The sequence below is a fragment of the Pyxidicoccus xibeiensis genome, assembly GCF_024198175.1.
GTDB lineage: Bacteria > Myxococcota > Myxococcia > Myxococcales > Myxococcaceae > Myxococcus > Myxococcus xibeiensis.
Map to the genome: position 1 here is coordinate 1 of NZ_JAJVKV010000021.1, position 115,343 is coordinate 115,343.

Consider the following 115,343-nt stretch of genomic DNA (forward strand, 5'->3'; position numbering starts at 1 on the left):
CCCTCTCCGCACGCATCACCCAGGCGCTGAAGCAGGGACAGCAGGGCCCCGAGCTCCCACCGCTGGTGCCCGTGCCTCGCACCGGCCCCCTGCCGCTCTCCTTCGCACAGCAGCGCCTGTGGTTCATCGACCAGCTCGAACCGGGGACCGTCACCTACAACCTGCCGTCCTTCGTGCGGCTGGAAGGGTCTCTCGACATCGAGGCACTGAGGGCCGCGCTCGTCGAGCTGGTGCAGCGCCATGAAGCGCTGCGCACCACGTTCATCGAGCAGGAGGGCCAGCCCCTCCAGGTCATCGCGCCTGGCGCCAGCCTTCCCCTGGCAGTGGTGGACCTGAGCGGGCTCGCGTCGGAAGCCTCGCAGACGGAGCTCGAGCGGCAGCTGCATGAGGACGTCTTGCGGCCCTTCGACCTCACCACCGGTCCGCTGCTGCGCGCGGGCCTGTGGAAGCTGGGGCCGGACTCGCACGTGCTCGCGCTCAACATGCACCACATCGTCTCGGACGGCTGGTCCATGGGCGTGCTGGTGCGCGAGGTCAGTGCGCTCTACGAGGCCTTCGTCCACGGCAGGCCGTCTCCCCTGCCGCCCCTGGCCATCCAGTACCCCGACTACGCCGTCTGGCAGCGCTCCTGGCTCCAGGGCGCGGTGCTCGCGGAGCAGCTCGGCTGGTGGCGCCAGCAGCTCTCGGGTGTCGCCACGCTGGAGCTGCCCACGGACAGGCCCCGCCCGCCCGTGCAGAGCTTCCGCGGCGCCCATGTGCACGTGGGCCTGTCACGTGCCACGTCAGACAGGCTCCAGGCGCTCTGCCAGCGGGAGGGCGCCACGCCCTTCATGGCGCTGCTCGCCGCGTACCAGGTGCTCCTGTCACGCTACTCCGGCCAGCAGGACATCTCCGTGGGCTCGCCCATCGCTGGCCGGCAGCGCGGCGAGCTGGAGGGCCTCATCGGCTTCTTCATCAACACGCTGGTGCTGCGCGCCCACGTGGAGCCGCGGTCTTCCTTCGTCCACCTGCTGCGACAGGTGAAGGAGACCGCCCTGGGTGCCTACGCGCACCAGGACGTGCCCTTCGAGAAGCTGGTGGAGGAGCTGCAGCCCCGGCGCGACCTGAGCCGCAGCCCCCTGTTCCAGGTGTTCTTCGCCCTGCAGAACACGCCCACGGGCCCGGTGGGCGAAGGCACGCTGGCGCTGCACCCGGTAGGGGTGAAGGGCGCCTCCGCCGTCGCCAAGTTCGAGCTGCAGCTCAACCTGTCCGAGTCGGTGGACGGCTACGCCGGCACCCTCGGCTACAACACCGACCTGTTCGACACCGCGACGGCCGAGCGCATGGTGGAGCACTTCCACATGCTGGTGGAGGCCCTCGTCTCCCGCCCGGAGGCCCCTCTGGCCTCCGTCTCCATGCTGCTGGAGGAGGAGCGGCGGCGGGTGCTGGTGGACTGGAACGCCACCGTCACCGAGTACCCGCGCGGCGCCACGCTGCCCGAGGTCTTCGCTGGGGTGGTGGCTCGCTTCCCGGAGAAGGTCGCCGTCGAGTTCGGCGACGAGCAGCTCACCTACGCGCAGCTCGATGCGCGCGCCAACCAGCTCGCACACCACCTGCGTTCACTCGGGGTGTCCACCGACTCGCGCGTGGCGCTGGCCGTGGAGCGCTCGCTGGAGCTCATCGTCTCCCTCGTCGCCATCCTCAAGGCCGGTGGCGCCTACGTCCCGCTGGACCCGTCCTACCCGCGTGAGCGCCTGGCCAACATGCTGGAGGACTCGCGCCCGCGCGTGCTCGTCACCACTCGCGCGCTGCGCTCCAGATTGCCCACGGAGGGCCTGTCCGTCGTGGTGCTGGAGGAGACCGACCTCTCCCGGCAGCCCGCCACCGCCCTGCCCCTGGCGGCGCTGCCGGACAGCCTCGCGTACATCGACTTCACCTCCGGCTCCACCGGCAGGCCCAAGGGCGTCGGGACTCCGCAGGCCGCCGTGCTGCGCACCGTCTTCGGCGTGGACTACGCGCACCTCGGGCCTGACGAGACATTCCTGCTCATCGCCCCCGTCTCCTTCGATGCCTCCACGCTGGAGCTGTGGGGCCCGCTGCTCCATGGCGCGCGCCTGGTCGTCTTCCCGCCCCACTCGCCTTCCGACCTGAAGGAGCTGGAGGCCGTGCTGGTGAAGCACGGTGTGACGACGCTGCACCTCACCTCCGGCCTCTTCACCCAGGCGGTGGACCACAACCTCGCGGGCCTGCGCGGCGTGCGCCAGCTGCTCACCGGTGGCGACGTCGTCTCGGCGCCCCATGTCCGCCGCGTGCTGGAGGAGCTGAAGATTCCGGTGACGGCCTGCTACGGCCCCACGGAGACCACGCTCTTCGCCTCGTGCCACCGGATGACGGGGGTGGAGCAGGTGGGCACCTCCGTGCCCATCGGCCGGCCCATCGGCAACACCCAGGTGTACGTGCTGGATGCCTCCGGCCAGCCCGTGCCGCTGGGCGTCACGGGCGAGCTGTTCATCGGTGGCGACGGCGTGGCCCGAGGCTACGTGGAGCAGCCCGCCCTCACCGCCGAGCGCTTCGTCCCCGACCCCTTCTCCCCCGCGCCCGGCGCCCGCCTCTACCGCACGGGTGACCTGGCTCGCTGGCGCAATGACGGCGTGCTGGAGTTCCTCGGCCGCGCCGACGCGCAGGTGAAGGTCCGCGGCTACCGCATCGAACTGGCCGAGGTCGAAGCCGCCCTGCTGGCCCACGCCGACGTGCGCGAGGCCGTGGCGCTGGTGCGCGAGGACGTCCCCGGCGACAAGCGCCTGGTGGGCTACGTGGCCGCGCCCGGGTCGCTCGACACGGCGGCGCTGCGCGCCTTCCTCGCGCAGCGGCTGCCCGAGTACATGGTGCCCTCCGCCCTGGTGCGCCTGGACTCGCTGCCGCTCACGGCCAACGCCAAGGTGGACCGGAAGGCCCTGCCCGCGCCGGAGTCGGTGGCGTCCGCGCAGGCCACCGCCTACGTCGCCCCGCGAAACCCCACCGAGGAGCTGCTCGCGTCGCTCTGGGTCCAGGTACTGCGCGTGCAGCGCGTGGGCATCCACGACAACTTCTTCGAGCTGGGGGGCCACTCGCTGCTGGCCACGCAGCTCATCTCCCGCGTGCGCTCCGCCCTGGGTGTGGAGCTGCCCCTGCGCGCGCTCTTCGAGGCGGCCACCGTGGCGACCCTCGCCGCGCGCATCGAGTCCGCTCGCGAGTCCGCCTCCGGGCTCCAGGCTCCCGCCCTGGTCCCCGTGCCTCGCACCGCGCCTCTGCCGCTGTCCTTCGCGCAGCAGCGCCTGTGGTTCATCGACCAGCTCCAGCCGGGCAGCGCCTCCTACAACATGCCCACCTTCATGCGCATGGAGGGGGCACTCGACACGGAGGCCCTGCAGCGCGCCTTCGATGCGCTGGTGCAGCGTCACGACGCGCTGCGCACCACCTTCACGCAGCAGGAGGGCCAGCCCTTCCAGCGGATTGCGCCTCACGGCGAGCTGCCGCTGAGCAGGACGGACCTGAGCGGACTGGAGCCCCAGGCCGCCCGCGCGGAGCTGGAGCGCCGGCTGCGCGAAGACGTCCTGCGGCCCTTCGACCTGTCCACCGGCCCGCTGCTGCGCGCGCAGTTGCTGAAGCTGGGGGCGCAGGAGCACGTGCTCGCGCTCAACATGCACCACATCGTCTCGGACGGCTGGTCCATGGGCGTGCTGGTGCGTGAGGTGGCGGCCCTCTACGAGGCCTTCTCCCAGGGCAGGCCGTCGCCCCTGCCGCCCCTGGCCATCCAGTACCCCGACTACGCCGTCTGGCAGCGCCAGTGGCTGCAGGGTGCGACGCTGGATGCGCAGCTCGGCTGGTGGCGCCAGCAGCTCTCCGGCCTCACGACGCTGGAGCTGCCCACCGACAAGCCCCGGCCGCCCGTGCAGACCTTCCATGGCGCCCACGTGCCGGTGACGCTGTCGCTTGCTGCTTCCGAGAAGCTCGCGGCGCTGTGCCAGCGGGAGGGGCTGACGCCCTTCATGGCGCTGCTGGCGGCGTTCCAGGTGCTGCTCTCCCGCTACTCGGGCCAGCAGGACATCGCCGTGGGCTCGCCCATCGCGGGCCGCCAGCGCAGTGAGCTGGAGGGCCTCATCGGATTCTTCGTCAACACGCTGGTGATGAGGGCCCACGTGGAGGACGACGCCTCCTTCCTCCACCTGCTGCGCCGGGTGAAGGAGTCGGCGCTGGGGGCGTACGCCCATCAGGACGTGCCCTTCGAGCGACTGGTGGAGGAGCTGCAGCCCACGCGAGACCTGAGCCGCAGCCCGCTCTTCCAGGTCATCTTCGCGCTGCAGAACGCGCCTGGGGCCACGACCCACGCTCCCGCGCAGCCGGAAGCCCGGAGGCCGGAGCTGGCACTGCGCCCGCTGGGCGAGGTCACCCTCCCCACCGTCAGGTTCGAGCTGGAGCTGACCCTGACGGAGTCGCCGGACGGCTACCGCGGCGCCCTGCGCTACAACACCGACCTGTTCGAGGCCGCGACGGCCGAGCGCATGGCGGAGCACTTCCGCCTCCTGGTGGAAGGACTGACCTCGCAGCCCGAGGCTCCCCTCGCCTCCGTCTCCATGCTCTCCTCGGTGGAGCGGAAGAAGCTGCTGGGGGAGTGGAGCACCGCGGCCTCCAACGCCCCGCGCTCCGCCACCCTGCCCGAGGTCTTCGCTGGGGTGGTGGCCCGCTTCCCGGAGAAGGTCGCCGTCGAGTTCGGCGACGAGAAGCTCACCTACGCGCAGCTGGACGCGCGCGGCAACCAGCTCGCGCACCACCTGCGCAGCCTGGGGGTGGGGGCGGACTCGTGCGTCGCCCTCGCGGTGGAGCGCTCGCTGGAGCTCATCGTCTCCCTCGTCGCCATCCTCAAGGCCGGCGGCGCCTACGTCCCGCTGGACCCGTCCTACCCGCGTGAGCGCCTGGCCAACATGCTCGAGGACTCGCGCCCGCGCGTGCTCGTCACCACTCGCGCGCTGCGCTCCAGGCTGCCCACGGAGGGCCTGCCCGTCGTGGTGCTGGAGGAGACCGACCTCTCCCTGCAGCCCGCCACCGCCCTGCCCCTGGCGGCGCTGCCGGACAGCCTCGCGTACATCGACTTCACCTCCGGCTCCACCGGCAGGCCCAAGGGCGTTGGCACCACCCACCGCGCTGTGCTGCGCACCCTGCTCGGCGTGGACTACGCCCGCTTCGGGCCAGACGAGACGCTGCTGCACCTGGCCCCCATCTCCTTCGATGCCTCCACCTTTGAAATCTGGGGCGCGCTGCTGCATGGCGCCCGGCTGGTGGTGATGCCGCCCCAGGTGCCCTCGCTCGAGGAGCTGGGCCACGTCCTCCAGCACTCCGGCGTGACGACGCTCTGGGCCACCATCGGCCTCTTCACCCAGTTGGTGGACCATGCCTCCGCGGGGCTGCGCTCGGTGAAGCACCTGCTCACCGGTGGCGACGTGGTGTCCGCGAGCCACGCGCGCCGCGCGGTGGAAGAGCTGGGCCTCCGCGTCACCAGCGCCTACGGCCCCACCGAGACGACGGTGTTCGCGACCACCTACGCGCTCCAGCATCCGGAGCAGGTGGGCGGCACCGTGCCCATCGGCCGGCCCATCGCCGGCACCCAGGTGTACGTGCTGGATGCGCACGGCCAGCCCGTGCCCGTGGGCGTCACCGGAGAGCTCTTCATCGGTGGTGACGGCGTGGCCCGCGGCTACGTGGGCCAACCGTCGCTCACCGCCGAGCGCTTCGTCCCCGACGCCTTCTCCGGCGAGCCTGGTGCCCGCCTCTACCGTACCGGCGACCTGGTGCGCTGGCTCGACGGCGGTGTGCTGGACTTCGTCGGTCGCGCCGACACCCAGGTGAAGCTGCGCGGCTTCCGCATCGAGCTGGCCGAGGTGGAAGCGGCCCTGCACGCCTTCCCGGGCGTGAGTCAGGCCGTGGCGGTGGTGCGCGAGGATGTCGCTGGGGACAAGCGCCTGGTGGGCTATGTCGCCGCGACCGACGCCCTCGACATGGCCGAGCTGCGCACCGCCCTGAAGCAGCGGCTGCCCGAGTACATGGTGCCTTCCGCCCTCGTGCGCCTGGACACCCTGCCCCTCACGGCCAATGCGAAGGTGGACCGCAAGGCCCTGCCCGTGCCCGACGTGGCGCGTGCCTCGTCCACCGAGTCCTTCGTCGCTCCTCGCACGCCGACCGAGGAGACGCTGGCGGAGCTGTTCGCAGCCGTCCTGAAGCTGGCGCGAGTGGGTGTCCACGACAACTTCTTCGAGCTGGGCGGCCACTCGCTGCTGGCCACGCAGCTCATCTCCCGCGTGAGGTCCACGCTGGGCGTGGAGCTGCCCCTGCGTGCCCTCTTCGAGGCGTCCACCGTGGCCGCCCTCTCCGCGCGTATCGAGTCGACGCAGCTGCCGGGACGTTCCCTCCAGGCCCCCGCGCTGGTGGCGCGCGACACATCCTCGCAGTCCCTGCCACTGTCCTTCGCGCAGCAGCGCCTGTGGTTCATCGACCAGCTTCAGCCGGGGAGCGCCTCCTACAACATGCCCTCGCCGGTCCGGCTCACCGGAGCGGTGGACATCGCGGCGCTGGAGCGGAGTCTGGACGCGCTCGTCCGGCGTCATGAGTCGCTGCGCACCACCTTCGCCTCCCACCAGGGCGAGCCCGTGCAGGTCATCCACCCTGCCGCGGACTTCCATCTGCCCGTGGTGGACCTGAGGGCGCTGTCGCCCGAGCAGCGCGAGGCCGAGTCCCTGCGGCTGGCCACCGAGGAGGGTGTCCGCCCGTTCGACCTCGCCCGTGGGCCGCTGTTCCGCGCCTCGCTGCTGAAGCTGGCGGCCGACGACCACGTGCTGCTGCTCAACACCCACCACATCGTCTCCGACGGCTGGTCCCTGGGGGTGCTGGTCCGCGAGCTGGCGGCGCTCTACGAGGCCTTCGCCTCCGGTGCGCAGCCCCAGCTCCCGCCGCTGCCGGTGCAGTACGCCGACTACGCGGTGTGGCAGCGCAACTGGCTGCGCGGCGAGGTGCTCGAAGCGCAGCTTGGCTACTGGAAGCAGCAGCTCGGCGATGCACCCCAGGCACTGGAGCTGCCCACCGACCGGCCCCGTCCGGCCATGCAGACCTTCCACGGCGCGGTGCACCCGTTCGCGCTGCCCGCCGAGCTGGGGCAGCGGCTGGAGGCGCTTGCCCGCGAGCACAACGCCACCCTCTTCATGGTGCTGCTCGCCGCGTGGCAGACGCTGCTGCATCGCTACTCGGGGCAGGAGGACGTCGTCGTCGGTTCGCCCATCGCGGGCCGCAACCGCACGGAGACGGAAGGCCTCATCGGCTTCTTCGTGAACTCGCTCGCCCTGCGCGCCCGCTTCTCCGACTCGGACACCTTCGCGTCCCTGCTCGCCCAGGTGCGCGAGAGCACGCTGAGTGCCTACGCCCACCAGGAAGTGCCCTTCGAGAAGCTGGTGGAGGTCCTCCAGCACGAGCGCGACCTGAGCCGCTCGCCGCTGTTCCAGGTCATGTTCTCGCTGCAGAACCTGCCCTCTTCCTCCATCTCGCTGCCCGGGGTGCAGCTGTCCTCCGTGGCAGCCCCCACCCACGTCGCCAAGTTCGAGCTGACGCTGGCGATGACGCCCGGCACTGACGGCCTGTATGGCTCGCTGAGCTACAACACCGACCTGTTCGACGCCTCGACCATCGAGCGCATGGCGGGCCACCTGGGCGCGCTGCTGGAGGCCCTTGCGGCCAACCCGGCTCGCCGGCTGTCCGAGCTGCCGCTGATGCGCGAAGACGAGCAGCGGCAGCTCCTCTCCCGGTGGAACGACACCGCCGCGACGTTCGACGACGGTGCCTGCGTCCATGAGCTGTTCGAGGCCCAGGTGGCGAGGACGCCGGATGCCGAGGCCGTGCGCTTCGGCTCGGAGTCGCTGAGCTACCGCGAGCTGGATGCGCGCGCCAACCGGCTCGCCCGTGAGCTGCGGGCCCGAGGCATCCGTCCCGACATGCGCGTGGCCCTGTGCGTGGAGCGCTCGTTCGACCTCGTCATCGGCATGCTGGGTGTGCTCAAGGCTGGCGGCGCCTACGTCCCGCTCGACCCCGCCTACCCCCGCGAGCGCCTGGACTTCATGCTCCAGGACTCCGGCGCGGCGGTGCTCCTCACTCACTCGCACCTGCGCGGCGTGCTGCCGGCCTTCTCCGGCGACGTGCTGGCGCTCGACACCGCCGAGCTGTCCCGCCACCCGGCCACCGCGCCAGCGCGCCTGGGCACCGCCGACAGCCTCGCGTACGTCATCTACACCTCCGGCTCCACCGGCCGTCCCAAGGGCGTCATGGTGGCCCACCGCGGCGTGCCCAACCTCACGCGACACATGGCCGAGGCCACGGGCCTCGAGCCTGGCCAGCGCGTGCTCCAGTTCGCCTCCTACAGCTTCGACGCCGCCGTGTACGAGGTGACGACGACGCTGCTGCACGGCGCCACCCTGGTGCTCGCATCCCGCGACGCGCTGCTGCCCGGCCAGCCCCTGGTGGACACGCTGCGCGGCCAGGCCATCGACTCCGCGCTGCTGCCTCCCTCCGTGCTGGCACTGCTGCCCACCGAAGGCCTGGAGACGCTGGGCACCGTCATCTCCGGCGGCGAGGCCTGCACCGCCGAGGTGGTGGCGAAGTGGGCCCCGGGCCGCAAGTTCTTCAACGCCTACGGCCCCACCGAGTCCACCGTCATCGCCACCCTCCACGCCTGCGTCCCGGACGGCCAGCGCCCGCCGCTGGGCAAGGGCCTGTCCAACACGCGTCTCTACGTCCTGGACCGCCACCTGCGGCCGGTGCCCGTGGGCGTCGCCGGAGAGCTTTTCATCGGCGGCGTCGGCCTCGCGCGCGGTTACCTGGGGCGCCCTGAGTTGACGGCGGAGCGGTTCGTCCCCGACGCCTTCAGTGATGTCCCCGGCGCGCGCCTGTACCGCTCCGGAGACCTCGTGCGCTGGAAGGCCGACGGCACGCTGGAGTACCTGGGCCGCACCGACTTCCAGGTGAAGCTGCGAGGCTTCCGAATCGAGCTGGGAGAAATCGAGGCCGTGCTGTCCGCCCACTCCGGCGTGCGGCAGGCCCTGGTGCTGGTGCGCGAGGACCGCCCGGGCGACAAGCGGCTCGTGGCCTACGTCGTCGGGACGGACCTCTCCGTCGAGGCGCTCCGCGCTGCACTCAAGCAGCGGCTGCCCGAGCACATGGTGCCCTCCGCCTTCGTCCTGCTGGACGCCCTGCCCCTCACGCCCAACGGCAAGGTGGACCGCAAGGCCCTGCCCCTTCCCGAGGTCTCCGTCTCCACCGTGGAGCAGGTGTCTCCTCGCGACGTGCTCGAGCACTCGCTGGCGGGACTCTGGGCGGAGCTGCTGGGCGTGCCCGCCGTGGGCATCCGCGACAACTTCTTCGAGCTGGGCGGCCACTCCCTGCTCGCCGTCCAGCTCATGGCCCGCGTCCAGGAGCGCACCGGCCGCCAACTGCCTCTGGCCGCACTCTTCCAGGCGCCCACCGTGGAGGCCCTGGCCTCGCTGCTGCGACAGGTGCCCGCGCCCTTCTCGCCCCTGGTGCCCATCCAGCGCGGGGGTGAGCGCCGGCCGCTCTTCCTCGTGCACCCCGTCGGCGGCAACGTCCTGGGCTATGCGGAGCTCGCGCGGCGCCTCGGCGCGGACCAGCCCGTCTACGGCCTCCAGTCCCAGGGACTCGACGGCCAGCAGCCCACTCTCGGCACCCTCGAGGAGATGGCCGCCCTCTACGTCGAGGCCATTCGCACCGTCCAACCCCACGGGCCCTACCTGCTCGGCGGCTGGTCGCTGGGCGCAGTCGTGGCCTTCGAGATGGCCCGCCAGTTGGAAGTCCGAGGGGAGAAGGTGGCGCTGCTGGCGCTCATCGACCCCAGCCCCGCCACGGCGGACCGCGTGAAGACGGACACGGAGGACCGCGCTCAGCTGGCGGCCCTCTTCGCCAGGGACCAGGCCCTGCTCGCCGCCAACGCGCCGTGGATGCCCGAGGCGCAGCTCGTCGAGCAGGGGCCGGACGCCATCCTCCAGCACCTGCTGGACGCGGGCCGCCAGGCGGGCCTGCTCGTCCCCGAGGTGGGGCTGCCACAGCTGCGCACCCTCTTCGAGGTCTTCGCCAGCAACACGCGTGCGCTGAAGCACTACGTGCCCGGGCCCTTCTCCGGGCGCGTCACCCTGCTGCGCGCCAGCGAAGGCGCGGAGGAGACGAACCGCACGCCGGACCGCGGGTGGGCGGCCCTCGCCACGGGAGGCCTGGACCTGAGGGAGGTGCCCGGCAACCACTACACCGTGCTGCGCACCCCGGGCGTGCAGGTGCTGGCGGAGCTGCTGTCGGCGCTGCTGGAGCGGGCGCGCGCGGAGGAGAAGGACGCGTCACCCGCCGCATGAGCGGGGCACCGGGCCCAGGGGCGTGAAGGACGGATGCGCCCCTGGTTTCCCGCCGGGCCTCGTGTGGCGCGGCCCTGGCCGGGAGAACCCCAGCCAGGGCCGTGACCTCCCAGCCGTCCGGTGATTGCCTCGAAGCGGCAAAAGTGACGCCCCACCACTCGCGGTGGGAACCGATTTCTCGCGGCGTTATCGGAGGGCACACGACCTTCCTGGAGGCCGAGGCCGCCCGCGCGCCGACGCCCCAGGCCCAAGTGTCGCTCGGCATGAACCTGGTCAACGCGGCCCTGACGCTGGAGGAGCCCGAGCGGGTGCTGCCCCTCCTGCAGCGCAACGAGCGCGAGCTTCCGCACGACGAGGCGCCCCCGCGGCACCTGTCCCTGCTCTATCAGGCCCTGCAGCGTCCCGACGACGCGCTGGCGGCCATCGACCGCGCGCTCCACAACAAGGCCGAGGGGCGCGTCCGGGTGCTCCTGCTGACGAGCCGGGCGAACCTCCTGAACGCCCACGGGGACCGGGGCGCGGCGGTGCGCACGCTGGAGGAAGCGCTCCGCGTTGCCCGGGCGCTCCCCCAGAAGCTGAACATGGACCGACAGGTCGCCATGCTGGAGCAGCAGCTCACGGAGCTGAAGTCCGCCCCGCCCGCGAGCCCTCCGCGCGGATGACGTCTCCCGGGCGGCCCGGCGCCGCGCCAGGCAGGCCGCCCTGCTTCACCGCGCCGAGCGGAGCGCGCGTGGAGAGCCACCGCCGAGCTTCTTCAAAAGACGCCGCAGGGTGCCCGCGTCCTGGTAGCCGACCTCCGCGGCGACGTCGTCGACGCTCAGGCGCGTCGAGTGGAGCAGCGCCTGGGCGCGCCGGACCTTGACGCTGTGGACGAGCGCCAGAGGGCTCCGGCCCGTCGCGCGCCGCACGTGGCGCGACAAGGTCCGCTCCGTCATGCCGAGCTTCGAGGCCAGCTCCGCGACACCCGGTGGACTCGGGAAGCGCGCCTCGAGCTCCGAGGTGATGCGCGCAATCAGCGCGTCTCCGTTCGCCAGCAACTCCGGCGCGACGAACTTCGCCTGCGCCTGCCTGCCGTCGAGCAGCAGGGTGCGCGCGAGGAGGTCCACCAGCCGCGCGCCACAGCGCTCTCGAAGCAGGTGCAGCATGAGGTCGGTCTGCGCGAAGGCCGCTCCGGCCGTGATGACAGGACCATCCGCGCAGACCATCGCATTCGTGTCGACGGTGCAGCGCCGCTCCATCTCGGCGAGCAGGCCCCCGAGCCACCAGGTGGTGGTGGCCCGACGGTGAGGGAGGACTCCCGCCTGCTGCAGCAGGAAGACGGACGAGCAGGAGGCAGCCACGCGCCCTCCGCGCGAGACATGACGGGCGATGGCCTTGGAGAGCCTCGTGGCGTCCGGCCGCGCGAGCCGTGCGCGCACCGCGGCGGCGTGGGTGGTGCCGAGTCCCGGGATGACCCACGTCGTCCGGTCCTCGCGGGCCATCATGCGCAGGCGCGACGTCTCGATGCTCACGTGCGAGGAGAGCCGGACCGCTCCGCCGTCGACCGAGCAGACCTCGAAGTGCAGTGACTTCGCGCCCAGCGTGCGCGCGGCCTGGAGCATGTCGAGGGTCGCCGTGACGCCCGTCGCGAAGGCGCCTTCCGGGACGATGAGGGTGAACGCCATGGTGTCCGAATCTGCCTGAAAAACGTCTTTTCCGACACTGGCGTCGGTACGGAGACCGATGGTCTGTTCCGGGCAGACGACATCGGAGGGAGCATGACGACCCGAGCAGCCGCGGCCCCGCGCAATCTCGAAGAAGACGACCCGCTCGAAGACTTCCAGCACCGGGAGGTCACGCTGCTGGGGAAGACTCGAAAGGTCTACACGGCGGGAACCGGCCCCGCCGTCATCGTGATGGCCGAGATGCCGGGCATCAGCCCGCGCGTGGCGCGCTTCGCCCGCTGGGTGCGGGACTCCGGCCTCACGGCATGGATGCCCAGCCTCTTCGGCCGCGACGGCGCCGTGCCCACCGCGAAGGAGGGACGGGCCGTCTTCGAGCGCGCGTGCATCAGCAGGGAGTTCCGGGCGTTGGGCGCGAACGAGTCGAGCCCCATCTCGGCATGGCTGCGAGCGCTCGCCGCGCATGCACATGCGGAGTGCGGCGGCCCGGGCGTGGGCGCGATTGGCATGTGCTTCACCGGCAACTTCGCGCTGTCGATGATGCTGGAGAAGGCGGTGCTGGCTCCGGTGCTGTCGCAGCCGTCGCTGCCGCTCGATGAGCCCGCGGGGGTGCAGATTGCTCCCGACGAGCTCGCGCGCGTACGGCAGCGACTGGAGGACGAGGACCTGACAGTCCTCGCCTATCGCTTCGAGGGGGACGCCTTCTGTCGCGCGGAGCGCTTCGCCGCGTACCAGCGGGCGCTCGGCGAGCGCTTCGTCGCGCGCGTGCTGCCTGACAGCGCCGCGGGCCCGAAGGCGGCGCGCTCCGACGACTTCTTCCGCTTCATCCCCACGCCTCACAGCGTCCTGACCGTCCACCTCGTCGACCGGGAGGGCGAGCCCACCGCCGCCGCGAGAGACGAAGTCCTAGCGTTCTTCCGTCGGCGGCTCCTGGCGTGACGGGAACACACGCCGGAGCGTGCCGCGCGGTTACTCCGAGCGGAGAACGTCGGCCGGGTCCACGCGCGCGGCGCGCCGCGCGGGCCCGTAGCTGGCCAGCATGGCCAGGGTGACGAGCAGCGCGCAGCCCCCCAGGCCGGCGGCCTGTAACCTTCCTGAAACTGGCCGGGCCCGAGTCCCAGCTGCCAAGGAGACAGCCGAACCCGAGTGGAGGTGACAGCTTCGATGTCGAGGCCCCGGCGTCCGCCCGGCTCCTCAATCGGCGGTGAGGCCCTCACCGCGTAGGCAGCTCGCGGAAGGTGATGCCGTCCAGGTCCAGGTGGCGCACTGCTTCCATGAATCGCTCGGTGCCGATGACCATCGTGGCGAAGTTGCCTACGCGGAACAGGTCCCGGTCCGTGGGAAGTGAGGCCACCTCAAGGATGGGTTCGTCGGGCCGCGAGAATGCGAACCGGCCACAGGTGGCACACGGGGGAGGCACGTCTGGCGGGATGCAGTCCGGGTGCAGTCGGCCATGGGGCTCGATCTGGAGTTCCAGGATTTCCGGCGGGTTCTTCTGGCGGAACCGAAGCGCCGTCGAGTAGCCCCGGAGCCCTCGCACCCCTTCTGCCAAGAGGCGCTCCAGTTCTTCCCGGAGCACGAGCAACAAAGAGGTGCCTTGCCATGCAACGGGGCCGAACTTCCCGGAGGCCGAGCCTTCCAGGGGCCCGAATTGCGTGCCGGGAGGCAACGCGGCACCGGGAGGGACCAGAGGACGCGCCAGCTCGCGCAGGCGCGAGAACTCCTCAACAGCCACCGGCCAGGGACGTACGAGCCTCGCCCGCTCGGGCAGCTGCGACAAGTCCACTCCGGGATAGTCGTGCCCCGCCCCGCCCCATGTGACGCCACAGGCGTGGCACTGCACGCCAGGCAGGCGCCACCTGTGCGTTGCATCGAAACTCCCGTTGAAGCGGCCCCTTGCCGCCTCGTCTTCGCGCAACCAATAGAACCTCGTCATTCGCCGAGCCCCTCACGTCCCTGGCCGGGAATAGTAGGGCTGGATGGGGCCGCCAAATAGCTCGAAGCGGTAGATGAGCTCTCCCGCGTGCTTGTAGAGCTCAGCGGGGCTGGCGAACGGCTTCGCATCCTTGAGCTGCCGCCATGCCTGGTTCCATGGCCCCCCTCGCCCGTCGTTGCCGTGAATCCGTCGGTGGACGTGAAGCGGTATGAGCATGGTGTAGTCGTGAATCGCGACGCCTCTATCCCTGAACCACTCCGCAAGGTCTTGAGCCTGGGGAAAGATGTGGTGTTTCTCCCAGCGTCCGGGCGTGAGCTGCCGTGAAGGGGGGATGATTCTCTCGGGGCCGCCGTTCCAGTTGGGGAAGACCATGACGGCGCCACCGGGTAGCTTCCCCGCGCCTCCCCAGTTCCTCCGCGGACCGCTGCCCGGCGCCGCCGCAGGAGGCCGCGCTCCCGGGAAGCGCGTCGACTTGACTTCACCGGGTGCGTCCTCCCAGCGGTAGAAGCCGCAGTCGGCACCCAGGCACAGAAGGGTGACGCACTGGTCCTCCTCGGGGTGTTCGCACTCCACTGCAGCCTCGTCCCACGAGTGCTGCAAGGGAGCGCGAGGAATCGTTGAGCAGCCCAGCAACGACGCGGTCAGCAGCGAAAACCACGAAACGAGAACAGTTCGCATAACCAGCGAACCCTAACACCCCGCCCTGCTACCTCGCGTCGAGCGCCGCCAGCAAGGTGATGCCCGCGGGGCTCCAGTTCCAGGGCCAGTTCAGGGTAGAGCGCATCCAGGACGGGCGGGTGAAGCGCGCCACGGCCTGCGCCCGGAACGCGGCCGATGCTTACCGCTACGTGACGCCGCAGGCTGCCTGGGAGCGGCACCAAGGCGCCCGCAGAGCCGTATCTCACGCGCATCGTGGCGCAAGACGTCGACGGTGCTCACTTGAAGCTGGCGCAACCCTGCCAGCTCCGGAGGAGGGCCGGGACGCACTGGTGCAGCCGGCACAGCCATAGTCGACCGGCGCCCCTCCGGCCTCGGGAGCTCTCTGCTGAGTGGAGGCGGCGGGAATCGAAGCCGCACAGGCGGATTTGGTCCCTACTCGGGCCACAGGCCGCCCGCTCGGTTTCCCTCTGAAAATGGGGGTGGCCTTCCGTCCGGGTGAGTCCAGGACCGTCCATTGGATTTGGTTCTTTTTTGGTCCCTGCTGGGCCTCAAACCCGGGGGCGTGCCACCTTGGGGCCGTGGTGTTTGCCCGGTGTATGGTGGCGGCCAGCGCCAGCGCCGAGCACCACCTCGGGGCCGTGGCACTTGCCCGATGCGCGGTGGCCACCAGCGTCCGTGCCGAGCGCCACCTCGGGGCCGTGGCGCCTGCCCGGGGCGTGGTGGCCACGAGCACTCGTGCCGCGCACCGCCTCTGAGCGTGGAGCCCATCCGATGCACGGCGGTACTGAGCCCAAGCACCATGCCACTTCTTCGTGCCTATGCACATGAAGATAAGCCCACGTACGGAAAGGTGCTGGGTACTCGGCCCCGACCACCCACCACTGGCTATGGGCAAAACTGCGGCGGTGAAAGCAAGTCAAAACCACCCCAGATAACTGAAAGCTCGTCAAACGTCACGGTGTCATCGTGCTGACGGAAGTTGACCCCCTCAATTGGTAAAAACTTGCGGCCTTCGATCCACGAAACAAGTCGCCCTAGAGGCACGGCATGCCTTGCGGCTTCGATCAAGACCAACTCAGGGACAACAGGCGGCTCCGCAGGATCCACAGGAGCAACACCAGCAAACCCCCGCATTACAATGCATGATGACACACGAAGGTCGGACGGCGGCAACACATCAGGGAAACACACCGCCCAAAGCTGAGCGGGCTTATCATGCGCAAACTCCATGAGCTTTGAAAGCTGACTTGCGGCCTTCCTCTGCGTTGAAGCACGCTCGAAGACCTCGGACGCCTCAGACGTTTCAATAACCCACTTCACCTCAATAAGGAGCATGACGCCGCCAGACTCATCGGCCAGCACCATATCAATGTTTGGCAGATCATTCCGACGCGGTACTCGCTTGTCTGTCGCCACTCTAAAGGGGGCGCCACTTAACTCCCTTCGCAGCTGTTCAAGCTGCGCGATTTCCAACACATCGGTTGTCCGATCATACTCATCCTTGTAATGCCGAGCCAGCAATGCAACTAGATTTCTCTCTCCGTTGCTGGAAACGATCAAATGCGGCGCAATGCCAATCCTGTTACCACTCAGCGGAATGAGAGGCTGAAGAGCAGGATCTCGTTTGCCTCTCGGAAGCTGTGCATCATAAGTGAGAAGCGCGATTATCTCCGCGACAATGCTGCTCGTTGCGCTCTTTGCGACGGCCGAGATCTCATTTACTATGTCCTCACGCGAAGTAAGAAGAGCGGCAGTGCCAGCGGCTGCCGCATCATACCCCAGATAGGCAGCTTGAGTGTGTGCCAGCATGTGGATTGCGCACCTTGCGGTGAGTATCGTCCATGTTTCATTGAACGCCTCGGGAGTAATGCCCCGAAACGACCAACTCGCTGGAAGCACTCGAAGTGCGCTTGTGAGCCGTCCATACAGGAGCGCCGCTTGTCTAAGCGTCTCAACATCGTAGCGATACTGAATTCCGTGAGGCCCCTTTGGTCGGACACTGGCAAGAACATTGGCCAGTACGCCTTGAACTCCCGAATTTAAATCACTGTCTTTGAACAGGCTTTGAGTTCCAGAGCCATTTCTGTGTCGGCCAAGGAATATATCGAGAACGTCATAGGCCGTCTCTTGCACAGGCCGAGAAAACTTAGTCGTATTTCTATCGACCAACCGGGCAGTTGCCGCTCCCCGCGAGAAATTAACAAAAGCGGCAACAACAAGTTCATAATTGAGCGCCCTTTCAAATAACTGCTTGGCATGCTTGTATCGCCCCCAATGAATATGGTGCGGCGGCGAAAATATTGCACCTTCGCTGGTTGACTGCATTACCCATTCGAGAGCGTACTTGAGGGCATATTTTGCACGATCCGCAATTATGAAAAGTTCCTCCTCTGTTTTCTCGCCCGCAAGATTCTCAAGTCGAACGTAATCTTCGTGGACTGTAAGGAGATACCAAATGCAGGAACTTGTTGGATTTCTAAGCAGAGGGTTCTTTTTGAAGCCAGCGTCAATAAGAGCCTCAATCTCTCTGATGCGCGGCAGGTCTTCTTTGGCAGTAGATTCGCTCATGCTTTCGGTGCCAATTGGGTTGAAGTTGAGTTTCGCCGCAGCATAGCGCATGCGCCGGCTCGCGCACGTGCCAGGTCATGCACTAGCAAACGTCCCAACAAAGGATTCCTGTAACCGTTCATGGGGGAGCGCTCGCCCGAGGAACCTGATGGGCTTCGGGAAGATAGAGCCATGGGACAGACTTGTGCTCTTGAATGTTCAAGATGTGAGCCAAATCCCAGAGAGCAAGAGGTTTGCCGCTTACAAAGTTGGCCGTGCCTTGAGTCCAGCCAGCGAGTGTCGCCAAGATTGCTCCATCGGCCTTATTTGCCATCAGGGTGCCGTAGAGTTCCCGCGCAGCAGATGGTCCCATCGGCGACGCGTGTGCTTTGCACTGGATAAGGTACGTTTTGCCTTTGTACTTGATCACAAGGTCAATCCCCTGGTCACCCGTTCGCGGCGTGAGCGAGACTTGGCATCCGGCTTCACTCAGCACTCGCGCGAGTTGCCTCTCAAAATCCTCTCCTGAGAGACTCAGCCAGAACAGTCTGTCGGCATACGCAACTGCCTTTCTGTACGCTTCAAGTGCTGACTTATATTCTAAGTAGCGCCGGTACTCAGGATTTGTCGCTCGGCGGAACGCGCCTGCCGCGACGCTGCCGAGGAGAGACCCGAAGAAGAGGACTCCGATGCCTACGCCGAAGAGCATCACGAAGGCAACGACGAACTCTCCTTTAAGCGCAGAGAGCAAACAAGGCAGGACTCCGAGCGTTCCGCCAATCCCCATCCCTATTCTATAGCTGCTAGTGTCGTCGAACCGAGCGTGGCGAAGGAGTGCATCGTCAGTGAGCCCGAAATCGCTAGGCTGTGGCTCGTACATACAGCTTCTCCTGTCAGCAGTTTCGATGACTGTTCATGGGGATGGTCAGTGAACGGTTACCGGCAACGTAGAGCTAATCGTCAAGTTCCAAATCGTGATAGCCCAATGGCAAAAGAATTGGCCCCTTCAGTCCAGGCAGCCCTGGCAGGCCAGGGAGCCCCGGCAAGCCCGGTAGCCCACGGAGGCCAAGAGGTTTAGCATCTCTAGCAACCAGTCTGTCGTCAGCAATGATCTCCCCTTGATAGGTGCTGTTCCACACCTGGTTGCCGCTGAGTTGTCCAAGGAAATCACCAGATTGCGTGAATACGTTGTCGCCACTGATGAAGGCGATTGCGTTGCCATTACAGTCAAAGAGCCATCGCGCCATTGAAAACTCCAGCACACGTGTGTGAACATCTATTGTGGGATGTATGTCTCCGCATCTCCCAGTAAGCATAGGTGTAGCGGCGGCAGCCTCCCAGTGTAGAAACTCTGTTCAGAGCCCGCTAGATTCAACGGATGTTCGAAGACGGAGGCTCTCATACCAGATGCCGATCCAAGGTTGCTCCTTTCGAAGCTTTGCCTGTAGAAGAATCTCCGTTTCTGCCATGCTCCAGAGATGCGTGAGGCCGTCTTCGCTCTGGCGCTGTGCTTTGCCGTACTTCCTTTCAAGTCCATGAGTCAAGGTGTTGAGCATGGATGCGCAGGATGTAGGCTTGCAGTCAATGGTAATGAAAACACGCCACAGGCGGTCGTCCTGGAAGCTTAGGAATGTCATTGCGCCTCCGAATCCGGCAACAGGGCTCTCAAGTGCAAGAGTTGTTGCGTCACTTCTTCGTGTGTCCGGGATGACCTTCTTTACTTCAGCCATGGTCATTCCCCATTTCGCCTGTTGATATCCCTCAGGACTGCGCCAATTCTTGGGAGGAGCATGCTGGCCTAACGCCATACATGGAAAGCTGGCGACCATCACGGCGAGCAATGTCTTGATCACATGAGATTCTAGCTTCATGGGCGACTCCAGTGCGCAAATAGCAGAGGTGCGGCAAACGAGATGCGCGGTACTCAGACCAGGTTTCCGAACAGAACGGTTATGGCGGACTTCGATTCAATCCTCCTCTGGATGTGGGTGCTAGAATGCCAAAGTCTAGGTGAGGTTTCTATTCTACCCGCTTATCTTATTTGGTGTTACCGCGCACGCTCGTGCCCGCCGGTGTAGTGTCGGCTCTTCCCCCGCGCCGAGCACCACCTCGGAGCCGTGGAGCCGTCGCGGTATCGCAGCAGTGGCCAGGGCCCTGCCGAGGAGCATCACCTCGGAGCCGTAGGGGCTACCCGTGCGAACGCGCTGCTTCGGAGCCGTGGTGATCACCGACCCGGTGCACAGCAATGGCCACGCCCGCGCCGCGCACCACCTCGGGCTGTGGAGTCCGTCTCGTGCGCAGCGGCGGCCAGGGCCCTGGCCGAGAGTCACCTCGGAGCCATAGCAGCTACCCGCCCACCACGCTTTCTCGCGGCTTGGCGTTTCGCCCGGGCCAAGCGCTACCTCGGGACCGTGGGGATAGGCCGGGTTGGGCAAGGCGTTTCGCCCGGGCTGCGCACCACCTCGGGCGGGCGAAGCTACCCACGCCGAGTACCACCTCGGAGCCGAGGATCCGTGGCGGTGCCGCAGTGTCATGGGCCGCCCTCTTGAATCGCGTCCGGGTCGGCCAAACGGATCGCGACTCCTGACCGCACGGGGGTCGCCGCTTGCGGCCGGTTGCCCAGTTGCCTGTGCGCGGAGTGAGGGTCAAGGGCGAAGAACCGTTCAGGTTTCGGCGTGGCCGACCCTTGACGCTCCCGAGCACACGGGCCGCGACTCGTGATCGAGGTGAGACTTCATGTGCGGGCTCCGCGCGCGATCCGACAGGGCCGCCCCTTGCAGCCGCAGCGGTGGTCAGGGCCCTGGCGAGCACCATCCTGGGGACCTTGGCGGGCTGCCCACGCTGCGCACCACCTCGGGGCCGTGGCGCCTGCCCGCTGCTCGGCGGCAGCCACGACCCGCAGAGCACTACCTCGGCCGGGGTGCCTACCCGGCGCGCAACGGTGGCCAGAGCCTAAGCCGAGCGGCGCCACGTAGCCCTCACGGCGCGCGGCAGTGGCCCGGCGGTGCCTGGCCGTCGCGGTCGTCAGCGGCGGGGCGACGTGCAGCGGCGCTGCCCAGACGCTGACGTGCGCTGCGTCCACAGTGGATTCTGCGGTGCATCGCTACCGTGCGCAGGGCCGCCATGTGCCGCAGAAAATGCCGTCTTGAGATGGAAAGGCGCACAGTCGTTGGAAGGTGAGCATGCGTGGAGTAACGTGAACAATGCGGTGGAGCGTCCGGTAAAGCCAGGAGGGGCTATGTTGTGGCTTGAAGAGTGGAGAGCTTGGTCAGCACGGTTTTCCGCAGCACGTGCATCATTGGAACTACTCAGCCGCCAACCAGAGTGGACACCAGACAAGCACGCAACAGAGAACTGGGCAATCATTCCTGAGCTGATAGAATTGTTTCACCTCCTGGTGGGCTTTCAAAGAGACTTCGTTCGGCAACTCCCTCCGGACGCCAACGCAGCGCTCGCAAAGTTCATTGAAGCCGAGCACCTACGATTCAGCCGTGACCGGTCCCCCAACATTGGTGGGGGACTTCTGCTAGTCGCGCTACTCGCGAAAGTGGCAGCACAGCTTGATTACTTTCTCTCAGACAAACAGGTGCGAGCCCGTCGTTCCGTCGAGAGAGCCTTCACTCACCTCCAGCGATGCATAGTCGCGGACGAAGACATTCAGAGAAAATGGCAGCGAGCTTTCTCGGTAACCAGCGGTCGCATTGAAGATGCGTGCGAGAAGCTCGGAGCGGTGCATCTGCTTCTGCACGGAATTTGGGCATTCAAGGCCGACACGGTCGGAGGAAAGACCGACCTCGTCCTTGGAGAGCCCGTGAGGGAGGAGGACGCACTGCGGGCTGCCGACGCCATGGTGCTCACCGAATGGAAGATCGTGAGGGAGGGAGATGACCCAACCCGGAAGGCTCTGGAGGCGTTCTCTCAGGCTGAGCTTTACACGAGCGGACCGCTCGCAGGCTTCGAGCTCTCGTCACACCGCTACCTCGTACTGGTAAGCAAAGATCAGCTTACTCCGCTGCCGACGGTGCCCTCCACTAGTGAACGCATCTACGAGGTGCGAAACATCGCAGTGGAACCATCGAGCCCGTCGGTAGTTGCGCGAGCGGCGGCAGGTAGGCTACCGAGGGACAGGTGAGCACGGAAATCCAGAAGGAATGAGCAGACTTCTGTGGGCAAAAGTTAGCACTGACATACTCCATGCGTGGCTAATGTGCTGCTAAGCCGCCGCTGGTGAGCACGCCCTGGGGCTGGTGCTGGTCGCCGTGGACGCGCTAATTGCTCGCACTGGAGATGGAGCGCCCCGGCTACCCTCGCATTTCGGTGGCCCCCCTGGGACGGGCACTCGCCCGACTGGGCGCCCGCATCAAGGCCCCAAAGCTCACCGGGGCCGTAGAGCCCTCCCGGTGCGCAGCGGCAGCCAGCGCCCGCACAGAGGACCACCTCGGAGCCAGGGAACATGCCCCTAAACCTCGTCAAACTTCATTCCCGTGGCGCCCAGGTGATTTAGCGCATCCCGGATTTCCTCTCGGACGATCAAGGCGATGTGCCATCCCCAGGTACGGAACACCTTGGAGTCGCCCACCTTAGAGGGGTCAATGCGCAAGCCCCATATATCCCGGTACTGTCCAACCTTCTCAGGTCGCCCATCCTCTGGCGTCCATACCTGGACCTCTTCGCAAGCCCCGTCGTCAATGCAGCGAATCAACTTGTTGGCCACGAGGACACAGAACGGCTCGGGTTGGCCCTCAATCCCCACAGGGAAGAGCTGTATGTCCTCGGGAGCGAGCCGAGCGAAGACGGACGCGACCCTGGGATGCACCACCGGAGTAGCGATGCCCCCATAACTGAAGTCCACCGTCCTTCCCGGGCTGGTAACGGGAAGCGTCAAGCGGCCCGGGTCGGGGAGGGGTCTTCCATCCGTGAACGCCCACGGGTCGTCCACCTCCCGGCCCTGGAGATTAGCGAGCATTCCGAGCGACCAACGCGCCTTGACGGACATATCGACGGCAAGCTTGAAGTACCGCTTTGGCATGTTGACCATTGTGTCCCTACTAGGTGCCTGTCACCAGCCTGTTGAACTTGGTGCCTGGAGTGGCGATTTCCTGCCCCAACTTGCGGAGTTCCGTTGTCAGCGCCTCGCGGCATTGCTGCATGGTGCGGCACCCTCTTGTTGCATTAGTCAGCCGCTCGAAAATTCGCTCATGATACTCCAGCGGGTGCGGCCCCTTGTGGCCCTTGACGCGAACGATGTTGGCCGGGTCGTCCAGCGACATGCCCGCCTTGTCGAAAATCTTCTGAAACTCGGGCGACCACGGGCCATCATTGTGGGTGGACTTCCACCACTTGTTCGTAGCGATGTGGTGGTCATGGCCCTCCGCGTCCACCGGGGCGGCAGCCGCGCCCCCCATGGCCCGTGCCGTCATGGCAATAGCGTTGGGAGCCAGTGCCACGGTGACGGCTTCGCCCGACACGGCCACCGCGCCCACGTCGCCCACGGCGGCAAGGCGGATGCCCGCGCGGTCCCCGGCCAGCACCGCCGCCTGGGCGGAGCCGGGCAGCGTGGGCACCTTGCCCGCGAAACCCACCGCAGTGTTGCCCACGGCCACCGTCGCCAGCAGCGCGAAGGCTCGCGCCGCGTTCTGGCCCATGACCTTGCCGTAGCGCTCGCCCGCATCGCGCAAGTCGTCAAACGTGGTGGCCCGGTCCGCCGCTTCCACCAGCCGCTTGAAGCCCGCTATCAGCGACCAGAAGGTATCTACCCCCAGGTAGACGATGGCTGTGGCCGTCATCACGGCAGCCAGGCCCTTGCTCACCGGCTCGGGTACCGACCAGAGGACCAGGTAGAGGGTCATGGTCCACAGCACCGCCGAGAGCGCCGCGTGTGGGTCGGCCATGTCCCGAAAGGCGTCCAGCATCTCTTCCCGGACGACACCTTGAGCCAGGGCCATGGCCAGGGTGTAGTGCCCGTCTCCGGTGACGGTAGGACTCTCTATCAACAGGCGCAGACAGTCGCCCTTGCGCCCGGTGCGCTCGCACCAGCGCAGATATGACCGCGTCAGTTCCACGTCCGCTGGGGGCATGTCGGACGCCAATGCAGCGCCGTCCAGCGGCGTGAGCTGCCGGGTCCGCTCGTTGAAGAAGTACGCGCCGCCTCGGGCATCCACTCCCATCAGATGCCGCGCGGCCTGCTGGGGATTGGCCGGAGGCCGCATCTCCCGCGTCAGCCGCGCCACGGCCTTCTTGAAGTCGTCCCGCTCCACCTCCACCGGCCCGGCTTCACCGTTGACGGGAGTGAAGACGACCGACGGCCCTCGGCCAGTTTCCAAGCGCACCACGCGCCCCGAGGCACAACCTGTCACCAAAGCCAGCAGCAGCGCGGCAGCGCGATGTACCCTCATCAGCCCCCCAGCGGGAAAGGGCTCCATCCTCCGGGGCGCGGCGAGTCACGGCCAGGACCCATCGGATCGGGCCTCCCCGAGCACCACCTTGGGGGCATGGCGGCTCCACCGAGCGCAGCGGCGGACGGGGGATATGCCGAGCGCCACCTCGGGGCCGTGGCGCCTGCCCGGTGCGCGGTGGCATCCAGGGCCCGCGCCGGGCATCACCTCGGGCCGTGGCGCCTGCCGGGTGCGTAGTGGCTGCCAGTGCGCTTGCCGAGCGCCACCTCGGCGCCGTAGAGCCCGCCCGCGCCAAGCACCACCTCGGCGCCGTGGTGCCTGCCCGGTGCGCGGTGGCAGTCAGCGCCCATGTCGGACACCACCTCTGCGCCGTGGTGCCTGCCAGCGCCGAGCGCCACCTCGGAACCGTGGTGCCTACCGGGTGCGTGGTGGCCGCCAGCGCCGCGCCAAGCGCAACCTCGGAGCAGTAATGCATGCCGCCGGGTGCGCGGTGGCCGCCAGCGCCCGTGCCGCGCACCACTTCGGAGCCGTAATGCATGCCGGGTGCGCGGTGATTACCGCGCCCGCTTCTTCCGCGCGTCGGGCGCCATGTTGGCGGCAATCCACGTCAGCGTACGCATCGAACGCGCACTGAGGACGGACGCACGCCGCACGAGGCGGCGAATCAGGGTGCTTTGCTTCACGGGTTCAATCGCGGCAGCACGCGCACCGGAGGACTCCAGGCCGAAAGCCACGTCAGCGGAAATGCCGAGCGCCACGCACAGGCGGTGCAGCGTGTCAATGCTCGGAGCCATTCCCCCCCGCTCGATGCGCCCGTAAACCTCGGAGTTGATGCCGATGGTCTCCGCGACTTCCCACTGACTGAGCCCCAACCGGAGCCGCGCCGCTTTCGCGGCGTGGCCAATGGATGCGCGTAGGGACTCGTCCGTAGCGGCGACGCGAAACGTCACCGGACGCCGGACGGGCGCAGTCACGGCGGGCTCGGCTCCGTCGTGATGGCGTCCACGCAGAACGCGCTCTGCGCTCCGTCCTCTTCATCGGCCCGCGCTTCGCCCGCCCGCCGCATTGCCGCCTGGATTTCGTCTGCCGCATTCTTGGCGCTGTACCCCCCGCGCTCCCGGAGCACGCTGGACAACGCCTCTTGCAGCGCGAGTGCGGACGGGTAGCGCTCTGCCGGTTCCCGGTGCAGCAACTTGCGGAACACGGCCCGCGTGGGCTCTGAGAGTCGTTGCGTTGCCGCGTCCACGTCCGCCGGGGTGAAGGTGGCTGCCCGCAAAATGGTTTCCTCTGGGTCCACCCCATCCCAATCATCCTGCACGCGGGCAATCGCGCTGCCCAGCCGCTCCCGCTCCGCTTCAGGTACGAGCGCCCACAAGCCCTCCAGCAGCATGTCGGGCGCACTGAGCAGGTGCCTCCCGGTGGCGAACTCCACCAGCACCATGCCCAGCGTGAACAGGTCCGAGCGCGCATCCTCGGGCTGCCCGAGTAGCGCCTCGGGCGAGGCCCAATAAACGTCTCCCCGTGCGCCGGGTCGGCGCGTGCTCCGCTGGCCCGGAAGCCGCGCGGACGCGAGGCCAAAATCCATCAGCTTCACTTCCCCCGCCAGCGTCACGCGAATGCGCACCGGGTCAATCGCGCGGTGGACGATGTTCAGCGGCTCGCCCCTCTCACTCCGGCAGGCGTGCGCGTGCGCCAGGGCCCCAGCCATTTGGGTGCCCACGTACAGCATGAAGGATTCGGGAAAGTAGCGCTCATGCGTCAGCGCCACTTCGACAAGGGTATTGAGTGAGCACCCGGTGACGGACTCCGTAATCACATACAGGGCGCCCTGGACTTTGTGCATTCCGTAGACGCGGCCGATGTTCGGATGGCGCAGATAGCTGGCGAGCCGTACCTCTTCCTCCAGTCGTTTACGCGCCAGCTTCAACTCGGACGTGACGGCGGGCAGGGGCAACGCCTTGAGGATGACCCTCCCGCGTGCGTCGCCCTTGACGCGATGGCGCGCCACGAGCACGCGCTCGCCATGGTGGCCGGGCCCCAAGTCCTCCACCATTTCGTAGGTGGATTTTCCACGAGAGAAAAGGATTGTCCCGGGGGGAAACCACGGGGAACCGGCGTAAGCCATGAGGGCGTTTCCTTCCTGGAAGCGCGGCGACGGACACCGCGCGAATGCAGGGAGAAAACTACGGGGGAGTAGGCCCGGAAGGGAACGACTCCCCAGGTTTGAGGCCCGAGTTATCGCAACATTGTTGCTACAGCTAGCGGGGCTATCTTCTGCAAAGAGCCTTTACGACGTGCCCTCATGGCCACTGCCCAAAAATGGGCCGCACTTGCTCGGTCGCCTTGAGTATCGCGGCACCGGGCTTGGAACCGGAAACCTTCTCCGCACCACCGTTGAGCCCGAGGGCAAGGCAGACGGGGAAGTCACGCTCCCAACCTCTTTCCCCAACGTCGAAGTCGGGGGGAAACACGGCGCGGGTGTAGCGGCCCACCACCTCGTCCCCACTCGTCCACAGTTGGCCGTAGAGCCGCGTGCCCTTGGGCAGCCCGTAAGTGCCGTCCCTCACGACGCTTTCAATTTTCCCGTCGCCCACAATGGCGAAGCACGCGATGTCTCTGCGCCAGTTGCCCCGGTCCTTGCACTCCTTCTCGTTCTTCACGAAATCGGGCTGCTTCGGGTCAACGATGATGTTGGTAGCACTCAGATTCTCCAGCCCTCTTGCGTCCATGGCTTCCACGGCTGCTGCGGGGCACGCCTCCCGCGTGGGCATCACCTGAGAGGCGGGACAGCCCATCAACGCGGCGGCACTCGCACCCGCCATGGCGCATTGCTTGAGGAATTCAGGGCTGACGACGGGCGCGGCCTTCTTCGACTTCTTCGCGCCAATCGGACTTGGGGGCGGATTCTTGGGGGCACTCACAGAGGGACTTTCCTTCGCAACGGGGGGCACCTGGGGTGGGGACGGTACTGCACTGGTAGACGGCACGGGCCGGGAAGGTGGCGTGTCCGGGGCCGCCGCACGCGGGGCGCTGGAGGACTCCGGCGCGGGCTGGGAGGGCGGCCCTTCTGACGAGGGGGAGGCGCGCAGCCACGCGAACACCGCGACAGCGGCCAGCACGGCGGCGGCCACGGCCCACCCCCGCACGCGCCGCCGCGTTCCGGGTGGGGTGCGCTCGGGGGCCGCGCCCCCCGCTTCCGAAGGGGGCTGCACGGTGTCCAGCCACTCCGCGCCGCCCTGTCTGCCCAGCTCTTCCAGGGCGCCGGGCATGGCGGCCAACGCGGGCCGCCGCTTCTCCACGTCACGCACCAACCACCGTTCCACCCAGGCGCTCACCGGCTCCGGCACGCGCGGATTGACGCGGCGGGCGGACAGTGGCGCCGTGGTGGGGCTGTTGACGTTGAGGCGCGGGGCCTTACGTGCGTCCGCCCTGCGCGCGGGCTCCGCGTCCGTCAGCGCGTCATAGAGGCACACGGCCAGCGAGTAGAGGTCATCCTCTGGCGGGAAGTCGTACCGGGCGCTCGGGTCGTTCTGGTGTTCCTTGAAGAAGCGGGCCGCCTCGGGCGAGCGGTAGCGGGTAGTACCCGGTGGCAAGGGCGCATCCGTCAACTCGTGCGCCCCGGAGTATTCTCCCGCCCCCAGATCGATGATGACGGGCTCGCCGTCCGCCTTGCGCACCATGACGTTTAACAGCGAAACGTCCCGGTGCCGCACGCCCTGGCGGTGCATATACGCCAGCGCATCGGCCAGCTTGGCGAAAACGCGCAGGACTTGCCCGAAGGTGGGGCGCGTTTCCTGGAGCCATTCGGCCAGCGTCCAACCGTCCACGTATTCCAGCACGAGACAGCCGTAACCCGCCTCGGTGCGCGTCCAGCCGAGCACCTTGGCAATGTTGGGGTGCTCCAGTTGGACAAGGCACACCAACTCGCGCAGTTGGCGCTGGTACGTCTTGCCCGGGTCGTCGCTGGAGTGGCGGTGCTTGGACAGCTTGAGGGCATAGGGCTTGCCGTTCTTCTCGCCCTCGTACACGTCGCCATAGGCGCCCCCTCCCTTCCACCTGCGAATGCGGTAGGCGTCGAGGTGGGCGCCGGGCTTGAGGAAGCTGGGGGGGTCCGCGTTCATCATGGGCTGCTCTTCTCCTGCGCTTTGTCCTCAATCACCACGCCCGTAGCGGACAGGGGCCGGGCGCCGTCCACGTCCTGCACCACCAACCCGAAGACTTCTCCCGGGCGCTTCTCCGGACTCTCGAATTCCACCACCACGCGCGCCCTTTCTCCGGGCGCCAGCACTTCGGGCGCCATGCGCACCGTGCGCGCTTCCACGCGGCTGCCGGTGGCACCTTCCAGCCATGCCCGCCCCGGCCGCCAGAGCTGCCCGGACGCGTTCCGCACTTCCATGGCGAGCACCACCCACGCAGCCGCCTGGAAGCGACGGACTTGTAAAGCCTCCACACCCGCCGTGCCCGAGTTGGACCACCGCTTGAGAAAGGCGAAACGAACACCCCAATCCTCTACCTGCCCCGAGAGGACCCAATCAGCGGGGCCCATGGCCTTGCCGCGCTCGCGTTGCGCAGAGAGTGCCGCCTCGCACACGGCGCTGCGGGCCTCCAACTCGGCCAACCGCGCTCGCATCAACTCCGGCGCGTTGGCGCTGCGGTAAATCATCACCTGCCCGTCCGCCACGTCCGTAGCGGTGACGAGTTGGAAGACGGGTTCTGCGAGGGCGGGCTCATTCAGGAATGGCACGCGCAGCGTCACCCCTTCGCGCAGTTCGCCCTCGGTCATCAACGTGACGGAGCGCTCCGAAATCGCCAGCAGTCTGACGCGGGCCGGGGCATCCCGCTTCACGGCCTGTTGGTTTATCTCCGCGTCGAAATTGAGCGTCGTGGGGATACCCGGAGCGACGCGCACCACCTCGGTTTTCGCCGTGAGGGGCACGCGGCGAAATTGAAGGGAGGGGCTGGGGGGCGTCGCTGTTTCCGCCGCCCCTGCCGCCATGGACAGGAGCGCCAGCAAGAGCCCGGGAAGTTGTGGCAAGAGGCGTAACCGCATGGGTTAAGCGTAACAGGCGCCAGCCCTCCCCGAGCGCACTCCCGGCGCGGCCGTGGGCAACGCGAGGGCGCGAGGGCCAGGTCTGAAGACGCGAGCCTGTGCGCGCTATTGCGCATCCCGGGGCGCCCCGAGGCGGTGCTCGGCATGGGCCCTGGCCGCCAGTGCGCACCGGGCGGGCGCCACGGCTCCGAGGTGGTACGCAGCGCGAAACGCCGAGCCCAACCCGGACGGGCGCCATGGCTCCGAGGTGGTGCTAGGCGCGGGCGAAACCGCGGGCCGCGGAAGTACCGGGCCGCGGAAGTGCGGTGTGCGGGTGGCGGCCACGGCCCCAAAGGCGGTGCTCGGCACCGGCCCTGGCTGCCACCGCGCACCGGGCGAGCGCCACGGCTCCGAGGTGGCGCTCGACGCGGGCAAGCTCAATGGCTCCGAGGTGGTGCTCGGCACCGGCCCTGGCCGCCACCTCGCACCGGACGGGCGCCACGATCCCGAGGTGGTGCTCGGCACACTGGCCCTGGCTGCCACCGCGCACCGGCCGGGCGCCACGGCCCGAGGTGGTGCTCGGCGCGTGCAAGCTCCACGGCTCCGAGGTGGCGCTCGGCGCGTGCAAGCGGCACGGCCCCGAGGTGGTGCTCGGCACCGGCCCTGGCCGCCACCGCGCACCGGGCAGGTGCCACGGCCCCGAGGTGGTGCTCGGCACCGGCCCCGGCCGCCACCGCGCACCGGACGGGCGCCACGGCCCCGAGGTGGTGCTCGGCGCGGGCAAGCGGCACGGCCCCGAGGTGGTGCTCGGCGCGGGCAAGCTCCATGGCCCCGAGGTGGCGCTCGGCACCGGCCCTGGCCGCCACCGCGCACCGGGCGAGCGCCACGGCCCGAGGTAGTGCTCGACACCGGCCCTGGCTGCCACCGCGCACCGGACGGGCGCCACGGCCCCGAGGTGGCGCTCGGCGCGAAACGACTGCCCGACCCGGACGGGCGCCACGGCCCGAGGTGGTGCGCCGCGCGGGCGAAACTCCGTGCCGTGCGGAAGTGCGGTGTGCGGATGGCTGCACGGCTCCGAGGTGGTGCTCGGCGCGAAACGCCTGCCCAGCCCGGACGGGCCCCACGGCTCCGAGGTGGTGCGCCGCGCGGGCGAAACTCCGAGCCGTGCGGAAGTGCGGCGTGCGGATGGTTGCAAGGCTCCGAGATGGCGCTCGGCGCGGGCAAGCTGCACCGTTCCGAGGTGGTGCGCGGCATGGGCTCTGGCCGCCACCGCGCACCGGGCGGGCGCCATGGCCCGAGGTGGTGCGCAGCGCGAAACGCCTTGCCCAACCCGGGCGCGCGCCACGGCTCCGAGGTGGTGCGCCGCGCGGGCGAAACTCCAGGCCGCGCGCAAGCCCAGCGTGCGGATGGCGGCCACAGCCCCGAGGTGGCGCTCGGCGCGGGCAGGCTCCACGGCCCGAGGTGGCGCTCGGCACCGACCCTGGCCGCCACCGCGCACCGGGCAAGCGCCACGGCCCCGAGGAGTGCTCGGCATGGGCCCTGGCAGCCAGCACGTACCGGGCAAGCGCCACGGCCCGAGGGTGGGGCGCAGCGCGAAACGCCTGCCCAACCCGGACGGGCCCCACGGCCCGAGGTGGTGCTCGGCGCAAGCGCCACAGCTCCGAGGTAACGCGCAGCGCGGCCAAGCGGCACGGCTCCGAGGTGGCGCTCGGCGCGGGACCTGGCCACCACGGCACACTGGGCGAGCGCCATGGCTCCGAGGTGGTGCTCGGGGGCCCTGGCTGCCATCGCGCACCGAGCAGGCGCTACGGTCCCGAGGTGGTGCGGGGCGCGGGCGAAACTCCGGGCCGTGCGGAAGTACGGCGTGCGGATGGCCGCCAGGGCTCCGAGGTGGCACTCGGCGCGGGCGAAAGTCCAGGCAGCGCGGAAGTGCGGTACGCGGACGGCTGCCACGGCTCCGAGGTGGTGCTCGACGCGAAACGCCACGGCCCCGAGGTGGGGTGCGACGCGAAACGCCTGCCCAGCCCGGATGACGGGCCCACGGCCCGAGGTGGCGCTCGACGCGGGCGAAACTCTCGGCGGCGCAGTGACGCGGGCGGTGCTCGGCGCGGGCTGCCTCCACGCTGCGCAGTGGGTGCCTACGGCCCGAGGTGGCGAGAGGGGCAGCCCAGTCTTGAGCCGCGCCCCGCGCGGGCGAAACCCACGGGGGCGCGAAAGTCACCCGCGCAAAGGACCGCCGCCCACCGGCGGCGCGGTTTCGCCCGGCCGGGCACGACGGCGCCGCACGCTGCCGCGACTTGAGGCGCGGTGGCGGGCCTCCCTTTGGCGAACCTCCCGGCAGCACGGACGCGGCGCAGTTTCGCACCGCCAGCGAGCCAGCGCGCACGGGGCGGCGCGCAGCGACCGAAAGCAGGGCGCGAAACGGCGGCGCCAGGGAATTAGCGTCCGTAGACAGGGGCGCATCACGCCCGCCTGACGCAGCAGCGGCGCGAAATAGGGCCCTTCTCTAAGCACCCACGCGCGAAAGGTCCCGCCTCCGTGCGGCGCGAAATGCGGAGCCGTCCCTTTCGCGCCACGCCGCCACCGCTCGAATCGGCTCCGGCTCCCCTCCGGTGCGGTGGATGCCTGCCAGGATGCACCGAAGGCAGCCGGGCAGCCGGTGCGCAGCGGCAGCCAGGGCCCCTGCCGCATACCACCTCGGAGCCGTGGCGCTCGCCCGGTGCGCACTGGCGGCCAGGGCCCGTGCCGAGCACCACCTCGGGGCCGTGGAGCTTGCCCGCGCCAAGCACCACCTCGGGGCCGTGGCGCCCGTCCGGTGCGCGGTGGCGGCCGGGGCCGGTGCCGAGCACCACCTCGGGGCCGTGGAGCTTGCTCGCGCCGAGCACCACCTCGGGGCCGTGGCGCCCGTCCGGTGCGCGGTGGCGGCCGGGGCCGGTGCCGAGCACCACCTCGGGGCCGTGGCACCTGCCCGGTGCGCGGTGGCGGCCAGGGCCGGTGCCGAGCACCACCTCGGGGCCGTGGCTCCCGTCCGGTGCGCGGTGGCGGCCGGGGCCGGTGCCGAGCACCACCTCGGGGCCGTGGAGCTTGCCCGCGCCGAGCACCACCTCGGGGCCGTGGCACCTGCCCGGTGCGCGGTGGCGGCCAGGGCCGGTGCCGAGCACCACCTCGGGGCCGTGCCGCTTGCACGCGCCGAGCGCCACCTCCGGCCGTGGTGCCCGTCCGGTGCGAAGTGGCGGCCAGGGCCGGTGCCAAGCACCACCTCGGGGCCATGCAGCTTGCCCGCGCCGCGCACCACCTCGGGCTATGGCGTGAATCGCGGCGGCAGCCCTGAGAGGCAAGCAGCCCAGCAAGCGCCAGCAGCGCCCACGCGCGAAACCCGGGCGGAAGGCAGCACTCGGCACACCCACGGCGGCGCAGTCGGGCCCGGCCTCCGGACGAATCCGCAGCACCCGCGCGAAACCCCCAGCGCCGCGCGAAACGCGGCCCTCGGGAACGGCGGGCGGGCGAAATGCCGTTACCGCGCGCACCAGCGGGGCACCGTGGCGCGAATTGGCGCCCCCCGAGGGTGCGCGTTTCGCCGTGGCGCAACGTCCGCCCCAGTCGGTACGGCGCGAAACCCCGGCAGCGCTTCCGCGCCACGCGCCCCGCCTCCGGCGCGAAACGCGGCGCCCCAGAGTGGAGCTGAGCCAGCCGCGCCGCACCGCGAGGGCGCTTTTCCCGCAGCGGCGCGAATCCGCACCCGCCGCGCGCCGCGCCGCCGTTTCGCCCGGGCCGCGCCCGCCGTGGTGCACGCGCGAAACTGCGCCGCCGCGAAACCCCACCGCGCGAAACGTTCCGCCCCTTGCGGCGCAATTCCTCACCACCATTTCGCGCACCCATCAGCGCAATCACATGCGCCGCTGCGTTTCGCGCCACGCAGCAAAGCTCCCGCGCGAAACTCCCTCTGAAGAGGCGCGAAACTCGATGTCTCGCGCGAAACCCTATCACTCAAGGTGAGCAGCCAGTCATTGCCGGAATGTTTGACTATTGTTTGTGTTGTCCCGCAGAATTTCCGGCACGCATTGACGCTGCGGGGTGCCCTCATTCCGGGGGCACACCTTCGGGGTGGTGACTCCGCCCACGCATCGCGGCCTCTCAGTGCGGACACCGCCAGGAAGCCCCACGGCCTCCCGGCACCAGCAGGTCAGCAACCATGAAGGACACCACGCAGGACACCACTCCCCCGCAGCAGCCCCCCGCACCGGACGACGGCGCCGAGTCCGCGCTGTTGCGGTCCATCCACGAGGAGCTACGCCTCTTGCGGGAAGCCGTGGGCGCCCTTCATGCCCGCTTCACTCAGGGCGCCCCCATGCAGGCCGCCCGCGCCGTTACCGTGGACGCGGCACAAGCGCTCCTCGGCTGCGGGCGCTCCCAGGTCTTCGCGCTCCTCAAGGCTGGCGTGCTGAGCCGCGCCCCCAAGGTGGGTAAGACGGCCATGGTGACGGTGGAGAGCATCGAAGCGCTTCAGGAGCGCTTCAGCCGCGAGCCAGCCCCCAAGCTCAAGCGGCAACCCGCCCGGAATGCAGCCTCCGGGCGGGAAACAAGGGACGCGATTCTTAGGATGCTGCGGCAACCTTGAGCGGCAGCACTGCCGGATCTTCGGGGTGCTCCAGCCGGAGCGGCACCTTGATCATGGGCGGCACCGCGACGTTTTCATAGAAGCGCTTGGTGGTCGCGGGCGAGGTGTGCCCCACCACGGCGGCAATCGCGGCGAGCGGCAGCCCTCCCGACTTGGGCCGCACTTCCTGGCCGCACTCGGAAGCCCAGGTAACGAAGCTGTGCCGCAACTCCCCGAAGCGCACCAACTCCATGCCCAGGGACTTGCAGGCCCGCCGCACCACGCGCCGAATGTGGCTGTCCACCGGAGCCGCGCCACGCGCCTGGAGCCGTTGCACGGCTGCGAGCGCCTGACGGTCAAGGCTCTGGACGTGAACGCGCCCGCTCTTGTGAACGAAACGCACGGTGGCGGCGATCTCCCCCGGTTCCTTCAACAGCGTCACCTTGCCCTCGCCCCGGGCGAGCCGCTCAATCTCGGTGCCGTGCATGCCCGTCTTGGCGTGCAGGCACAGCACGTCCCGCACGCATTGCACGTCCGTCACGCGGCGGGTGGCCTCTTGCTGAAAGTTGGTGAACTCCCAGCCGGAGATAGCGCGGTAAAGGCGCTCGATGGTTTCAAGGCTGTAGCCCTTCTCGCGCACCGACTTCTCGGGACGGCTGGCGGGCACCTTGAGAGAAATGCTGGCGTCCTCTGCCGTCGTCAACGCGCCCGCGTCTTCGCGCAGCCACGCGCAGAACGCCTTGAGGGCGGTAATCCGGTTCTTGCGCGCGGTGGGCTGCCGGTTCAACTCGCGCAGCAAGTCCTGGAGCGTGACGGTGCGCAAGTCGCGGCCCGCGAGCCCTTCGGCCCACGCCGCGAGGTAGAAGCCCACGTTGCCCACGTAGCGCGCGGTGGTGCCCGCGCGCCGCATGTGCTCCAGGTAGCGGCCCACGGTGGGCGCGTCCATGTAGACGGCGGACTCTTGTTTGAGCTTCTGAGCCTCGCCCCGGGTGCGGTAGCCCTCCGGGTCGCGCATGAAGAGGGCCAGCTCTGCCTCGGCTTCCGTCTCGCTGCGCGCGTCGAGGTGAACCGTGTACGACTTGCCCGCAACCATCTTGCGCAGCACGTACACCGGGCGGCCGTCCTTCGCCGTGAACGTCCGCCCGCCCTTCCACTTGCCTGACCAGACCTTGCCGCTACCCATGCCGAAGGACTCCGTTTTGGTCCAATTTCGGTCCCAACTGACCCGATTTGGTCCCTGGAGTCAAACCGCGCCCCCTCGCTCGGAGGGGGCGCGGCTGACAACGGCGGGTTACTTTTAGTGGAGGCGGCGGGAATCGAACCCGCCGCTATAGGCTTCCGGCGAAAGCGCTACAGACACGCCCAAACCGCGGACGGTCCCTTGTGAGACGCGCGCCCGCGCCGGCGAGCCTACGACAGCCGATAGCACCTCGAACGGAACAGCGTCTCGAAGCCGAGGTGCTCGAGGATGGGCGCAGAGGTGGCCTCGCGGGCCTGCGTCACCGCGTAGCCGATGCCGCGCTCCCGCAGGAACTCCAGTCGCGCCGTGACCAGCGCCCGGTACGCCCCCTGCCCGCGTGCCGTCTCCAGCACCTGCGCTCCCAGCAGGTAGGCGTACCCGTCGCGGAGGACGAGCCCGGCTGTGCCGACAACCTCTGCCCCGAGTCGCGCCACGAACAGATGGACCCTGCGCGGATGGGCGCGCAGCGCGGACAGGTAGACCCCATGCTGGACCTCGGCGTCGCTCGCCGGAAGGGACCAGCCCTGCTGCTCCACCGCCACGTAGGCGCCCAGGTCAGGCTCGGTGACCTCGTCGACCGTGACACGCCGCGGAGCCGTGTACACCCCACGGGTGTCACAGCCCATCCCGCGCACGTCCCAGTTCGAGAAACCGCGCCTCGTGAGCCGCTCCCCGAAGTCCGCGGGCCGGGTCCAGAAGCCCACGCACCACTTCGTCGGGTGCCCCGTCTCCCGCTAGACCGCGATGGCCTCGTCGATGACCTGCTCCGCCTCCGTGGCGTCCACCTGGGAGAGGACGACCTCGTTGAGCATGCTGCCCGGCGCGGATGGGGTGACCACCTGATACCAGCCCGGTCGCGCGATGATGCGCGTGTCCGTACGCAGCAGGTCGTCTCCCATGGGCGCGCGCAGACACGCTTCGCGCTTCTCTTCCAGAGACCAGGTCGTCGCCAACACGTCGCGCACGTGACACCTCCGCTCGACGCACTGCATTCAAGCAATGCCATACCATGCGTAAAATTGACTACCCTGCCAGATGTTAAAAATCCGAAAAATCCCATGATAAAAGGGATTCGTGCCGCGCCTGCCGCCGGCACTTCCCCTGGAGTCTCCGCCTTGAAGCTGAAGACCTTGATGATGAGCCTGGCGTTCGGTGCCGTCCTTTCCGCCTGCGGTGGCCCATTGCCCGAGGAGGGCGCGGACAGCTCGGTGGACGTGCTCGGCGATACGCAGCAGGGCGTATGTGAGGGTTGGGAGGCTGGCGGGCGCCGGTGTACCTGGAAGTGCAGCTCCGACGGCCGGTGGATCTACGCCACCGGTAGCGTCTCCTATGGCGGGTGCCGGGCGTACGCCGACGACTTCTGCAAGGGCAGTGCGGTCTCTGTCTGCTGGAGCCGCTAGCGCTTTCCGGGCGGAGCAGCCTTGAGACACCCGCCCTGCACACCTCGAGCTCAACCACACCCCGAGAAAGGCTTTCCCATGAAGCTGAAGACCCTGATGATGAGCATGGCGTTCGGCGCCCTCCTCTCCGCCTGCGGCGGCGCGCTCCCGGAGGAGACCGAGAGCACGGAGCCGGAGCTCGGCACGACGGACCAGGCCCTCTGTGAGGGCTGGGACAGCGGCGCCCGTTACTGCACGTGGCGGTGCACCGCCTCGCAGACCACCCACTACTTCGCTGGCTACGGCGACGTTGCCTATGGCAACTGCCGCGAGCATGCCGACAGGGCCTGCGGCCGGACCGCGTACAGCGTCTGCTGGAGCAAGCTCTAGTCACACCCCGGGCGGCCCGGTCCCAGCGCTGTCGGACCGGGCCTTCCCGCGGTCAGCGCGGTGGGTGCTGAGTCACGGGCACTCGGCCTCCTCTCGTAGGTAGATGGGTGTATGAAGCGCATTCCCCGTCGTACACCTGAGGAGTCTCCGATGCGTCGTCTCGGTTCAGCCCTGCTTTCCGCGAGCCTGTGGGTCGGCTGTGGTCCCCTCGAGTCCGAGCCGGCCTCCACGCCACTCGAGCGCCAGGACTCGCCGCTCACCACCTCGGACGTGGACGTTGCCCCCGAGTGCCAGGGCATCATCACCTTCGTGAACGCGGCGTCATTCCAGACGCTGGACGCGTATCTTCCCAGCGACGTCGCCAGCAACCTCGTGGCCCGTCGCTCGACGGCGCCCTTCGTGACGCTGGCGGAGGTCTCCGCCGTCAATGACGTGGGCCCGGTTCGCCTGACGCAGCTCGAAGGTGGTGCGCGTGCCCTGGGCTACATCACCAGCTCCTGCGTCGGCATCCTGGACGAGCTCGCCCTCTCCACGGATGACGCCGCGGCGATGGTCTCCCTGGTGAACACCGCGAGCGCCAATGCCCTGTACGCCATCCTGCCCTACGCGTGGAATGGCGCCACGAACCTCATCAACCTGCGCCCGTTCACCTCGATCCAGGGCATCTCCAACGTGTCCGGCATCGGCGCGGTGAGTCTGCGCAACCTCCGCAATGCCGCCACGCAGGGGTACTCGCTGGAGGTCCTCGTCGCCGCGGTGAATGCCGTGCCCGAGAGCCTGTGGACCGTGAAGATGGACCTGTCCTTCGACGTGGAGGACGTGATGGCCGGGGAGCATGGGAGTGAGCGAAACACCTCGGGTGTCTGCTTTGGCATCGACCCGAGCACCTTCCCGAGCGGGAGCTGGACGAACCGTCCGGCGCTGGCCACGGCCACCGAGGTCCGCGACTACGTCTCGAGCGCCGTCTCGACCGCGAGCCGCAACAACCAGATTCCCAGCCAGGTCGTCACGGATGGACAGGCGGACCTCGACGCGCGCATCGCCGGCCGCACCTTCAAGGGCTGCCATCTCAGCTACAGCACGGGCCCGTGGAGCGGCATCCAGGTCCACTTCTTCGTGGACACGGCGTCGGACTTCCGCATCCTGACGGTCCAGCACTGGGTCGAGTGAGTCGTCGAGGGGCAGCGCCCCCCCGGTAGACGGTGGGGACGACTGGCTGGCTCCAGCGAAGGGGCCAGCCCCCTCCCCTCATCAAAGCCCCCATTGCCTCAATACTCCCAGGCGGATGAGCACCAACCCGGTGACGAAGAGGATTGCACCGGCGACAATCAGCTTGCGGCGCGGGGCAAAGACAGCCTGAGGATGTTGTACGACAAAGCAGGACTCCAGGGCGCCATCCGTCTCCCTGAGCCACACGGCCTTCGCATAGACATGGGCTCGACCGACCGCGTGGACGATGGTGCCCGGCGCGATGACCCGCTCGCGTGCTTCCGCGCTCCAGCCTTCCATGTCTGGATGAAGAGACACGCCCAGCTGCCGGCACACCGCTTCCAGCTCGGGAGTCGGTGCACCGCTCGCCCGCAGCTTCGCGACCTCCGGCTGAGCGCCGAGCAGCAGGTGGGTCGAGGGGGTCTCCAGCATCGCCGTTCTGCCTGAGCCATCGGCGATGGCGAGCCCTCCTTCGCTGAAACGAACGTGGTGATAGCTCTTGTTGCTATAGGAACTCCTGTTGTTGGTCTCGACCACATCGACCCGCCAGAGGGCCGCGGCATGGGCGCCGGGGAGAGGCCCCACCTGACCCGAGGACACCGCCTGCCCCGTGACTCGGATGAGCTGCTCGTTGGAGGCGGCCGCGATGGGTGTCAGAGGTGCCTCCGCCCACCACCGCTCGCGGCGTCTCCAGACGCCGGCCCCATACACGCAAAGGCCGCAGCCCAGCACGGCGATGGCTCCGACGATCATCAGGAAGAGCGGCATTCGAGGAGGCCTCTACGGGTCGCGAGCCAGGTGGGATTGAATCCTGCCACTTCCGGCCCGGAGGGGTCACCGGGCATGGGCCTGGGGCGGGTGTCGCGGCGCCTCAGGGCTCGTCGAGGATGAGCAGCCCGCGAGTGGAGTCCACGACGTAGACGAAGCCGTCCCCGGGGAGGCGGATGCCGTAGGCGCCCCCGAAGATGCCTTCCGAGCGGCCGGGGTCCGACTCACGGAAGGTGTTGAAGTGCCCCACCTCGCGCGGCTTCGTGGGGTTGGACACGTCCAGCACGCGCAGGCCCTCGTGGTACCAGGCGATGTAGAGGCGGTCTGCGCGCAGAATCATGTTGTGGATGGAGGTGACGGGGCGCTTGCGATACTCGCCAATCTTCACGATGCGGGCCGGGTCCGTCACGTCCAGCACGCGCAGGTGGGAGGCGGCGAACTCACCGCCCTCGAAGGCAATGGTGCGGCCGGCGAAGGTCCCCACCGCGTTGTGGTGCGAATAGCCGCCGTGCACGTAGCGGCCCAGGTGCAGCACTGCGTCGAGGTTGGAGACGTCCACGACGGAGAGCCCGGCGTACGAGTTGTTGATGTAGAGGCGCCCCTGGTAGGCGAAGTGGTCATGGACGCCTCCCCCGAGGAAGTCCAGGCTGATGGTCTGCCGCAGCACGGGTTCCAGCGGATTCGTGACGTCGTAGATACGTGAGAGGCCCCCGTTGTCCGCGGCATACAGCCGGTCTCCATCGACGAGCACGGTGTGCACGCCGTACTGGCTCGAGGGCAGGCTGCGCAGGAAGGCGGGCTCGGCGGGCCGGGAGATGTCGAAGACGATGGTGCCCGAGACATCACTGGCGACGTACAGGGCGTCGCCGAGGGCCCAGACGCCGTTCCAATAGGAGTCACCGGGGATGCTGATGGACGTCTTGAAGACGGGGCGGCTCCGGTCGCTCACGTCGAAGACGGTGAGGCCTCCGGGCTTGCCCGGCCTGTCGAGCGAGACGACGTAGGCATGTTCTTTGGTGACATAGATGTCCACGGGCACGCCCAGCGCCACCAGGGACTCCGAGCGCAGCACCAGGCCGCCGGAGGCCTCGGCTTCGCCGTCGGGCCAGGTCATGCGGTGGGCCTCGAAGGTGCCGGCGCGGGAGTACCTTCCACCGATGCAGCGGATGAAGCAGCCGGAGATGACGCCGGGCGAGGGAGTCTTGCAGCCGGCGTAGGCGAAGTTGATGGTGGGCGCGCTCGGCGGGAGGGTGGCGATGAAGAAGCTGCCGCCGTCGGTCAGCCGGGTGGCGATGGGCCGGCCGGCCAGGGTGTCGGTGCCGCCGTCGGAGTGGAGCATGAAGCCGACGGAGGAGAAGCCCACGGCGGTACCACCGTCCTCCGCGACTGTCTCCGAGCGCATGGCGGCCTGGTAGATGCCATGAGGCTCGAGGCCGGCGAGCGCGTCCGCATCACATGACGAAAGGTCGAAGTGGGACGGGGTCAGGTCATGACAGCTCGGCGTCGTCCCCGGAGCGAGGGTGCAGGGCGCGAAGGGGCCCCGGTCAATCCAGTCCCCGCGCTCCTCGAGCACGGTGTAGCCGCCGTCCCACGGCTCGGGCCCCGCGTCCTCCACAGGGGGCGTGCCGGCGTCCGCGACCGGGTCCGGGGTGTCATCGCAGCCAGCGAGGGTCACGAGCGCCAGCGCACAGGCGGACAGCCACACGCGCGGCAAGAGCGAAGGGGACGTCATGGTGCACTCCTCCAGTGTCCCGGGGAGTGAAACACCGGGACGGCACGCGGCCCCGGAATGGTTGCCGCGTGACGCACAACCCACCGCGTGGCGGCGCGCGCGGGCGGACGCCTGCCTCCGGGCGCTGGAATTGCAGTGGACAGGTGCCCGCCAGGACGACGGACGAGCCGGGCCTGCGTGCGAAGCTCCGCGCCGGCGCCCGAGCAGAGGTGTGCCCCCTGCTCAAGCGCACCGTCAGGCGCTGGTGAGCGCGCGCCTCACCAGATCTGGACCGGCGTGGGAGAGAACCCCGACCTGCCGTTTCCGAACTGTCCGTAGACGTTGTCGCCCCAGGCGTAGACGGTGCCATTCGTCCTCAGCGCCAGCGAGTAGTAGTGGCCCGCGGACAGGGCCACCGCGCCGGTCAGGCCCACCACCTTGACCGCAGCCGCCCGGTTGCTCTTCGTCCGGTCCCCCAGCTGGCCCGAGGCGTTGAGGCCCCATGCCGAGACGGTGCCATCCGAGATGAGGGCCAGCGAGTGGGCATGGCCCGCCGCAAGGGCCGTCGCCCCCGTGACGCCGGGCACCTGGACGGGCAGCAGCCGCCGGGTCACCGTCCCGTCTCCCAGCTGGCCGTAGGTATTGAGGCCCCAGGCCCAGACGGTGCCGCCCGTCTTCACCGCCAGCGAGTGGTCGCCCCCCACCGCCAGGGCCACGATGCCGGTGAGGTTCGCCAGCCGGAGCGGCGCCAGCCGCTGGGTGGTCGTCCCATTGCCCAGCTGGCCCTGCGAGTTGCGGCCCCAGGCCCAGACGCTGCCGTCCGTCCTCAGCGCCAGCACATGGCTCGCGCCAGGGGCCGTCGCCACGGCCTTCATGCTGGTGAGGCTGGACACCTGGGTGGGTGTCATCCGGGAAAGCCCCGTTCCGTCCCCGAGCTGCCCCTGGTTGTTGCGCCCCCACGCCCAGACGGTGCCGTCCGTCTTCAGCGCCAGCGAGAAGCCGTCGCCCGCGGCCACGGCGCTCACGCCGGTGAGCCCCGCCACCTGCTTGGGAACCCGGCTCGCGGTGGTGCTCCCATCGCCCAGCTGGCCCCCGCTGTTGTCACCCCAGGCCCAGACGCTGCCGCCCGTCGTCACCGCCAGCGAGTGATTGCGCCCCGCCGACACGGACGTGACGCCGGTGAGCCCGGGAACCTGCGTGGGCGTCGTCCGTCGCGTGACGGTTCCATCTCCCAGCTGACCGGCGCTGTTGTTGCCCGAACCCCAGACGGTGCCGTCTGTCTTCAACACCAGCGAGTGATACATGCCTGCTGCCGGCCGCTGGGCGCCGGTGAACTGGGAGGCGACGGGCACCACATACTCAGCGGTGCCGAGGTTCCCGTACTGGAAGTCGTCGTGACGGCCCCAGCCCCAGGCGGTGCCGTCCTGCTTCAGCGCCAGCGAGTGATAACGGCCCACGCCCAGGACCGTCACGCCGGTGAGGCCCGGCACCTGCGTGGGCGTCAGCCTGATGCCGCCGGTCCCATCTCCCATCAACCCATACGAGTTGTCGCCCCAGGCCCAGACGGTGCCATCCGTCTTCAGCGCGACCGAATAGTGTTCGCCCGAGTCAATGAACGCGACGCCGGTGAGGCCGGGAATCTGGGTGGGCACCAGTCGCGGGGTCATCGCCGCATCCCCGAGCCCGAGCACGCCGAACCAGTTGTCACCCCAGGCCCAGGCGGTGCCATCCGACCTGATGGCCAGGACGTGGGAGTGAGCTGCCTTCAAGACCACCACGCTGGTGAGGCCCGGCACCTGCGCGGGCGTCAGGCGGCTCGTCGTCGTCCCATTCCCCAGTTGCCCGCGCGTGTTGTCGCCCCAGGCCCAGACGGTGCCGTCCGACTTCAGCGCCACCGAGAAGGCATGGCCTCCCGACACGGACGTCACCTGGGAGAGGCCCGGCACCTGCGTGGGCGTCAGCCGCTGGGTGGTCGTCCCATCCCCCAGCTGCCCCCCGCTGTTGTCACCCCAGGCCCAGACGGTGCCGTCCGACTTCAGCGCCAGCGAGTGACTGAAGCTTCCCGCCAGGGCCGCCACGCCCGTGAGCCCCGGCACCTGCATGGGCGACAGCCGCCCGGTGGTCGTCCCGTCGCCCAGCTGCCCATAGGTGTTGTAGCCCCACACCCAGGCCGTGCCATCCGCTCGCCGCGCCAGCGAGTAGCCGTTGCCCACCGCCACCGCCGTCACTCCGGTGAGGCCCGGCACCTGCGCGGGCGTGCCCCGATGGGCGGTCGTCCCATCCCCGAGCTCTCCACCGTAGTTGAGGCCCCAGGACCACACCGTGCCGTCCGGCTTCAACACCAGGTTGTGGGACTCCAACGCGAGCGTGTCCTGCGCCGCCAGTCGCCAGTCCTGCGTCCGGGCACCCTCCGGCCGTGCCGTCTCCACCTCCAGCGGAGTGCCATGCTCCTCCGTGCCCGGGAGCAGCTCCCCGCCCCCACAGCTGAACCCCGCCACCACCACGCACACCAGCCAGACGGCTCGGACGACAGAGGACACGGCGTGATTCCCTGTGCTCATGGACTTCCTCCTGGAGGTACGGCGGGTATTCCCGTACCCCAGTTGCACTTCCAGGAGGAAGGGGCTCACGGGTATTTCTGTGTAAACGGGCTGTGAGAGGCCATGCCTATGGAGAGGGTTGGAGGTCCCCTTCCCCTCCTGCTACGTTGGCCGGCCTATGCGACCGAGCCTACCCATCCGGTCTTGCCTGCTCCTTGTCCTCATGGCCTCGTCGGGCGCGCAGGCCCGCGACACGTACGACACGCCGTTGGTGCGGCCCATCATGCTGTCCGAGCACCCTTCTAGCGGCCCCCACTCCGTCTACGTGAAGGGGAAGATCGTCACGACCCTGCGATTCGAGCAGCCGGTAGACGGCAGCAGGACGAAGATGACGGGTTGGGAGGGGCGGCTCGAGGCGCTGGCGGTGGTCCGCAACAAGGTCATCCTCGAGCCCCTTCGGGACCTGCACCAGGACGATGGCATTCCCCTGGTGGTGACGCTGGTTGATGGGACCGAGATTCCGTTCCTCGTGAAGCCGCCGTGGAGAAGGGAGGAAGGAAAATGGCCGCCGATTCTCGACCAGCAGATCGACGTATTCAAAGACCAGGAGAGTTACGCGTCCATGTATGCGGCACTGAAGGACGCGCAAAAGAAGAACGACGCGCTCACTGAAGAGAATGAGCGCTACCGCGAGGAAGAGAATTCAATCGACCACGCCTGACCCGTGCCGCGATTGTTCCTGGGCAGGCAGGAACCATCGCGGTCGTAGCGGACATGAGCGCGTTCGAGCATGAGGGACAGCTCGTGGATCTCGCCCTCCAGATCTTCCGGTCTGACGGGAACCTACAGGTCATGGTCAGAATGGATCGCACTCTGATTCGGCAGTAGAAATGCAGGCCATGCCCGACAGCCGCGCCCTGCTGCTCCCCTCTGTCATCCTACTTGCTACGTTCTCGGCCTGCACCAAGACGGGTGGAGTCTCGCTTCGCCCAGACGGCGCCCCGGGCCCGCAGGAGTGTCCGGAAAAGGCGCTCGAAGTCATGCGCTACCTGAAGCTGCGTGTCGGGGACGCAGCGCTGGTGGAACTGGACGCGAACCAGATGAGGTCACGCCGCATCACCCTCTACGATGGCCCGATTGAGAGCGTCCTCATGCGCGAACTGGGCACCCTGGAGGCGACGACCCGCTTGTACGGGCAGGTCTGGACGAGCGGTCCGCAGGTCGTCATCCGTTACTACGAGGCCCACCCGCCGGACGGTGACCAGATGCCCATCTGCGCGGTGGCACGGCTGAGCGAGGACCAGCTGCGGAAGCGGCCAGAGTCGCTACCGGGCACGGCCATCCTCGATGGCTCTCTCGCAGCCGCCGCCGTGGTCAATGCGTTCCGGTGAGACAGCCTCCTCCACGCGATACTTCGAGCTGAAGACCGCCGAGGGGCACTGGAGCGGCACCCTCCGCGCTGAGCGGCGCTGGTCGCTGCCTGGGCTGGAGACCTGCCCAGGCTGCCGCGCGACTTGGGCAGGCATCCTTGCCTATCTTCGGAGGTGACTCAGCCCACCGGTCCTCCAGGGGTTGCGCGAACTGGTGGAGCAGACCGTAGCGAGCACCGGTATCGCCACCGGCACCAGGGAGTCGGGGTAGCCTGGGGGACACCGCCCCCGCGGTGTCGTGCCCACCTTCTTTCCGAGGCCCGCCATGTACCGTCTCCTCGTCTCCGCCCTCCTCGCGCTGTCTCTCGCCGCGTGCTCCGACGACCCACCTCCTCCCGAGCCGACGGACGCGGGCGTGGATGCGGGCGTTCCGGATGACACGGATGCGGGAGCGGACGCAGGGACGGATGCGGGAACGGACGCCGGAACGGACGGTGGCTCGGGGAGCTCACGCGGCTCCGGGAAGCTGCCGTGTGACAGCACCGGCACGGTGACCGCCAACAACCAGACCTACACGTTCTGCACCGCGCAGGTGGCGGGCGTCGAGCTGAAGATCGTCGAGCCCCGGGTCGGCATCGTGCCCCAGCCGATGCACCTCGCCATCTATCTGCACGGCGACGGCGCGCGGGCGCACACGGGCAACACGGCCCCACGCCTCCAGGCGCCGTGGGCCTATGAGCACGACACGCTCTACGTGTCGGCGCTGGCACCGAACAGGTGCGCGTGGTGGACGAAGCCCTCGCTGACGACGTGCACGGACACCGCGACGGCGGCGGACCGGGACCTGGACGGAGCGAACGCACAGGCGCTGGTGCAGGTCATCGATACGCTGCGCAAGCGCTGGGACCTCCGCAACGAGCCCATCTTCTTCGGAGGCTCCTCGGGCGGCTCGGTGTTCCTCACCGCGAGCTTCCTGCCGAGGTACGGCGACCGCTACCGGGGCGTCTACGCGCTGGGATGCGGCGGCGAGGCGCCGTGGAGCGGCGAGCTGAGCTGGGACAGCACGCGGCCCGAGCTGCGCGGCCCGACGAAGCTGTTCTACACCTACGGCGACCAGGACACGTACCTCACGGACATCCAGGCCAGCGTCTCCGCGTACCAGGGCTACTCCATCCCGCTGGAGCAGAACGTCGTCGCGGGGGCGGCGCACTGCGCCTTCGACCACATCGGTGGGGTGAAGGACATCTGGGCCGGACAGCTCGACGCTCCATAGCCATCCGCGTCAGGTTGACATTCTACCTGTAGCCACGGGATGCTCTGGTAGAATGCCTACTCAAGACGCCCAACCGACCCGCGGCCAGCTGCTTCAGGGCACGCTCGATCTGCTCGTCCTCCGCATCCTCGCGCTCGGCTCGCACCACGGGCACGGCATCGCCATGGCCATCCAGGCGAGGTCGGGCAACGAGCTCCTCGTCGACCACGGCTCGCTGTACCCCGCGCTGCAGCGCCTGGAGAGCCGCAAGTGGATCCGCGGTGAGTGGGGCGTCTCCGAGAACGGCCGGCGCGCGCGCTTCTACTCGCTCACGGCCGCGGGCCGTAACCAGTTCGCCATCGAGACCGGGCGCTGGAACCGGCTGGTGGAGTCCATCGCCCGGGTCATGTCGCCAGGCCCCACGCCGGAGGGCGCGTGATGTTCGGACGCCGGTCGCAGGAAGACTTTGACGCGGAGGTCCGCGCCCACCTCGAGCTGGAGACGGAGCGGCTGCGGGCGCAGGGCCTGTCGCCCGCGGAGGCCGAGCGGGTCGCCCGGCGCAACTTCGGCAACGTCGCCGCCGCGGGGGACCGGTTCCGCGACGTGCAGCCGTTCGCGTGGGCGGAGGGCTTCGGCCGGGACCTGCGCCACGCGTGGCGGGCGCTGCTGCGCACGCCGGGCTTCCTCATCACCACGGTCAGCACCCTCGCCCTGGCGATCGGCGCGGTCGCGGGGATGTTCAGCGTCGTCAACGCCGTCCTGGTGCAGCCCCTCCCGTTCCCGGAGCCGGAGCGGCTGGTCGCCCTGACCGGCACGGCCCCGGGGTCGGACCAGCCGGAGCGCTTCGACCTCGGGGCCGACTTCTACCTGCAATACAAAGAGCATTCGAAGCTGCTCGACGGCATCACCCAGCTCGACTCGGGGACCGCGACGCTGCGCGTGGACACGCGAGTCGAGCGCGTGCGGATGGCATGGCCGACCTACGACCTGTACTCCACGCTCGGCGTGCGCCCCCAGCTCGGGCGCCTCCCTGTCCCGGAGGATGGAGAAGGCGTCGTCGTCATCAGCGACCAGCTGTGGACGAGCTGGTTCGGGCGCGACCCCTCCGTCATCGGGAGGTCGTACTTCGTCTCGGACGACATGAAGCAGGTCGTCGGCGTCATGCCCCCGGAGTTCCGCTTCCCGAACGACGAGACGGTGCTGTGGATCGCCAACCCCATGCGGCTCGAGCAGGTCCGTCCCGGCCAGCTCGGCGCCCTCACCGTGGCGCGCATGAAGCCGGGCGTGACGCTCGAGCAGCTCGACCAGGAGCTGACGGCGCTCTCCAAGGAGCTGCCGGCCCGCTTCGGCGGCCCGCCGAGCTACGCCCGCCTCATCGAGAGTCACCGGGCGGTGGCGGTGCCGCTGCTCGACCGGATGGTGGGCAGCACCGCCCGCACCTCGCTCTGGCTCCTGCTGGGTGCCGTGTCCCTCGCCCTCCTCATCGCATGCGCGAACGTCACCAACCTGTTTCTCGTCCGCGCCGAGGGCCGCGTCTCCGACCTGGCCGTGCGCCGGGCCCTGGGGGCGGCGCCGGCACAGCTGGTGCGGTCCCAGCTGGCCGAGGCACTCTTGGTGGCGGTGCCCGCGGGCCTGCTGGCCATCTGCCTCAGCGCAGTGACGCTGCCGCTCTTCGTGGCCGCTGCGCCGCAGGGCCTTCCGCGGCTCGGCGCCGCGGGACTTGACCTGGCGACGGTCGCGACCACGTTCGGGCTCGTCCTGCTCTGCGCGCTCGTCTGCGGCGCCGCCCCCGCGCTGCGCGCCGCGTCCGCGAACCTCCACAGCATGCGCGACGGCGGTCGCGCAGCGACGGCGCAGCGACACGGGTTCCGCAATGGGCTCGTGATCGGGCAGACCGCACTCGCGCTGGTGCTGCTCATCGGCGCCGCGCTGCTGCTGCAGAGCTTCAATCGCCTGCGCAACGTGGACCCGGGCTACGACACCGACGGCCTCTACACCTTCCAGTTCGCGCCCGAGCAGCCGCACCTCACCGACGGGCCGTCCTGGGGCCGGATGCACGCCGCGTTCATGGAACGGCTACGGACGATGCCCGGCGTCACCGCGGTCGGGGTCGTCAACAACATCCCGCTCGACGAGGCGACCTCGACGGCGCGCTTCCGCACCGACACGATGGCCGAGGACGACAGCGGCACCCTGCTCGCCCGCAACTTCACCGGGGGCGACTATTTCCGCGCGATGGGGATCGACCTGCTGCAGGGGCGTGCGTTCACGAGCGACGAGGCGTTCACGCCGAACAGCAACGTGGTCGTCAGCTGGTCTGCGGCGCAGCAGCTCTGGCCCCGCGAGAGCCCGCTGGGCCAGAGCCTGCGCCACGTCCTCGGCGACAACACCGTGCTGCCCTTCACCGTGGTGGGCGTGGTGGAGGACGTGAAGCAGGACGACTGGCGCGAGGCCGGAGAGGCGGTCGTCTACTTCCCGCTGACCGGGCCCACCCCGACATCGTGGAGGCTGAGCTCGCCCGCGTACGTCATCAAGTCGCCGCGCGCGGACTCGCTGCAGGGCGAGGTGCGCGAGCACGTACGCCAGGTCGCCCCCGAGGCCCCCGTCTACCGCGAGTACACGATGGAGTTCCTGGCGCGGAGGTCGACCGTGGAGCTGTCCTTCACGATGCTCACGTTCGCCGTGGTGTCCGGACTGACGCTGCTGCTCGCCGCGGTCGGGCTCTACGGGGTGCTGTCGTCCGTCGTCTCCGCGCGGACGCGGGAGATCGGCGTGCGGATGGCGCTCGGGGCGACCCCCGGGGCGGTGCGGCGGCAGGTGGTGTCACAGGGCACGAGGGTCGTCGTCATCGGTGTGGCCATCGGCGTCGCAGCCGCCTTTGCCTCCACCCGCTACCTGGGCGCGCTGCTCTACGAGGTCAAGGCGACCGAGCCGGCGCTCTTCCTCCTGACGTCGGGCTTCATGGTCGTCCTCGGAGTCCTGGCGAGCTACATGCCCGCGCGGCGCGCCAGCAGTGTCGACCCGGTGGTGTCGCTGCGGAGCGAGTGAGCGAGCCGGGGCGCTGCGCTCCCTACGGAGGCGCGGGCGGACACCTCCCGGCCGTGGGAGGCGCCGTGCTACCGTCGGCGCCGCACTCGATTCCCACACCCTGGAAGCGGGCGGCCGGACACGGCTCGCGGGACCCGCGCCCCCACACCATGAAGAACGTCGAGGACGTCTACCGTTTCACCGCCTCGCAGCGCGAGCTGCTGTCCCAGCCGCGGCCCGAGACCCGCCTGGAGCACCTCCACGCGCCCTTCCGCGGCGCCGTGGACGAGCCCGCCCTCGAGAATGCCCTCCGCGAGCTGGCCCGCCGGCACACCGCCCTGCGCACCGCCTTCTTCATGCAGGGCCTCGCCGAGCCCATGCAGGTCATCCGGGAGAAGGTCGCTCCCACCCTGGAGCGCGTGGACGCCACGGCCCTCCCGGAGGGCGGACTGGACGCATGGCTGGCTGCTGACCTCCAGCGCGGAATGAATCTCACCGCCGCGCCGCTGGTGCGGCTGTCGCTGCTGCGCACCGGGCCGGACGCAGGAGTGCTCGTCCTCGGGTATCACGCCGCGGTGCTCGACGCGGGCTCGGCTCGGCTGTGCCTGGAAGAGCTGCTGCGCCTCTACAAGACCCTGCGCGAGCAGGGGGACGCCGGCCTGGAGAAGGCCCGCCCCTTCCGTGAGTACCTGTCGTGGACGGAGCAGCAGGGCGCCGCCGAGGTGGAGACGCGCTGGCGAGAGCTGCTGCGCGACGCCCGGCCGACGCTGCTTCCCGAGCTGTCCTCCGGAAGTGACGCCACGGCCGCGCATCGGGTACAGCAGCAACTGCTGTCGCCCACGGACACGGGCAACGTGCAGGCCTTCCTGCGCAAGCACAAGCTGGAGCTGGGCACGCTCGTCCAGGCCGCGTGGGCCCTGCTGCTGCGCCACCTCACCGGCAGCACCGACGTGGTGTTCGGCGCCCAGGTGCCGGGCCGACCTGCCCCGCTGTTCCAGGGCCGGCCCCTGCTGGGACACTTCGCGCACGTGCTGCCGCGACGCCTGCCCCTCCCCGCGGATGGCAGCCCCCTGCGCTGGCTGCGCGGGCTCCAGGCCGAGCTGACCGGGGCGCAGCGCCACGAGCACGTCTCCACCGCGCAGGTGCGCCAGTGGCTCGGCCTGCCGGAGGACGCGCCCCTCTTCCAGAGCGTCGTGGCCGTCTGGGAGGCGCCGGAGGAGGACTCGCTCAAGCCCCTGGCCCGGAGCCTGGGCCTCCAGGGCTTCACACGCTCGGCCCCGTCACCGTCCTTCCCGCTGTACGTGGAGGCCGTTCCCGGCCCCCGGCTGGCGCTGCGCCTGCACCATGACTCGCACCGCTTCGCGCCCCTGGACGTCATCCGCCTGTCGGGCCAGCTCGCGGCCCTGCTGGAGACGCTCGTCTCCCAGCCGGACCGCGACGTGTCCTCGCTGGGCGACGTGGTGGACGCAGCGGGCCGGGCCGCCGGAGAGGGCTCGTGGGGCACCGTCACCGCCGGCACCACGCCCGCGCCCGAGGAACTGCGCGCCCTGCTGGCCCAGCACCCCGAGGTACGCGCCGTCGCCGTGCGCGCCGAGGGCAATGCCCTGGTGGCCCATGTGGTGCCCGCCCACCGCAGGACGAAGAAGCTGGACTTCGGCCTGTTCTTCTTCGCGGACGAGGACTCCGGCGCCGGGGACAAGTACCACCTGCTGCTGGAGGCGGCGAAGTTCGCGGACCAGCACGGCTTCACCTCCGTCTCCACCCCGGAGCGCCACTTCCACGAGCACGGCGGCATCTACCCCAACCCCGCCATGCTCGCGTCCGCGCTGGCCACCATCACCCGCAACGTGAGCCTGCGCGCCGGCAGCGTCGTGCTCCCCCTCCAGAGCCCGTTCCGCGTCGCGGAGGAGTGGTCCATCGTCGACAACCTCTCCAAAGGCCGCGCCGGCATCTCCATCGCCTCCGGCTGGGTGCCCAACGACTTCGCCTTCTTCCCGGAGAACTTCGCGCGCAAGCGCGACGTCATGTGGGAGAACCTCGAGCAGGTGGAGCGGCTGTGGCGCGGTGAGGCCGTGACGACGAAGGACGGCGTGGGCAAGGAAGTGCAGCTGCGCGTCTTCCCCCGCCCCATCCAGCCCCGCCTGCCCACCTGGGTGACGTGCGCCACGGACCCCGCCCTCTTCGAGCGCACCGGCGCGGGCGGCTACAACGTCCTCACCTCGCTGCTCGGGCAGCCCCTCGAGGAGGCGCTGGAGAAGCTCGGCCTCTACCACGCGGCCGCGGACAAGGCCGGGCGGGCCCGGGACTCGCGCATCGCCACGCTGATGATGCACACCTTCGTCGGGCGTGACGCGGACGAGGTGCTCGACAAGGTCCGCGCGCCCCTCACCGCGTACCTGCGCGCGCACGTGGCGCTGATGCAGACGCTGGTGAAGAGCCTGGACCTCCAGGTGGACATCAACGAGCCGAAGTGGGCGGACTACCTCGCCTCCTATGCCTTCGAGCGCTACTACCGCTCTGGCGCGCTGATCGGCACCGTGACGTCCTGCCTCCCCATGGTGGACCGGCTCATGGCCGGCGACGTGGACGAGGTGGCGTGCCTCATCGACTTCGGCGTGGACACCGACTCCGTGCTGGACAGCCTCACCCACCTGGCCGACCTCAAGCGCCTGGCCCAGGATGACGCGCTGCGCATGGGGCGCGTCCTGTCCGAGTACCTGGAGGAACGAGTGGTAGGATATCGCCCCACCCTCGACATCCGCCTCGTCGACTCCCTACCGGAGTGATTTCGCGCTGGCGTGCGTTGCTCCTGGCGAAAATCCCGCCAGCCAGGAGATTTCCGCATCCATCGACATGTGACAGCCCGGCGTGTTAGCCAGTTTGCGCTCGAATGTAGTGCTCCATCACCATGGGTCACGGGTGACCATGAGCCGCATGGGTAGATGGAGACCCACCAGACCGTGAGGTGGGTTGTCGCGGGTGGCGGGAGCGGAACGAATGAGCTCGACCAAGCTGTTACTGGAGTCCTCCACGCTGGTGGAGCTGTCCCGCCGTCGGGCGGAGGCCCACGCGGATCAGCGGGCCTACACGTTCCTGGTGGATGGCGAGGGTGAGGAGGCCCACCTCACGTACGCGGAGCTGGACCGGCGGGCCCGGGCCATCGGCGGCTTCCTGCAGGCGCGAGGGGCCCGGGGTGAGCGGGTGCTGCTGCTCTACCCTCCCGGGCTGGACTACGTGGCCGCCTTCGTCGGCTGCCTGTACGCGGGGGCGGTGGCCGTGCCGGCCTACCCGCCGGACCCGATGCGGGTGGCGCGGACGCTGCCCCGGCTCGAGGCCGTCATCCAGGACGCGCGGGCGCGCTTCGCGCTCACCACGGGCTTCATCCAGTCCGTCGCGGAGTCGCTGGGCGAGCAGTCCGCCGCGCTCGCGGGGCTGACGTGGGTGGCCACCGATGCCCTGGACGACGCCGAGGCGGACGGCTGGAAGGACCCGGGCGCCCGGCGCGAGTCGCTGGCGTTCCTCCAGTACACCTCCGGCTCCACGGGCACGCCTCGCGGCGTCATGCTCAGCCATGGCAACCTGCTGCACAACTCGCTGGCCATCCACCGGTGCTTCGAGCACACGGAGGACAGCCGGGGCGTCATCTGGCTGCCGCCGTACCACGACATGGGCCTCATCGGCGGCGTGCTCCAGCCGCTGTGCGGTGGCTTCCCCGTGGTGCTGATGTCGCCGCTGGACTTCCTCAAGCGCCCGGCCCGGTGGCTGGAGGCCATCTCCCGCTACAGGGCCACGACGAGCGGCGGTCCCAACTTCGCCTTCGACCTGTGCGTGCGCAAGACGACGCCGGAGCAGCGCGCGGCGTTGGACTTGAGCTCCTGGGACGTGGCCTTCAACGGCGCCGAGCCCGTGCGCGCGGAGACGCTGGAGCGCTTCGCCCAGGCCTTCGCCGGATCGGGCTTCCGCAAGCAGGCCTTCTACCCGTGCTACGGCCTGGCCGAGGCCACGCTGATTGCCTCCGGCGGCCGCAAGCTGACGCCACCGGTGGAGCGGACCTTCGTGGGTGAGGCCCTCCAGCAGGGCCGCGCCGAGGCCGCGGAGCCCGGGGCGGATGGCGCGCGCGTGCTGGTGGGCTGTGGCCAGCGCGTGCTCGACCAGGAGCTGCTCGTCGTGGACCCCGAGTCGCGCGTTCCCTCGGCCGCGGGCCGGCTGGGGGAGATCTGGGTGCGCGGCGAGAGCGTCGCGGCGAGCTACTGGGAGCGGGCCGAGGAGAGCGAGGCCACCTTCCGCGCGCACCGCGCCGACACGGGGGAAGGCCCCTACCTGCGCACGGGAGACCTGGGTTTCCTGGCGGGCGGCGAGCTGTTCGTCGCGGGCCGCATCAAGGACCTCATCATCCTGCGTGGGCGCAACCACTACCCCCAGGACCTGGAGCTGACGGCGGAGGGCAGCCACCCGGCGATGCGTCCCGGGTGCTCGGCGGCGTTCGCCGTGGAGGCCGGCGGCGAGGAGCGGCTGGTCGTGGTGATGGAGGTGGACCGCAAGCACCTGGCGGAGCCCTCCGAGGCCATCGACGCCATCCGCCGCGCGATTGCCGGCGCCCACGAGGTGGCGGTCGGCACCGTGGTGCTCATCCCCGCCGGAGGACTGCCCAAGACGTCCAGCGGCAAGGTGCAGCGGCGCGCGTGCCGCGCCATGTACCAGGCCGGTGAGCTGGAAGTGCTTGCGGAGGACCGGGGCTCGGCGGCGGCGCTGGCCGCTTCGGACGCGCCCATGGGCGTCGTCGACGAGGCGCCCGCGCTCACCCGGGACACGCTGCGGGCGGCCTCCGAGGCGGAGCGTGCGCGGCTGCTGGGCGCGTGGCTCCGGAGCCGGCTGGCGCGGGCGCTGTCCATGCCCGCCGCCGCGCTCGAGTCGACACGGCCACTCACCGCGCTGGGCCTGGACTCCATCCATGCCGTGGAGCTGAAGGGCGCGCTGGAGGAGGAGCTGGGCGTGTCGGTGCCGGTGTCGCTGCTGCTGGAGGGCGTGCACCTGGACGCCCTCACCGCGCGGGCGCTCGCGGAGCTGCGCCACCCCACCGCCGTGCTGCCTCCGCTGGAGGCGGGCGCTCGCGGGGAGTCGCCGCCGCTGTCGTACGCGCAGGAGCGGCTGCTGTTCCTGGAGCAGCTCGCGGCGGGCACCGCGGCCTACAACATCCCCGCCGCCGTGGAGCTGGAGGGCGCGCTGGACGTGGCCGTGCTGGGCCGCGCGCTGGAGGCCATCGTCCACCGCCACGAGGTGCTGCGCACGCGCTTCCCCCGCGTGTCCGGCCGGCCCACGCAGGTCATCCTGAGGCCGGAGGCCGTCCCCGGGCCGCTGTCCGGCCCTGATGCCGTGGTGGACCTGGGCGCACTGCCCGAGCCGGAGCGAATGGCCGAGGTCGAGCGCCTCACCGCCACCGAGGCCCGGCGGCCCTTCGACCTGGAGCACGGCCTTCCGGTGCGCGCGCGGCTGCTGAGGCTGTCGGAGCGCCAGCACCGGCTGCTGCTGACGCTGCACCACGTGGTGTCGGACGGGTGGACCATGGGCGTGCTGGTGCGCGAGCTGGGCGCGCTCTATGCGGCCTTCGTCCAGGGCCGGCCGTCCCCGCTGCCCGCGCTGCCCGTGCAGTACGCCGACCATGCCGCGTGGCTGCGGCGGTGGCTGGAGGGCGGCGAGCTGGAGGCCGAGCTGACGTGGTGGAAGGAGCGGCTGGCCGGCGCACCCGCGCTGCTGGAGCTGCCCACGGACAGGCTCCGTCCGGACCGCCAGCGCTTCGAGGGCGCGCGTCACCCGCTGGCGCTCTCCCCTGCCCTCACCGCGGGCCTGCGCCAGCTGGGTCAGGCGGAGGGCGCCACGCCGTTCATGTCGCTGCTGGCGGGCTTCCTCGTCGTCCTGCACGCACGCACCGGCCGCACCGACGTCGTGGTGGGCACGGATGTGGCCAATCGCGAGCACGCGCGGTCCCAGGGGCTGGTGGGACTCTTCGTCAATCAGCTGGTGCTGCGCGTGGGCCTGGACGGCAACCCCACGTTCCGCGCGGTGCTCGGGCGCGTGCGCGAGGTGGCGCTCGGCGGCTATGCGCGCCCTCACGTCCCCTTCGACAAGCTGGTGGAGGCGCTGCGCCCTCCTCGCGACGCCCGCTACAACCCCCTCTTCCAGGTGATGTTCGTGCTGGAGAACGCGCCCCTGCCCGCGCTGAAGCTGCCCGGGCTGGAGCTGCGGCAGGTGGAGGTGGATGACGGGGGCTCGCCGTTCGACGTGTCCGTGCTGCTGTCGGAGTCCGGCGGGCGCTTCCACGGGGTGCTGCGCTACGCCACCGCCCTGTTCGACGCGCCCACCATTGCCCGGCTGGCCGCGGACTACGAGGCGGTGCTGGCCACGGCGGTGGCCCGGCCGGACATCACGCTGGAGGAGCTGCGGCAGGTGCTCGCCGAGCACGAGCGCCAGCGGCAGCAGGCCCGGGCCCAGGAGCTTCAGTCGGCGCGCAAGGAGCTGTTCCGCAACGTGCGGCGCCGCGGTGGGAGTGATTCATGACGACGAGTGGCCCGACGAAGCGCGCCTTGCCCCAGGTGAAGCGCCGCGAGGTGGACAGCTCCGGCCAGGACTGGGTGCGCTTCGAGGAGCAGCGGCCCGGCCCACACCTGCCCGTGATTGCCCGGCCCACGCTGCCGGACGTGGACCTGCCCGCGTGGGCCCGTGCGCAACGCCCCCGCGTGGAGGAGCACCTGCACCGTCACGGGGCCGTGCTCTTCCGCGGCTTCGACGTGGCGACGCCGGAGGCCATGGACCGCGCCATCCAGGCGATGGCGGACGCGGCGCTGCCGTACGAGGAGCGCTCGTCGCCGCGCTCGCAGGTCAGCGGCAACATCTACACGTCCACGGACCACCCGGCGGCGGAGCGCATCTTCCCGCACAACGAGCAGTCCTATAACCAGACCTTCCCGCTGCGACTCTTCTTCGCCTGCGTGACGCCCGCGCAGCAGGGCGGCGAGACGCCGCTGGCGGACTCGCGCCGCGTCTACCAGCGCCTGCCCGCGGAGCTGCGCGCCCGCTTCCTGGAGCAGGGCTATATGTACGTGCGCAACTTCGGCCACCGGCTGGGGCTGAGCTGGCAGACGGCCTTCCAAACCGAGGACCGCGCCGAGGTGGAGGCGTACTGCCGCCGCAACGCCATCGACTTCGAGTGGCGCGACGGCAACCGCCTGCGCACGCGCCAGGTGCGCCGCGCCGCGGGGCTCCATCCCGTCACCGGCGAGCCCGTCTGGTTCAACCACGCCACGTTCTTCCACGTCTCCACCCTGCCCTCCCAGGTGGGCGCGGTGCTGCTGGCGGAGCTGGGCGAGGACGAGCTGCCCAACAACACGTACTACGGCGACGGCTCGCCCATCGAGCCCGCCACGCTGGACACGCTGCGCGCCGCCTACGAGGCGGAGCAGGTCAGCTTCCCGTGGGAGCGCGGGGACCTGCTCGTCGTGGACAACATGCTCTCCACCCACGCGCGCTCGTCCTTCTCCGGGCCTCGCAAGGTGCTCGCCGGCATGGCGCGGCCCCATGCCTGGAGTGACGTCGCCGCGCCCATCCGCTGAGGAGTTCCTCACCGTGTCCCAATCCAATGGCTTCCGGCTGTCCCCCCAGCAGGCGCGGCTCTGGTCGCTCCTGGGGGCCTCTCTCTCCGCGTCCTCGCGCGCCCGCGCGGTGCTGGACTTCGTGGGCCCGCTCGACGCCGCACGCCTGGAGCGCGGCCTGCGCACGCTCGTCGCGCGGCACGAGGTCCTCCGCACCTCGTACCGACGCCTGCCGGGTACGGGCACCGCGGTGCAGGTCATCGGCGACGTGCCTCAGAAGGTCCTGGAGGTGCTCGACTGGCGCACGGGCACCGTGAGGAACGCCGAGGAGTGGCTGGAGGCGATGCTGTCCGCGGAGGGCTCGGTGGAGGCGCCCCCCGCGCCCTTCACGCTGCTGTCGGTGGAGGCGGAGCGGCACGCGCTGGTGGTGGACCTGCCCGCCCTGTCGATGGACGAGCTCAGCCTGTCCCTCTTCTCGCGCCATCTGGACTCCGCCATGCAGGACGCGCCGGGAGACGCGGAGCCGCCGCCCCAGTACGCGGACCTGGCGGAGGTGTTCCAGACGCTCCTCGAGGCCGAGGAGTCCGCCGAGGGACGGCGGTTCTGGAAGGGGCGTGACCTGTCGTGCGCCACCGGCGTGTCGCCGCCGGCCCGCAACGACGCCCAGCCCCTGCCCGGCGCCCCGGTGGCCTCGGCATTCACCGGCACCTTCAAGCAGGAGACCGTACGAGACCTGGAGCAGCTGGCCTCGCGCATCGGCGTGGGCGTGCCCGACGTCTTCCTGGCCGCGTGGCTGCTGCTGGTGAGCCGGCTGAGCGGGCGCGACGAAGTCTGCGTAGCGGTGCACACCGACGGGCGCAACTTCGACGGGCTGACGGACGCCTACGGCCTCTTCGAGCGCTGGCTGCCCCTGCGCGCGACGCCCCGGCCCCGCATGTCCTTCGAGAGCTTCGTGCGCGAGGTGGCCCGGGACCGCGCCGAGGTGGAGCAGTGGCAGGACACCTTCGACCCCGGGGCCGACCTGCCGGCCGCCGCACCGGGCGAGGCCGCGGTCCCCATGTCCTTCTCCTTCGAGAGCCGGCCGGCGCCCTGGACGTCACGGGTGGGTGCGGCGCTCGTGTCCTCCATGGAGTGCCGGATGCGGACCGACCACGCCCCGCTGGCGCTGAGCCTCGGCTGGGACGGGCTCTCCGCTCCGACGATGACGCTGCGGTACGACCCGAGCAGGTACACCGAGCAGGAGATGAGCTGGCTGATGGAGCGGCTGATGGCGCCCCTGCATGAGGCCGCCCATGCCTTGCCGGAGCGCGCGCTGGAGGCGCTGCCCTGGACGATGGGCCCCGAGGCCAGCACCCTCCTGGGCTTCTACTTCGAGAGCCGGCGCGACTACGACACGGACGGCACCCTCCCCGAGCGCTTCGAGGCGCGGATCCGCGAGACGCCTGACGCCGTGGCCGTCGCCTTCGAGGACGAGCGGCTGACCTTCGCCGAGCTGGGCGAGCGCGCCAACCGCCTGGCGTGGCACCTGGGCACGCGGGGCGTGGGCCCCGAGGTGCGCGTGGCCGTGTGCCTGGAGCGCTCGGTGGAGCAGTTCGTGGTGCTGCTGGGCATCCTCAAGGCGGGAGGAACGTTCGTTCCGCTGGACCCGACGTACCCGCGCGAGCGACTGGCATACGTCATCCAGCAGTCCGGCGCGCCGCTGGTCATCACCCGCTCGAACCTGCGTGGCACGGTGGTTCCCGAGGGGACCCACGGCTTCCTCTGCCTGGACCAGGACCTGGAGAAGCTGGCCGCCGCGCCCGCTCACGCGCCCGAGGTGCCGCTGGCTCCGGAGAACGCCGCCTACGTCATCTTCACCTCCGGCTCCACGGGGCGGCCCAAGGGCGTGGTCATCCAGCACCGCTCCGCGCTCAACCTGGCGGCGACGCTGCGGGACACGGTGTACGAGGGCCGCGGGCCCGGGCTGAAGGTGAGCGTCAACGCGCCGCTCGTCTTCGACGCGTCGGTGAAGCAGTGGCTCCAGCTGCTCAACGGGCATTCGCTGCACATCGTCCCGGAGGAGGTGCGGCCGGACGCGGAGCGCATGCGCTCCTGGGTGGGGCGGCACGGCGTGGACGTGCTGGACTGCACGCCGTCGCTGCTGGTGCCCATGCTGGCGCGGGGCCTGGGGCAGGAGCCGGACTTCTCGCCCGCGCTGGTCCTGGTGGGTGGTGAGGCCATCGACGCGCGGACGTGGGATTCGCTGGCCGCGCGGCCGGCCACGCGCTTCGTCAACATGTACGGCCCCACCGAGTGCACGGTGAACGCCTCCGCCTGCCCCATCGCCGACACGCGCCGGCCGTCCATCGGCAAGCCGCTGGGCAACGTGCGCGTGTACGTGATGAGCCCGGCCCTGATGCCCGTGCCCATCGACGTGCCAGGGGAGCTGTACATCGGCGGCGCGGGCGTGGCCCGGGGCTACGAGGGCCGGCCGGACCTGACGGCCGAGCGCTTCCTGCCGGACCCCTACAGCCCCGTGCCCGGCGCGCGGATGTACCGCACCGGCGACGTGGGCCGCTACCGCGAGGACGGGCGCATCGAGTTCCATGGCCGCGCGGACTTCCAGGTGAAGGTGCGCGGCTACCGCATCGAGCTGGGCGAGATTGAATCGTTGATGCGCTCGCACCCCGAGGTGGGCGAGGCGGTGGCGCTGGTCCGCGGAGAGCGGCTGGTGGCGTACTTCGTTCCGAAGCGCGGGCCGGCCACCAGCGCGGCGGCGGAGCTGGAGCTGGTGGCGCAGGTGCGCGGCTTCCTGCGCGAGATGGTGCCCGAGTACATGCTGCCCACGGCGCTGGTGCCGCTGCCTCGCCTGCCGCTCACGCGCAATGGCAAGGTGGACCGCGGCGCGCTGCCGGACCCGGCCACGGCCCCCAGGGAGACGACGCCCTACGAGGCGCCCACGTCGGAGCTGGAGCAGCGCATCGCCGCCATCTGGCAGGAGGCCCTGAAGGTGGAGCGCGTGGGCCTCCACGGGAACTTCTTCGACCTGGGGGGCCACTCGCTCCTCATGGTGCAGGTGCACGAGAAGCTGTCCGCCGCGTTCGGCCGGCGCTTCTCCATGGTGGAGCTCTTCCAGCATCCGACGGTGGCGTCCCTGGCGAAGTACATCGCCCAGCAGGCCGCCCCGGATGCGGGACAGGACACGAAGCAGCAGGCACGCGACGAGCGGGCCCGAAAACAACTCCAGGCAATGCAGCAACAGGCCCTCAAGACGAAGGCCGGTAGGGGTAAGCGATGAGCGGCGAGCAGGAGTCCCCTCAGCTCGAGGGTGTGGCGATCATCGGCATGGCATGCCGGTTCCCGGGGGCCGCGACGCCCGAGGCCTTCTGGAAGAACCTCCAGGAAGGGGTGGAGTCCATCACCTTCTTCAAGGACGAGGAGCTGGACCGGGCTGCGATTGCTCCCGAGGAGCTGAAGGACCCGAAGTACGTCAAGGCACGGGCCACGCTGGACGGCATCGACCAGTTCGACGCGCGCTTCTTCGACTTCTCCCCGCGCGAGGCGGAGATCACCGACCCGCAGCAGCGCCTCTTCCTGGAGTGCGTCTGGGAGGCGCTGGAGTCGGCCGGGCATGACCCGAGCCGCGCGGCGGGCCTCATCGGCGTGTACGCGGGCGCGGGCGCCAACGGGTACCTGCTCTACAACCTGTCCTCGGCCGGGCACCTGGTGGGCACCATCAACGCCTTCCAGGCCGTCATCCACAACAAGAACGACCACCTGGCCACGCGCGTGGCCTACAAGCTGGACCTCAAGGGCCCCGCGGTGACGGTGCAGACGGCGTGCTCCACGTCGCTGGTCGCCATCTACCACGCGTGCCAGAGCCTGCTCAGCCACCAGTGCGACATGGCGCTGGCCGGCGGCGTCACCATCACCGTCCCGCAGAAGACGGGCTACCTCTACACGGAGCGCGGCATCGGGTCTCCGGATGGGCACTGCCGTCCCTTCGACGCCAACGCGCAGGGCACCGTGGGCGGCAGCGGCGCGGGCGTGGTTGTGCTCAAGCGGCTGGCGGATGCCGTGGCCGACGGAGACGTCATCCACGCCGTCATCCGGGGCGGCGCCATCAACAACGACGGCACCGACAAGGTGGGCTACACGGCCCCGAGCGTCGGCGGGCAGACGGAGGTCATCAGCCTGGCCCAGGTGCTGGCCGACGTGGAGGCGGAGTCCATCAGCTACGTGGAGGCCCACGGCACGGGCACGCCCATGGGCGACCCGATAGAGGTGAAGGCGCTCACCCAGGCCTTCCGCGCGGGCGGCGCGGAGCGCAAGGGCTCCTGCGGCCTGGGCTCGGTGAAGGGCAACGTGGGCCACCTGGACACGGCGGCGGGCGTGGCGGGCCTCATCAAGACGACGCTCGCGCTGAAGCACCGGCAGCTGCCGCCGAGCGTCGGCTTCGAGAAGCCCAACCCCGAAATCGACTTCGCGGACAGCCCCTTCTACGTCAACACGAAGCTGAAGGCGTGGGAGTCGCAGGGCCCCCGGCGCGCGGGCGTCAGCTCGTTCGGCCTGGGCGGTACCAACGCGCACGTCGTGCTGGAGGAGGCGCCCGCGCGCAAGCCGTCCGGACGCTCGCGCGAGCACCAGTTGCTGGTGGTGTCCGCCCGCTCGGCCGCGGCGCTGGAGGCTGCGACGAGCCGCCTGGCGGAGCACTTGAAGACGCACCCGGAGCTGAACCTGGCGGACGTGGCGTACACGCTGCAGACGGGCCGCAAGGGCTTCGAGCACCGGCGCTACGTGGTGTGCCGCACGGTGGAGGAGGCCGCGCAGGCGCTGGGCACGCTGTCGCCGGACCGGGTCATCACCCGCGTGCAGGAGCCGGTGCGCCGGCCGCTGGTGTTCATGTTCCCCGGCCAGGGCTCGCAGCACCCGGGCATGGCGGCGGCCCTGTACCGCACCGAAGGCACCTTCCGCCATGTGGCGGACCACTGCCTGGAGCTGCTGGCGAAGCGCCACGGGCCGGAGCTGAAGCAGCTGCTGTTCGGCACGGAGGCCCAGGACGCACAGGCGGCGTCGAAGCTGGAGCAGACGGCGCTCACCCAGCCCGCCCTCTTCGTCGTGGAGTACGCGCTGGCGAAGCTGCTCATGTCGTGGGGCCTGGAGCCCGCGTCCATGATTGGCCACAGCGTGGGCGAGTACGTGGCGGCGTGCCTGGCTGGCGTCTTCTCGCTGGAGGACGCGCTGGAGCTGGTGGCCACGCGCGGCCGCCTCATGCAGTCCTGCCCGCCGGGCGCCATGCTGTCCGTGCAGCTGGCGGAGGCGGACGTGCGCCCGCTGCTGGGGCCGGGGCTGGAGATTGCCGCCACCAACGCGCCGGGCTCGTGCGTGGTGGCGGGGACTCCCGAGGCCATCGAGGCGCTGGAGAAGCAGCTCACCGCGAAGGACGTGCTGGCCCGCCGGCTGCGCACGTCGCATGCGTTCCACTCGGCGATGATGGACCCCATCGTCTCCGCGTTCCGTGACGCGGTGGCGAAGGCCCGGCCGGCCGCGCCGAAGCAGCGCTTCATCTCCAACGTGACGGGCACGTGGATTACCGCCGAGCAGGCCACGTCGCCCGACTACTGGGCGAAGCACCTGCGCCAGCCGGTGCGCTTCGCGGACGGCCTGGACGAGCTGCTGAAGGAGACCGAGGCCGTGCTGCTGGAGGTGGGCCCGGGCAAGGCGCTCCAGTCGCTCGCGCGCTGGCACCCGCGCAAGAAGACAGGCCAATACATGCTCACCACCCTGCCGCCGGTGGGTGAGGCCACTGGCGAGCCGGAGTTCCTGCTGCGCACCCTGGGCCAGCTCTGGCTGCTGGGCCTGGAGCCGACGCACCTGTTCAGCGACCAGGCGCGCCGCCGCGAGGTGCTGCCCACCTACCCGTTCGACCGCCAGCGCTACTGGGTGGAGCTGCGCTCCGCGCCCGGCACGCGGGCCCCGCAGCGCGGCACGCTGGACAAGCGCCAGGACGTGGCGAGCTGGTTCTGGCTGCCGGTGTGGAAGGAGTCCGCGCCGAAGGTGGCCCCCGTGCAGGCGGCGGACGCGAAGGCGGCGCCGTGGCTGGTGCTGCTCGACAAGGCCGGCCTGGGCGCGAAGCTGGCGGCCCGGCTGCGCAAGCAGGGCCATGCGCTCGTCGAGGTCTCGCTGGCGCGTGAGCTGCGCCGCACCGGCGCGGATGCGTACGAGCTGAACCCCGGCCGCCGTGAGGACTGGGCCACGCTGCTGTCGGAGCTGGCGACAGATGGCCGGCTGCCCGAGCGCATCGTCCACCTGGGCGGCCTCACCGCCGAGGGCTCGGGCGCGACGGCGGAGGACGTGCTGGAGCGCTCGTTCTTCAGCGTGTTCCACCTGGCGCAGGCGCTGGGCGGCCATGCGGCGGGCAAGCCGGTGCACCTGACCGTCGTGTCCAACGGCATGCAGGAGGTCACCGGCGGAGACCTGCTGTCGCCCGAGCAGGCGACGGTGCTGGGCCCCCTCCAGGTCATCCCGCGTGAGATGCCGCACGTGCGGTGCCGCAGCGTGGACGTCACCCTGCCCCCCGCGGGCAGCTTCCAGGCCACGCGGCTGGTGGAGTTGCTGGCGGCGGAGCTGACGGCGGACGCGGAGGAGCCCGTGGTGGCCCTGCGCAGCGGCCGGCGCTGGGTGCGCGACTTCGAGGAGGTGCGCCTGGAGGAAGGCCCCACCTCCGCGGTGGCGCCGCGCGAGGGCGGCGTGTACCTCATCACCGGCGGCCTGGGCGGCATGGGCCTGTCCTTCGCCGAGGTGCTGGCGGAGAAGTACCGCGCGAAGCTGGTGCTCACCGGCCGCGCCACGGTGCCGCCCCGCGAGGAGTGGGCGAAGCACCTGGCGTCCGGAGACGAGGCCACCCGCCGTCGCATCCAGGCCGTGCAGCGCCTGGAGGAGAAGGGCGCGCAGGTGCTGGCGCTCGGCGCGGACGTGACAGATCTGGAGCGGATGCGCGCGGTGGTGGAGACGGCGCGCGCGCGCTTCGGCGCCATCCACGGCGTCATCCACGCGGCCGGTGTGCCGGGTGGCGGCATGCTGCAGCTGCGCACGCGCGAGGCGGCGGCGGCGGTGCTCGCGCCCAAGGTGACGGGCTCGCGGGTGCTGGCGGCGGTGCTGGAGGGCGAGCGGCTGGACTTCTTCGTGGCGTGCTCGTCACTGTCCTCCGTGGTGGGCCGCTTCGGCCAGACGGACTACACGGCGGCCAATACGTTCCTGGACGCCTTCACGCGCGCATACCAGGCGCGCACGGGCACGTACGCCGTCACCATCAACTGGGGCGCCTGGGACGAGGTCGGCATGGCGGCACGGCCCGCGGCCCAGGCCGGCGAGGGCCGGACGCTGGCGCACCCGTTCGTCCACCGCCTCCTGGTGGACACGCCGCAGCGCAAGGTCTTCGGCGGCACCTTCGGCGAGCCGCGCTCGCACTGGGTGACGGACGAGCACCGCATCCTCGGCAACCCCACGGTGCCGGGCGTGGCCTACTTCGAGATGGTGCGCGCCGCGGTGGCGGAGGAGGCGCAGGGCCGCACGATTGAGCTGCTCGACAACTACTTCCTCGCGCCGCTGCGCGTGCCGGAGAACGAGACGCGCGACGTGCGCCTCATCCTGGAGAAGGACGGGGACGGCTGGCGCTGGGTGGTGCGCAGCCTGCCGCCCGGCGGCGTGGGCAAGGGCACGGACCACTCGGCGGGCCGCGTGCGCTTCGGCGGGCCGAAGGTGCCGCGCTTCGAGGACCTGGAGGCACTGCGCAAGCGCTGCGACAAGCCGCGTCCCCAGTCGCTGGAGGCCGAGTACGAGCAGGAGCTGGGGCCGCGCTGGAAGAGCGTGCAGGCCATCCTCCCCGGCGAGCACGAGCTGCTGATGGTGCTGGAGCTGATGCCGGAGTTCTCCGGCGACTTCGAGCAGCTCCTCTTCCACCCGTCGCTCATCGACCGTACGTCCGGCATCGCCAAGAGCTTCCTGGCCGAGCACGGCTACTACCTGCCCTTCGGCTACAAGGTGCTGCGCCTGCACGGTGAGCTGCCCCGCCGCGTGTACAGCCACGCGCGCATCCGGACGAACGAGTCGACCGACGGCGGCGAGACGCTCGCCTTCGACCTGACGATGATGGACGAGCAGGGCCGCGTGCTGGTGGAGGTGGAGCGGCTGACGCAGAAGCGCGTCAACGACCCGGCCGCCGAGCTGCGCGCCCTGGCCGCCGCCGCCCGCGAGTCCGCCCTGGCCAAGGTGCTGCCCACCGAGGAGCGGCAGGAGATTGCTCCGCGCGAGGGTGTGCTGGCGCTGGAGCGCATCCTCGCCTCCGGCCTCGCTCCGCAGGTGGTGGTGTCCGTGCGCGACCTGCACGCCACCATCGCCCACACGGACGAGGTGGTGCGCGAGCGCGTGCTGCAGGCCGTGAGCGACACGCGCAGCTCCGGCGAGCAGCAGGCCCGGCCGGAGCTGAAGACGCCGTACGTGGCGCCTCGCAACGAAGTCGAGCAGCGCATCGCCGAGGCGTGGCAGGCGGTGCTCGGCATCGACAAGGTGGGCATCAACGACAACTTCTTCGAGCTGGGCGGCGACTCGGTGCAGGCCATCCAGATCATCGCTAGGGGAAGCCAGTCCGGCCTTCAGCTCAGCCCGCAGCAGTTCTTCCAGTACTCCACCATCGGCGAGCTGGCGGAGATGATTGCCGGCGTGCTGGCGAAGCAGGCCGAGCAGGGCCCCGTGGTGGGCCCGGCCCCGCTCACCCCGGAGCAGCGCCGGCTGCTGGAGTCGCCCGCCACGGCGACGGTCCGGGTCGCACGGCTGCCCCTGCGCGGCGCCGTGGACGCCAGTGCGCTGACGCAGACGCTGGGCACGGTGCTGGCGCACCATGACGCGCTCCGCCTGCGCTTCACGCGGGGCGTCTCGGGCTGGCAGCAGGTGGGCACGCCCCCGGGCACGGAGGTGGCCTTCACGGAGGTGGACCTGCGCGCCCTGCCTGCCGCCGAGCACGAGGCGGCGCTTCACGGCGAGGAGGAGAAGCTGCGCGCGAAGCTGGACGTGGGCTCGGGCCCGCTGCTGGCCGCAGCGCTGGTGCGGCTGGAGGGCGGCGCGGGCAGTGTGCTGCTCCTGGCGGCGCACGGGCTGGCCATGGACGGCGGCTCGTGGCGGCTGCTGACCGAGGACCTGGGCGCGGCGGCGGGCACGGCGCGCCCGAAGACCACGTCCTTCAAGCGCTGGGCGGAGCGGCTGGCCGAGGAGGCCTCCTCCGAGTCGCTGCGCAAGGAGGAGGCGGTGTGGCTCGGCGCGGACTGGGACGGCGCCGCGAAGCTGCCGGTGGAGCGCGCGGCTGGCGCCTCCGGCGTGGCGCGCTCCGTGGAGGTGTCGCTGACCTTGGACGAGACGCGGCAGCTCACCGAGCGGCTGTCCGGGACGTGGCGCGCGGACGTGGCGGAGGGCGCGGTGACGGCCCTTGCCCGGGCGCTGGCGACGTGGACCGGCGGTGAGCGGCTCCGGGTGGACGTGACGTCCGACGGACGCGAGGCGTTCGATGGGGTGGACTGCTCGCGCACGGTGGGCTGCTTCGACGTCACGTGGCCGCTGCTGCTGGACGTGTCGGCCCGGCAGGACGCGGCCGAGACGCTCAAGGCGGTGAAGGAGCGCATGCGCCGCGTGCCTCGCCGGGGCATCGGCTTCGGGCTGCTGCGCGATGGTGCGCACGGCGAGCTTTCCGAGCGGCTGCGGCGCCTGCCCCGGGCGGAGCTGCGGGTCTGCCACCTGGGCACGGTGGAGTCCGTGCCCGGCGCCGTGCGTGGCACGGGTGGGTACTCGCTGACGATGGAGACGTTCCTGTCCGGCGGGCGCCTGCACGTGCGCTGCGCCTACGACGATGGCGCGTACACGCAGGCCACCGCGTCGCGGCTCGCCGGGGACCTCCTCGGCGCGCTGCGGACGCTGGGCAGCGAGCAACAGGACACTCGCGCCGCGCTCTCCTCCGTCGACTTCCCGCTGGCCGGCCTCGACGACTCGCAACTGGGCGCGCTCGCCGCCCTCATCAACGAAGCGGATGGTTCCGAAGGCTGAGGGCTGAAGCACCATGAAGAACGTCGAGGACATCTACCGCCTCTCGCCCATGCAGCAGGGGATGCTGTTCCACACCCTGGGCGCCCCCGGAGCGGGCACCTACGTGGAGCAGGTCTACTGGACGTGGCGCGGCCCGCTGGACGTGGCCACGCTCCAGCGGGCGTGGCAGCGGCTGGTGGAGCGGCACACGCCGCTGCGCACGGCGTTCTTCTGGGAGAACATGAAGGAGCCGCTCCAGGCGGTGCGCGGCAAGGTGGAGGCCGCGCCACGCCTGGAGGACTGGTCCGAAGTCCCTCCCGAGGCCCGCGAGGCGCGCTTCGCGGAGCTGCTGGAGCGGGAGCAGCGCCAGGACTTCACGCTGTCCGCGGCGCCCCTGGTGCGCCTCACCGTGGTGCGCTTCGGGCCCGCCCTGGCCCGGTGCATCGTCAGCTACCACCACCTGGTGATGGACGGCTGGTCGCTGCCGGTGTGCCTGCGGGAGCTGTTCCTCACCTACGACGCGCTGACCCGGGGTGAGCAGCCACCGGTGGAGCCGGCTCGGGCCTACCGCGAGTACATCGTCTGGCTGTCGAAGCAGGAGCGCGCCGAGGCGGAGCGCTTCTGGCGCGAGCGGCTGCGGGGCTTCACCTCGGCCACGCCGCTGGTGGCGGACCGGGCCGCCGAGCCCGGCACGAAGGTGGAGGCGTACCACTCCGAGTCGCTGGGCCTGGGCACGACCCTCACGGCCCGGCTGGCGGCCTTCACGCGGCAGCACCAGGTGACGCTGAGCACGCTGGTGCAGGGCGCGTGGGCGCTGCTGCTTGGCCGCTACAGCGGGCAGGACGACGTGGCCTTCGGCACGGTGGTATCCGGCCGCCCGGCCAGCCTCCCCGGCGTGGACACCATGCTGGGCACGTTCATCAATACCCAGGTCAGCCGGGTGGACCTGCCCGCCTCGGGCGCCGTGCTGCCCTGGCTGAAGGCGCTGCAGGCCGGGCAGCTCGCGGCGCGCGCCTTCGAGCACGTGTCGCTGGTGGACGTGCAGGGCTGGAGCGAGGTGCCGCGAGGCCAGCCGCTGTTCGAGAGCCTGGTCGTCTTCGAGAACCTGCCGCGCCGCGGGCTGTCGCCCGAGATGACGGCCCGGCTCCCCGTGGAGGGCTTCTCCCGCACCGACGCGCGCACGGGCTACCCGCTCATCTTCGTGGTGCTGCCGGATGCCTCGGAGACGGAGCTCCAGTTCACCTACGACGTCGCCCGCTACGACGCCGTCACCGTGCGGCGGATGCTGGGGCACGTGGCCACGCTGCTGCAGTCCCTGGTGGAGGGCGCCGAGGGGAAGCTGGCGGACCTGTCCATGGTGTCGCCGGATGAGGCCCGGCGGCTCTCCGCGTGGAACGACACCCGCGTGGAGTACCCGCGCGGTGACTCGCTGCACTCGCTGTTCGAGGCCCAGGTGCGCCGCGCGCCTGACGCCGTCGCCCTGGAGCTCGAGGGCTCGCGGCTGACCTATGCCGAGCTCGACGCGCGGGCCAACCAGTTGGCGTGGCACCTGCGTTCGCTGGGCGCCGGTCCCGAGTCGCTCGTCGGGGTCTGCCTGGAGCGCTCGCTGGAGATGGTGGTCGCGCTGCTGGGCACGCTCAAGGCGGGCGCCGCCTACGTCCCCATCGACCCGGGCTACCCCCAGGAGCGGCTGGCCTTCATGCTGGCCGACTCCGCGCCGCGCGTCCTGCTCACGCAGGAACACCTGCGGCCCGGGCTGCCGCCCTGCCCCGCGCCGGTGCTCTGCCTGGACTCGCAGTGGCCCACGGTGGCCACGCAGCCCACCACGGCCCCGGAGGCTCGCACGACGCCGCGAAGCCTCGCGTACGTCATCTACACCTCCGGCTCCACGGGCCGCCCCAAGGGCGCCATGAACGAGCACGGCGCCGTCGCCAACCGCCTGCACTGGATGCAGCAAGAGTACGCGCTGGGCGCGGGGGACTCCGTCCTCCAGAAGACGCCCTTCAGCTTCGACGTCTCCGTCTGGGAGTTCTTCTGGCCCCTGATGACGGGCGCAAGGCTGGTGGTGGCCCGTCCTGGCGGCCATCAGGACCCCGCGTACCTGGCGAGCGTCATCGAGTCCCAGCGCATCACCACGCTGCACTTCGTGCCCTCCATGCTGCGCGCCTTCCTGGAGGAGCCCGGACTGGAGCGGGCGTGCGCGTCCGTGCGCCGCATCATCTGCTCTGGTGAGGCCCTGCCCGCGGAGCTGGCGCGGCAGTGCCTGGAGCGGCTGCCGGAGGCCGGGCTGCACAACCTCTACGGCCCCACCGAGGCCGCGGTGGACGTCACCGCCTGGACGTGCCAGCCGGGCGACGTCCGGACGTCGGTGCCGATTGGCCGCCCCATCGCCAACACGCGCATCCACCTGCTGGACGCCGCGCTGCACCCGGTGCCCCCCGGCGTGCCCGGAGAGCTGTTCATCGCGGGCGTGCAGGTGGGACGCGGCTACCTGGCGCGGCCGGAGCTGACGGCGGAGCGCTTCGTGCCGGACCCGTTCTCCTCAGAGCCGGGCGCGCGGATGTACCGCACCGGAGACCTGGCGCGGTGGCTGCCGGACGGCACGGTGGACTACCTGGGCCGGCTCGACTTCCAGGTGAAGGTGCGCGGCCTGCGCATCGAGCTGGGAGAAATCGAAGCGGCGCTGGTGGCGCAGCCTTCCGTGCAGCAGGCGGTGGTCGTTGCGCGCGAGGACGTGCCGGGCCATCAGCGCCTGGTCGCCTACGTGGTGCCGCGCGAAGGCAGCGCGGTGGAGGCGGACGCGCTGCGCGAGGGGCTGCGGCGCGGGCTGCCGGAGTACATGGTGCCCTCGGCCTTCGTGTCCCTGGAGGCACTGCCGCTCTCGCCCAACGGCAAGCTGGACCGCAAGGCGCTGCCGGCCCCGGACGCGGACGGCGGCGGCTCCGCACGCGAGTACGTCGCGCCTCGAGACGCCCGCGAGCAGGCCCTGGCGGACATCTGGGCCCAGGTACTCGGCCGCCCGCGCGTCGGCATCCACGACAGCTTCTTCGAGCTGGGCGGCGACTCCATCATCAGCCTGCAGGTCATCGCCCGGGCGCGGCAGGCGGGGATGCGGCTGACGCCGCGTCACGTCTTCCAGCACCGCACGGTGGCGGAGCTGGCACGGGTGGCGGAGGCCGAGCAGCCCGCGCGCGAGGCCCAGGGCCCGGTGCAGGGGCCGGTGCCCCTGACGCCCATCCAGCGCTTCTTCCTGGAGCAGCCGCTGCCCCGGCCGCACCACTTCAACCAGGCCCTGCTGCTGGAGGTGCGCCAGTCGCTGGACGCGTCGCTGCTGGAGCGGGCGCTGCGGCACCTCGTGGACCACCACGATGCGCTGCGCATGCGCCTGACGCGCGCGGACGGACAGTGGGAGCAGCACAACATGCCTCCGGGCGCGGTGCTGGTCCTCAAGCGCGTGGACCTGTCCGCCGTCCCCGAGGCCCGACACGCCACGGCCCTGGAGGCCGAGGCCGCGAAGGTGCAGGCCAGCCTGGACCTGTCCGAGGGGCTGCTGCTGCGCGCCGCCCTGTTCGAGCGGGGCCCGGGCCGCACCGCACGGCTCCTGCTGGTGGCGCACCACCTAGTGGTGGACGGCGTCTCCTGGCGCGTGCTGCTGGAAGACCTGGAGGCGGCCTGCCTCCAGCTTCGCCGTGGTACCTCGGTGGCGTTGCCACCTCGGAGCACGTCCTTCCAGTCCTGGGCGCAGCGGCTCGCGGAGCTGGCGCGCACGGAGGCGCTGGAGGCGGAGCTGCCCATGTGGCTCGCGCTGCTCCAGGGCCCAGCCGTGGCGCTTCCCGTGGACGGGCCCGGCACGGCAATGCCCGGCTCACCGGCGCGCACGGTGACGGTGGAGCTGGACGCCGCGCGGACCGGGCTGTTGCTGCGCGAGGTGCCGGCGGCGTACCGCTCGCGGCCGGACGAGGTGTTGCTGGCCGCGCTGGCGCAGGCCCTGGGGCGGTGGATGGGCCCGGGCGCACTGCGGGTCGCGCTGGAAGGCCATGGCCGCGAGGAGCTGTTCGGGGACGTGGACGTGTCCCGCACGGTGGGCTGGTTCACCAGCCTCTACCCGGTGCGGCTGGAGGTGCCGGCTGTGGCCACGCCGGGTGAGGCGCTGCGCGCGGTGCGTGAGTCGCTGCGCGCCCTGCCCCGCCAGGGCGTGGGCTACGGCCTGCTGCGCTATCTGGGCCGGGACGAGGTGGCCGCGAAGCTGCTGGCTGCCATGGCGGAGCCACAGGTGGCCTTCAACTACCTGGGCCAGCTGGATGCCCAGGCCTCCACTCTGTTCGCACTCACGGAGGAGCCGTCGGGCAGCTCGCGCGACACGGGCGGCGCCCGCCGGTTCGCGCTGGAAGTCGATGCCATGGTGGTGGGCGGACGGCTGCGCGTCACCTGGACGTACAGCGAGCACCTGCACACCCAGGCCACCATCGAGTCACTCGCCCGGGGCCACCTGGATGCTCTCGACGCGCTGGTGGCGGGCCGGGCCTCGGTGGATGCGCTGCGGTACACGCCCGCCGACTTCCCGCTGGCGCAGCTGGACGTAGCCACGGTGGAGCGGCTCTTCCCGGCGGGCACGGCCGTGGAGGACGTCTTCCCGCTGTCGCCCCTCCAGCACGGCCTGCTGTTCCACGCGCTGCTGGCGCCCGGTGAGGACGTGTACCTGGAGCAGCTCTCCTGGGCCATCCGCTCCCCGGTGGACGCACCGACGCTGAAGCGGGCGTGGGAGACGGTGCTGGCGCATGACACCGCGCTGCGCACCCGCTTCGCGTGGGAGGGACTGACGGAGCCGGTGCAGGTGGTGCACCCACGGGTGGAGCTGCCCTGGACGGAGCTGGACTGGCGTGACGTCGAAGAGACCGCGCAGCTCGCCCGGCTCGAGGCATTCCTCGAGGGAGAGCGCACCCGGCCCTTCGAGCTGCGACAGGCGCCGCTGCTGCGCGTGGCGCTCATCCGCCTGGGCGAGAGCGCCTGGCATTGCGCCTGGAGCTTCCATCACCTGCTGCTGGACGGCTGGAGCATGGGCCGGGTGCTGCAGCAGCTGTTCACCGCGTACGCGGCCCTGTCGCGCGGGCAGGTGCCACGACTGGAGCCCGTGCCCTCGCACCATGCCTACGCCTCATGGCTGCGGCAGCAGCAGCCGGCGCGCTCGGAGTCCTGGTGGCGCAAGACGCTGGAGGGCATCACCGCCCCCACGCCGCTGCCCGCCGCCCGCGCGACGCCCGAATCTGGAGCCGCGGAGGGCCGCGAGCTGTCGTTGCGGCTGCCCTCGGCCACCACCTCAGGGCTCCAGGCCTTCGCCCGGCGCCACGAGCTGACGCTCAACACACTGGTCCAGGCGGCCTGGGCGCTGGTCCTCCAGCGCTACAGCGGCGAGGAGGACGTGGTCTTCGGCGTCACCGTCTCCGGGCGTCCAGCGGAGCTGCCGGGCGTGGAGGAGCTGGTCGGCCTCTTCATCAACTCGCTTCCGGCGCGCGTGCGGGTGGAGCCGGATGCCGGAGTGGTGCCCTGGCTGCGACAGCTCCAGGCCCATCAGGTGGAGCTGCGCCAGCACGAGCACTGCCCCCTGGTGCAGGTGCAGTCCTGGAGCCAGGTGCCGCGCGGCACGCCGCTGTTCGAGAGCCTCTTCGTCTTCGAGAACTACCCGGTGGACGCGGCGCTGCGGGAGCGCAGCCTGGGCGTGACGGTGACGGACGTGCGCATGCGAGAGCGCACCAACTACCCGCTGCTGCTGACGGCCATTCCGGGCAACGAGCTGGAACTGCAGCTCGCGTACAACACCGCCCGCCATGACGAGGAGACGGCCTCGCGGCTGCTGGGCCACGTGCGTCTTGCGTTGGAGGAGCTGACCGCGCGCGAGGCCGGACAGCTGCGCGACGTCACGCTGCTGACAGCGGAGGAGCGTCAGCGCGTCCTCGTTGCGTGGAACAGCCCCCGCCGGGACACCGGGGAGTCGTGCGTGCCGGCCCTCTTCGAGGCACAGGCGGTCCGGACTCCGGAGGCGCCCGCCGTCACCGATGGCACCTCGCACCTCAGCTACCGGGAGCTGAACCAGCGTGCCAACCAGCTCGCTCGGCGCCTGCGCCTGGCGGGCGTGAGCGCCGAGGTCCTCGTAGGCCTGCAGCTGGAGCGCTCGCCCGAGGCCGTCATCGCCCTGCTGGCCGTGCTCAAGGCAGGTGGCGCCTGGCTGCCGTTGGACTCCTCCTATCCGGCGGAGCGGCTCGCCCTCATGTTGGAGGACTCGGGCGCCGCGCTGCTGCTGACTCGCGGCATCCCGGACCCGCGGGCGTCCTCCGGCCGCGTGCGCGTCTTCGACCTGGACGCCGAGCTGGAGCACGCGGCCACCGAGCCGGCGGGCGACCTGCCCGCGCCGGGTGATTCGTCCCACCTGGCGTATGTGCTCTATACGTCGGGCACCACGGGCCGGCCGAAGGGAACGCTCATCTCCCACCGCTCCCTGGCCAATCACACCGCGTGGATGGTCGCCACCTACGGGCTGGACGCAGGGGACCGGCAGCTGCAGCTCGCCTCGTGGAGCTTCGATGCCTCCGTCGCGGAGGTCTTCTCCACGCTCGTCTCCGGCGCCACGCTCGTGCTGGCCCCATCCGCTGCGCATCGGGACCCCTCGGCCCTCGCCCAGGTCCTGGAGCGTGAGCGCATCACCGTGATGCAGGCAGTGCCCTCGCTGCTGCGGGTGCTGCTGGACGCGGGCGCGCTGGCCGGAGCCACGCACCTGCGCTGGCTGCTCTCCGGCGGCGAGGCCCTCCCGGCCTCGCTGGTGTCCCGCCTGCGCGAGGCGCTGCCGCGGACGCGGCTGTCCAACAACTACGGCCCCACCGAGACCACCATCGACGCCACCTGCCTGCTCCTGGAGGACGCGGCGCCGGAGGACGTGGTTTCCATTGGCCGCCCGGTGGCGAACGCCCAGATCTACGTCCTCGACGCCAGCGGCCGGCCCGTGCCCGTGGGCGTGCCCGGCGAGCTCTACGTGGGTGGCATGGGCCTGGCGCGCGGCTACCTGGGCCAGCCCGCGCTCACCGCGGAGCGCTTCGTTCCCCACCCCTTCGCCCCCACGCCGGGAGAGCGCCTGTACCGGACCGGCGACAAGGTCCGCTGGAGTGCGGACGGCACGCTGGAGTACCTGGGGCGTATCGACTCCCAGGTGAAGCTGCGCGGCTTCCGCATCGAGCTGGGCGAAGTCGAGGCGGCCCTCCGAGTCTCGCCCGCGGTGGTCGAGGCGACCGCCGTGCTGAGGGAGGACGCCCCCTCGGGCGCGCGACTGGTGGCCTACGTCGTGCCCACCGCGGGCGCCGGGCTCGACACCGCTGAGCTGCGGGCCGCGCTGGCGAGGCGACTGCCCGGGTACATGGTGCCTTCGGCCATCGTCCCGCTGCCGGCGCTTCCCCTGCTGCCCAGCGGCAAGCTGGACCGCAGGGCGCTGCCGGCTCCTGACGCTTCGGTGGAGACCGGCACCGCCTATGTGGCCCCTCGCACGCCCATGGAGGAGCTGCTCGCCGGCGTCTTCGCCCAGGTGCTCGGCCTCACGCGCGTGGGGGCCACGGACAACTTCTTCGAACTGGGCGGCCACTCGCTGCTGGCCACCCAGGTGGCGTCGCGGGTGCGCGGTGCCGTGGGGGTGGACCTTCCGCTGAGAGACTTGTTCGAGGCGCCCACCGTGGCCGGGCTCGCTGCCCGGATGGAAGCCCTGGCACGGAGCTCGAAGGCCGTCGCGCTGGCGCCGCCGCTGGTGCCCGTGCGCCGCGACGGGCCGCTGCCGCTGTCCTTCGCGCAGCAGCGCCTGTGGTTCCTCGACCGGCTGGAGCCGGGCAGCCCCTTCTACAACATGCCCTCCGTGCTCTGGCTGGAAGGCACGCTGGACACGGGCGCGCTGGAGCTCAGCCTCACGGAGCTGGTGCGCCGGCACGAGGTGTTGCGCACGACCTTCAAGGACGTGGCGGGCCCGGTCCAGGTCATCCACCTGCCTCCGCGCCTGCCGCTGACAGTGGTGGACCTGTCCGTCCTGCCCGAGAGCGACCGTGAGGGCGAAGCCCGTCGCCTCGCCCACGAAGAGGTGCGCCGCCCGTTCGACCTGGAGCGCGGGCCGCTGCTGCGCGCCACGCTGCTGCGGCTGTCCGACTCCCGGCACCTGCTGGTGCTGATGCTGCATCACATCGTCTCGGACGGCTGGTCCATGGACGTGCTGGTGCGCGAGTCGGCGGCGCTCTACGCGGCCTTCCGAGAGGGCCGTGCCTCGCCGCTGCCCGAGCTGCCCGTGCAGTACGCGGACTACGCGGCCTGGCAGCGGGGCTGGCTGCGAGACGAGGCGCTGGAGTCGCAGCTCTCCTGGTGGCGCGAGCACCTCGCCGGTGCGCCACCCGTGCTGGAGCTGCCCACCGACTTCCCCCGCCCGGCCACACAGGGCTTCCGCGGCGCCCGCCATGAGCGCGTGCTGCCGCGTGCACTGGTGGACTCACTCCATGCGCTCGGCCGCCGCGAGGGCACCACCCTCTTCATGGCGCTGCTCGCCGGCTTCCAGGTGGTGCTGTCCCGCTACTCCGGCCAGGAGGACTTCGTCGTCGGCACCGACATCGCCAACCGCAACCGGGCGGAGACGGAGGGCCTCATCGGCTTCTTCATCAACCAGCTCGCGCTGCGCGCACGGCTGGACGGCAGTCCCTCGTTCCGGGAGCTGCTCGGCCGCGTCCGCGCCGCCACGCTCGGTGCTTATGCCCACCAGGACCTGCCCTTCGAGGAGCTGGTCAAGGTGCTCAACCCCGAGCGCAGCCAGGGCCACGCCCCGCTCTTCCAGGTGAAGCTGGTGCTGCAGAACCAGCCCGCCGCCGAGCTGGCCGTCCCCGGCCTCACCCTGCGCCCGGAAGCCGCCGACGTGGGCACCTCGCGCCTGGACCTCACCCTGTCCGTGACGGAGACCGCCCGCGGCCTGGAGTGCGCCTGTGAGTACCGCACCGACCTCTTCGAGGCGGCGACCATCGACCGGCTGATGCACAACCTGGGCACGGTGCTGGAGGCCGCGGCCGCCCGCCCCGAGGCTCCGCTGGCCACGCTGCCGCTCATGTCCGAGGCCGAGCTGCGTCAGGTGCTCTCCGACTGGAACGCGACGGACCGGGACTTCCCGCGCGACGCCTGCGCGCACCAGCTCTTCGAGGCCCAGGCGGCGCGCACGCCCGAGGCCATCGCCGTCCGCTTCGAGAAGCAGGCCCTCACCTACGCCCAGCTCGACGCGAGGGCCAACCAGCTCGCGCACCACCTGCGCGCCCTGGGGGTCCGGCCCGAGGTCGCCGTGGCCCTCTGTGTGGAGCGCTCGCTCGACATGGTCGTCGCCATCCTCGGCATCCTCAAGGCGGGTGGGGCCTGGGTGCCCATGGATCCGAGCTACCCGGTGGAGCGCCTGACGTACATGCTGCGCGACTGCGCCGCGCCCGTGCTCGTCACCACCGAGGCCATCGCCGATGAGCTGCCCTCCGGCGGCGAGCAGCTCGTGCTGCTGGACGCGGAGGCGGCCCTCATCTCGGCACGGCCCACGTCCGCGCCCGAGTCCCGCACCGACGCGGGCAACCTGGCCTACATCATCTACACGTCGGGTAGCACCGGCTGGCCCAAGGGCACGCTGCTGCAGCACCGCGGCCTGTGCAACACGGGCCTCACCGCCGCGCGCGAGCACGGCTTCCGGCCCGACAGCCGGGTGCTCCAGTACGCCGCCTTCGGCTTCGACGCCTCGGTGGCGGAGATCTTCGGCGCGCTGCTGGCGGGCGCCACGCTGGTGCTCGCGCCGCGCGAGCGGCTGATGCCCGGCGCGCCCCTGCGCACCCTGCTGCGCGAAGAGGCCGTCACCGCCGTCACCCTCACGCCGTCCGTGCTGGCGCAGCTCGAGCCGGAGGACTTCCCGACGCTGGAGACCCTCCTCTCCGCGGGCGAGGCCTGCACGCCGGAGCTGGTGGAGCGCTGGGGCGGCCGGGTGCGGCTGCTCAACGCCTATGGCCCCACCGAAGTCACGGTGTGCGCGACGCTCTCCGAGCCACTGCGGCCCGGAGCGCGCCTCACCATCGGCCGGCCCTGGGCCAACGTGCGGGTGTACGTGCTGGACGCGGCGCTGCGGCCCGTGCCGCCCGGCGTGCCCGGTGAGCTGTGCGTGGACAGCGTGGGCCTGGCGCGAGGCTACCTCGGCCAGTCCGCGCTCACCGCCGAGCGCTTCCTCCCCAACCCCTTCGCCGCCACCCCGGGCGCCCGCCTCTACCGCACGGGCGACAAGGCCCGCTGGCGGGCCGACGGCACGCTGGAGTACCTGGGCCGCCTCGACGAGCAGGTGAAGCTGCGAGGCTTCCGCATCGAGCCAGGCGAGGTGGAGTCCGCCCTCCTCCAGCACCCGTCCGTGCGCGAGGCCGTGGCCACCGTGCGCGAGGACGCCCCCGGGGACAGGCGGCTGGTGGCGTACGTGGTGGCCGGGGAAGGTGACACGCTGGACGTGGCCGCCCTGCGCCAGTCCCTCAAGCAGCGCCTGCCGGAGCACATGGTGCCTTCGGCCGTTGCCGTGCTGGAGAAGCTGCCGCTCACGCCCAACGGCAAGGTGGACCGCAAGGCCCTGCCCCCGCCGGATGGAGGGCCGCAAGCCCAGGCGCGGCAGTACGTGGCCCCGCGGAGTCCCCTGGAGGAGCAGCTCGCCGCGATGTGGGCGGACCTGCTGCACGTCGAGCGCGTCGGAGTCCACGACGACTTCTTCGAGCTGGGCGGCCACTCGCTGCTGGCCACGCAGCTGGTGACGCGCCTGCGGGCCGCCTTCGGCGTGGAGCTCCCCCTGCGGGAGCTCTTCGAGGCGCCCACGCTGGCGGCGCTCGCCCCGCGCGTGGAGCAGGCCACGCGGAGCCTCGCGGTGCCCCCGCTCGCTCCCGTGCCCAGGGCAGGCCCGCTGCCGCTGTCCTTCGCGCAGCAGCGCCTGTGGTTCCTGGACCAGCTCCTTCCGGGCGATACGCAGTACAACCTGCCGGCGGCCCTCCGCCTCCAGGGCCCGCTGGACGTCGCCGCGCTGGAGCGCACCTTCGAGGCGCTGCTCCTCCGGCACGAGTCGCTGCGCACCACCTTCCAGGCCACCCCGGAAGGCGCGGTGCAGGTCATCACCCCGGAGGCCACGCAGCCCCTGACGCGGGTGGACCTGAGCGCGCTGCCCGACGCGGACCGCGAGGCCGAGGCCCTGCGTGTCACCCTGGAAGAGGCCCTGCGGCCCTTCGACCTGGGCACCGGCCCGCTGATGCGAGCCACCCTGCTGCGGCTGGGCGCCGAGGACCATGTGCTCCTGGTGACGATGCACCACATCGTCTCCGACGCCTGGTCCGTGGGTGTGCTCATCCGCGAGGTGGGCGCGCTGTACGGCGCCTTCGCCCGCGGCACCCTTCCCCAGCTTCCTCCGCTGCCCATCCAGTACGCGGACTACGCCGTCTGGCAGCGCAGCTGGCTCCAGGGCGACGCGCTGGAGTCCCAGCTCTCCTACTGGAGGCACCAGCTCTCCGGCGCACCGCGCGCGCTGGAGCTGCCCACGGACAGGCCGCGCCCGGCCGTGCAGACGAACCGCGGCGCCACGCACGCTTCGCGCCTGCCCCGCGAGCTGGCCGGGGCGCTGGAGGCGCTGGGGCAGCGCGAGGGGGCCACGCCGTTCATGGTGCTGCTGGCGGCCTGGCAGCTCGTGCTCTCGCGCTACTCCGGCCAGGACGACATCTGCGTCGGCTCGCCCATTGCCGGCCGCACCCGCGCGGAGACCGAGGGCCTCATCGGCTTCTTCGTCAACACGCTGGTGCTGCGCACGAAGCTCGGCGGCGCTTCGACGTTTCGCGAGCTGCTCGGCCGCATGCGCGAGGTGGCGCTCGGCGCCTACGCGCACCAGGACGTGCCGTTCGAGAAGCTCGTCGAGGAGCTCAAGCCCGAGCGCGACCTCAGCCGCTCGCCCCTCTTCCAGGTGATGCTCAGCCTGCAGAACACGCCCGAGCAGGAGCTGCGCCTGCCCGGCCTCACGGCCCGGCCCTTCGGGGCGTCCGCGGACACGGCCCGGTTCGACCTGCTGCTGAACTTCGACCAGACGCCGGACGGGCTCCTCGCGAGCCTCGTCTACAACGCGGACCTCTTCGACGCGGACACCGCGGCCCGCATGCTGGGCCACCTCCAGGCGCTGCTGCGCGAGGTGGTGGAGAGGCCGGAGCAGCCCCTGTCCTCGCTGTCCCTGCTCTCGGGCACGGAGCGTCAGCGCATGCTCGTGGAGTGGAACGCCACCACCCGGGACTACGACGCCGCCTGCCTCCACCAGCAGTTCGAAGCGCAGGCCACACGCACGCCGGACGCGCCCGCGCTCACCTCCGGTGACGAGCGGCTCACCTACCGCCAGCTCCAGGAGCGGGTCCTGCGCCTGTCGCGCCGCCTCCAGGCGCAGGGCGTCCGCCCGGATGTGCCCGTGGGCCTGTGCGTCCAGCGCTCGCCGGACCTGGTCGTCGGCATGCTCGCCATCCTCCACGCGGGAGGCGCCTACCTCCCCCTGGACCCGAGCTACCCCGCCGAGCGCCTGGCGTACATGCTCCAGGACTCCGGCGCCCGCGTGCTCGTCACCCAGCCGCACCTCACCGGCCTGCTGCCGGCGGAGGGCGTCCAGGTGGTGCGGGTCGACGAGGCACGAGACGAGGCGCCCGCCACCACCTCCGGCGCCACGGGTGCTGAGAACCTGGCGTACGTCATCTACACCTCGGGCAGCACGGGCCGGCCCAAGGGCGTCATGGTGCCCCATGGCACCGCCGCCAACTTCTTCGGCGCCATGGACTCGCTGCTGGGCGGCAGTGCGCCCGGCACGTGGCTGGCCGTCACCAGCATCTCCTTCGACATCTCCGTGCTGGAGCTGCTGTGGACGCTGGCGCGCGGGTTCCACGTCGTCCTCCACGACGAGCAGGCCGCCGCCCGCGAGGGGACCGCGCCCGCCCTTCCCGAGGTGCTGCGCCGCCACCCCATCACCCACCTCCAGTGCACGCCGTCCTTCGCGCGCACCCTGGTCCTGGCCCCGGAGTCCATCGCCGCACTGGGCGGGCTGCGGCACCTGCTCGTCGGAGGCGAGGCGCTGTCCGGCCTCCTGGCGAAGAGCCTGCGAGAGGCCCTGCCCTCCGCCACGCTCACCAACATGTATGGGCCGACGGAGACCACCGTCTGGTCCTCCACCCACGCCGTCACCCGCGCCGAGCTCCCCGCCACCGTCTCCATCGGCGCGCCCATCGCCAACACGCGCCTGTACGTGCTGGACGCTCAGGGCCAGCCCACGGTGCCGGGCGCCCCGGGCGAGCTGTACATCGCCGGTGACGGCGTCGTGCGCGGCTACCTCGGCCGCCCGGAGCTCACCGCCGAGCGCTTCGTGCCGGACCCGTTCTCCGGCGTGGCCGGCGGCCGCATGTACCGCACCGGAGACCTGGCGCGCTGGAGGAACGACGGCACGCTGGACTTCCTGGGCCGCACCGACTTCCAGGTGAAGCTGCGCGGCTTCCGCATCGAGCTGGGCGAAATCGAGGCCGCGCTCCTGGCCTTCGCGGGCGTCCGCGAGGCCGCGGCCCTGGTGCGGCAGGACTCGCCGGGTGACGCGCAGCTGCTGGGCTATGTCGCGGCGGACGCCGGGCTGGACGTGGAGGCCCTGCGCTCGCACCTCCAGCAGCGGCTCCCGGACTACATGGTGCCCTCGCCGCTGGTGCGGGTGGAGTCGCTGCCCCGCACCGCCAACGGCAAGCTGGACCGCCGGGCCCTGGCGACCCTGGATGCCCCTGTCGTGCAGCGCACCTACGTGGCGCCTCGTGACGACCTGGAGCAGCAGGTGGCGGACCTGTGGGCGGAGGTGCTGCGCGTGGAGCGCGTGGGCATCCACGACAGCTTCTTCGAGCTGGGCGGCCACTCGCTGCTCGCCACCGAGCTCCTCATGCGCGTGCGCTCCATCTTCGGGGTGAAGCTGCCCGTGCGAGGCCTCTTCGAGCAGCCCACCGTGGAGGGCATGACGCTGGTGCTGCTGGAAGCCCTGTCCGAAGGCATGGACGACGCCGAGCTGGGCCAACTGGTCGACGACATCAACGCGGCAGGAGGCCAGTCATGAACATCTTCCTCATCCTGCTGCGCAAGTCGAAGCGGCTGGCCCTGCTCACGGTGGTCTTCGGGCTGTTGTCGGGCGCGGCCAGCACGGCGCTGCTGGCCCTCATCAACGGCGTGCTGACGCAGGGGAAGGAAGGCGGGCTGGACCGCATCCTCCTGCCCTTCCTGGGGCTGACGCTGGGCGCGCTGCTGCTGCGCATGGGCTCGCAGCTGGTGCTCAACCGGCTGCAGCAGGGCATCCTGCTGGACCTGCGCCTGTGGCTCGGCCGGCACCTGCTGACCACGTCGCTGCGAAAGCTGGAGGAGGCCGGCGCCCACCGGATGCTGAGCTCGCTGAGCCAGGACATCCAGACGCTGGGCGCGGGCGTCATGGTGCTGCCGGAGATCTTCATCGGCGCCGCCGTCGTCCTCAGCGGCCTCGTCTACCTGGGCTGGCTGTCGTGGGTCCTCTTCCTGGTGGCCCTGGGCCTCATGGTGGTGGGGCAGCTCACTTACGCGCTGCTGGCCAACGCCGCCGGCCGCTACCAGTGGCGGGCCCGCGAAGAGACCATCACGATGTTCCGGCACTTCAACGCCCTGTTCAACGGCGGCAAGGAGCTGCGGCTCAACCGCCAGCGCGGCCGGGACTTCTTCGACAAGGACCTCTCCCCCACCGCCCAGGCGGTGCGCCGGGAGTTCCTGCGCAGTGACGACCTCTTCTCCATCGCGAGCAGCTGGGGCATCTCCCTCTACACCGTCACCATCGGCCTGTTGCTGTGGGCGGGGCCCCGTCTCACCACCCTGACGCAGACGGAGCTGGTGGGCGCGGTGCTGGTCGTGCTGTACCTCCAGCAGCCGCTCAGCGTCGTCTCCAGCCTGTACCCCAGCCTGCGCCGCGCCGAGGTGGCCCTGGCGCAAATCGAGAAGATGGGCCTGGACCTGGCGGGCGAGCACGGCCCCGTGGGGGCGCTGCCCGAAGTCACGCAGGAGCCGCCGCGGCCCTTCGAGCAGCTGGAGTTGGTGGGCGTCACCCACACCTACCGCAACGAGCGCGACGGTGAGCAGTTCACGCTGGGCCCCATCCACCTGTCGCTGCGGCGTGGCGAGCTGCTCTTCATCGTGGGGGGCAACGGCAGCGGCAAGACGACGCTGGCGAAGGCGCTCAGCGGGCTGTACGCGCCGGAGGGCGGAGAGCTGCGCATGGACGGCGTGCCGGTGCCCCCGGAGGGCCTGGCCGACTACCGCCAGCGCTTCGCCGCCGTCTTCTTCGACTTCTGCCTCTTCGAGCGGCTGCCGGGGCAGGCCTCGCCCGAGCTGCTGCGCGAGGCCCGCGGGTACCTGGAGCGGCTGCACCTGGACAAGAAGGTGCGCATTGGCGACGACGGCCAGCTGTCGACGGTGGCCCTCTCCCAGGGGCAGCGCAAGCGGCTGGCGCTGCTGGTTGCCTGGCTGGAGGACCGCCCCATCTACCTGTTCGACGAGTGGGCCGCCGACCAGGATCCCCAGTTCAAGGAAGTCTTCTACCGGCAGGTCCTCCAGGACCTGAAGGCGCGCGGGAAGGCGGTGGTCGTCATCAGCCACGATGACCGCTACTTCCACCTCGCGGACCGCCTCGTCCGCATCGAGTCCGGACAGATTGTCTCGGACGCGAAGCCGGGCGAGCCACGGGCCCCGAGCGTCCTGAGCGCGTAGCGGTTCAATCGAGTCATTCCATGAGCGACATCAAGAAGAAGATCGCGGCGATGAGCCCGGAGAAGCGCGCCCTGCTGGCGAAGCAGCTCCAGCAACGGGCGGTCCGCAACGCTCCGCCCGCTCCGGCCCGCCGGCCGCCAGGACTGGCGCCGCCGCTGTCATATGCCCAGCAGCGCGTGTGGTTCCTCGACCAGCTCGAGCCCGGCACGTCCGCGTACAACCTCCCCATGGCGCTGCGCCTGGAGGGCGCGCTGGACGTCCCCGTCCTGGAGCGCGTCCTCACGGAGCTGGTGCGCCGTCATGAGGCGCTGCGCACCACCTTCCGCGACGAGGGTGGCACACCCGTCCAGGTCATCGGCGCACCTGCCGCCGTGCCACTGGCGATGGTGGACCTCAGCGGCCACGAGGATGCGGAGGCCCAGGCGCTCCGGATGGCCAGCGTGGAGGCGGCGCGTCCCTTCGACCTCGCCCGGGGACCGCTGCTGCGCGCCTCGCTGCTGAAGCTGGGAGCGGCACGGCACCTGCTGGTGCTGACGCTGCACCACATCATCTCGGACGGCTGGTCCCTGGGCGTGCTGGTGCGCGAGGTGGCGGTGCTCTACCCCGCCTTCCGCGTGGGACAGCCCTCACCGCTGCCGGAGCTGCCCCTCCAGTACGGCGACTTCGCCGCCTGGCAGCGCGACTGGCTGAAGGGCGAGACGCTGGAGACGCAGCTCCAGTGGTGGCGACAGCAGCTCTCCGGCGCGCCCGAGCTGGAGCTGCCCACCGATTTCCCCCGGCCTCGCCACCCCAGGCACCTGCCGGGCCATGCGGAGCTGCGACTTCCCCGGGAGCTGTCCACCGCGCTGACGGAGCTGTGCCGGCGCGAGGGCGTCACGCCCTTCAACGCGCTGCTGGCCGCCTTCCAGGTGGTGCTCGGCCGCCACTCCGGGCAGGACGACATCGTCGTCGGCTCGCCCAGTGCCGGCCGTGAGGAAGTGGAGGTGGCGGGCCTGGTGGGCTTCTTCCTCAACACCCTGGTGCTGCGCACCCGGCTGTCCGGGGACCCCACGGTGCGCGAGCTGCTGGGCCGCGTGAAGCAGAGCGCGCTGGACGCCTTCGCGCACCAGCATGTGCCCTTCGAGCACCTCCAGGCGCCGCAGGCAGGCCGGGGGCAGCTGTTCCGCGTCATGTTCATGATGCAGAACCTGGAGAAGGCGACGCTGGAGCTGCCGGGACTGACGGTGCGCCCGGTGGAGCTGTCGGACCAGGCGGCGAAGTTCGACCTGACGCTCGCCTTCACCGAGGAGCCCGAGGGCTTCCGCGGCGCGCTGGAGTACGACGCCGAGCTGTTCGAGTCGGCCACCGCCGAGCGCCTCCTGGCGCACCTGCACCACTTCGTCGCCTCCATGGTGGCGAGGCCCGAGGCGCGGCTGTCGCACGTCTCCCTGCTCGGCAAGGACGAGCGGCACCGGCTGTTGAGGGAGTGGAGCGGCGCTCGGGCGGAGTTCCCGGACGGCGCCACGCTGGGCGGGCTCATCCGCGAGCAGGCCCGGCGGGCCCCGGAGGCGGTGGCGGCCGTGGTGGACGGGCAGCACCTGACGTACGCGGAGCTGGAGCGCCGGGCCAATGCCCTGGCGCACCGCCTGCGTCGCGACGGCGTGGGCCCCGAGTCCATCGTCGGCCTCTGCGTGGAGCGCTCCCTGGAGCTGGTGGTGGGCCTGCTGGGCATCCTCCATGCCGGTGGCGCGTACCTGCCTTTGGACCCGTCGCTGCCGCGGGAGCGCCTGGCCTTCATGCTGGAGGACTCGGGCGCACGCGCGCTGGTGACGCAGCAGTCCATGCTCGCGCGCTTCTCCCGGCCTCCCGCGCACGTGGTGTTGCTGGACGCTCCGGCGGCGGAGGGTGGCGAGCCGGTGGAGAGTGGTGTCACCGCGCGCAACACCGCCTACGTCATCTACACCTCCGGCTCCACGGGCCAGCCCAAGGGCGTGCTCGTCGAGCACCGCGGCGTGTGCAACCTCGTCGCCCACGAGGCGCTGGCCTACGAGGTCGGCCCCGGCACGCGGATGCTCCAGTTCGCCAACCTGGGCTTCGACATCTCGGTGGAGGAAATCTTCACCACCCTGTGCGCCGGCGGCACCCTGTACCTGGCTCCGCTCGAGAAGCTGATGCCGGGCCAGCCCCTGCACGCCTTCCTGGCAGAGCACGCCATTACCGCCGTCAGCCTCACGCCCGCGGCCCTGGCCCTCACCGAGGCGACGGGCCTGCCCGCGCTGCGCACCGTCATCTCCGGCGGTGAGGCGTGCTCGGCGGACGTCGTTGCCCGCTGGAGTCCGGGCCGCCGCTTCCTCAACACCTACGGCCCCACCGAGGGCACCGTGGTGGCCACCCTCACCGTCTGCGAGGCGGACGGCAAGCCACCCTCCATCGGCCGGCCCCTGGCCAACGTGGAAGCGTACGTGCTGGACGCGGGCCTGCAGCCGGTGCCCGTGGGCGTCCCGGGAGAGCTGTACCTGGGCGGCGTGGGCGTGGCGCGCGGCTACCTCGGCCGCCCTGGCCTCACCGCCGAGCGCTTCGTACCCCACCCCTTCAGCACCGAGCCCGGCGCGCGCCTGTACCGCACCGGAGACAGGGTGAAGTGGCGCGCCAGCGGCGAGCTGGACTTCCTGGGCCGCGTGGACACGCAGGTGAAGGTGCGGGGCTTCCGCATCGAATTGGGTGAGGTGGAGTCCGCCCTCGCCTCCCACCCCGCCGTGCGCGACGCGGTGGTGGTGGTGCGCGAGGACGGCCCCCTGGGCAAGCGACTGGTGGGCTACGCCGTGCCCGCTCCCGGCCAGTCCGTCGAGGTGGAGGAGCTTCGCCAGTACCTGCGCGAGCGGCTGCCCGAGTACATGGTGCCCACCGCGCTGATGCGCCTGGATGCCATGCCGCTGACGCCCAACGGCAAGGTGGACCGCAAGGCCCTGCCCGCACCGGACGCCTCCACCGAGGTGCACCGCGACTTCGTGGCCCCGCGCACCGCGACGGAGCAGGCCCTGGCCGAGCAGTGGAGCGCGCTGCTGGGCGTCTCTCGCGTGGGCATCCACGACGGCTTCTTCGAGCTGGGGGGCCACTCGCTCATCGCCACCCAGGCCATCTCTCGCATGCGCACCCACTTCGGCATCGACCTGCCGCTGCGCATGCTCTTCGAGGCCCCCACGCTGGAGGCCCTCGCTCGCATGGTGGACCAGGCGCTGGTGTCGGGCGGAGGCCCCAGCCTGCCTCCACCGCGCCCCGTGTCGAGAGAAGGCGCGCTGCCGCTGTCCTTCGCGCAGCAGCGCCTGTGGTTCCTCGACCAGCTCCAGCCCGGTGCGGCCAGCTACAACATCCCCGTCGCCCTGCGCCTGGAGGGCCCGCTGGACGCGGTGGCCCTGGAGCGCGCCTTCACGGAGGTCGTGCGTCGCCACGAGGCGCTGCGCACCAGCTTCCGTGACGAGGGCGGCGCTCCCATCCAGGTCATCCATCCGGCGAAGCCCTTCCCGCTGGCGGCGGTGGACCTGAGCGGGCGCGAGGACCGCGAGCAGGCGGCGCTCCACCTGGCGCAGCAGGAGACCTCGCGTCCCTTCGACCTTGCCAATGGCCCGCTGCTGCGCGCCACCCTGCTGAAGCTGGAGGACACGCGGCACGCCCTGCTGCTGACGATGCACCACATCGTCTCCGACGGCTGGTCCATGGGTGTGCTGGTGCGTGAGATGGCCGCGCTCTACGAGGCCTTCCGCATCAGCCAGCCATCGCCGCTGCCCGAGCCAGCGCTGCAGTACGCCGACGTCGCCGTCTGGCAGCGCGAGTGGCTCCAGGGGAAGGTGCTGGACTCGCAGCTCGCCTGGTGGCGCAAGCACCTGGAGGGTGCCCCTCGCGCGCTGGAGCTGCCCACCGACTTCCCGAGGCCTCCGGTCCTGTCCTTCCAGGGCGCCTCGGTGCCCGTGCGGCTGTCGCGTCCGGTGTCCGATGCACTCCGCGCCTTCTGTCAGCAGGAGGGCGTCACCCCCTTCATGGCCTTGCTGGGCGCCTTCCAGGCGCTGCTCGCGCGCTACTGCGGGCAGCAGGACGTCGTCATCGGCTCGCCCATCGCAGGCCGCCGCTTCTCCGAGCTGGAAGGGCTCATCGGCTTCTTCGTCAACACGCTCGCCATCCGCGCCCGCCTGGACGGTGCCCCTTCGTTCCGCGAGCTGCTCGGCCGCGTGCGCGAGGCGACCCTGGGGGCGTACTCCCATCAGGACGTGCCCTTCGAGAAGCTGGTCGAGGAGCTTCATCCCGCGCGAGACCTGGGCCGCGCGCCGCTCTTCCAGGTCTTCTTCGCGCTCCAGAACATGCCGCTCCCCGACAGCCGGGAGTCGGCGCTGACCATCCATCCCCTGGCGGGAGTGGAGACCACGGCCGCGAAGTTCGAGCTGGAGCTCGACCTGGCCGACTATGCAGAGGGCTTCAGCGGCGTGCTCGTCTACAACGCCGACCTCTTCCTTCCGGCCACCGCCCGGCGCCTTGCGCGCTACTACGCGCACTTCGTGGAGGCCCTGCTGGGTCAGCCGGGCTCGCCCGTCCAACGGCTGCCCCTGCTCCCCGGAGACGAGCTGCGCGCCGTCCTCACCGACTTCAACAGCGCCTCGTCCACCTTCCCCTCGGACTCCACGCTGCCGGAGGTCTTCTCCCGCGTCGTTGCGTCGCGGCCCGACGCCGTGGCCCTGGAGTTCGGTGAGCAGCGGCTCACCTACTCCCAGCTCGACGCCGCCGCCAACCGGCTCGCGCACCTGCTGATTGCCCGAGGCGTCCGGGCCGATGCGCCCGTGGCCCTGGCCCTGGACCGCTCCGTCGAGCTCATCGTCTCCCTGCTGGCCATCCTCAAGGCGGGCGGTGCGTACCTGCCGCTGGACACCTCGTATCCCCGCGAGCGCCTGGCCTTCATGCTCGAGGATGCCCAGCCCGTCCTCCTGCTCACGTCGTCGGCGCTGGAGGACTCGATTCCCGCCGGAGCCACGCTGCTCGTGGTGAGGGTCGATGAGCTGGACACCTCCGCCCACCCCAGCCATGCGCCCTCCGTGGCGCTGACGCCCCAGCACCTCGCCTATATCGACTTCACCTCCGGCTCCACCGGCCGGCCCAAGGGCGTCGCCATCACCCACCGCTCCGTGCTGCGCACCGTGCGCAACGCGCCCTACGCGGACGTATCGGCGGACCACGCGTTCCTGCTCATCGCGCCCATCTCGTTCGACGCCTCCACTCTGGAGGTCTGGGGCCCCCTGCTCAACGGCGGCCGCCTCGTCGTCTTCCCTCCGTCGTCGCCCAGCGACCTGGACGTGCTGGCCACCGTCCTGGAGCGGCACTCCGTCACGACCCTGCACCTCACCTCGGGCCTGTTCTCGCAGATGGTGGACAGCCACCTGCACGGCTTGAAGTCGGTGAAGCAGCTGCTCACCGGCGGCGACGTGGTGAGCGCGCCTCACGTGCGCCGTGTGCTGGAGACGCTGCGCATCCCGGTGACGGCCTGCTACGGCCCCACCGAGGGCACCCTCTTCACCTCCTGCTTCCGCATGACGTCGCCGGAGCAGGTGCCCGCCGCCATTCCCATCGGCACGCCCATCACCGCCACCCAGGTGTACCTGCTGGACGAGCACCTGCAGCCGGTGCCCGTGGGAGTCCCCGGAGAGGTCTTCATCGGGGGCGAGGGCCTGGCGCGAGGCTACGTGCGCAACCCCTCCCAGACGGCGGAGCGCTTCATCCCCAACCCCTTCGGCGCCACCGCGGGCACGCGCATGTACCGCACGGGAGACCTGGCGCGCTGGCGGCAGGACGGGGTGCTGGAGTTCCTGGGCCGCAAGGACTTCCAGGTGAAGGTGCGGGGCTTCCGCATCGAGCTGGCGGAGGTCGAGGCCGCGCTGCTCGCCTTCCCGGGAGTGCGCGAAGCGGTGGCCCTGGCGCGCGAGGACGTGCCTGGCGACAAGCGGCTGGTGGGCTACGTCACGGCCGACGCCAGCCTGGACCTGGGCGGCCTGCGGGCACACCTCCAGCAGTGGCTGCCCGAGTACATGGTGCCGTCCGCGCTGCTGCGCCTGGATGCGTTTCCGCTCACGGCCAATGCGAAGGTGGACAGGAAGGCCCTGCCCGCGCCGGACGCACGGGCGGAGCTGCGCCCCTTCGAGCCTCCGCGCACGCCCACCGAGGAGCGGCTGGCCGCGCTCTGGGCCGGCGTGCTGCGTGTGGACAAGGTGGGCCGCCACGACGACTTCTTCGAGCTGGGAGGCCACTCGCTGCTGGCCACGCAGCTGGTCTCCCGGGTGCGCGCCGCCTTCGAGGTGGACCTGCCCCTGCGGGCCCTCTTCGAGGCCTCCACCGTCGCGGCCCTGGCCACGCGGCTCGAGGCAAGGCAGCCTGGAGAACGAGCGTTCCAGGGTCCACCGCTGGTCCCCGTGCCGCGCACGGGCGAGGCGCTGCCGGTGTCCTTCGCCCAGCAGCGGCTGTGGCTGCTCGACCAGCTTGAGCCCGGCAACGCGACGTACAACCTCCCCACGGCGGTGCGGCTGGAGGGCGCACTCGACGTGGAGGCCCTGCGACGAAGCCTCGAGGAGCTGGTGCGCCGCCATGAGTCGCTGCGCACCACCTTCCGTGAGCAGCAGGGCGAGCCCCTGCAGGTCATCGCGCCCGCCTTCGCGCTGCCGCTACGCGTGGTGGACCTGAGCGATGAGGGTGAGGCCGCGGCCGACGAAGCTCGACGGCTGTTGGCCGAAGAGGTGGCCCGGGGCTTCGACCTCGTCGCCGGCCCGCTGCTGCGCGCGGTGCTGGTGAAGCTGACGCCGACCGAGCACGTGCTGCTGCTCAACATGCACCACGTCATCTCGGACGGCTGGTCCATGGGCGTGCTGGTGCGCGAGCTGGTGGCGCTCTACGGCGCCTTCCGCCAGGGCCAGTCCTCACCGCTGCCCGAGCCGACGCTGCAGTACGCCGACTACGCCATGTGGCAGCGCGGGTGGCTCCAGGGAGAGGTGCTGGACGCGCAGCTGGCGTACTGGCGCCACCACCTCGCGGGCGCCGCGCCGCTGCAGCTGCCCACCGACAAGGTGCGCCCGCCGGTGAAGACGTTCCGGGGCGCCTTCGTCCCTGTCGCCCTGCCCCAGGCCGTGGCCCAGGCCCTCAAGGCCCTGTGCCAGCGTGAAGGCGTCACGCCCTTCATGGTGCTGCTGGCCGCATGGCAGGCGCTGCTGGCCCGCTACAGCGGACAGCAGGACATCTGCGTCGGCACACCCGTCGCCGGTCGCCAGCGCGCGGAGACGGAGGAGCTCATCGGCTTCTTCGTCAACACGCTGGTGCTGCGCTCCGAGGTGTCCGGAGCGCAGTCCTTCCGCGAGCTGCTGAAGCAGGTGAAGGAGACGGCGCTGGGCGCGTACGCGCACCAGGACGTGCCCTTCGAGCGGCTGGTGGAGGAGCTGCGCCCCGAGCGCGACCTGAGCCGCACCCCGCTCTTCCAGGTCCTCTTCGCCCTGCAGAACGCGCCGGGAGACGGTGCGCTGGAGCTGCCGGGCCTGGCCCTGCGTCCGGTGGAGGTCGAGTACCGCGTCGCGAAGTTCGAGCTGGAGCTGAACCTGACGGAGGCCGCTGACGGCATCATCGGCTCGCTGGGCTACAACACCGACCTCTTCGACGCGGCGACGCCCACGCGCATGGCGGAGCACTTCCGCGTGCTGGTGGAGGCCCTGGTTGCCCGGCCCGAGGCGCCCCTGGCGTCCGTCTCCATGCTGACGGCCGAGGAGCGTCACCAGGTCCTGGTCGACTGGAACGCCACCGTCACCGAGTACCCGCGCGGCTCCACGCTGCCCGAAGTCTTCGCGCAGGTGGTGGCCCGCTACCCGGACAAGGTCGCCGTGGAGCTCGCCAGTGGGCTCGGAAGCCAGAAGCTCACCTACCGGCAGCTCGATGCGCGCGCCAACCAGCTTGCGTGGCACCTGCGCGCCCTGGGTGTGTCCACCGACTCGCGCGTGGCGCTGGCCGTGGACCGCTCGGTGGAGCTCATCGTCTCCCTCGTCGCCATCCTCAAGGCCGGCGGCGCCTATGTCCCGCTCGACTCCAGCTACCCGCGTGAGCGCCTCGCCGCCATGGTGGAGGACGCCCGTCCCCGCGTGCTCGTCACCACCCGTGAGCTGCTGCCAAAGCTGCCGACCCAGGGACTGTCCACCGTGGTGCTGGAGGAGACAGACCTCTCTGAGCAGCCTGTCACGGCGCCGCCCCCAGCGGGGATGCCCGAGAGCCTCGCGTACATCGACTTCACGTCCGGCTCCACGGGCCGCCCCAAGGGCGTCGGCACGCCGCAGGCGGCAGTCCTGCGCACCGTCTTCGGTGTCGACTACGCGCACCTGGGCCCGGATGAGACGTTCCTGCTCATCGCGCCGGTCTCCTTCGATGCCTCCACCCTGGAGCTGTGGGCCCCGCTGCTGCACGGCGGCCACCTGGTCGTCTTCCCGCCGCACTCGCCTTCCGACGTGCACGAGCTGGAGCGGGTGCTGGTGAAGCACGGCGTCACGACGCTGCACCTCACCGCCGGCCTCTTCACCCAGGTGGTGGACAACCACCTGTCCGCCCTGCGCGGCGTGCGCCAGCTGCTCACCGGTGGCGACGTCGTGAGTGCGCCGCATGTCCGCCGCGTCCTCGAGGAGCTGAAGATTCCGGTGACGGCCTGCTACGGCCCGACGGAGACCACCCTCTTCGCCTCGTGCCACCGCATGACGGACGTGGCCCACGTGGGCACCGCCGTGCCCATTGGCAAGCCCATCGGCAACACCCGCGTCTACGTGCTCGACGCGGCGGGCCAGCCCGTGCCCGCTGGCATCGTCGGCGAGCTGTTCATCGGCGGCGACGGCGTGGCCCGTGGCTACGTGGAGCAGTCCGCCCTCACCGCCGAGCGCTTCGTCCCCGATGCCCTCTCCGGCGTCCCGGGCGCCCGCCTCTACCGCACGGGCGACCTGGCCCGCTGGCGCAACGACGGCGTGCTGGAGTTCCTCGGCCGCGCCGACGCCCAGGTGAAGGTGCGCGGCTACCGCATCGAGCTGGCGGAAGTGGAAACCGCCCTGCTGGCCTTCCCCGAGGTGGGCCAGGCCGTGGCGCTGGTGCGCGAGGACGTCCCCGGCGACAAGCGCCTGGTGGGCTACGTCGCGGCGCCCGAGTCGCTCGACCTGGCCGCCCTGCGCGCGGCCCTGAAGCAGCGGCTGCCCGAGTACATGGTGCCCTCCGCGCTGGTGCGGCTGGACACCCTGCCCCTCACCGCCAACGCCAAGGTGGACCGCAAGGCGCTGCCCATGCCGGAGTCCGCCGCCGCGCCGGACGCGGAGTACATCGCACCGCGCACGCCCACCGAGGCGAAGCTGGCGGAGCTGTTCGCCGCCGTCCTGCGGCTGCCGCGCGTGAGCGTCACCGGCAACTTCTTCGAGCTGGGCGGCCACTCCCTGCTGGCCATGCAGCTCGTCTCCCGCGTGCGCTCCGAGCTGGGGGTTGAGCTGCCGCTGCGCGTCCTCTTCGAGGCGTCCACGGTGGCCGTCCTCGCCGCGCGACTCGAGTCCATGGGTGCGGCGGAAGGCCGACTCCAGGCGCCCCCGCTGAGGGCTCGCACGGCGTCCGCCCATGTGTTGCCGCTGTCCTTCGCGCAGCAGCGCCTGTGGTTCATCGACCAGCTCCAGCCCGGCAACGCCGCCTACAACATGCCTTCTCCAGTGCGGCTGACCGGGGCGCTGGAGGTCGCGGCGCTGGAGTGCGCCCTGGATGCGCTCGTCCGCCGCCATGAGTCGCTGCGCACCACCTTCGCCTCCCAGCAGGGCGAGCCGGTGCAGGTCATCCACCCAGTCTCCGACGTCCACCTGCCCGTGGTGGACCTGGGCACGTTGGCTCCGGAGCAGCGCGAGGCCGAGGCCCTGCGGCTCGCCACACAGGAGGGTGTCCGCCCGTTCGACCTCTCTCGTGGGCCGCTGTTCCGCGCGTCACTGCTGCGCCTGACGTCCGACGACCACGTACTGCTGCTCAATGCCCACCACATCGTCTCCGATGGCTGGTCCATGGGCGTGCTGGTGCGCGAGCTGGCGGCGGCCTACGAGGCCTTCTCCACTGGCACGCAGCCCCAGCTCCCGCCGCTGCCGGTGCAGTACGCCGACTACGCGGTGTGGCAGCGCGACTGGCTGCGCGGCGACATGCTCGACGCGCAGCTCGGCTACTGGAAGGAGCAGCTCGGCGGCGCCCCGCAGGCCCTGGAGCTGCCGACCGACAGGCCCAGACCTCCCGTCCAGACCTTCGCGGGCGCGGTGCATCCCTTCTCGCTTCCCGCCGAGCTGGGGCAACGCCTGGAAGCGCTCGCCCGCGAGCACAACGCCACCCTCTTCATGGTGCTGCTCGCCGCGTGGCAGACGCTGCTGCACCGCTACTCGGGGCAGGACGACCTCGTCGTCGGCTCTCCCATCGCCGGCCGCAACCGCACGGAGACGGAAGGCCTCATCGGCTTCTTCGTCAACTCGCTCGCCCTGCGCGCACGGTTCTCCGACTCGGACACCTTCGCGTCCCTGCTGGCCCAGGTGCGGGAAACCACGCTGGGCGCCTATGCCCACCAGGAGGTGCCGTTCGAGAAGCTGGTCGAGGTCCTCCAGCACGAGCGCGACCTGAGCCGTACTCCGCTCTTCCAGGTCATGTTCTCCGTGCAGAACCTGCCGGACTCCTCGCTGTCACTGCGAGGCCTGACGCTCTCCGCCCTGGAAGCTGGAGACAGCTCCGCCAAGTTCGACCTCACGCTGTCGCTGCAACCCACCCCTGCCGGCCTGCACGGCTCGCTGAGCTACAACACCGACCTGTTCGACGCCGCCACCGTCGGGCGCATGGCCGAGCACCTGGGCACGCTGCTGAAGGCCCTCGCCGCAAACCCGGGCCAGCGTCTGTCCGAGCTGCCGTTGCTCGGAGAGCCCGAGCGGAATCAGCTGCTGGTGGAGTGGAACCAGACGGCCGCGCCCTTCTCGGATGGCGCCTGCATCCATGAGCTGTTCGAGGCCCAGGTGGCCCGGGCTCCGGATGCCGAGGCCCTGCGCTTCGGCTCGGAGGCGCTGAGCTACCGCGAGCTGGATGCACGCGCCAACCAGCTCGCCCATGAGCTGCGGGCCCGAGGCATCCGCCCCGACACGCGCGTGGCCCTGTGCGTGGAACGCTCGTTCGACCTCGTCATCGGCATGCTGGGCGTACTGAAGGCCGGCGGCGCCTACGTCCCGCTCGACCCGGCCTACCCCCGTGAGCGTCTGGACTTCATGCTCCAGGACTCCGGCGCGGCGGTGCTCCTCACGCACTCGCACCTGCAAGGCGCGCTGCCGGCCTTCTCCGGCGACGTGCTGGCACTCGACACCGCCGTGCTCTCCCGCCACCCGGCCACCGCGCCGACGCACGTGGGCACGGCGGACCACCTCGCGTACGTCATCTACACCTCTGGAAGTACCGGCCGCCCCAAGGGCGTCATGGTGGCCCACCGCGGCGTGCCCAACCTCACGCGCCACATGGCGGAGACCCTGGGCCTGGGCCCCGGCCAGCGGGTGCTCCAGTTCGCCTCCTTCAGCTTCGACGCCGCCGTGTACGAGGTGATGACGACGCTGCTGCACGGCGCCACCCTGGTGCTGGCAGCTCGCGAGGCGCTGATGCCCGGCCAGCCCCTGGCCGACGTCGTGCGGAGCCACGCCATCGACATCGCGCTGCTACCGCCTCCCGTCCTGGCGGTCCAGCCCACCGAGGGCCTGGAGACGCTCCGCATCCTGCTCACCGGCGGTGAGGCCAGCCCGGCCGAGGTGGTGATGAAGTGGGCGCCCGGACGCAAGTTCCTCAACGTCTACGGCCCCACCGAATCCACCGTCATCGCCACGGCCCACCTGTGCCAGCCGGACGGGCAGCGCCCATCGCTGGGCAAGGCCCTCTCCAACACGCGCCTCTATGTGCTGGACCGGCACCTGCGTCCGGTGCCCGTGGGCGTCGCCGGAGAGCTGTTCATCGGGGGCGTGGGCCTGGCGCGCGGCTACCTCGGCCGCCCGGAGCTGACGGCGGAGCGCTTCGTCCCCGATGCCTTCAGCTCCGAGCCGGGAGCACGCCTGTACCGCTCCGGAGACGTCGTGCGCTGGAGGACCGACGGCACCCTGGAGTACCTGGGCCGCACCGACTTCCAGGTGAAGCTGCGCGGCTTCCGCATCGAGCTGGGCGAAATCGAGGCCGTGCTGTCCGCCCACCCGGGCGTGCGACAGGCACTCGTCTTGATGCGCGAGGACCGGCCCGGCGACAAGCGCCTCGTGGCCTACGCAGTGCCCGCCCCCGGAGTGACGCTGGAGGCGGACACGCTCCACACGGCCCTCAGACAACGGCTGCCAGAGCACATGGTGCCCTCCGCGTTCGTCGTGCTGGCCACCCTGCCTCTCACGCCCAACGGCAAGGTGGACCGCAAGGCCCTGCCCCTTCCCGAGGCCCCCGGCTCCGCCACGGAGCAGGTGGCCCCGCGAACGCCCACCGAGGCGCTGCTCGCCGGCATCTGGGCCCAGGTCCTGGGGCTGGAGCGCGTGAGCGCGGACGGTCACTTCTTCGAGCTGGGCGGCCACTCCCTGCTGGCCACGCAGGTCATCTCGCGCCTGCGCGCTGCCTTCGGCGTGGAGTTGCCCCTACGCGCCCTCTTCGAGGCCCCCGTCCTCTCCGCCCTCGCGCGGCGTATCGACGAGGCCCGCCACTCGAGCACGGTCCAGGCTCCGCCCCTCGTCCCCGTGCCGCGCACGGGACACCTGCTCCCGTCGTTCGCCCAGCAGCGGCTGTGGGTCATCGACCAGCTGGAACCCGGCAGCTCCGCCTACAACCTCGCCACCGCCCTGAGGCTGCGAGGCCCCTTGAGCCTGGGCGCGATGGAGGAGGCCTTCACCGCCCTCGTCGAGCGCCACGAGTCGCTGCGCACCACCTTCGCCGTGCACGAGGACCAGCCCGTGCAGGTCGTCCACGCCGCGGCACGCCTCCCGCTGCCCGTGGTGGACCTGAGCGCCCTGCCACCCGAGCAGGCGGAAGCCGAGGCCCGGCGCCTGGCCTCGCACGAGGCGCAGCGGCCCTTCGACCTGGCCCAGGGGCCCATCTTCCGCGCCCTGCTGCTGCGGCTGGCGCCCGAGGACCATGTGCTCATCGGGACGATGCACCACATCGTCTCGGACGGCTGGTCCATGGGTGTGCTGGTGCGCGAGCTGGCGGCGCTCTACGCGGCCCAGGCCACCGGCCAGCCGGCCCGGCTGCCCGCCCTGCCCATCCAGTACGCCGACTTCGCCGCGTGGCAGCGCGGGTGGCTGCAAGGCGAGGAGCTGGAGCGGCAGCTCGGCTACTGGAAGCAGCAGCTCTCCGGCGCGGCCCCCGTGCTGGAGCTGCCCACCGACAGGCCCCGGCCCGCCGTCCAGTCCTTCCGGGGCGCGTATCAGCCGGTGCTCCTGTCCAGGCCGCTGACGGACGCACTGCTGGCGCTGTGTCAGCGCGAGGGCGTCACCCCCTTCATGGCCCTGCTCGCCGCCTGGCAGGTGCTGCTCTCCCGTTACTCCGGCCAGGACGACATCTGCGTCGGCTCGCCCATCGCCGGCCGCACCCGCGCGGAGACCGAGGGCCTCATCGGCTTCTTCGTCAATACGCTGGTCCTGCGGACCCGGGTGGAGCCGCGCGCAACCTTCCGCGAGCTGCTCGCCCGCGTGCGCACCACCACCCTGGGCGCCTATGAGCACCAGGACGTTCCCTTCGAGAAGCTCGTCGAGGAGCTGCGGCCCCAGCGCAGCCTGAGCCATTCGCCCCTCTTCCAGGTGATGCTCGTCCTGCAGAACACGCCTGTCTCCAGCATGGAGGTGGAGGGTGGCCGGGAGGGGACCACGCCGCTGCGGCTCGAGGCGTTCGACGCGGACGTGCGGACGACCAAGTTCGACCTGACGCTGTCGCTGGGTGAGACGCCGGACGGGCTCGCCGGCACGCTGAACTACCGGACGGACCTGTTCGAGCCTTCCACCATCTCCCGGATGGTGGAGCACCTCGGCACCTTGCTGGAGGCCGCGGTCACCGTGCCCGAGGCCCACGTGGGCGAGCTGTCCCTGCTGCCCGCCGCCGAGCGCGAGCAGGTGCTGGTGCGCTGGAACGACACCCGCCGCGAGTCAGGCTGGGACGGCGCGCTGCACGAGCGCTTCGAGGCGCAGGCGGTACGCACCCCCGACGCCCTGGCCGCCCTCGACGACTCGGCCTCGCTCTCCTTCGGTCTGCTCAACCGCCGGGTCAACATGCTCGCGCGCTGGCTGCGCTCACGCGGTGTCGGCCCCGAGGTGCGCGTCGCCCTCTGCCTGGAGCGCGGTGTCGACATGGTCGTCGCCGTCCTCGCCATCCTCAAGGCCGGTGGCGCGTACGTCCCCATGGACCCCGCATACCCGCGTGAGCGCCTGGCCTTCATGCTCCAGGACTGCGGCGCACGCCTCGCCCTCACCCAGAGCCACCTCGCGGCGCGGCTGTACGGCGCGGGCGTCGAGGCCGTCTCCTTCGACGCACCTGACGTCGCCGAGCAGCTCGCCCGCGAGTCGGACGCCAACCCGGCCCACGTCACCGCGCCGGAGCACGTCGCCTACGTCATTTACACCTCCGGCTCCACCGGCAGGCCCAAGGGCGTCATGGTGCAGCACGGCTCGGTGATGAACCTCCGGGCGGCGCTCGCCTCTGCGGTGTACGCGGACGCACCGGGCGCCCTGCGCGTCAGCCTCAACGCGCCGCTGGCCTTCGACGCCTCCGTCAAGCAGCTCATCCAGATTGCCGACGGCCACGCGCTGTGCGTGGTGCCCCAGGCGGCTCGCGAGGACGTGGCGCTGCTGAAGTCCTGGGTGGAGAAGCACGGCGTGGACGTGCTGGATTGCTCCCCCTCGCACCTGCGCCTGCTGCTGGACGAGGGCCTGGGCTCCCACCGCCGCCTGCGCGTGCTGGTGGGCGGCGAGGCCGTGGACGAAGCGCTGTGGGCGACGCTGTCGGCCCACCCGTTCATCCAGTGCTTCAACGTCTACGGCCCCACCGAGTGCACCGTCGACACCACGGCCCGTGCCGTGCGAGGCGCCTCCCGTCCGAGCCTGGGCGGCCCCCTGGCCAACGTGCGGGTGTACGTCCTCGACGAGCGCCTCCAGCCGGTGCCCATCGGCGTTCCCGGAGAGCTCCTCATCGGCGGCGCGGGTGTCTCTCGCGGCTACCTCGGCAGGCCCGAGCTCACCGCCGAGAAGTTCGTCCCGGATGTCTTCAGCTCCGCGCCCGGAGCCCGCCTCTACCGGACGGGCGACAAGGTGCGCTGGCTGGCCAACGGCGAGCTCGACTACCTGGGCCGCATCGACTTCCAGGTGAAGCTGCGCGGCTTCCGGATTGAGCCAGGCGAAATCGAAGCCGCGCTGGAGACAGTGCCTGCCGTCCGGCGCGCCGTGGTGCTGGCGCGTGAGGACGTGCCCGGCAACCCGCGCCTCGTCGGCTACCTCGTCACCGACGGAGGTACCTCGCTCGACACCGCCGCCCTGCGCACCTCGCTGCTGCGCTCGCTACCCGAGTACATGGTGCCCTCCGCCTTCGTCTTCCTGGCGGCCCTGCCACTCAACACCCACGGGAAGGTCGACCGCAAGGCGCTGCCTGTACCCGACAGCGCCTCGGCCGCGGCCCACGAGCCGCCCGCGACCCCCACCGAGGCGCTGCTGGCGGCCCTGTGGACCCAGGTGCTGCGCGTCGAGAAGGTGGGCCGCCACGACGACTTCTTCGCCCTGGGCGGCCACTCGCTGCTGGCCACCCAGGTCGTCTCGCGCATCCGCGCCACCTTCGACATGGAGCTGCCCCTGCGCGCGCTCTTCGAGGCGCCCACCCTCGCCACCCTCGCGCCGCGCATCGAGCAGGCCCAGCGCGAGCGTGACGGTGTGCGGTTGCCCCCGCTGGTTCCCGCGCCTCGCGGCGGCCGGCTTCCGCTGTCCTTCGCGCAGCAGCGCCTGTGGTTCCTCGACCAGCTCCAGCCCGGTGGCGTGCAGTACAACATGCCCACGGCGCTGCTGTTGGAAGGGACGCTGGACGTGGCGGCCCTGGAGCGAGCCTTCTCGGAGCTGGTGCGCCGCCACGAGGTGCTGCGCACCACCTTCCGCGCCGAGGCCGGTGAGCCCTCGCAGCTCATCCATTCGCCGTCGCCGGTGCGTCTGGACGTGGCGGACCTGACAGGCCTGCCCGACGCCCAGCGACTGGCGGAGGCGCGCCGCCTGGCCACCGAGGACGCCCTGCGGCCCTTCAACCTCGCCACCGGGCCGCTGCTGCACATCACCCTGGTGCGCCTGGGTGAGCATCGGCATGCGCTGCTGCTCAACGTGCATCACATCGTCTCCGACGGCTGGTCCTCGGGCGTGCTGGTGAGCGAGGTGGTGGCGCTCTACGAGGCCTTCCGTCAGGGCCTGCCCTCGCCGCTGCCCGAGCTGCCAGTGCAGTACGCCGACTACGCCCTCTGGCAGCGCCAGTGGCTGCATGGGGCGGCGCTCGACAGGCAGCTCGGCTGGTGGAAGCAGCAGCTCTCCGGGGCGCCGCCGCACCTGGAGCTGGCCACGGACTTCCCGCGTCCGCCGGTCCTCTCGCACCGGGGAGTATCGGTGCCGGTGCACCTGCCTCGGGAGCTGAGTGAGTCGCTCAAGGCCCTCGCCTGGCGTGAGGGCGCCACGCCGTTCATGGTGCTGCTGGCCTCCTTCCAGCTCCTGCTCTCCCGCTACTCGGGCCAGGAGGACATCGTCGTCGGCTCGCCCATCGCGGGCCGGACCCGCGCGGAGACCGAGGGCCTCATCGGCTTCTTCATCAACACCCTCGTCCTGCGTGCACGTCCGGAGGGCCAGTACTCCTTCCTCGAGCTGCTGCGGCAGGTGCGAGAGACGACGCTCGGAGCCTACGAACACCAGGACGTGCCCTTCGAGAAGCTCGTCGAAGAGCTGCATCCGGCGCGCGACCTCAGCCGTTCGCCGCTCTTCCAGTCCTTCTTCGTGCTGCAGAACACCCCGGTGCGCGACGTGCTCCTGCCCTCGCTGGCGTTCCGAGCGCTGGAGGCTCGAGGCGAAGAAGCGGCCAAGTTCGAGCTCAACCTCAACCTCTCCGAGAGCGCTGAGGGCTTCCTCGGCTATCTCCAGTTCAATACCGCGCTCTACGCGGAGGCGACCGCGGCGCGAATGGTGCGGCATCTCCAGGTGCTGCTGGAGGCCATCGTCGCCAATCCCGCTCAGCGCCTGTCCGAGCTACCCCTGCTCACCGGCAGCGAGCGCCAGCAGGTGCTGCGTGAATGGAATGACACCGCCTCCGAAGCGCCGGTGGACTCCTGCTTCCACCACGCCTTCGAGGCCCAGGCCGCCAGGACTCCCGACGCACCCGCCGTGGCCTTCGAGGACTCCGTCCTCTCCTTCGCCCAGCTCAACTCCCGCGCCAACCAGCTCGCCTGGCACCTGCGCTCGCAGGGCGTCGGCCCGGACGTCCCCGTGGCCCTGTGCTTCGAGCGCTCCGTCGACATGGTCGTCGCCCTGCTGGGCGTCATGAAGGCCGGCGGCGCCTACGTACCCCTGGACCCAGCCTGGCCTACCCAGCGCCTGGAGTTCACCCTCCTGGACTGCGCTGCCCCCGTGCTGCTCACCCAGCGGCACCTGGAGTCCTCCTGGTGCCCGGTGGGCACCCGCGTGCTGTGCCTCGACTCGGCCGAGGCGCTTCCTGCCTCGCTGCCCTCGCACAACCCTCCGGCCTCCGCCGCCTCCGGCAACCTCGCCTACGTCATCTACACCTCCGGCAGCACGGGCACCCCCAAGGGCGTCATGGTGCAGCACCGCTCCGTGCTCAACCTGCGCCATGCCCTGGCCACCACCGTCTACGCCGGCCAGCCTTCCGGCCTTCGCGTCAGCGTCAATGCGCCCCTGGCCTTCGACGCCTCCGTCAAGCAGCTCGTCCAGCTGCTCGACGGCCACTGCCTGTGCATCGTCCCCGAGACGACTCGCCAGGACCCGGACGCCATGCGCCTGTGGCTCAAGCACCAGCGGGTGGACGTGCTCGACTGCACGCCTTCGCTGCTTCGCCTGCTGGTGCAGTCCGGAATGCTTCAGGACGCGTCCGCTCCGCGCCTGCTGGTGCCCGGTGGTGAGGCCATCGACGAGGCCCTCTGGCTGCAGCTGGCCTCGGCGCCTCGCACCCTTACCTTCAACGTCTACGGGCCCACCGAGTGCACCGTCGACTCCACCGCCTTCGCCGTGCGGCCCGACACCCGGCCCACCATTGGCGGGCCTCTTTCCAACGTCCACGTCTACGTCCTCGACTCGCACCTGCGCCCGGTGCCCGTCGGCGTGCCCGGGGAGTTGTTCATCTCTGGCGCGGGCCTCGCACGTGGCTACCTGCGCCGGCCGGGCCTCACCGCCGAGCGTTTCCTGCCCGACGCCTTCAGCCCCACCCCCGGCGCTCGCATGTACCGCACTGGCGACAAGGTGCGCTGGCTGGCCGACGGCACGCTGGACTACCTGGGCCGCACCGACTTCCAGGTGAAGCTGCGTGGCTTCCGCATTGAACTGGGCGAAATCGAAGCGGCGCTGTCCGCCCAGCCCGGCGTGCGGCAAGCCCTGGTGCTGGTGCGCGAGGACGTGCCCGGCAACCCCCGCCTGGTGGCCTACTTCACCCACGAAGGCACCGCGCCAGACTCCGCCGCCCTGCGCTCTGCTCCCAAGCAGCGGCTGCCCGAGTCCATCACCCACGAAGGCACCGCGCCGGACTCCGCCGCCCTGCGCTCTGCCCTCAAGCAGCGGCTGCCCGAGTACATGGTGCCCGCGGCCTTCGTCGCCCTCGATGCCTTCCCGCTGACACCCAACGGGAAAGTGGACCGGCGTGCCCTGCCCGTCCCCGACGTCGCCTCGACTTCCAGCTACGAAGCACCGGCCACTCCCACCGAACAGACCCTGGCCTCTCTCTGGGCCGAGGTCCTGCACGTGGAGAAGGTCGGTCGTCACGACGACTTCTTCGCCCTGGGCGGCCACTCCCTGCTGGCCACCCAGGTCGTCTCGCGCGTGCGCAAGGCCTTCGACGTGGAGCTGCCCCTGCGCGCCCTCTTCGAGGCGCCCACTGTCGCTTCCCTTGCCCCGCGCATCGAGGACGCCAAGCGTGAACGGGACGGCATCCGGCTGCCGCCGCTCGTCCCGGTGCCTCGCACGGGCGCGCTGCCGCTGTCCTTCGCACAGCAGCGGCTGTGGTTCCTGGACCGCCTGCAGCCGGGCAGCGCCTTCTACAACATCGCCTCGGCGATGCAGCTCGATGGCCACCTGGACCTCCGTGCCCTCGAGCACGCGCTCCAGGGACTCGTCCAGCGCCATGAGGCCCTGCGCACCAGCTTCCACATTCTGGAGGACGGCTCCCCCGTCCAGCACCTCCACGCGGAGGCTCCGCTGCCCCTGACGGTGGTGGACCTGAGCCACCTGCCCGAGCCCGAGCACGAGGCGGCCGCTCGCGAGCAGGCCTCCCTGGAAGCACAGAGGCCCTTCGACCTGACGAAGGCTCCGCTGATGCGCACCACCGTGGTGCGCCTGTCCGAGCGCAGCCACGTCCTGCTCGTCACCGTCCACCACATCGTCTCGGATGGCTGGTCCAACCGGATCCTCTTCCGCGATGTCGGCGCGCTCTACAGCGCACTCTCCCAGGGGCGCCCTTCGCCGCTGGCGCCGCTGTCGCTCCAGTACGCGGACTACGCCGTCTGGCAGAGCGGGTGGCTGAAGGGCGAGACGCTGGAGAAGCAGGTGTCCTGGTGGAAGCAGCAACTCCAAGGCGTGCCTCACGCGCTGGAGCTGCCCACCGACAGGCCCCGTCCTCCCGTGCAGACCTCCCATGGCGCCACGGTGCCCGTGCACTTCGGCCCGCGGTTCGCGACGGACTTCCAGGAGCTGTGTCGCCGCGAGGGCGTCACGCCCTTCATGGCCCTGCTGTCCGCCTTCAGCGTCCTGCTCTCTCGGTACTCCGGCCAGGACGACCTGGTCGTTGGCTCCCCCATCGCCAATCGCCAGCAGGCCGAGCTCGAGCACATCGTCGGCTTCTTCGCCAACACCCTCGCCCTTCGCACCCGCCTCGACCCGGGCATGTCCTTCCGGCAGCTGCTCGCCCAGGTGAAGGAGACGACGCTGGGCGCCTATGCGCACCAGGACGTCCCCTTCGAGAAGCTCGTCGACGAGCTGCGTCCCGAGCGAGACCTGAGCCGCACGCCCCTCTTCCAGGTCCTGCTTGCCCTGCAGAACACCCCCAGGCAGGAGTCGACAGACCAGGACGAAACGGGCGACACGGCCCTGGCGCTGCGTCCGGTGGAGGCGAACAGCGGCACCGCCAAGTTCGACCTCTCGTTGCTCCTGGCGGACGCCGGTGACGAGCTCCGCGGAATGCTCGAGTACAACACCGACCTCTTCGACGCCGATACGGCGCGGAGGATGGTGGGCCATCTGCTGCGGCTGCTGGACGGGGCCATGGCCGACCCGGGCGTTGCCATCTCGCGACTGTCGATGCTGGGAGAGGAGGAGCAGCGCCAGCTCCTCGTGGAGTGGAACGACACTTCGCGCGAGCAGCACACGCCCCAGCTGCTGCACCGTCCCGTGGAGGCCCAGGCCACCCGCACGCCTCATGCAATCGCCGTCACCGACGGCACCCGCTCGCTCACCTACGCCGAGCTGGACACGCGCGCCAACCAGCTCGCGCACCACCTCGTCGCCCTGGGCGTGCCCCTGGGCGGCATCGTGGGCCTGTGCCTCGACAAGAGCCTGGACATGGCCGTTGCCGTGCTGGCCGTGCACAAGGCCGGTGCCGCCTTCCTCGCGCTCGACCCCACCTACCCCGCCGACCGCCTCGCCTTCATGCTGGAGGACGCAGACGCTCCCGTCGTCGTCTCCCAGTCGCATCTCACGTCCGTGCTCCCCGCGGACCTGCGCGCCCGCCGCGTCTTCGTGGACACGGAGGCCGATGCCATCTCGCGACTGCCCACGCACGCGCCCTCGCGCGACGTGTCGCCCGAGGCCATCTGCTACCTCATCTACACCTCCGGCAGCACCGGCCGGCCCAAGGGCATCGTCATGCCCCACCGCGCCCTCAGCTACCTGCTCGCGTGGCAGCAGCAGCAGTCCGTCAACCCCGCCGACACCACGCTGCAGTTCGCGTCGCTCAACTTCGACGTCTCCATCCAGGAGCTGTTCAGCACCTGGTGGGCCGGCGGCACCGTCGTGCTGCCCACCGGCGGCCTGCGCCAGGACATCCCTGCCCTGCTCGCCTTCATGCACCGGCATGCGGTGGAACGACTGTTCCTTCCGTTCATCGCCCTGCAGGCCATGGCCGATGCCGTGGCCCATGGCGCCACCCTGCCGCGCGCGCTGCGCGAGGTGGTGACGGCCGGTGAGCAACTCCAGGTGACGCCCGCCCTGGTGGCCTTCTTCGAGAAGCTGCCTGGCTGCATCCTTGAGAATCAGTACGGCCCTTCCGAGGCCCACGTCGTCTCCGCCCTGCGCCTCCAGGGCGCTCCTTCCTCCTGGCCCTCCCTGCCCGCTGTTGGCAGCGCGCTGGCCCACACGCAGCTCTACGTGCTGGACACCCAGGGACAGCCGTGCCCGGTGGGCGTGCCCGGCGAGGTCTTCGTCGGTGGATCGCACCTGGCCCACGGCTACCTGGCAAGGCCGGACCTGACGGCCAAGGCCTTCGTGCCCAACCCTTTCAGCGACGAGCCCGGCTCCCGCCTGTACCGCACCGGTGACCTGGCGCGCTGGAAGGCTGACGGCAACCTGGAGTTCCTCGGCCGCATCGACTTCCAGGTGAAGCTGCGCGGCTTCCGCATCGAGCTGGGCGAAGTCGAAGCCGTCCTGCGCGCCCTGCCGGGCGTGCGCGACGCCGCCGCCGTGGTGCGCGAGGACAACCCCGGTGACAAGCGCCTGGTGGCCTACGTCGTCCCGGTCCGGGCAGAAGGACACACGGAGGCCACGCCGCTGGACATCGATGTCCTGCGCGGCCTGCTCCTGCAGCGGCTGCCCGAGTACATGGTGCCCTCCGCGTTCGTCTCGTTGGAGGCGCTGCCGCTGACGCCCAGCGGCAAGCTGGCGCGCAAGCTGCTCCCCGCGCCCGACGCCGAGAGCCTGCGCGGCGATGCCCCGTTCACCGACCCACGCACTCCCGAGGAAGCGAAGCTGGCGGCCATCTTCAGCGAGGTGCTGCGACTGCCACGCATCAGCGTCACCGATGGCTTCTTCGCCATGGGTGGCCACTCGCTGCTCGCCACCCAGGTCATCTCGCGCGTGCGCTCCACCTTCGGCGTGGAGCTGCCCCTGCGCACGCTCTTCGAAGCACCCACCGTGGCCGCTCTCGCGGCACGCATTGCCCAGGCACTGAAGCAAGGGCAGCAGGGCCCGGAGGTCCCACCGCTGGTGCCCGTGCCTCGCACCGGCCCCCTGCCGCTGTCCTTCGCACAGCAGCGACTGTGGTTCATCGACCAGCTTCAGCCGGGAAGCGCCTCCTACAACATGCCCTCGCCGGTGCGCCTCGAGGGGGTGCTGGAGGTCGCGGTGCTGGAGCGGAGCCTGGACGCACTCGTCCGCCGCCACGAGTCGCTGCGCACCACCTTCACGTCCCACCAGGGCGAGCCCGTGCAGGTCATCCATCCCGCTTCCGACTTCCACCTGCCCGTGGTGGACCTGAGCGCGCTGGCCCCCGAGCACCGGGAGGCCGAGGCGTTGCGCCTGGCCACCGAACACGGCACGCGCCCGTTCGACCTGGCACATGGGCCGCTGTTCCGCGCCTCGCTGCTGCGGCTGGCGCCTGACGACCAGGTGCTGCTGCTCAACACCCACCACATCGTCTCCGACGGCTGGTCTCTGGGGGTGCTCGTCCGGGAGCTGGCCGGCCTCTACGAGGCCTTCGCCTCTGGCACCCAGCCCCACCTCCCGCCGCTGCCGGTGCAGTACGCCGACTACGCAAGGTGGCAGCGCGGCTGGCTGCGCGGCGAGGTGCTCGAAGCCCAGCTCGGTTACTGGAAGCAGCAGCTCGGCGAGGCTCCCCAGGCCCTGGAGCTGCCCACCGACCGGCCCCGCCCGCCCGTGCAGACCTTCGCGGGCGCGGTGCATCCCTTCACGCTGCCCGTCGAGCTGGGGCAGCGACTGGAAGGGCTTGCCCGCGAGCACGACGCCACCCTCTTCATGGTGCTGCTGGCCGCCTGGCAGACGCTGTTGCACCGCTACTCGGGCCAGGACGACCTCGTCGTCGGCTCGCCCATCGCGGGCCGCAACCGCTCGGAGACGGAGGGCCTCATCGGCTTCTTTGTCAACTCGCTGGCCCTGCGCGCGCGCTTCTCCAGCGCGGACACGTTCGCGTCCCTGCTGGCCCAGGTGCGTGAGACCACGCTGGGCGCCTACGCCCATCAGGAGGTGCCCTTCGAGAAGCTGGTGGAGGTCCTCCAGCACGAGCGCGACCTGAGCCGTTCGCCGGTGTTCCAGGTCATGTTCTCGCTGCTGAACCTGCCGGACTCCTCCATCTCACTCCCCGGCGTGCGGCTGTCCTCGCTCGAGGCGCCCATCCACGTCGCCAAGTTCGACCTCACGCTGGCCATGCAGCCCGCCGCTGACAGCGTGTATGGCTCGCTGAGCTACAACACCGACCTGTTCGATGCCGCCACCGTCGAGCGCATGGCGAAGCACCTGGGCACGCTGCTGGAAGCCATTGCCACCAACCCCGGCCTGCGCCTGTCCGAGCTGCCGTTGCTCGGCGAGCCCGAGCGGCACCAACTGCTGGTGGAGTGGAACCAGACGGCCTCGACCTTCGAGGACGGCGCCTGCGTCCATGAGCTGTTCGAGGCCCAGGTGGCGAGGACGCCGGATGCCGAGGCCGTGCGCTTCGGCTCGGAGTCGCTGAGCTACCGCGAGCTGGATGCGCGCGCCAACCAGCTCGCCGATGAGCTGCGGGCCCGAGGCATCCGTCCCGACATGCGCGTGGCCCTGTGCGTGGAGCGCTCGTTCGACCTCGTCATCGGCATGCTGGGTGTGCTCAAGGCCGGCGGCGCCTACGTCCCGCTCGACCCGGCCTACCCGCGCGAGCGCCTGGACTTCATGCTCCAGGACTCCGGCGCGGCGGTGCTCCTCACGCACTCGCACCTGCGCGAGGTGCTGCCGGCCTTCTCCGGCGACGTGCTGGCGCTCGACACCGCCGAGCTGTCCCGCCACCCGGCCACCGCGCCAGCGCGCCTGGGCACCGCCGACAGCCTCGCGTACGTCATCTACACCTCCGGCTCCACCGGCCGTCCCAAGGGCGTCATGGTGGCCCACCGCGGCGTGCCCAACCTCACGCGACACCTGGCCCAGGCCACGGGCCTCGAGCCTGGCCAGCGCGTGCTCCAGTTCGCCTCCTACAGCTTCGACGCCGCCGTGTACGAGGTGACGACGACGCTGCTGCACGGCGCCACCCTGGTGCTCGCATCCCGCGACGCGCTGCTGCCCGGCCAGCCCCTGGTGGACACGCTGCGCGGCCAGGCCATCGACTCCGCGCTGCTGCCTCCCTCCGTGCTGGCACTGCTGCCCACCGAAGGCCTGGAGACGCTGGGCACCGTCATCTCCGGCGGCGAGGCCTGCACCGCCGAGGTGGTGGCGAAGTGGGCCCCGGGCCGGCGCTTCTTCAACGCCTACGGCCCCACCGAGTCCACCGTCATCGCCACCCTCCACCGGTGCATCCCAGACGGCCAGCGCCCGCCGCTGGGCAAGGGCCTGTCCAACACGCGTCTCTACGTCCTGGACCGCCACCTGCGGCCGGTGCCCGTGGGCGTCGCCGGAGAGCTGTTCATCGGCGGCGTCGGCCTCGCGCGCGGCTACCTCGGCCGCCCTGAGTTGACGGCGGAGCGGTTCGTCCCCCACGCCTTCAGCACCGAGCCGGGTGCTCGGCTGTACCGCTCCGGAGACCTCGTGCGCTGGAAGGCCGACGGCACGCTGGAGTACCTGGGCCGCACCGACTTCCAGGTGAAGCTGCGAGGCTTCCGCATTGAACTGGGTGAAATCGAGGCCGTGCTGTCCGCCCACCCGGGCGTGAGACAGGCGCTGGTGCTGGTGCGCGAGGACCGCCCGGGCGACAAGCGCTTGGTGGCCTACGTCGTCGGGACGGACCTCTCCGTCGAGGCACTCCGCGCTGCACTCAAGCAGCGGCTGCCCGAGCACATGGTGCCCTCCGCCTTCGTCCTGCTGGACGCCCTGCCCCTCACGCCCAACGGCAAGGTGGACCGCAAGGCCCTGCCCATTCCCGAGGCCTCCGTCTCCACCGTGGAGCAGGTGTCTCCTCGCGACGTGCTCGAGCACTCGCTGGCCGGCCTCTGGGCGGAGCTGCTGGGCCTGCCCACCGTGGGCATCCGCGACAACTTCTTCGAGCTGGGCGGCCACTCCCTGCTCGCCGTCCAGCTCATGGCCCGCGTCCAGGAGCGCACCGGCCGCCAACTGCCTCTGGCCGCACTCTTCCAGGCGCCCACCGTGGAGGCCCTGGCCTCGCTGCTGCGACAGGTGCCCGCGCCCTTCTCGCCCCTGGTGCCCATCCAGCGCGGGGGTGAGCGCCGGCCGCTCTTCCTCGTGCACCCCGTCGGCGGCAACGTCCTGGGCTATGCGGAGCTCGCGCGGCGCCTCGGCGCGGACCAGCCCGTCTACGGCCTCCAGTCCCAGGGACTCGACGGCCAGCAGCCCACCCTCGGCACCCTCGAGGAGATGGCCGCCCTCTACGTCGAGGCCCTTCGCACCGTCCAGCCTCACGGGCCCTACCTGCTCGGAGGCTGGTCGCTGGGCGCGGTGGTGGCCTTCGAAATGGCCCGCCAGTTGGAGGCCCGGGGGGAGAAGGTGGCGCTGCTGGCCCTCATCGACCCCAGCCCTGCCACCGCGGACCGCGTGAAGACGGACACCGAGGACCGCGCCCAGCTGGCGGCCCTCTTCGCCAGGGACCAGGCCCTGCTCGCCGCCAACGCGCCGTGGATGCCCGAGGCGCAGCTCGTCGAGCAGGGGCCGGACGCCATCCTCCAGCACCTGCTGGACGCGGGCCGCCAGGCGGGCCTGCTCGTCCCCGAGGTGGGCCTGCCACAGCTGCGCACCCTCTTCGAGGTCTTCGCCAGCAACACGCGTGCGCTGAAGCACTACGTGCCCGGGCCCTTCTCCGGGCGCGTCACCCTGCTGCGCGCCAGCGAAGGCGCAGAGGAGACGAACCGCACGCCGGACCGCGGCTGGGCGGCCCTCGCCACGGGCGGCCTGGACCTGAAGGAGGTGCCCGGCAACCACTACACCGTGCTGCGTGCACCCGGTGTACAGGTACTGGCGGAGCTCCTGTCAGCGCTGCTGTGAAGACGTGGCCAGCACCTTCATCCAGAGGTTTTCCGGGTAGTGGGTGCCGCCCGTGGTCGGGACGACCTTCCTGCCCGGGACCAGCTCCAGCCGGTAGCGTTGGAGCACCATCGCCGCGAACAGCGTGCCGATGACCGAGGCCAGCATCGACCCGATGCACACGCGCTGCCCACCCCCGAAGGCCATGTAGACGAACCGGGGCCGCGCCTGCACCGCCGCGTCGGAGAAGTGCTCCGGGTCGAAAGCCTCCGGGTTCTTCCAGTACTGCGGAAGCCGGTGCATGAGGGCGGGGCTGAGCGTCACCGGAGTCCCCGTCGGGACGTCGAACCCACCAATCGTGTCGTCCTTGATGGCGACCCTCGTGATCTCCGTGGCGACCGGATGGAGGCGCAGGGTTTCACTGAGGACCTGGCTCACGTACTGAAGCGCGGGCAGGTCCGCGGCCGTGGGAGTCCGCCCCCCCAGGCTCCGCTCCACCGTGTCCACGGTACGCGCGGCGATTTCCGGATGCTGCGCCAGGCAGAACCACATCCACGCGATGCCGATGGCTGTCGAGGAGTGTCCCGCGAAGAAGAACTCGACGAAGTCGTCGCGCACCTCCAGCTCGGTCATCCGCTCGCCCTTCTCGTCGCGTCCGTCGATGAGCACGCCGAGCATGTCCTCCGGCTGCTCCGACTGCGCCATCCGCTGGCGGACCATCTTCCAGGAGAAGTCGCTGATGTGTATCGCGGACGAGCGCGCCTGCGGGTGCCGGCGCCGGTGCTCCCAGGCCACCAGCGAGCGGGGAACGATGGGCACCTCGGCCAGCAGCGGGAGCGGGCGGATGGTGGCTCGCATGAAGCGCCACACCGCCTCACGGACGTCATCCGGTGGGTCCTCTGAGAAGAGCAGTTGCCCCATGACGGAGATGACGGCCCAGGACATCTCCTGGAGGACATGGATGGGCTCCCCGCTCCGGAGGTGCGGCTCCCAGCGCTGGTCGAGCACCCGCCCCAGCGTCTCCACCATCCGGGGAACCTGGGACAGCAGTCGCTCCCTGTTGAAGGCAGGCTGGGCCATCCGGCGGTGCCGCTTCCAGACCGCCCCACTGCTGCTCGTCAGGGACTCGCCCGCGAGGATGCCGCGACGGATGGGCTCCTTGGGGTAGTTGGTCACACCCTGGTCGACCAGGAAGTGCTTGATGAACGGCGGGCTGGCCACGAGGACGTGCGGCCTCGCCGGAAACGGCAGCAGGACGATGTCTCCGTACTGCTGATACGCACGCCACAGGAAGCTGTTGAGGTCTCCCCCCCTGGTCACCATGTGCCAGGCGAGTGAAGACAGCGAAGGGCCGGGGGGAAGGTTCGGTCGAGACATGGTCGGCTGTGCTCGAACGTAGCATGCACATCTGTCGGTTCGGGGTCGCCTCGCTGGCGGCCGTGACAACCTGTCATGCCCCGTCCCCCGCATGCGTGACAGAGGGTCCCGCGCTCCACGCCGCCAGGCGCGAATGGAGCACGTTCCCCGAGTGAAACACCGCACCTGGGCCCCCGTGGCACCGCGCTTGCTCATGGCTCCCCCATCACTGATTCGACAGGAGCCACGCCATGGCGCGCTTCATTCGCAGGAACCTCGGGTTGTTGTGCGGAGCCTTCGTTCTCGTCGCCGCCCCGGTGGCGGCGAACACGATGCAGCTGTTCACGGACTTCAAGCTCACCCACCTCATTCCGGGCCTCGAGCCGCGGCCGGAGCAGAAGGTCACGCCCGTCATCGTCATCGTCATCGAGCGCGAGCGCATCACCCTTCCCGTCAACAGCCAGCAGGTCGTCGAAGGCTCGGGCATCCACGCCGTGCCGGCCGCCACCGCGCCAGGTGACGGCATTCGCACGGTCGGCGAGCACGCCTATGAAATCCCGCACGGGGAGATGCAGGCGGCGCTCTCCCGCATGGACGACCTGTCCACGCAGGCGCGAATCGTTCCCGCCTTCCGGGAAGGTCAGGCCCAGGGGTTCAAGCTGTTCGCCATCCGGCCGGGCTCGGTGTTCGCGAAGCTCGGGCTGGTGAATGGCGACGTGCTCCAGCGCATCAACGGGCTGTCGCTCCAGACGCCCGAAGGCGCGATGGCGGCCTTCCAGAACCTGCGTGAAGCCCGGCACTTCGAGCTGGACCTCGAGCGCGACGGTGGCCCCGTCCGCAAGGTCTACGACGTGCGCTGAGTCCACGCTTCACGAGGGGGGAACGACGCGATGGCACTCATCTTCCGCAGGTATTTCTGGCTGGTGAACGGAACGTTCATCCTGCTCGTCGCGCTCCTGGCGGCGCGCACGCTCAATCTGTTCGTGGAGCTCGCGCTCGCGCCTCCGGTAGACACGGCCGCCTCCGCTCGCGGGTCGGCCACCGCCGCCGCGGAGGAGCCTCGTACGCCCCTGGATGGAGCCGTGCTCGCACGGCTCACGGGACTGACCTACGGGAAGGAAGCGCCCAGGGACGCCGAGCCTCCGAAGGACGTGGTCGCCACGGGGCCCGTGAGGAGCTCGCTGCGGGTGAAGCTCCTGGGCACGCTGGTGGCGACCGACGCGCAGTGGTCCTTCGCCTCGGTCCAGGACCTGGAGACCCAGCGCGCGAAGAGCCTGATGGTGGGCGATGACCTGATGGGCACGCGAGTGCTCACCATCGAGCGCGAGCGCATCATCGTCGCCGCCAACGGTCGCGAGGAGTTCATCGACGGAGAGGCCGCTTCCGCCGTGCAGGCCCCCGCCCTGACGCGCAACGTGCCCGTGGCCACTGCCGGCCCGGAGAGTGGCATCCGCGCCACGGGCGAGCACGCCTACGAGATTCCAGGCGAGGAGCTGCAGACCGCGCTCGCGCGGATGGACCAGCTCATGACCCAGGCCCGCGCACTGCCGGCCATCGAAGATGGCAAGTCCGTGGGCTTCAAGCTCGCGGCCATCAAGCAGAACTCGCTCTTCACGAAGATTGGCCTCCAGAACGGGGACGTGCTCAAGCGCATCAACGGGCTGACACTCGACTCCCCCGAGCGCGTCCTGGAGGCCTTCACCAAGCTGCGCGAGGCCCGGCACATCGAGCTGGACATCGGCCGCGGGGGCAGCTCGGTCCGCAAGGTGTACGACGTCCGCTGAAGCGGGAAATTGCCGTCCTCTTCAAGGCGCGACACGCCGGGCCCGACGGCCGCACTGTGGGCATCCGGAGGAGCACGGCACCACATCTGCGCAAGAAGCACCGGAGGGCTCCACGCAGCTGCTGTTCCTTCAGTGCGCCTGTATCGGCCGAGGGGACGCGGACATCGTTCCGTCACGAAAGCACCGGCGTTGCCAATGCCCACGTGGTGTTAGAACGAGCGCACTGCTCGCCCACCATGTCCAGCCTTCGATCCCATCATCTGGTCCTGTTGTCTGCTCGCGTGCCGGAAGCCCTGGCGGATGTCTCGCTGGACCTGGCCTCGCACCTGGAAGCCCACCCGGAGCAGTCGCTCGCGGACGTGGCCTTCACCCTCGCGGTGGGCAGCCGCGCCTCTGAGTACCGCCGCGTCCTGGTGGCGCGCGACAGGGCTGAGCTGGCCCGGCGGCTGCTCGAGCCATTCACGCCCACCCAGGTGAAGGACCTGGAGGCGGCCCGTCACCGCCGCGTGGCCTTCGTCTTTCCAGGACAAGGTGTCCAGCAGCCGGGCATGGCTCGGGAGCTGTACGAGGCAGAGCCCGCCTTCCGCGCGCACGTCGACGCGAGCCTGGCCTTGCTGGAGGAGCCGCTGCGCGCGCGCGTGCACACGCTGCTGCACGCGGACGCCACTCCGACGCCGGACATCGCCGGCCTGCTGGCCGACACCCGCGTCGCGCTGCCCGCCCTCTTCACGGTGGAACATGCGCTGGCCCGGACCTGGATGGACTGGGGCGTGAAGCCGTACGCGGTGCTGGGCCACGGCTTCGGCGAGTACGCCGCTGCCTGCATCGCAGGCGTGCTGTCCCTCGCGGATGCGCTGCGACTGGCCACTGTTCGCGGTGAGCTGATGCACCGCATGCCCCCGGGCGCCATGCTCTCCGTTGCCCTGCCCGAGGCGCGGGTGCTCCCCCTGCTGACCGGGCGCCTGTCGCTGGCCTCCATCAACGAGCCGCACCGGTGCGTCATCGCCGGTCCCGTGGACGCGGTGGACCGGCTCCAGGAGGAGCTGAAGCGACAGAATGTCGGGGCGATGCGGATGCCCACGCCCCATGCACTCCAGTCGGAGGACGTGGAGCCCCTGCTGCCCGAGCTGGAGCGACTGGTGGCCACGCTGCGCCGGGGCGAGCCCGTGCCGCGGTATGCGTCCAGTGTCACCGGCACCTGGGCCCGCCCGGGTCAGCTGGCGGAGCCGCGCTACTGGGCGGACCAGCTGCGCGGGCCCGTGCGCTTCGCCCAGGCCGTGAGCGCCCTGCTCGAAGAGGGCTGCGACGTGCTGCTGGAGGCGGGGCCCGCACAGGACCTGACGCTGATGCTGCGCGGGTGCCTGGGTGAGGCCAAGGAGCGCGTGAAGGCCCTGGCCTCCCTGCGGCGCGGCGGCGCCACCTCACGGCACGCGGGGCTGATGGAGTCGCTGGGCGAGCTGTGGGCCTCGGGGCTGGAGCCGGACTGGCGCGCCTTCCATGCCCATGAGCAGCGCAAGCACCTGCGCCTGCCCACCCAGGCGCCCCAGGAGGAGCGCTCCCGGGTGGACGCCCCGGAGCTCGACGCCGAGCCTGAGCTGTCCGAGCCCACCGCGCAGGCGGGAGGCTCGAGCGGGCCCGTGCGCGAGGATGCGCCTCGCGGTGACGTCGAGCAGCGGGTGGCCGCGCTCTGGCGCGAGCGGCTGGGCCTGGAGTTCGTGGCCCGCGACGACAACTTCCTGGAGCTCGGCGGCAACTCGCTGATGGCCGCACAGCTCCTCACGCAGCTGCGGGACACGTTCGGCGTGCAGCTCCCGCTCGCGGCGCTCTTCGAGGCGCCCACCGTGGCGGGCATCGCCGAGCGCCTGGAGCCCCTGCTGAAGGAGGCCCCGTCCGCCAGGCCCCAGGTGCGCGAGCTGCCGCTGGTGCCCCTGCCGCGCACCGGGGAGCTGCCGCTGTCCTTCGTCCAGGAGCGGGTGTGGCGCCTGGAGCAGCACCTGCCAGGGCTCTCCGCATACACCATCCCCTTCGTCCTGAGGCTCGAAGGCGTCGTGGACGCGGACACCCTCCAGCGGTGCGTCCAGGAGGTCGTCAACCGCCACGAGGCGCTGCGCACCACCTATGACGTGGTGGACGATCGCCCCGTGCAGCGCTTCCACGCCCACATGCCCGTCCCGCTCACCCGGGTCGAGCTGACCGGCCCGGCGGACCAGCGCGAGACGGAGGCCATGAACATCGCGCGCGCCGAGTCCGCGCGCCCGTTCGACCTGGTGAAGGGCCCCGTCCTCCGGACGACGCTCATCCAGCTGGCCCCCCAGCACCACATCCTGGTGGGCGGCATCCACCACGTCGTCAGCGACACGCTGTCCATCGCCATCTTCATCAACGAGCTGGGACAGCTCTACCCGGCCTTCCGCCAGGGCCGGCCTTCGCCGCTGCCGCCGCTGCCCCTGCAGTACGCGGACTTCGGCGCGTGGCAGCGCCGCACCATCGCCGAGCACCTGCTGCCGGACCAGGAGCAGTGGTGGCGCCAGCGGCTCGCCGGGATGCCGCGCAAGCTGGACATGCCCACGGACCGGCCGCGTCCCGAGCGCTGCCCGCTCACCTCGGTGCGAATGATGGTGGACTTCCCCCCGGCGCTCGCCCGGGAGGTGGGCGCGTTCGGCAAGCGCGAGGGCTTCACGTCGTACATGACGGTGCTGGCCGCGTGGCAGGCGCTGCTGCACCGCTACAGCGGGCAGACCGAGGTCGTCGTCGGCACACCCATCGCCAACCGCACCCGCGCGGAGCTGCAGCCCCTCATCGGCTACGTGGCGCACTCGGTGGCCTTCCGCACCAGCTTCGCCGGGGACCCGACCTTCAGGGAGCTCATCGGCCGGGTGAAGCACGAGGTCTCCGAAGCGCAGGCCCGTCCGGACGTGCCCTTCGAGTTCCTGGTGGAGGAGCTCATCCCCGGCAAGGACATCGGCCGGGACCGGATGACGGACACCGTCTTCGTCTACCACTCCAACGTCGGCACCGGCGCCGCGGCACCGGAGCCGACCGGCGTGCGCTGGTCGCTGGTGGAGGTGCCCAACGCCCCCGTGCAGTGGGGCGCCACGCTGTCCGAGCTGACGCTCGTCCTCTCCGAGGATTCCGGCCGCATCCATGGCGCGATGGAGTACGCCACCGACCTCTACGACGAGCCCACCGCCCGCCGCATCGTGGAGCACCTCCAGGTCATGCTGGCCGCCGCCCTGGCCCGGCCGGATGAGCGAATCTCGCGCCTGCCGCTGGTCACCGAGGCCGAGCGCCGCGCGTGGCCCCTGCCCCGCCCCAGGCCCACCACGCCCGCCGTGCCGACGCTCCTCGCCGAGCGCGCACTCCAGAGCCCGGAGGCCGTGGCCACCACCCAGGGTGGACAGGCGTGGACGTGGGCACAGCTGTCCGCCCGTGCCCGGAGCGTGGCCGCGCGGCTGGGCGCGCTCGGCGTGCGCCCCGGAGACCCGGTGGCGGTGTGCCTGCTCCCCTCGCCGTCGAAGCTGGCCGTCCTGTGGGGCGTGCTGGAGGCGGGCGGCGCCGTGGTGGCGCTCGGCCCCACCGACCTGGGCGCCCTGGGCACCTACGCGCCAGAGGGCGCCACCGCGCCGGTGCTCGTCACCTGGCGGGGCGTCACCTCCCCGGCCCGGCTCGACGCCGCGCGCACGGTGTACGTGGAGGAGCTCCTGGAGGCCGCCAGCGCACCGGCCACCTCCGTGGGAGCGACGGCCTCCGGGGCCCTGGCGTGGCTGCTGCCCGCCGGAGGCAACACGCCCGCGTGGACGCTCGACCACGCCGCGCTGACGAAGCTGTTCGAGGCCATGGACGGGCGGCTGCGGCCGTCCGCGGGTGGCACGTGGCTGGCGGCCGTCGAGGCCGTGGCGGACCGTCCCGAGGTCGAGTCGCTGTGGGCCCTCTCGCGCGGCCTGCGCGTGACGTTCCCCTCCGAGCAGGTGGCCGCGCAGCTGGTGCGGCTGAATGGCGGCGGGCCCCGCTCGCAGGCCCTGGACCTGAGCCTGCTCTACTTCGCCAACGACGAGGACACGCTCACCGGGCCCAAGTACGAGCTGCTGCTCGAAGGCTCGAAGTTCGCGGACGCGCACGGCTTCTCGGCGGTGTGGACGCCCGAGCGGCACTTCCACTCCTTCGGTGGGCTCTACCCGCAGCCCGCCGTCGTGGCCGCGGGCGTGGCCACCGTCACGCGCAACCTGCGCCTGCGCTCCGGCAGCGTGGTGCTGCCGCTTCACGACCCGCTGCTCATCGCC

The 115,343-nt window shown here is 70.7% G+C and carries 48 protein-coding genes and 1 pseudogene (1 of these 49 running past the window's edge); 27 read left to right on the forward strand and 22 right to left on the reverse strand.

Annotated features, from left to right (window positions below; translation table 11 throughout):
• Positions 1–71: 71 nt before the first annotated feature.
• Positions 72–10,409, forward strand: a complete 10,338-nt coding sequence (locus tag LXT23_RS45210) for a non-ribosomal peptide synthetase (protein ID WP_253986741.1) — start codon at positions 72–74, stop codon at positions 10,407–10,409.
• Positions 10,410–10,672: 263 nt separating this feature from the next.
• Positions 10,673–11,071: a hypothetical protein gene (locus tag LXT23_RS45215; RefSeq protein WP_253986742.1), complete on the forward strand. Its 399-nt coding sequence runs from the start codon at positions 10,673–10,675 to the stop codon at positions 11,069–11,071.
• A 45-nt stretch (positions 11,072–11,116) separates the two neighbouring features.
• On the opposite strand, the gene LXT23_RS45220 is transcribed toward LXT23_RS45215, so the two are convergent.
• Positions 11,117–12,073 carry a GlxA family transcriptional regulator gene (locus LXT23_RS45220; RefSeq protein WP_253986743.1) on the reverse strand — a complete coding sequence of 319 codons (957 nt, stop codon included), beginning with the start codon at positions 12,071–12,073 and terminating at the stop codon, positions 11,117–11,119.
• A gap of 93 nt (positions 12,074–12,166) precedes the next feature.
• Here LXT23_RS45220 and LXT23_RS45225 point away from each other — a divergent pair, with 93 nt between their 5' ends.
• A complete protein-coding gene (locus LXT23_RS45225; protein ID WP_253986744.1) occupies positions 12,167–13,009 on the forward strand; it encodes a dienelactone hydrolase family protein in 843 nt (280 codons plus the stop codon).
• A 274-nt stretch (positions 13,010–13,283) separates the two neighbouring features.
• Here the strand turns inward: LXT23_RS45225 and sitI6 are convergent, their stop codons facing one another.
• From sitI6 to LXT23_RS45255, 6 genes are all read right to left on the reverse strand, one after another.
• A complete protein-coding gene (gene sitI6 / locus LXT23_RS45230) occupies positions 13,284–14,006 on the reverse strand; it encodes a SitI6 family double-CXXCG motif immunity protein (RefSeq protein ID WP_253986745.1) in 723 nt (240 codons plus the stop codon).
• A gap of 12 nt (positions 14,007–14,018) precedes the next feature.
• Entirely contained in the window at positions 14,019–14,684 is a 666-nt protein-coding gene (gene sitA6, locus LXT23_RS45235) for a SitA6 family polymorphic toxin lipoprotein (RefSeq protein WP_253986746.1), read from the reverse strand.
• 867 nt (positions 14,685–15,551) lie between these two features.
• The gene (locus tag LXT23_RS45240) at positions 15,552–17,285 is read right to left on the reverse strand and encodes a hypothetical protein (protein ID WP_253986747.1); all 1,734 of its coding nucleotides are present in this window, start codon (positions 17,283–17,285) and stop codon (positions 15,552–15,554) included.
• Between the two features lie 67 nt (positions 17,286–17,352).
• On the reverse strand, positions 17,353–18,093 hold the full coding sequence (locus LXT23_RS45245) for a restriction endonuclease (RefSeq protein WP_253986748.1): 741 nt from the start codon (positions 18,091–18,093) through the stop codon (positions 17,353–17,355).
• 73 nt (positions 18,094–18,166) lie between these two features.
• A complete protein-coding gene (locus tag LXT23_RS45250) occupies positions 18,167–18,460 on the reverse strand; it encodes a 4-fold beta flower protein (protein ID WP_253986749.1) in 294 nt (97 codons plus the stop codon).
• A 108-nt stretch (positions 18,461–18,568) separates the two neighbouring features.
• Complete coding sequence (locus tag LXT23_RS45255) at positions 18,569–19,084, reverse strand: hypothetical protein (RefSeq protein WP_253986750.1); 516 nt, start codon at positions 19,082–19,084, stop codon at positions 18,569–18,571.
• Between the two features lie 1,325 nt (positions 19,085–20,409).
• Between LXT23_RS45255 and LXT23_RS45260 the strand changes: the two genes are divergently transcribed.
• The gene (locus LXT23_RS45260) at positions 20,410–21,345 is read left to right on the forward strand and encodes a hypothetical protein (protein ID WP_253986751.1); all 936 of its coding nucleotides are present in this window, start codon (positions 20,410–20,412) and stop codon (positions 21,343–21,345) included.
• A 327-nt stretch (positions 21,346–21,672) separates the two neighbouring features.
• Here LXT23_RS45260 and LXT23_RS45265 read toward each other — a convergent pair whose 3' ends face one another.
• The 7 genes from LXT23_RS45265 to LXT23_RS45295 all read right to left on the reverse strand — a co-directional run bounded on the left by LXT23_RS45265 (position 21,673) and on the right by LXT23_RS45295 (position 28,658).
• Positions 21,673–22,242 (reverse strand): hypothetical protein, encoded by a 570-nt coding sequence (locus tag LXT23_RS45265; protein ID WP_253986814.1) that lies wholly within the window; start codon positions 22,240–22,242, stop codon positions 21,673–21,675.
• A 19-nt stretch (positions 22,243–22,261) separates the two neighbouring features.
• Positions 22,262–23,608, reverse strand: coding sequence for an AHH domain-containing protein (locus LXT23_RS45270; RefSeq protein WP_253986752.1), 1,347 nt, complete (start codon positions 23,606–23,608; stop codon positions 22,262–22,264).
• 203 nt (positions 23,609–23,811) lie between these two features.
• Positions 23,812–23,958, reverse strand: a complete 147-nt coding sequence (locus LXT23_RS45275; RefSeq protein WP_253986753.1) for a hypothetical protein — start codon at positions 23,956–23,958, stop codon at positions 23,812–23,814.
• 204 nt (positions 23,959–24,162) lie between these two features.
• Positions 24,163–24,582 (reverse strand): helix-turn-helix transcriptional regulator, encoded by a 420-nt coding sequence (locus tag LXT23_RS45280; RefSeq protein ID WP_253986754.1) that lies wholly within the window; start codon positions 24,580–24,582, stop codon positions 24,163–24,165.
• Positions 24,579–25,661: a protein kinase domain-containing protein gene (locus LXT23_RS45285; RefSeq protein ID WP_253986755.1), complete on the reverse strand. Its 1,083-nt coding sequence runs from the start codon at positions 25,659–25,661 to the stop codon at positions 24,579–24,581. The genes LXT23_RS45280 and LXT23_RS45285 overlap by 4 nt, the downstream gene beginning before the upstream one ends.
• A gap of 247 nt (positions 25,662–25,908) precedes the next feature.
• Positions 25,909–27,732: a serine/threonine protein kinase gene (locus tag LXT23_RS45290; protein ID WP_323379161.1), complete on the reverse strand. Its 1,824-nt coding sequence runs from the start codon at positions 27,730–27,732 to the stop codon at positions 25,909–25,911.
• Positions 27,729–28,658 carry a DUF2381 family protein gene (locus LXT23_RS45295; protein ID WP_323379162.1) on the reverse strand — a complete coding sequence of 310 codons (930 nt, stop codon included), beginning with the start codon at positions 28,656–28,658 and terminating at the stop codon, positions 27,729–27,731. The genes LXT23_RS45290 and LXT23_RS45295 overlap by 4 nt, the downstream gene beginning before the upstream one ends.
• Before the next feature lie 419 nt (positions 28,659–29,077).
• Between LXT23_RS45295 and LXT23_RS45300 the strand changes: the two genes are divergently transcribed.
• Positions 29,078–29,536: a hypothetical protein gene (locus LXT23_RS45300; protein WP_253986757.1), complete on the forward strand. Its 459-nt coding sequence runs from the start codon at positions 29,078–29,080 to the stop codon at positions 29,534–29,536.
• 1,563 nt (positions 29,537–31,099) lie between these two features.
• Here LXT23_RS45300 and LXT23_RS45305 read toward each other — a convergent pair.
• The gene (locus tag LXT23_RS45305) at positions 31,100–31,837 is read right to left on the reverse strand and encodes a hypothetical protein (protein WP_253986758.1); all 738 of its coding nucleotides are present in this window, start codon (positions 31,835–31,837) and stop codon (positions 31,100–31,102) included.
• 992 nt (positions 31,838–32,829) lie between these two features.
• Between LXT23_RS45305 and LXT23_RS45310 the strand changes: the two genes are divergently transcribed.
• The gene (locus LXT23_RS45310; protein WP_253986759.1) at positions 32,830–33,255 is read left to right on the forward strand and encodes a hypothetical protein; all 426 of its coding nucleotides are present in this window, start codon (positions 32,830–32,832) and stop codon (positions 33,253–33,255) included.
• On the opposite strand, the gene LXT23_RS45315 is transcribed toward LXT23_RS45310, so the two are convergent.
• From LXT23_RS45315 to LXT23_RS45325, 3 genes are all read right to left on the reverse strand, one after another.
• Entirely contained in the window at positions 33,233–34,417 is a 1,185-nt protein-coding gene (locus tag LXT23_RS45315) for a site-specific integrase (RefSeq protein WP_253986760.1), read from the reverse strand. The two genes, LXT23_RS45310 and LXT23_RS45315, sit on opposite strands and share 23 nt — an antisense overlap.
• 227 nt (positions 34,418–34,644) lie before the next feature.
• The gene (locus LXT23_RS45320; protein ID WP_253986761.1) at positions 34,645–35,178 is read right to left on the reverse strand and encodes a GNAT family N-acetyltransferase; all 534 of its coding nucleotides are present in this window, start codon (positions 35,176–35,178) and stop codon (positions 34,645–34,647) included.
• Positions 35,179–35,208: 30 nt separating this feature from the next.
• Complete coding sequence (locus tag LXT23_RS45325; RefSeq protein WP_253986762.1) at positions 35,209–35,439, reverse strand: hypothetical protein; 231 nt, start codon at positions 35,437–35,439, stop codon at positions 35,209–35,211.
• 150 nt (positions 35,440–35,589) lie between these two features.
• Here LXT23_RS45325 and LXT23_RS45330 point away from each other — a divergent pair, with 150 nt between their 5' ends.
• The 3 genes from LXT23_RS45330 (at position 35,590) to LXT23_RS45340 (ending at position 37,413) form a co-directional block, all read left to right on the forward strand.
• Positions 35,590–35,874, forward strand: coding sequence for a hypothetical protein (locus tag LXT23_RS45330; protein ID WP_253986763.1), 285 nt, complete (start codon positions 35,590–35,592; stop codon positions 35,872–35,874).
• Positions 35,875–35,952: 78 nt separating this feature from the next.
• Positions 35,953–36,243 (forward strand): hypothetical protein, encoded by a 291-nt coding sequence (locus LXT23_RS45335; protein ID WP_253986764.1) that lies wholly within the window; start codon positions 35,953–35,955, stop codon positions 36,241–36,243.
• A 150-nt stretch (positions 36,244–36,393) separates the two neighbouring features.
• On the forward strand, positions 36,394–37,413 hold the full coding sequence (locus tag LXT23_RS45340; RefSeq protein ID WP_253986765.1) for a hypothetical protein: 1,020 nt from the start codon (positions 36,394–36,396) through the stop codon (positions 37,411–37,413).
• A gap of 81 nt (positions 37,414–37,494) precedes the next feature.
• On the opposite strand, the gene LXT23_RS45345 is transcribed toward LXT23_RS45340, so the two are convergent.
• From LXT23_RS45345 to LXT23_RS45355, 3 genes are all read right to left on the reverse strand, one after another.
• A complete protein-coding gene (locus tag LXT23_RS45345; protein ID WP_253986766.1) occupies positions 37,495–38,220 on the reverse strand; it encodes a hypothetical protein in 726 nt (241 codons plus the stop codon).
• Positions 38,221–38,323: 103 nt separating this feature from the next.
• Entirely contained in the window at positions 38,324–39,952 is a 1,629-nt protein-coding gene (locus LXT23_RS45350; protein WP_253986767.1) for an LVIVD repeat-containing protein, read from the reverse strand.
• A 257-nt stretch (positions 39,953–40,209) separates the two neighbouring features.
• Positions 40,210–42,492 (reverse strand): RCC1-like domain-containing protein, encoded by a 2,283-nt coding sequence (locus LXT23_RS45355; RefSeq protein ID WP_253986768.1) that lies wholly within the window; start codon positions 42,490–42,492, stop codon positions 40,210–40,212.
• 262 nt (positions 42,493–42,754) lie between these two features.
• On the opposite strand from LXT23_RS45355, the gene LXT23_RS50555 reads away from it, so the two are divergent.
• The 15 genes from LXT23_RS50555 to LXT23_RS45420 all read left to right on the forward strand — a co-directional run bounded on the left by LXT23_RS50555 (position 42,755) and on the right by LXT23_RS45420 (position 107,944).
• A complete protein-coding gene (locus LXT23_RS50555; RefSeq protein ID WP_323379163.1) occupies positions 42,755–43,192 on the forward strand; it encodes a DUF2381 family protein in 438 nt (145 codons plus the stop codon).
• A 53-nt stretch (positions 43,193–43,245) separates the two neighbouring features.
• On the forward strand, positions 43,246–43,359 hold the full coding sequence (locus LXT23_RS50840; RefSeq protein WP_407692960.1) for a hypothetical protein: 114 nt from the start codon (positions 43,246–43,248) through the stop codon (positions 43,357–43,359).
• 152 nt (positions 43,360–43,511) lie between these two features.
• Positions 43,512–43,862, forward strand: a complete 351-nt coding sequence (locus LXT23_RS45365) for a hypothetical protein (RefSeq protein WP_407692961.1) — start codon at positions 43,512–43,514, stop codon at positions 43,860–43,862.
• A complete protein-coding gene (locus LXT23_RS50845; RefSeq protein ID WP_407692962.1) occupies positions 43,849–44,019 on the forward strand; it encodes a double-CXXCG motif protein in 171 nt (56 codons plus the stop codon). The genes LXT23_RS45365 and LXT23_RS50845 overlap by 14 nt, the downstream gene beginning before the upstream one ends.
• A gap of 147 nt (positions 44,020–44,166) precedes the next feature.
• Positions 44,167–45,114, forward strand: coding sequence for an alpha/beta hydrolase (locus LXT23_RS45370; protein ID WP_253986770.1), 948 nt, complete (start codon positions 44,167–44,169; stop codon positions 45,112–45,114).
• A 52-nt stretch (positions 45,115–45,166) separates the two neighbouring features.
• Entirely contained in the window at positions 45,167–45,532 is a 366-nt protein-coding gene (locus LXT23_RS45375; RefSeq protein WP_253986771.1) for a PadR family transcriptional regulator, read from the forward strand.
• Positions 45,532–48,141: an ABC transporter permease gene (locus LXT23_RS45380; protein WP_253986772.1), complete on the forward strand. Its 2,610-nt coding sequence runs from the start codon at positions 45,532–45,534 to the stop codon at positions 48,139–48,141. Before LXT23_RS45375 ends, LXT23_RS45380 begins: the two co-directional genes overlap by 1 nt.
• Positions 48,142–48,290: 149 nt before the next feature.
• Positions 48,291–50,906 (forward strand): MupA/Atu3671 family FMN-dependent luciferase-like monooxygenase, encoded by a 2,616-nt coding sequence (locus LXT23_RS45385; RefSeq protein ID WP_253986773.1) that lies wholly within the window; start codon positions 48,291–48,293, stop codon positions 50,904–50,906.
• Between the two features lie 211 nt (positions 50,907–51,117).
• On the forward strand, positions 51,118–54,675 hold the full coding sequence (locus tag LXT23_RS45390; protein ID WP_253986774.1) for a condensation domain-containing protein: 3,558 nt from the start codon (positions 51,118–51,120) through the stop codon (positions 54,673–54,675).
• Positions 54,672–55,727, forward strand: coding sequence for a TauD/TfdA family dioxygenase (locus LXT23_RS45395; RefSeq protein ID WP_253986775.1), 1,056 nt, complete (start codon positions 54,672–54,674; stop codon positions 55,725–55,727). Before LXT23_RS45390 ends, LXT23_RS45395 begins: the two co-directional genes overlap by 4 nt.
• 13 nt (positions 55,728–55,740) lie before the next feature.
• Complete coding sequence (locus LXT23_RS45400; protein ID WP_253986776.1) at positions 55,741–58,983, forward strand: non-ribosomal peptide synthetase; 3,243 nt, start codon at positions 55,741–55,743, stop codon at positions 58,981–58,983.
• Entirely contained in the window at positions 58,980–65,777 is a 6,798-nt protein-coding gene (locus LXT23_RS45405) for a type I polyketide synthase (RefSeq protein WP_253986777.1), read from the forward strand. Before LXT23_RS45400 ends, LXT23_RS45405 begins: the two co-directional genes overlap by 4 nt.
• 13 nt (positions 65,778–65,790) lie before the next feature.
• Positions 65,791–79,908 (forward strand): non-ribosomal peptide synthase/polyketide synthase, encoded by a 14,118-nt coding sequence (locus tag LXT23_RS45410; protein ID WP_253986778.1) that lies wholly within the window; start codon positions 65,791–65,793, stop codon positions 79,906–79,908.
• Positions 79,905–81,575, forward strand: a complete 1,671-nt coding sequence (locus LXT23_RS45415; RefSeq protein WP_253986779.1) for a cyclic peptide export ABC transporter — start codon at positions 79,905–79,907, stop codon at positions 81,573–81,575. The genes LXT23_RS45410 and LXT23_RS45415 overlap by 4 nt, the downstream gene beginning before the upstream one ends.
• A 20-nt stretch (positions 81,576–81,595) precedes the next feature.
• Complete coding sequence (locus tag LXT23_RS45420) at positions 81,596–107,944, forward strand: non-ribosomal peptide synthetase (RefSeq protein ID WP_253986780.1); 26,349 nt, start codon at positions 81,596–81,598, stop codon at positions 107,942–107,944.
• Here the strand turns inward: LXT23_RS45420 and LXT23_RS45425 are convergent.
• Complete coding sequence (locus LXT23_RS45425; protein WP_323379164.1) at positions 107,930–109,495, reverse strand: cytochrome P450; 1,566 nt, start codon at positions 109,493–109,495, stop codon at positions 107,930–107,932. The genes LXT23_RS45420 and LXT23_RS45425 overlap by 15 nt on opposite strands.
• A 35-nt stretch (positions 109,496–109,530) precedes the next feature.
• Between LXT23_RS45425 and LXT23_RS45430 the strand changes: the two genes are divergently transcribed.
• The 3 genes and pseudogenes from LXT23_RS45430 to LXT23_RS45440 all read left to right on the forward strand — a co-directional run.
• The gene (locus LXT23_RS45430) at positions 109,531–110,139 is read left to right on the forward strand and encodes a hypothetical protein (RefSeq protein WP_253986782.1); all 609 of its coding nucleotides are present in this window, start codon (positions 109,531–109,533) and stop codon (positions 110,137–110,139) included.
• A 30-nt stretch (positions 110,140–110,169) separates the two neighbouring features.
• A complete protein-coding gene (gene gspC, locus LXT23_RS45435; RefSeq protein ID WP_253986783.1) occupies positions 110,170–111,063 on the forward strand; it encodes a type II secretion system protein GspC in 894 nt (297 codons plus the stop codon).
• 185 nt (positions 111,064–111,248) lie between these two features.
• Positions 111,249–115,343 (forward strand): annotated as a pseudogene (locus LXT23_RS45440) (amino acid adenylation domain-containing protein) (its annotated part continues 10,482 nt past the right edge of the window); the annotation flags it as partial.

Bases quoted from the DNA above. Each gene is read 5' to 3' on its own strand.
- LXT23_RS45215 (WP_253986742.1), top strand. From the start codon at position 10,673: ATGAACCTGGTCAACGCGGCCCTGACGCTGGAGGAGCCCGAGCGGGTG.
- LXT23_RS45220 (WP_253986743.1), bottom strand. From the start codon at position 12,073: ATGGCGTTCACCCTCATCGTCCCGGAAGGCGCCTTCGCGACGGGCGTC.
- LXT23_RS45225 (WP_253986744.1), top strand. From the start codon at position 12,167: ATGACGACCCGAGCAGCCGCGGCCCCGCGCAATCTCGAAGAAGACGAC.
- sitI6 (WP_253986745.1), bottom strand. From the start codon at position 14,006: ATGACGAGGTTCTATTGGTTGCGCGAAGACGAGGCGGCAAGGGGCCGC.
- sitA6 (WP_253986746.1), bottom strand. From the start codon at position 14,684: ATGCGAACTGTTCTCGTTTCGTGGTTTTCGCTGCTGACCGCGTCGTTG.
- LXT23_RS45240 (WP_253986747.1), bottom strand. From the start codon at position 17,285: ATGCGCTATGCTGCGGCGAAACTCAACTTCAACCCAATTGGCACCGAA.
- LXT23_RS45245 (WP_253986748.1), bottom strand. From the start codon at position 18,093: ATGTACGAGCCACAGCCTAGCGATTTCGGGCTCACTGACGATGCACTC.
- LXT23_RS45250 (WP_253986749.1), bottom strand. From the start codon at position 18,460: ATGGCGCGATGGCTCTTTGACTGTAATGGCAACGCAATCGCCTTCATC.
- LXT23_RS45255 (WP_253986750.1), bottom strand. From the start codon at position 19,084: ATGAAGCTAGAATCTCATGTGATCAAGACATTGCTCGCCGTGATGGTC.
- LXT23_RS45265 (WP_253986814.1), bottom strand. From the start codon at position 22,242: ATGCCAAAGCGGTACTTCAAGCTTGCCGTCGATATGTCCGTCAAGGCG.
- LXT23_RS45270 (WP_253986752.1), bottom strand. From the start codon at position 23,608: ATGAGGGTACATCGCGCTGCCGCGCTGCTGCTGGCTTTGGTGACAGGT.
- LXT23_RS45275 (WP_253986753.1), bottom strand. From the start codon at position 23,958: ATGGGCGCTGACTGCCACCGCGCACCGGGCAGGCACCACGGCGCCGAG.
- LXT23_RS45285 (WP_253986755.1), bottom strand. From the start codon at position 25,661: ATGGTGGAGGACTTGGGGCCCGGCCACCATGGCGAGCGCGTGCTCGTG.
- LXT23_RS45290 (WP_323379161.1), bottom strand. From the start codon at position 27,732: ATGATGAACGCGGACCCCCCCAGCTTCCTCAAGCCCGGCGCCCACCTC.
- LXT23_RS45295 (WP_323379162.1), bottom strand. From the start codon at position 28,658: ATGCGGTTACGCCTCTTGCCACAACTTCCCGGGCTCTTGCTGGCGCTC.
- LXT23_RS45300 (WP_253986757.1), top strand. From the start codon at position 29,078: ATGGCTCCGAGGTGGTGCTCGGCACCGGCCCTGGCCGCCACCTCGCAC.
- LXT23_RS45310 (WP_253986759.1), top strand. From the start codon at position 32,830: ATGAAGGACACCACGCAGGACACCACTCCCCCGCAGCAGCCCCCCGCA.
- LXT23_RS45315 (WP_253986760.1), bottom strand. From the start codon at position 34,417: ATGGGTAGCGGCAAGGTCTGGTCAGGCAAGTGGAAGGGCGGGCGGACG.
- LXT23_RS45335 (WP_253986764.1), top strand. From the start codon at position 35,953: ATGAAGCTGAAGACCCTGATGATGAGCATGGCGTTCGGCGCCCTCCTC.
- LXT23_RS45340 (WP_253986765.1), top strand. From the start codon at position 36,394: ATGCGTCGTCTCGGTTCAGCCCTGCTTTCCGCGAGCCTGTGGGTCGGC.
- LXT23_RS45345 (WP_253986766.1), bottom strand. From the start codon at position 38,220: ATGCCGCTCTTCCTGATGATCGTCGGAGCCATCGCCGTGCTGGGCTGC.
- LXT23_RS45350 (WP_253986767.1), bottom strand. From the start codon at position 39,952: ATGACGTCCCCTTCGCTCTTGCCGCGCGTGTGGCTGTCCGCCTGTGCG.
- LXT23_RS45355 (WP_253986768.1), bottom strand. From the start codon at position 42,492: ATGAGCACAGGGAATCACGCCGTGTCCTCTGTCGTCCGAGCCGTCTGG.
- LXT23_RS50555 (WP_323379163.1), top strand. From the start codon at position 42,755: ATGCTGTCCGAGCACCCTTCTAGCGGCCCCCACTCCGTCTACGTGAAG.
- LXT23_RS50840 (WP_407692960.1), top strand. From the start codon at position 43,246: ATGAGCGCGTTCGAGCATGAGGGACAGCTCGTGGATCTCGCCCTCCAG.
- LXT23_RS45365 (WP_407692961.1), top strand. From the start codon at position 43,512: ATGCGCTACCTGAAGCTGCGTGTCGGGGACGCAGCGCTGGTGGAACTG.
- LXT23_RS50845 (WP_407692962.1), top strand. From the start codon at position 43,849: ATGCGTTCCGGTGAGACAGCCTCCTCCACGCGATACTTCGAGCTGAAG.
- LXT23_RS45370 (WP_253986770.1), top strand. From the start codon at position 44,167: ATGTACCGTCTCCTCGTCTCCGCCCTCCTCGCGCTGTCTCTCGCCGCG.
- LXT23_RS45375 (WP_253986771.1), top strand. From the start codon at position 45,167: ATGCCTACTCAAGACGCCCAACCGACCCGCGGCCAGCTGCTTCAGGGC.
- LXT23_RS45380 (WP_253986772.1), top strand. From the start codon at position 45,532: ATGTTCGGACGCCGGTCGCAGGAAGACTTTGACGCGGAGGTCCGCGCC.
- LXT23_RS45385 (WP_253986773.1), top strand. From the start codon at position 48,291: ATGAAGAACGTCGAGGACGTCTACCGTTTCACCGCCTCGCAGCGCGAG.
- LXT23_RS45390 (WP_253986774.1), top strand. From the start codon at position 51,118: ATGAGCTCGACCAAGCTGTTACTGGAGTCCTCCACGCTGGTGGAGCTG.
- LXT23_RS45395 (WP_253986775.1), top strand. From the start codon at position 54,672: ATGACGACGAGTGGCCCGACGAAGCGCGCCTTGCCCCAGGTGAAGCGC.
- LXT23_RS45405 (WP_253986777.1), top strand. From the start codon at position 58,980: ATGAGCGGCGAGCAGGAGTCCCCTCAGCTCGAGGGTGTGGCGATCATC.
- LXT23_RS45410 (WP_253986778.1), top strand. From the start codon at position 65,791: ATGAAGAACGTCGAGGACATCTACCGCCTCTCGCCCATGCAGCAGGGG.
- LXT23_RS45415 (WP_253986779.1), top strand. From the start codon at position 79,905: ATGAACATCTTCCTCATCCTGCTGCGCAAGTCGAAGCGGCTGGCCCTG.
- LXT23_RS45420 (WP_253986780.1), top strand. From the start codon at position 81,596: ATGAGCGACATCAAGAAGAAGATCGCGGCGATGAGCCCGGAGAAGCGC.
- LXT23_RS45425 (WP_323379164.1), bottom strand. From the start codon at position 109,495: ATGAGCAAGCGCGGTGCCACGGGGGCCCAGGTGCGGTGTTTCACTCGG.
- LXT23_RS45430 (WP_253986782.1), top strand. From the start codon at position 109,531: ATGGCGCGCTTCATTCGCAGGAACCTCGGGTTGTTGTGCGGAGCCTTC.
- gspC (WP_253986783.1), top strand. From the start codon at position 110,170: ATGGCACTCATCTTCCGCAGGTATTTCTGGCTGGTGAACGGAACGTTC.